Source organism: Streptomyces sp. PKA51 (genome assembly GCF_057552455.1).
Map to the genome: position 1 here is coordinate 1 of NZ_BAAJPZ010000008.1, position 110,915 is coordinate 110,915.

Below are 110,915 nucleotides of genomic sequence, written 5' to 3' on the forward strand. Positions count from 1 at the left end.
GATGGCTCCCTCCTTGAAACAAGGTGAGTTTAGGTACTGGCGACACTCTGTGCCGACCCGAGTTCCGGGGTGACCTTGCCCACACGGAGCGTGAAAAGGGAGCCGTGCCCGGGCCCAAGTCCCCAGATCATCCACGGTACGCCCGGTCCGTCGGAGCGTCGGTCGCACCTCGGTGTGGTCAAGCTCTCGGGAGCGGGCCGGGAGTGGCACCGCCGAATTTTTGTGGAGTCCCTACGAACGGGTGACGCAAAGTTTGCGGTCCGTCCCGCACGGTAGGGGCGCTTTCCTCAGGTCTACCCGTCAGTAGAGGGACTGATGTCCGCCGCATTCGGAAACCTCGCCACTTCCGCCGCCACCTGGCGCAGCGCCTCGGCGACCGCCGGCCCGCGCCGGCGGAAGTCGGCGAGCGGCAGCGCCGCCGAGACGGCGGTGAGCACCCCGCGGACCGGCACCCGTACGGCCACGCAGGCCACGCCCGCCGCGCTCTCCTCGATCTCCACCGCCACCCCCTCCCGCCGCACGCCCGCGAGCTGTGCGTCCAGGTGTTCGGGCGAGGTGATCGTCCGGGGAGTGAGCGCCCGCATGCCCGCCGCGTCCAGATAGCGGTGCCGGGCGGCCCGTGGCAGTGCCGCCAGCAGCACCTTGCCGTGTGCCGTGGCGTGCGCGGCGTCGTCCTGGCCGGTGCCGAAGCCGCCGGTGGGCGGGTCGGCGGCGGTCGCGCCCGCGAGGACGGCGATGTCGCCGTCACGGTAGGCGCTGTAGTACGTGTCCGCCCCGGCCGTGCGGCGCGCCCGCACCAGCAGCTCCTGCACCTCGTCGCCCAGGCGCATCTGGCGCCGGAACGAGCGGTGCAGCTCGGGCGTCCGGTAGCCCAGCACGTACCCGGCGGGCGTACGGACGAGGTGCCCCCGGGCCGTCAGGGCGCCCAGCAGCTCGTACACCGTGGACAGGCCGCAGCCCAGCCGCCGGGCGAGCGCCTTGGCCGGTACGGGACCGGGCGATGCGGCGACGGTGTCCAGGAGGTCCAGGGCGCGGTCCACGGACTGCGGCATGACGGGCGGGGCTCCTTGCGGTAAGGGGTCGGTTGTTCGGTGGCGGGGGTCAACTGGGGCCGCAGGGGCGGGAGTAGGCACCGGTGGTGCAGCGCATCGTGACCGATATTCCCCGACATCGTTGATGAAGTCATGATCAAGCGCATTGCTGCCGCTGCCGTTCTGGCCGGCGCCGCACTTTCCGTGTCCTCTCTCGCCACCGCCTCCGCCGAGCCCGCGGCGCCCACGCCGGTGGCGCCGCCGCCGTCCTCCAGCGCCGGGCCCATGACGGTGACCGCCCCGTCCGAGGGGACCCCGGCCAAGCCGGCGCCGAAGGCGTCCAAGGCGCCCAAGGAGTCGAAGGGCTCGAAGGGCTCGAAGGGTGCGCCCCACAAGGGCGCCCCGGCGAAGGCCGCTCCGGCCAAGGGCCCGGCGGGCAAGGCCGCCCCCGCCAAGGCCGCCCCCATGAAGGGCGCCCCCGCGAAGCCCGGCTCCGCGAAGCCCGGCTCCGCCGGGAAGGCGGCCCCCGCGAAGGCCGTCCGCGGCGAGTCCGCGCCCGCCGGCGCCCCGGACATGTCCAAGCCGCCGGCCGGCGTGCCCACCGAGGAGGAGATGCTGCCCTCGCAGGACCAGAGCGTGTACCCCGGCGTCGTCAACGGCCTCGGCAAGCTCAACAAGCTCAGCGAGCTCAAGCAGGTCGGCAAGGCCGCCAGCGCCCTGCCGCTCTAGGCCGTGCCCGGCGGGTCTTCGTCACGCGCCACCACGGCGCCCCGTCGACTGCGGGCCGTCGGTGGCCGATCGCGCCCACGCGGCGGCAGCCGCAGATCGATACCGCCCCGCGCCCCTATGGGGCACCGTGGGCTGGTGCCGTGCCCCGTAGGGGGCGCGGGGAACTGCGCGACAAGCCACGATGCGCCCGCAGACGGGGTGCCGTGCCGCGCCCACGCGGCGGCAGCCGCAGGGCACTGCATGATCCGCCGGACACGGCCCGGGGCTCACGCCCACAGGTCCGTGATGCCGACGCCGAGGTCCGCGAGCAGCCGCCGCAGCAGCGGGAGCGAGAGGCCGATGACGTTGCCGGGGTCGCCGTCGATGCCCTCGACGAACGGCGCCGAACGGCCGTCCAGGGTGAAGGCACCCGCCACGTGCAGCGGCTCGCCCGAGGCCACATAGGCGGCGACCTCGGCGTCGGACGGCTCGCCGAAGCGGACCGTCGTCGAGGCGGTCGCCGAGGCGCGGCGGCCGGAGGCCGCATCGATCACGCAGTGCCCGGTGCGCAGGACGCCGGCGCGGCCGCGCATCGCCTTCCAGCGGGCGGTGGCCTCCTCGGCGTCGGCGGGCTTGCCGAGGGCCTGCCCGTCGAGCTCCAGCACGGAGTCGCAGCCCACGATCAGCGCCCCGGCCGCCGCGGGCATCGCGGCCACGGCAGCGGCCTTGGCCTCGGCGAGCACGAGGGCCAGCTCGGCGGGGGTGGGGGCGTCGAGCGCGTCCTCGTCCACACCGCTGACGATCACCTCGGGGGCCAGTCCTGCTTGGCGCAGGAGGCCCAGCCGGGCGGGGGACTGCGAGGCGAGGACGAGGCGGCGGGTGCGGTTGCTCATGGGGGCAAGATTAGGCGGGGCCCTGCGGCTGCCGCCGCGTGGGCGCGGCACGGCACCCCGTCTGCGGGTGCGTCGTGGCTTGTTGCGCAGTTCCCCGCGCCCCTTACGAGCCCCGTAGGGGCGCGGGGAACTGCGCGATCGGCCACCGACGGCCCGCAGCCGACGCACCGCCCCAGAGGCCGCTTGTCGCGCCCCCGCGGCGCAGCCGCACAGCGACAACGCCCCGCGCCCCTACGGGGCGCCGTCGTGGGCGCCGTGACGAAGCCCTGCCGCCCGCCCGGAGGGCTACCGGTTCAGGACCGCCTGCATGACCTTCTTGGCTATCGGGCCCGCCAGCTTGCCGCCGGAGATCTCGTCGTCCGGGACGCTGTCGTCCGGGTCGACCATGACCGCCACCGCCACCGGCGAGCTCTTGTCCGTCTTGGCGTAGGAGATGAACCACGCCAGGTTCTTCTGGTCCTTGCCGCGCTCCGCGGTGCCCGTCTTGCCGCCGACCGTGACGCCGTCGATCAGGGCGGCCTTGCCGGTGCCCTTGGTGGCGGTGTCCTCCATCATCTGCTGCACCTTCTTGGCGACGTCCGGGGACGTGGCCTGCGAGAGCTGCTCGGGCTGGTGCTTCTCGATCGTCTTGAGGTCGGGGCCGCGCAGTTCCTCGACCATGTACGGCTTCATGAGCTTGCCGTCGTTGGCGATGGCGGCCGTCATCATGGCGACCTGCAGCGGGGTGGCCGTCAGGCTGCCCTGGCCGATGCCGGCCATGGCGGTCTGGGACTTGTTGATGTCCTTGGGGAAGACGGACTTGCTGGCCCGCACGGGGGTGAAGACCTGGTCGTTGAAGCCGAACTTCTCCGCGGTGGCGCGCATCTTGTCGCGGCCTAGGTCCGAGCTGACCTTGCCGTACACCGTGTTGCAGGAGTTCTGCATGGCGACGTTGAGGGAGGCGTTGCGGCAGGGGGCGTTGGGGTTCTGGTTGGGCAGCTTGGTGACCGTGCCGGGCATGATCCACGGGTCGGGGGAGTCGGTGGCCGCATTGACGTCGGTGTAGAGGCCGTTCTCCAGGGCCGCGGCCGCCGTCACGATCTTGAACGTGGAGCCCGGCGGGTACGTCTCGCGCAGGGCCCGGTTGTTCATGGGCTTGCTCTTGTCGCTCTCCAGGGCCTTCCAGGCGTCCTGGTCCGTCTTCGAGCTGCCGGCGAAGACCGAGGGGTCGTACGACGGGGTCGAGGCCAGCGCGAGGATCCTGCCGGTCCGCGGGTCGAGGGCGACGACGGCGCCCGTCCGGTCGCCCAGCCCCTCGTACGCGGCCTTCTGCGCCTTGGGGTCGATGGTCGTCACCACGTCGCCGCCCCGCCGCTGCTTGCCGGTGAGCATGTCCGCGGTGCGCTGCAGGAAGAGCCGGTCGTCGGTGCCGCTGAGCAGCTTGTTGTTGACGCCTTCGAGGAAGGTGCTGCCGTAGCTCTGCGACGAGTAGCCGGTGATGGGCGCGTACATCTTGCCGTCGATGAACGTGCGCTTGTACTTGAGGTCACCGCCGGTCCCGGCCGATCCGGTGATCGGCCGGCCCCCGACGATGATGTTGCCGCGCGGCTGGGAGAAGCTCGCGATGGCGACCCGCCGGTTCTTCTCGTGCGACGACAGCTCCTCGCCGCGCACGAACTGCACCCAGGTCGCCCGCACCAGCAGCGCGAGCACGAGCACTCCTGTGAAGACCGCTATGTGGCGTACAGGCTTGTTCATGTACGTCATGACGGAAATCGGATGAATGCGGTTGCGGCCGGGGTAAATCTATGAGGTCACTGTGACGCCCGTTGCGGCCGCACGACCTCACCACACGCCCAGCACCAGGAACAGCACCACCATCCCCACCGCCAGCACCACGCCCGCCCGCCGGAGCATGGCCTGCGCCTCGCGCAGTTCCTCGGGCGGTTCGTCGGACGGGTCGGACCAGAGCATGACCTCCATGCTCCGACCGGAAGGCGCGCGGCGCCTGAGTACGCGTACTCAGGCGCCGCGGTCGAGCGGATCCCGCCGGTCAGGCGGGCCAGTACGTGGTGCGCCAGGCACCCGGGCCCGGGCGCGGCGCGCGCCGCGCCGCGGCGAGCCGGGCCGGGCCCGACCACTGCGTCAGGGCGGGGGCGTCCGGCGGGGCGGTCGCGCCCGCCGCCGCCCGCGCCTGGACCACCGCCAGTGCGGCGGCCAGCTCCTCCGGCGTCGGATTGCCCCGTACGACCTTGATCACTGCACCCTCCCGAGGGCTTTCGATGCGGGTCTGGAGATGCGGGTCTAGAGCGGAATGTTCCCGTGCTTCTTCGGCGGCAGCGCCTCGCGCTTGTCGCGCAGGGCGCGCAGCCCCCGCACGATGTGGCGGCGGGTGTCCGACGGCATGATCACCGCGTCCACGTAGCCGCGCTCGGCCGCCACGTACGGGTTGAGCAGCGTGTCCTCGTACTCCGTGAGCAGCTCCGCGCGCAGCGCCTCCTGTTCCTCGGGCGACGCGGCCGCCGCCAGCGAGCGGCGGTGCAGGATGTTCACCGCGCCCTGCGCGCCCATGACCGCGATCTGCGCGGTCGGCCAGGCCAGGTTGAGGTCGGCGCCCAGGTGCTTGGAGCCCATGACGTCGTACGCGCCGCCGAACGCCTTGCGGGTGATCACCGTGATCAGCGGGACCGTGGCCTCCGCATACGCGTAGATCAGCTTCGCGCCGCGCCGGATGATGCCGTTGTACTCCTGGTCGGTGCCCGGCAGGAAGCCCGGGACGTCGACGAAGGTGAGCACCGGGACGTTGAACGCGTCGCACGTGCGCACGAAGCGCGCGGCCTTCTCGCTCGCGGCGATGTCCAGGCAGCCCGCGAACTGCATCGGCTGGTTGGCGACGACGCCCACCGGCCGGCCCTCGACCCGGCCGAAACCGGTGACGATGTTCGGGGCGAACAGGGCCTGCGTCTCCAGGAACTCGCCGTCGTCCAGCACGTGCTCGATGACGGTGTGCATGTCGTACGGCTGGTTCGCCGAGTCCGGGATCAGCGCGTCCAGCTCCCGGTCGGCCTCCGTGAGCTCCGTGTCCGCCTCCTCCGGGAAGGCCGGCGGCTCGGAGAGGTTGTTCGACGGCAGGTACGACAGCAGCGCCTTGACGTACTCGATGGCGTCCTTCTCGTCGCCCGCCATGTGGTGCGCCACGCCCGAGGTGGCGTTGTGCGTGCGCGCGCCGCCCAGCTCCTCGAAGCCCACGTCCTCGCCGGTGACCGTCTTGATGACGTCCGGGCCGGTGATGAACATGTGCGAGGTCTGGTCGACCATGACCGTGAAGTCCGTGATCGCCGGCGAGTACACCGCGCCGCCCGCGCACGGCCCGACGATCAGCGAGATCTGCGGGATGACACCGGAGGCGTGGGTGTTGCGGCGGAAGATCTCGCCGTACATGCCCAGCGAGGCCACGCCCTCCTGGATCCGGGCACCGCCCGAGTCGTTGATGCCGATGACCGGGCAGCCCGTCTTCAGGGCGAAGTCCATCACCTTGACGATCTTCTGACCGAACACCTCGCCCAGCGCGCCGCCGAAGACCGTGAAGTCCTGCGAGAACACCGCCACCGGACGGCCGTCCACCGTGCCGTACCCGGTGACGACGCCGTCGCCGTACGGGCGGTTGGCGTCCATGCCGAAGTTCGTCGACCGGTGCCGGGCGAACTCGTCGAGCTCCACGAACGAGCCCTCGTCCAGCAGCAGATCGACCCGCTCGCGCGCCGTCAGCTTGCCCTTGGCGTGCTGCTTCTCCACCGCCCGGGCCGAGCCGGCGTGCGTCGCCTCCTCGATCCGGCGCTGCAGATCCGCGAGCTTGCCCGCGGTGGTGTGGATGTCGAATCCATTGACGTCAGTCTCGGACACGGGATGCGGCTCCTGCTCGTCCGGAGGGAGGGTTACCGGGTCGTAGCGTAACGGCGGGACTCCACCGCGGCACTGCGTCCTTGGCCACACCGATTCCTCCCCGCTCGCCTCCTATGGTGGATCTCATGACCCCCTCCGACGCCCCCCGCGGCCGCTGGTCCGACCTCGACCGGCCCCCGCTCAACACCACCGCCCTGCGCCGGGCCCTGATCCGCCCCGGCGGCCTGTGGACCTCCCTCGACGTCGTCGAGCGCACCGGCTCCACCAACAGCGACCTCGTCGCCACCGACGGCCCCGAGGGCGCCGTCCTCGTCGCCGAGGAACAGTCCGCCGGCCGCGGCCGCCTCGACCGCACCTGGAGCGCCCCGCCCCGCTCCGGCCTCTTCTTCTCCGTACGCCTGACCCCCGGCCCCGGCGTCCCCGCCGACCGCTGGGGCTGGCTGCCCCTGCTCGCCGGCGTCGCCACCGCCACCGCCCTCGCCCGCGTCGCCGGCGTCGACACCGCCCTGAAGTGGCCCAACGACCTGCTGGTCACCGTCGGCGACGAGGAGCGCAAGACCGGCGGCATCCTCGCCGAGCGCACCGGCGACAGTGTCGTCGTCGGCATCGGCCTCAACGTCACCCTGCGCGCCGACGAGCTGCCCGTGCCCACCGCCGGCTCCCTCGCCCTCGCCGGCGCCGAGGTCCTCGACCGCGACACCATCCTGCGCGCCGTCCTGCGCTCCCTGGAGGAGTGGTACGGAACCTGGCGCGCCGCCGCCGGCGACCCCGCCGCCAGCCGCCTGCAGGAGGCCTACGCCGCCGGATGCGCCACCCTCGGCCGCACCGTGCGCGCCGAACTCCCCGGCGGCACCGACCTCGTCGGCGAGGCCGTCGCCGTCGACGGCGACGGCCGCCTCGTGCTCGCCACCGCCGACGGCGTCCAGGAACCGGTGGGGGCGGGTGACATCGTCCATTTGCGGTCCGCCGCCTCGTAAACGTCGTAAAGAGTGAGCACTGACCCGTCGGGAGAGTGAGCTACGGCACACCTGACGTATCGTTGTGCGCGGAACCTAAGCGAGCAGCGATCGGCAGGGCAGTGCGCACGGATCGGACAGGGGGCGGGCGGTGACCGCCGACGACGGGGGCACCTCCCGTGCCGTCAAGGCCACGGGGGAGGACGGCGCCGCGCACGGCGCGGCGACCGGCAGCGGGCACGGACGCCCGGGCGAGACGCACGGCAACCACGACAACGGCCACGTCGAGGAGGGCGACCCCCTCGCGCTCCGGCTCGAATCCCTCATCCTCGGCGCCGAGCGCCGCTACACCCCCTTCCAGGCCGCCCGCGCCGCCGGCGTCTCCATGGACCTCGCCGCCCGCTTCTGGCGCGCCATGGGCTTCGCCGACATCGGCCAGGCCAAGGCCCTCACCGAGGCCGACGTCCTCGCCCTGCGCCGGCTCGCCGGCCTCGTCGAGGCGGGGCTGCTCAGCGAGCCCATGGCCGTCCAGGTGGCCCGCTCCACCGGCCAGACCACGGCCCGGCTCGCCGACTGGCAGATCGACTCCTTCCTCGAAGGACTGACCGAACCTCAGGAAGGTCTCAGCCGAGCCGAGATCACCTACCCCCTCGTCGAACTCCTTCTGCCCGAACTCGAGGAATTCCTCATCTACGTCTGGCGCCGCCAGCTGGCCGCCGCCACCGGCCGCGTCGCCCAGGCGGCGGACGACGCCGAGATGGTCGACCGCCGCCTGGCCGTCGGCTTCGCCGACCTCGTCGGCTTCACCCGGCTCACCCGGCGCCTGGAGGAGGAGGAGCTCGGCGAGCTCGTCGAAGCCTTCGAGACCACCGCCGCCGACCTCGTCGCCGCCCACGGCGGCCGGCTCATCAAGACCCTCGGCGACGAGGTCCTCTTCGCCGCCGACGACGCCGGCACGGCCGCCGAGATCGGCGTCCGCCTCATCGAGACCCTCTCCCACGACGACACCATGCCGGAGCTGCGCGTCGGCATCGCCTTCGGCACGGTCACCACCCGCATGGGAGACGTCTTCGGCACCACGGTCAACCTCGCCAGCCGCCTGACCTCGATAGCACCGAAGGACGCGGTGCTCGTCGACGCGGCCTTCGCGGAGGAACTCTCCCGCAGCGGCGATGCGCCGACGTCCGAGGCGGAGGTGCCGGAGGAGGAACGCGCAAAGTACCGCTTTGCGCTGCAGCCGATGTGGCAGCGCCCGGTCCGTGGCCTCGGCATGGTCGAACCCTGGCTCCTCACACGCCGCGCCTGACCCCGCGCCTGCGGCGGGCCCTGCGGCCCGGTTGGTGCCCGCACGACGGCGCGGTGCGTCGGCTGCGGGCCGCCGGTGGCCGTTCGCGCAGTTCCCCGCGCCCCTGAGGGGGCGCTGCATCCGCCGGACACGGCCCTGCGCCGCACCACCCACCCGCCGCTGCACGCCCCTCCACGGGAGGGGGCGGGCCGGGATGGGCCCCGGCAGGGGGCGTAAGGATATTTGCGGCGCATTGCGGGGCTCGCTCAACGGTTGACGGTTGCCGCCGCAAATATCCAGCCCCCAGAGGGGCCCGTCCCGGCCCGCGCCCGGCGCCCCGTAGGGGCGCGGGGAACTGCGCGACAAGCCACTGACGGCCCGCAGCCGAGGCGCTACCCCGGCACTCCGTCTGCGGGTGCGTCGTGGCTGATCGCGCAGTTCCCCGCGCCCCTACGGGGCACCACGGGTATGGCCACCCGCGGAGCGGCCCGGCATGATCGGGGGCACCCATCGCGCCGACACCGAAAGGGTGACCCCCGTGAGTGAACGCCGCTTCGGCGAGTGGATTGCGATCCGCCGCCACGACGACGGCCACGTCGCCGAGCTCGTCCTCGACCGTCCCAAGGCCATGAACGCCGTCTCCACCGAGATGGGCCGCCTGATCGGCGAGGCCACCGCGGCCCTGGCCGCCGACCGGGACGTGCGCGTCGTGGTCCTGACCTCCACCCACGAGCGCGCCTTCTGCGTCGGCGCGGACCTCAAGGAGCGCAACTCCTTCACCGACGCCGACCTCGTCCGCCAGCGCCCCCACGCCCGCGCCTGCTACACCGGCGTGCTGGAGCTGCCCATGCCGACGATCGCGGCCGTGCACGGCTTCGCTCTGGGCGGCGGCTACGAGCTGGCGCTGTCGTGCGACGTCATCGTGGCCGACCGTACGGCGGTCGTCGGTCTGCCCGAGGTGTCGGTCGGTGTCATCCCCGGCGGCGGGGGTACGCAGCTGCTGCCGCGCCGCGTCGGGGCGGCCCGCGCCGCTGAGCTGATCTTCAGTGCCCGCCGCGTGGAGGCCGCCGAGGCAAAGGAATTGGGCCTGATCGACCAGCTCGTCGAGGAGGGCCGGGACCGCAGCGAGGCCCTCGCGCTCGCCTCCCGCATGGCCCGCAACTCGCCCGTGGGGCTGCGTGCCGCCAAGCGGGCGCTGCGCCTGGGCCATGGACTGGATCTGCGCGCGGGGCTGGAGGTGGAGGACTCCGCCTGGCGTTCGGTGGCCTTCTCCGGCGATCGTGCCGAGGGCGTGGCGGCGTTCAACGAGAAGCGCACGCCGAACTGGCCGGGCGAGTAGCGCCCGGCGTTCTTACCCTGGAGTGCGGGACGCACGTGCACGGAATGTGAGGCTCGGGTGGCTGGTGCCGGGGAGTTCGACGATCGCCTGCGTGCCGTGGTGGAGCTGGCGCAGGCGATGGCGGCGGCCCCCACCCCGCTCGAGAGCGTCGAGGCCGCGGCCGAGGGTGCCCGCCGTGCGCTGGGCGGCACGTTCGCGGCCGTGTCGGTGTGGGAGCGGGAGCGGGGGCGGCTGCGGGTCCTGGCCAACGCCGGTGAGCTCGCCGAGGAGGAGGAACGTTTTCCCCGCGACGAGTCGTACCCCGTCGACGTCTTCCCGGAGATCGCCGAGTTCCTGCACGAGAACTGGCTGGGCGGCCAGCCGCACGCCTGGGTGGAGACCGCCCGCGCCGAGGAGGAGGCCGGGCCGCCCTCCCAGCGGGTCGCCGCCCTGCGCCGGCGCGGCCGCGGCTCCTGCGTGGTGGCGCCGATCGTGCTGCACGGCCGCGCCTGGGGCGAGCTGTACGTGGCGCGGTCGGTGCGGGCGCCGGTCTTCGGCCCGGGCGACGCCGACTTCGCGACCGTCCTCGCGGCCGTCGCGGCCTCCGGCATAGCGCAGAACGAGCGGCTGGAGGAGGTGCGGCGGCTGGCCTTCACCGACCCCCTCACCGGCCTGGCCAACCGCCGGGCCGTGGACACGCGGCTGGACGAGGCCGTCGAGCGGCACCAGCGCGACGGCACGGTGGTCAGCCTCGTGGTGTGCGACCTCAACGGCCTCAAGCGCGTCAACGACACCCTCGGGCACGCGGTGGGCGACCGGCTCCTGGAGCGGTTCGGCTCCGTGCTCTCGCTGTGCGGCGCCAAGCTGCCGGGGGCGCTGGCGGCCCGGCTGGGCGGGGACGAGTTCTGTCTGCTGGCGGTGGGTCCGACGGCGGACGAGGTCGTCCGGGTGGCCGACGAACTCTGCCGCCGGGCCGGGGAGTTGGAGCTGGGGGAGGGGGTCGCCTGCGGCGTCGCCTCCACCGGCGACCCCATCGGGCCCGTCCGCTCGGCGCGCCGGCTGTTCCGCCTGGCGGACGCGGCGCAGTACCGGGCGAAGGCCGCCCGCGCGCTCAAGCCGGTCGTCGCCGGCCGCGAGGGCGGCGGCCCGGGCCGGGAGGACCCGGTGGTGCGGCTGGCGAACCGGCCGCCGGAACGCCCGCAGGCCGGCGAGCGCCGCCGCTTCCGCGGCCGCGGCGGCCGGGACTGAGCCGGTCGCGCCACGGCCCCGGAGCCGGTCGCCCTGCGTCCCCGGAGCCGGTCGCGCCACGGCCCCGGAGCCGGTCGCGCTGCGTACCGGAATGGTTGCCACCCGGACGACTAGTGACAGCTAGCGATTCAGTCTCTAGGGTGCCTGAATATGGATATGCACACTGTGGTGGTGGGGACGTCCGGCACGACCGCCGAGGACGTCCTCGCCGTGGCCCGCGGGGGTGCCCGCGTCGTCGTCTCGGAAGAGGCCCTCGCGGCCGTGGCGCGCTCGCGACAGGTCATCGACGACCTCGCGGCCAAGCCCGACCCCGTCTACGGCGTCTCCACCGGCTTCGGTGCCCTCGCCGTCCGGCACATCAGCCCCGACCTCCGTACCCAGCTCCAGCGCAACATCGTGCGCTCGCACGCCGCCGGCATGGGCCCGCGCGTCGAGCGCGAAGTGGTGCGGGCCCTGATGTTCCTGCGGCTGAAGACCCTCGCCTCGGGCCACACGGGCGTGCGGCCGGTCGTCGTCGAGACCATGGCCGCGATCCTGAACGCCGGCATCACCCCCGCCGTCCACGAGTACGGCTCCCTGGGCTGCTCCGGCGACCTCGCCCCGCTCTCCCACTGCGCGCTCACCCTGATGGGCGAGGGCGACGCCGAGGGCCCCGACGGCACCCTGCTCCCGGCCGCCCACCTGCTGGCCGAGCACGGCATCGAGCCGGTCGTGCTGCGCGAGAAGGAGGGCCTCGCCCTCCTCAACGGCACCGACGGCATGCTCGGCATGCTCGTCATGGCCTGCTCCGACCTCGCCCGCCTGTTCACCTCCGCCGACATCACCGCCGCCCTGTCGCTGGAGGCCCTGCTCGGCTCGGAGAAGGTCCTCGCCCCCGAGCTGCACGCCATCCGCCCGCACCCCGGCCAGTCGGCCAGCGCCGCCAACATGCTGCGGGTGCTCGACGGCTCCGGCCTCACCGGCCACCACCAGGACGAGGCGCCGCGCGTGCAGGACGCGTACTCGGTGCGCTGCGCACCCCAGGTCGCCGGCGCGGGCCGCGACACGCTCGCGCACGCCCGGCTCGTGGCCGACCGCGAGCTCGCCGCCGCCGTCGACAACCCCGTCGTCCTGCCCGACGGCCGGGTGGAGTCCAACGGCAACTTCCACGGCGCCCCCGTCGCGTACGTCCTGGACTTCCTCGCCATCGCCGCCGCCGACCTGGCCTCCATCGCCGAGCGCCGCACCGACCGGCTGCTGGACAAGAACCGCTCCCACGGCCTGCCCGCCTTCCTCGCGGGCGACGCCGGTGTCGACTCCGGGCTGATGATCGCCCAGTACACCCAGGCCGCCCTGGTCAGCGAGCTCAAGCGGCTCGCCGTGCCGGCCTCGGTCGACTCCATCCCCTCCTCCGCCATGCAGGAGGACCACGTCTCCATGGGCTGGTCGGCCGCGCGCAAGCTGCGCACGGCGATCGACGCGCTGACCAAGGTCGTCGCGGTGGAACTGGTCGCGGCCACGCGGGCCGTCGAACTGCGCGGGCTGTCCGCGGCCGCCCCCGCCGCGCGCGCCGTCGTGGAGGCCGCACGGGCCGCGGGCGTCGAGGGCCCGGGCGAGGACCGCTTCCTCGCCCCCGACCTCGCGGCGGCCGAAGCCTTCGTCCGCAGCGGCGCCCTGGTCGCCTCCGTCGAACCGGTGACCGGCCCCCTGGCCTGACGCGCCCTCCGGTGCGGCCCGTCGCCGGCTGATCGCGCAGTTCCCCGCGCCCCTGACGGGCGCCGCGCGGGCGGTTCGGCGCCCCGTCAGGGACGCGGGGCAGTGCCGATCTGCGGCTGCCGCCGCGTGGGCGCGACAAGCCACGACGCACCCGCAGGTAAGGGCTTACGGGGCGCTCCGCGCCCCCCGGCGGGACGCCCGTACCGCGGTCGTGACCAGGGCGCCACCCGCCGTCACGAACGCGATGCCGCCGATGACGTACGGCGTCGTGTCCACGCCACCGCTGGCGGCGAGGGTCACCCCCTGCTGCGCAGTCCGCGGAGCGGACGGCGGCGAGGGCGCCGCCGGGTGCTCCGGCGTGGCGTCCGCGGTCGGTACGAACCACAGGGCGCTCAGCACCGTACCGGCGACGACGGCGGTGATCAGCGGACGGCGTGCGGTCACGGGGAATCTCCCTGGGCGCGGCGGAGATTGACGGGGGATCGGCCGGGCCGATCGGTGGGCGCTGACAGGTTGTCGCCGACAGGATGTCGGTGAGACCGCATGGTAGTGAGACCGCGGCCGCCGGGAAAGCCGCGTGCGCCATCGGCCCGGTAACCCCCCATCCGTCCCTGCGGGGTTTGTCAAGACCCGGGTTGCACGGACCTCCCCCCGAGGGGCTTTACTGGCGTGGTCTTCCCCACACATGGCCGAGCGCTGGAACGGCTGGGGCTCCACAGGCGTTCCCTGAGTAGTAGCCGGGATACGTGTAGCCCCATGAGCCCCACGACCGGCTCGGGGGATTCCGGGGTCCAGGAGCAATGGAGAAGCGTGTGATGACGTACGGCAAGCGCCGCAAGGGCCTGGCGGCCGCGGCCGCTGTGCTCGGCGGTGTACTGACTCTGGCCGCGTGCAATGGCGACGGCGGTGACGACGCCAAGGGCGGGGGCGACGGCAAGGGGGCGTCGCAGGGCCAGATCGATGCCGCTGCCGCCAAGGAGGCGTCCAAGGCGCAGATCACGATCACGCCGAAGAGCGGTGTCACCGACGCCGGCATCACGCCCGAGGCCGTGAAGGTCACCGTCCGTGACGGCGAGCTCACGAGCGTCAAGATGACGACGGAGAAGGGCACCCCCGTCGAGGGGACGATCTCCTCGGACAAGAAGTCCTGGAAGCCGGGCGCCCAGCTCGAGCGCTCGACCAAGTACAAGGTCGTGGCCGAGGCCAAGGACTCCAAGGGCCGCAAGGCCACGGAGAACTCCTCCTTCTCCACGGTCTCGCCCCAGAACAGCTTCATCGGCTCCTTCACGCCGGAGGACGGCTCGACCGTCGGCGTGGGCATGCCCGTGTCGATCAACTTCAACAAGCCCATCAAGGACCGCAAGTCCGTCCAGTCCCACGTGCAGGTCACCAGCAGCAGCGGCCAGCAGGTGGTGGGTCACTGGTTCAACGACCAGCGCCTGGACTTCCGCCCCCAGGAGTACTGGAAGGCCGGTTCGGACGTCACCCTGAAGATGGATCTCGACGGCGTCGAGGGCGCCCCGGGCATCAAGGGTGTCCAGAAGAAGACCATCAACTTCAAGATCGGCCGCAGCCAGATCTCGACCGTCGACGCCAAGACCCACAAGATGACGGTCACGCGCGACGGCCAGGTGGTCAAGACCATCCCGATCTCGGCCGGCAGCGCGAAGAACCCGACCTACAACGGCAAGATGGTCATCTCCGAGAAGTTCGTCGAGACCCGCATGGACGGCTCCACGGTCGGCTTCTCCAAGTCCGACGGCAAGGGCGAGTACGACATCAAGGACGTCCCGCACGCCATGCGGCTGTCCACCTCCGGCACGTTCATCCACGGCAACTACTGGGGCGGCGGCGTCTTCGGCGTCACCAACACCAGCCACGGCTGCATCGGCCTGGAGGACAAGCAGGGCGCCGACGACCCCAACACGCCGGGCGCCTGGTTCTTCGCCCAGTCGATCGTCGGTGACGTCGTCGAGGTGAAGAACTCCGACGACAAGACCATCGCCCCGGACAACGGCCTCAACGGCTGGAACATGGACTGGCAGCAGTGGGTGGCCGGCAGCGCCACCGGCGCCTGACCACCCCCGCACCACCACACCAAGGGCCCTCCCGGCATCGCCGGGAGGGCCCGGTGCGTTGCGGCCCCGGACCCTACGTGACTTGGGCGTAACGGGCGCGCGTGCGTGCGGTGCGTGGGACGCTTGAGCGCACGCCGCAGGCGTGTCGGGGTTCGGGAGAGCGGGGAGAGCCGTATGAGCAGCGGCCAGGGGTTGCCGCCGGAGAAGGAGTGCGACGACTGCGGGGGCGAGGGCAGCGTCGTGTGGGAGGCGTACGACGGGGGCCGGGTGAGGACCTCGTGCAGCTCCTGCGGCGGTACGGGCACGGTGCTCGCATGAGCCTGTTCCCCGCGCAGACCTACGCCGCCGAGCTGCCGCCCGAGCGGGTGCCGCTGGGGCAGGCGGCCTGCCCCAAGTGCGAGGTGCGGCCCATCAAGCTCGCCGGGGTGCGCAGCTGGCTGTGCCTGCACTGCTATGCCGCCGAGTGCCGGGAGCTGGCCCGGCAGGCCGGCCGGGGCCAGAAGTACGCGGCGGCGATCGTCGCCGGGCCCGAGTGCCCGGTGTGCGGCGGCAGCGAGGTCGATGCCAACGGGCGGTTGTGGTGGTGCCGGCCCTGCGAGCTCGTGCAGCGGGTGCGCGACTGAGGCACACGGTTTCGGCCGCTCACCCACGCGTGCGAGAAAATGGAATCTCCTGCCCCACAAGGAGAAACCGGAGAACCCCGTGCACAGCACCGAGTCGCCCCTGGAGACCGTCGCGGCCGCCGTACGGGGACTGCGAACGGTCCGCGGGGACGCGCTCGACGACGCGGTGTACGCGGCCGCGTCCGTCCTCGCCGCCGCCCCCGCCGGCTACGAGGCCGTCAGCGCCGCCGTCGTCCGGCACGCCTCGGCCACCCTGCGCCGCTGCTGGGAGCACGGCTGGCAGCCCGCCGACGTCCTGCGCCTCGTACGGCGCGAACTGACGCCCACCGACGTGCGCTTCGCCGTCGACCTCGTCGCCGCCGAGGCCCGGCGCTACGCCCCCGACACCCTCGGCGCCCGCTGGTCCGCCCAGCTGGAGGAGCTCACCGAGCCGGTGTGGTGGGACACCGACGACACCTTCCTCGACGGCTTCGCGCGCCGCGAGCGGCTGAGCCGCTTCGAGACCGCCGCCTGCGCGCTCGGCACCCTGCGCCTGATCGACGGACTGCCCCGCCTCGGCGCCGTCGGCCCCCTGCCCGGCCACGCCGGCCGCCCGAGGCCCGGCGCCGCCGCCGTCGTCCCGCCGCGCATGCTCGGCCGGGTGCGGGCGCTGCTGGCCAAGGCCGAGTCGACGCAGTTCCCCGAGGAGGCGGAGGCGTTGTCCGCCAAGGCGCAGGAGCTCATGGCGCGCCACTCCATCGACGAGGCCCTGCTGGCCGCCGGCACCCCCGCCACGGCGGACGACGGCCCCGGCGCCTGCCGCATCGGCATCGACGGCCCGTACGAGTCGGCGAAGGCCCTGCTCCTCGACGCGGTGGCGGCCGCCAACCACTGCCAGGCGGTGTGGTCGAGCGAGTACGGCTTCTCCACCGTCGTCGGCTTCGACGCCGATCTCGAACTCGTCGAACTCCTCTACACCTCCCTGCTGGTGCAGGCCACCACCGCCATGAATCGCGAGGCCGACAGCCACCACGCCCGCGGCCGCGCCCGCCGCACCCGCGACTTCCGCGAGTCCTTCCTGATCGCCTACGCGGGCCGCATCGGCGACCGCCTCGCGGCGGCCGTCCGCGACGTCGCCGTCCAGGAGGCCCGCCCCGAGGTGCTCCCCGTCCTCGCCGCCCGGGACGTCGCGGTCGGCGAGACGGCGGGCCGTCTCTTCCCGGAGACGACGTCCTTCCGGCTGCGCGGCCGCGACCTGGACGGCTGGGAACGCGGCACCGCCGCGGCCGACGCCGCCCGCCTGGCGCGCGGGGGCCACGGCTGATGTGATCAGCCGCCGCAGGTGTCGAGCATGTTGGCGAGGGTCTCCTGCTCGGGCACGGTGACGCTCAGGCCGTACTCGTGCTTCACGTGCGTCCAGGCCCGGGCGTACGTGCACCAGTAGGACTTCAGCGGCGGCCTCCACTGGTCCGGGCTCTGGTCGCCCTTCTGGCGGTTCGAGGCGGCGGAGACCGCCACGAGCTGGGGGCTTTCCAGGTCGTTCGCGAACCGCTTGCGCCGCGGGGTGTCCCACTTGTCGGCCCCGCTGCGCCAGGCGTTGGCGAGCGGGACGACGTGGTCGATGTCGAGCTGCCCGGCGACGGTGAACTGCTTCCCGTCGTACGGGCTGACCCAGCTGCCGGCGACCGCCCGGCACTGTGCGTCGGTGCGCACCTCCCTGCCGTCGCGGGCCAGGACCGTCTCGCGGGTGTCGCACTGCCCCTGCTGGGTGGCCCAGTGCGGGAACTTGGCCCGGCTGTAGCCGGTCATGGAGTGCGGGGCCTCGACGTCGAGCCCGGCGAGTTCGTCGCGGGCGACGTCCACGGAGGGCGGCTCGGGCAGGTCGAACCGGGCGGCGGCGGGCGTGGCGGCGGGAGCGGCGCTCGCCGGTGCGACGAGGGCGGCGGCCAGGCACAGGGCCGCCGCGGCGACGACGGGGCCGCTGCCCCGGCGTCGGAGGAAACGTTTGGTCATACGGCAACGGCTACCGGGCCGGGCTCGCGCACCGACGGAATGTCACTCAAAAGAAGACGCGTCTTGAATGGTCTGTTGACCTCCTGGGCCGGGTGGGCGAATTGGGGTGCCGACGGAATAAGGGAGGGGGTGCCGGGGGAGTCACCCTCCGGTCGGCTCCAGAAGGGTGGTTGAGTGGCAATGCACGCGACGATCGGTGACCGGGTCCGCATCAAGGGCCGCATCGTGGGGATGAGGGAGCACGTCGGCGAGATCGTCGAGGTGCGCGGGGCGGACGGCGCGCCGCCGTACCTGGTGCGCTTCGCGGACGGCCGGGAGTCGCTGATCTTCCCCGGTCCGGACTGCGTCATCGAGCAGCCGCTCCTGGAGAACTGACAGGAGCCCTGCGGGGGCTGTCCCCACCCCACGACGGCGGCTCACCGGATGGGCGCCGGAGCCCCCGAACCCCGAGGATCCAGGGAAGAGATCGACTTCCGGGATCGGACGGAAGAGATCGACTTCCGGGATCAGGGGGAACGGCGATGAAGACGGTGAACCGTCGTACGGTGCTGGGCGGCGCGGTGGCGGCCGCGGCGGGAATCGTGTGGGGCGCCGCGGGACGGGCCGCCGCGGCACCCCGTCCCGTACCCGACCTGGTCGCGCTGCGGCGCGACCTGCACGCCCACCCCGAGGCGCCGGGCCGGGAGGCACGTACGGCCGCGGTGGTCGCCGGCCGCCTGCGGGCGGCCGGGCTGGCCGTCACCACCGACGTGGGCGGCCACGGCGTCGTCGCCGTCCTGCACGGCACCCGGCCGGGCCGCACGGTGGCGTACCGCGCGGACATGGACGCCGTGCCGCCCGAGGGCATCGTCGGCGGCGGCACCGCGCCCGCCCACGTGTGCGGCCACGACATCCACACCACGGTGGCCGTCGGCGTCGCCGAGGCCCTGGCACGACAGCGGCACCGCCACGGGCTGGACGGAAGCATCGTCTTCCTCTTCCAGCCCGCGGAGGAGGCCCTGGCCGGTGCCCGCGCCCTGCTGGACGCCGGCGTGCTGGAACGGCACGGCATCGAGGAGATCCACGCCCTGCACTGCGGCCCCTTCCCCGTCGGGCAGTTCGCGGTGACACCCGGCTACGGGCTGCCCGGCCAGGACCGCGGCGAGATACGGCTGACCGGCCCGGACGCCCCGGACGCCGCCCGCCGCCTGGCCGCCGACATCGCCGCACTCGCCACCGTGACCCCGCCGCAGACCCCGGCCGAACTGGAGAGGATGGTCGCCGACGTCCAGACCCCGGACGGCCCCCTCGCCCGCTTCGTGGCCGTCCGGGCCAAGGCGGAGGACGCCACCGTCCGGGTGTCCTTCCGCTGCTGGCCGCAGGAACGGTACGCCGGGATCCGCGAGCAGATCCGCCGCCTGGCCGGCGCATACGCGGGAGCCACCGTCACCTTCCCCGCCGCGCCCTTCCCGGCCATGGTCTGCCCGGAGCCCGAGGCCCGCGCCCTCGCCCGCCACCTGCGCGGCACCCTCGGCCGGCAGTCGGTCACCGAACTCCACGCCGCCTTCCCCTTCAACGGCGAGGACTTCGCCCTCTACCTCGACCGCGTCCCCGGCACGTACACCTTCCTCGGCGTCCGCACCCCCGGCGCCCCGGTCACCACCGCCTACCCGCACTACCCGGGCTTCACCCCGGACGAGCGCGCCATCGGCACGGGCGTGCGCGCGATGACGGGCTGGATCGCGGAACGGACGCGGCGGGGGTAGGGGGGGAGCGGGAGCGGGGTAGGGGGAGCAGGCAGATCGCGGCGGGTCAGAGGTGGCTTGTGTCGTTGAACATCACGACGGAGGACGGCCGCCCCGGCGCGTAACGGATGACGGTCAGCGCGGCGTTGCCGTGGTTCAGGCCGAGCCAGCGCCACGCGGGGGCGTCCAGGGCATCCCGGACGAGCCAGCCGATGAGGAAGTTGTGGGTGACGACCAGCTCGTGCCGCTCCTCGTCCCCGGCCACCGGCCCCGTGAACCGCTCCAACGCCCGCTGCGCCAGCCCGGGACCGTGCGCCCGGTCCTCGGCGGTGGCGTGGGAGAGGAACTCCAGCAGACGGTCGGCACAGTCGGCCGGCAACTCCTCCCGGGCCGGGAAGTACGGCACGTAGTCGCCGGCGACGTCGTCGGCCCTGACGACGGCGCCCGCCAGGTGCTCACCGATCACCCGCGCGGTCTGCGCGGCCCGGGGCAGCGGGCCGTGACGCACCACGGAGATCGGCAGCTCGGCCAACCGGCGCCCGATCAGCTCGGCCTGCCGGTACCCCTTCTCCGACAGCCCGCTCTCGTCCGGCAGCGCCTCGCCGTGCCGGACGAGGTAGAGGTGGCGGGTGGCGGTGCCGGTGCCTGTGCCGGTGCCAGTGCCGGGGGTCTTCGTCGTGGTCGTCATGGCCAGGTCGACGCCAGGTGATTGATCTTGGTTCCTGGCTGTGACGAGAACCGGACGGACGCGGGCCGGAGGATCACCCACCGCAGCGAGTAGCGGTGGGCAGCGCAGAGGGCGGCGGTCGTGCGACCGCCGCCCATGAGCGTGAGCGTGGGCGTGAGCCGCGTGCTCTACTCCGCGTCGATCGGGCGCACGAACTCCAGCGTGAACGTCTCCTGGAACTCGGGCTTGGGCGGCACGATCTCGATCTGCGCGCCCCGGTGCCCGGCGCGCAGGGCGAGGCCCTTGTCCGAGAGGATCTTGACGCCGCCGATGACCCGCTCGAACGTGAACTTCGCCCACTCGGGGCGCGGGACGTTGTTCACGAACAGCCTGTCCTCGGCGATCACCAGACCCGCCTGCTCGTGCTCGGCGAGACGGATCACGTACGGCGCCCCGGGCACCGGCTCGGCGGGCTCGATGAGCCACTCCTGCTCGATCGGGAGCGGGTTGAGGCGGTCGGTGATGACGGGGGCACCGTGCTTGACCGCGTACTCGGTGGCCGTCACCAGGCTGGTCGGACCGATGATGTGGGCGTGGATCTTGTAGATGCCAGGCTTCACCGGGATCGGAGGCATGCGCGAACGTTCCTCTCACTCGGTCCACTTCCCCGGCGGCGAACCACCACCGGGCGCCTCCACCATCGGGGAGCGCCCGGCCTCGACACAGGGCAGGAAATCGCCAAGTCGAGGACGGCGCGGACCGCTCGATCGCAGGAGCGAATACCGCGGCGTAGGTGGCGTCGGGGGCGTCCCGCGGCGCCGGCAGCGTCGGCTCAGGGAGCGATCGGCAGCTGCCGCTTGTGCTCGGTGAGCCGGTAGCGACGGACGATGGCCTCGAACGCGGCCTCGGCGACCGGCGCGCCCTCCAGGAAGTCGTCGATGTCGTCGTACGTGACACCGAGCGCCACCTCGTCCGGCTTCCCCGGATCCAGCGTTTCCAGGTCGGCGGTAGGGGTCTTCTCGGTCAGCGACGCCGGCGCGCCCAGGACGCGCGACACGGCCCGTACGCGCCGCTTCGTCAGCCCCGTGAGCGGAACCACGTCCGCCGCGCCGTCGCCGAACTTCGTGAAGAAGCCGGACACCGCCTCGGCCGCGTGATCGGTACCCACGACCAGCCCGTCGTGCGCACCCGCAACGGCGTACTGCGCGATCATGCGCTGCCGGGCCTTGATGTTGCCGTGCACGAAGTCCTGGTGGTGCGCGTCACGGAAGACCGTACCGGCCGCCACCGCCGCCTCCAGCGCGGCGTCGCTGGCAGGCTTCACGTCCACGGTCAGGACGCGGTCGGCCCGGATGAACTCGAGCGCCAGCTGCGCGTCCTTCTCGTCGGCCTGCACCCCGTACGGCAGCCGCATGGCGAAGAACGTCGCCTCCCGCCCGGTGGCCCGCACCCGCTCGACGGCGAGCTGGCACAGCCGCCCGGCGGTGGTGGAGTCCACCCCGCCACTGATGCCCAGCACCAGGGAACGCAGCCCGGAGGAGATCAGCTGGTCGGCGAGGAAGGCCACCCGCCGCTCAACCTCCTGCTGAGCGTCGAAGGACGCGCTCACCTGAAGATCCCGGGCGATCTCCTGCTGCAGGGCTATGGACGCCTGGGGCTTTTCCTGGTGCTGGTCGATCACGGTTGCTGCTCCTTGGCGGGCGGGCGGGCGGGCGCGGGGCGGGGCGGGGCGGGGCGGGTAAGGGGCCTCAAGCACTCTAAGCGAGCGGGGGCGGGTGCCTGTCCGCGGGCTTTGTCTGTGGGTGCCTGTCCGTGGGCGGGTGCGGGTCAGAACTTTGGCTGGCTACGAGGGGAGGGGTGGGGGGCCGGGGTGGGTTTGCGGTCTGCGGGTGGGTTTGGAGCTGGCCGCCGTTCTCGTGCCGTCGCGGATGCGGGTGCGTGAGGAGATCGCGCCCTTGTTTGTGGCTGAGGGGGAGCTGGCTGCTGCCGCGATGTGGCTTGCGCCGGTGGAGACGCTCCGCTCGTGTCAGGTGTGTACGTGGCTGGCCGTCCGGCTGCAGATCGTTCGTGGTGACCGCAGAAACCTTCACTGGTGGGAGGAAATGAGGGGTGGAGTTACCGGGTCGTGTGATCCGCGGTGTCTGAAAGCTTCCGTGTGGCTACTTTGAGTAGTAGCGATGGGAAGGGGTGGTCCGATGACTGTGGAGTCCCAGCCGCCGATCGGCTGGCGGTACTGCGGGGATCAGCTGAGGCGGTGGCGGCAGCGAGCGGGGATCTCGCGGGAGGAGCTGGCGAAGGAGGTGTGTGTCGGTGTCGAGTTGATCAAGTCGATCGAGCAGGGGCGGCGAAGGGCCAGCCTGAGGATCCTGCAGATCGCGGACCAGCTGTGCGGGGCGGGTGGGCTGCTTGAGGCGGCCTACCAGTACCTCCAGCCGGAGCGCTTCGTGTCGTACTCGCAGGACTTCATGCGCCATGAAGCCGAAGCGATCGTGGTCAGCTCGTACGAGCCGCTGCTGGTTCCCGGATTGCTGCAGACCGAGGAGACCATGCGGGCTCTGTTCACCGGGAGCTGGCCACCGAGGGGCGACGAAGAGATCGAAACGCTGGTCGCCGCCAGGCTCGAACGCCAGGCGATGCTGGACAAGCAGACGCAGGTGTACAGCTTTGTGATCGGTGAGATGGTGCTGAGTGAGCCGCTTGCCGACCGGGAATCCCACAGACGGCAGCTCCTGCACCTGGAGGAGCAGAGCAAGCGGCGAAACGTGACCGTGCAGGTCATGCCCGCGGGGAGTGGCGTGCACCCGGGGCTGGAAGGCTCGTTCGTGCTCCTGGAGATGCCCGACCACAAGCGCTTGGCCTACGAGGAGGGGCAGCAGTCGGGGGTGCTCTACGCCGACCCGGACAAGCTGCACATCGTGTCCCAGCGCTATGTCATGATCGCCCAACGGGCGCTCAGCCCAGGAGATTCCGTAGGACTCATCAGAAGGTTGGCGGAGGAGCGGTGAACACCGACTGGATACGGTCCAGTTATAGCGGCGGGTCCGGCGGCAATTGCCTGGAGATTGCTCCCACTTGGCGTAGGTCGAGCCGCAGCGGCGGCTCTGGCGGTGATTGCGTCGAGGTGTGCTCAGGCCCCCGGCGCATACGTGTCCGCGATTCGAAGCGAATACCCGGCCCGGAGGTGAGTGTTTCCGCTGCCTCGTGGGCGGCATTCGTTGGTGCGGTCGCCCGGCACGGTCTGCAGCCGGACGCTCAGCCCCATCACACGTGACACGAGCGGAGCGTCTCCACCGGCGCACGCCACATCGCGGCAGCAGCCAGCTCCCCCTCAGCCACAAACAAGGGCGCGATCTCCTCACGCACCCGCATCCGTGACGGCACGAGAACGGCGGCCAACCTCCCACGCACCCGCAGACCGCAAAGGGACCCCCGCCCCCCACCCCTCCCCTCGTAGCCAGCCAAAGTTCTGACCCGCACCAGCCCACGGGCAGCAACCCGCACCCCGAAGTTCCGGGCTGCGGGCTGCGTGCCCTGCGCTGGCTGGCCCCGCGCTAGCTGACCCCGCGGGGGCCGTGGGTTACCGGCCCCAGATCCGCCAGGTCACGTTCGCGTTGTTGCCCGAGCCGCCCTCGCGCACGAACAAGAACTCGTCACCACGCTCGCTGTACTGGTTGGAGCCGACGTACGGGTTGTCCCAGTGCAGCTCGATCTCCTTGTAGTTGAGCGCAGGGTTTCCACAGTTACCGGTCTGGAAGGTGGCGCGGCCTTCCGTGCCGGTCATGAACCCGTTGCTCTCCGAGGCCCACGAACGCTTCGCCCCATCGCGCACGATCTGCGGCACCTCGACGGTCCAGATCCCGTGGTCGAGCGACTGGTTGGTGCGGTAGAGGTCGCAGCCCGTCCGGTTTTCGAGGGTGATGCCGGTGCTTCTGGCGGCGTTGATGGTGACGGGGGCGGCACTGGCGGCACTGGCGGTGCCGGCGGTTGCGAGGACGGCCACGCCCATGGTCAGGGCGGCGACGGCCGCGGCCTTGGCGGTCTTCTGGCGACGCATGTGCATCTCCCTAGCCTTCGGGGACGAGGCGAACCCCGTCCTGTTCATTGCGGTGACGTCTCTGCCACCACGCCGAAGACTCCCGGCTGCGTATCTCCGCAGTGTGAACGTGCGCTCAACGACCGGACCGATCAACGACCGGACCGATCAACAACCCGGACCAATCAACAACCAGGACCACTCGCTGCACCTGATGTGCCGTCAGCGAACGACGGCGCGTTTGCCGGGGCGGCAGTGCAGGCTGGGCGTATGGACGTGATCGAGGTACTGCCGAGGCTGCTCATGCTCCGCTTCCCGGTGGGGGCGGCCTATCTGTGGCGGGACGACGACGAGCTGACCCTGATAGATGCCGGGGCGGCGGGCTGCGGCGAGAAGATAGCGGAAGTTCTGGACGGCACGTTGCGGCGGATCGTGCTGACGCACTGGCACGAGGACCATACGGGCTCGGCTGCCGAACTGGCCGCCCGGCACGGTGCGGAGGTGGTGGCCCATCGGCTGGAGGCGCCGGTGATCCGGGGCGAGGCGGCCGGGGCGCCACCGGTGCTCGAGGAGTTCGAGGTGCCGATCCGGGCGGCCGTTCCGCCTCTCCCCCCGGCCCCGCCGTGCCGGGTGGATCGTGAGGTGGAGGACGGCGACGTGCTGGAATTCGGCGGCGGGGCGGTGGTGGTCGCGGTGCCCGGGCACACGGACGGGTCGATCGCGCTCCACCTGCCCGGACCCAAGGTGCTGTTCACCGGGGATGCGGTCGCCAACGTCGGCCGGACCATGCTGGGTGTCTTCAACACCGACCGCGCCCGGGCCGTCGAGTCGCTCCACCGGCTCGCCAAGCTGGATGTCGACACGGTGGTCTTCGGGCACGGCGACCCCATCACGCAGGGCGCATCGGCCGCCCTTCAGGCGGCGGCCTCGGCAGTGTGACGGGAGGGCCTTGAAATCACCGCCGGAGGGGCCGGTTCATTGCGGTCGGCATGGACCCGGCCGGCCACGCCATGGAACTCATCACCGTGCCCTACGGCGGCTGGCCCGCATAGGGCCCCGGGGCATACGCCTCCGAGATGCGAAACGGTGGTCGGTCAGACCTTGATACGGGCGGCCGTCCTGGCAGCCTGCTCGATCTTCGCGCAGTAGGCTGCACGGGCTTCCTCGTCGATCTGCTGCTCGTATTCGGGGCGCACCCCGGTCCGGCCGTCGAGGCTCTCGCGCAGGATATCGGCGTGCCCGGCATGCCGGTTGGACTCGCCGAGGACATGGACCAGGACGGCGAACAGGTTCGTGTTGGGAGAAGGCTCCGGCCACCACGGCACGTGACCGGGGGCGTCGAGGGGAAGCTCGCTGATCGTGGCGTCCGCGTGTTCCCACGTGCGCCGGTAGAACCCGGTGATCTGCTCGCGGGTCTCGTCCTCGGCCGCCCACAGATCGCTGCCGTCGTAGTCCTGCCACGGGGGCAGCGGTTCCGGGGAAGGGCGGCCGAAGACCTCGCCGAAGTACCGGGCCTCGACGGTGGCCATGTGTTTGACCAGGCCGAGGAGGTTGGTCCCGGTCGGCGTCAGAGGCCGGCGGGCGTCGTACTCGGACAAGCCGTCGAGTTTCCAGAGCAGCGCCTTGCGGTCCCGCCGCAGTCTCCCGTGCAGGGTGTCCTTCGCGAATTCATCGATCATGCGGCATGAGCCTGCCATGGGCAGTTCACGGCCTCAAGATCTCGTACGAGGTCCGAGCCGCGACGGGCAATGAGCGCAACAGCCCAAGGTGCGGACGCGTCGGTAGGTGACGCTGTCAGCGCAGGGCGACCGCCGCGCCCGTTCGCTCGGTGGCGATCCTGACGGCGAAGCCCGCCAGCGCGGTGCCCATCACGTAGCGGTGCAGTCGCTGCCAGAGCGGGTGCCTGCCGAAGAACCCGGCCACGGAGCCGGCCGTCACGATGAAGAACGCGTTGCCCGCGACCCCCACCGCGATCTGGGTCAGCCCGAGCAGCAGGCCCTGCAGGGCGACATGGCCGCGCTCCGGGTCGACGAACTGCGGGAGCAGCGAGATGTAGAGGATGGCCACCTTGGGATTGAGCAGGCAGGTGAGCAGGCCCATCAGGAAGAGCTTGAGGGGCCTGTCGTGCGCGAGCTCCTGGTGTGCGAGAGGGGATCGGCCGCCCGGCCGGACGGCCTTCCAGGCGAGCCAGAGCAGGTAGCCCGCCCCGGCCAGTTTGACCGTCAGGTAGATCTCCGGCACCAGCGCGAAGACGGTGGCGATACCGGCGGAGACGGCGAGGAGGTAGACCAGGAAGCCGAGGGCGACTCCGGCCAGCGAGACCAGCCCCGCCCGACGGCCCTGGGCGATCGAACGGGAGACCAGGTAGATCATGTTCGGCCCCGGCGTCAGCACCATGCCGAGCTCCACCAGAGCGATCCCCGCTATTGCTTCCGGCCCGATCACAGCACTACCTCCGTACGCGCGTTCTGCTGGGCGCAACCTAGCAGCTCACGGCCATGTGCCTGCTTCGAGAAGGAGGTGCCCATGTCCGCTGACGGCGCCGTTCGTTGAGGATGCCGCGGCGGCGCCGAGCGCGGCGGCCTCAGACGGGCCGGGCCCGCGGCCGGTTCCTCCGGCCGGCGCCTCACCTTGCCGTGAGGTCACGGCTACGCTGTGTGTGCTGGAGTGGGCGGCAGGGGAGGTTCGCGCATGCGCAGGATCCGGCTCGGCGCTTCCGTGGTGGTGCTGGTGGCGTCGCTCATCGGCCTCGTCACCGCGGCCCCGGCGCAGGCGGATTACGGGAGGCCGGTCCGCAGTGGCCTCAATCCGTCCCATCTGTGTCTGGACGTACGCGGTGGAATCGCCGCCGCGGGGCAGGACGTGCAGATCTGGGACTGCAACAACGGTCCGGGCCAACGCTGGATTCTGAAGTCCGACGGGACGATCGTCAGTGACCTCGACTACCGTGAGATCTGGTGCCTGGACGTTCGCGGCGGCGTGCCGGCCGCAGGTCAGGACGTGCAGCTGTGGCGGTGCAACGGCGGTGCGGGCCAGCACTGGCACCGGAACGACAACGGCACCCTCACCAGTGACCTCAATCCTGACCGGCTGTGCCTCGACGTACGCGGCGGAATCGGCGCCGCGGGCCAGGACGTGCAGATCTGGGACTGCAACGGCGGCGCCAACCAGCGCTGGTACGTCTGAGTCCGCCGCGTCCGCTGAATCCTCGCGCGCGTGGGCGGGTGCCCGCGTACACTGTCCTGTGTTCGTGCGGGTGTTCGGATCGGGGAGGTGAGGTTGATGACCGCGCTCAAGGTCGCCGCTGTGCGCAGCGCCCGGGTCTCCCTCACGCCCCGGGTCGCGGCCTGACCCTGCCGTCCTCGCCGGGAGCGTGAGCTCGCGGGGCGTCCGCACGCACCCTCTCCCGAAACGGATCTTCGTCCATCATGCGCACCACCTGGACCACGCGCGCCGAGACCGGCGCCGACATCCCCGCCGTCCGTGAGATCAACCTCGCCGCCTTCCCCACCGCGCTGGAGGCCGACCTCGTCGATGCCCTGCGGGCCGATCCCGCGTGGATCGAGGGCCTGTCCGTCGTCGCCGCCGACGAGGCGGGCAGGCCCGTGGGTCATGCCCTGCTGACCCGCTGCCACATCGGCGACACCCCGGCCCTGTGCCTGGCCCCGTGCGCCGTGCGGCCCGAGCAGCAGGGGCGTGGTGCGGGGAGTGCCGCCGTCCGCGCCGCCCTCGCCGCGGCCAGGACGGCGGGGGAGCGCTACGTCGTCGTGCTGGGGCACCCCTCGTACTACCCCCGGTTCGGCTTCAGCCGCGCCTCCGCGCACGGCATCGGGCTGACCGTCGACGTCCCGGACGAGGCCCTGATGGCCCTCGCCCTGGACGTCGACCACCCCCTGCCGAGCGGAACGGTCCACTACGCCGCGCCGTTCGGCATGTGATCCCCCCCTCGGGCGCGCGGTTGCCGCTAGCGCAGCCGCGCGTCCGCGTACACCGTCATCGCCTCCTGCTGGTACGCGGCCAGCCCTTCGGCGATCTTGTCGAAGTTGGCGCGGAACTGCGGGTCGTCGACGTAGGTCCGGGCCAGGCCCTTGTACGCCTCCGCGTTCGGGGTCCAGAAGCGGCACACGCCCTGGTAGTGGGCGTCCACCTCGGCCTGCACCGCCGGGTCGGCGGCCGGGGTGCCGGCGACCATGAACTCCGCCATGCGGATCATCTGCGCCGTCACCTCGCGCTGCCAGTGCTCCGTGTCCTCGGGGGTCATCGCCTCGACGGCCTGCCGGGACTGCTCCCAGGCCTGCGGCCACCGCTCCCGTACCTCGGCCTCCATCTCGGCGTCGTGCCGGGAGGGCTCGAAGCCCTCGAAGAGGTTTTCCGGCCTGTTGATGCGCGCCATGTCGTTGTCCCTGCTTCCTTCCAGTTCGGCGATGGTGCGGTCGACGGTGCGGGCGAGTGTCGCGAGCCGTTCCTGTTCGGCCGCCAGGTGGGCGCGGTGCTCGCGGAGCACGGTCACCTGGTCGGCGCCGCTGTCGAGCACGGCGCGGATCTCCCGCAGTCCCAGGCCCAACTCCCGCATCAGGAGGATCTGCTGGAGGCGCAGCAGCTCGGTCTCCGTGTAGTAGCGGTGCCCATTGGTGCCGGTCCAGGCGGGTGGCAGCAGGCCGATCTCGTCGTAGTGCCGCAGTGTCCGTGAGGTCGCTTTGGACATCCGGACCACGTCCGCGGTCGACCAGGCCATCGTCGGTCCCGCCCCTTCCGTTTCCATCGCCGGCCGGTCCTTCCGGCCGCACGGAGGACGTTAGAAGTTGACGTAACGGCACTTGCAAGTGGTGACAAACGTGCGTTCGTGCTCTTCGATGTGCGTGTTCGATACAACTTCGGTCCGTACAGGAGTGATCACATGCTGCGTGCGTTACGCGCCCTCGGTCTCGCCGCCGTTCTGACGGCGGGCCTGACCCTCACCGCGGCCCCGGCCGCCACCGCCGCCCCCGCAGCGGCCCCGGCCGCCGCCACCGGAGCGCTGACGCCCATCGGCGGCGGCACCGGCATCATCTTCCGGATCGTGCCGTCCCCGGAGAACCCGCAGGGCTACTTCGTCTGCACCCTCACCGCCGTCGGCCGCGACAACGCCGGCAACCTGGTCGGGCTGACCAACGCCCACTGCTTCATCGACGAGAAGGGCAACAAGCTCGTCGGCGAGAAGGTCTACCGCGACACCTCGCCCGCCGGCACCGCCGCCGCCCCCGCCGACCTCAACGCCAGCCGCCCCGACCTGGAGACGGGCGCCATCGGCACCGTGACCTACGTCAGCACGCCCAACAACCTGCTGAACACCGGCCCCAAGGGCCTCGACTACGCCGTCATCAAGCTGGACGAGACGCGGGTCGCCCCCACCGCCACCGTCGGCGGCGTGACCATCTCCTCGATCGGCGCCCCGCCGCCCAACGGCGTCCGCATGTGCAAGCAGGGCCACCGCACGGGCCTGACCTGCGGCATCAAGCTGGGCACCCACGACATCTGGTTCACCCACCTCATCTGGACCCAGGGCGGGGACTCCGGCTCCCCCGTGGTCAGCGGCCAGACCCTGGTCGGCAACGCGTGGGGCGCCCAGCACAGTTCGGCGATCGTCGACATCATCGCCGAGATGGACGCCAACGGCGGCGTCGGCGCCGGTTTCCACCTGGCGACCTGAGCCCCGGCCCGACGAACGGCGAAGGCGGCCCTCGGCCCTCCGCCTTCGCCATCCCCAGCGCCTGGCCACTGCGTACCGGCCACCAGGCGGCGGTCAGCCCTGGGCGGTGGGACGGATGACGATCTCGTTCACGTCGACCGTGGCGGGCTGCTCGATGGCGAACGCGATGGCCCGTGCGACGGCCTCCGGAGGGATCGCGATGTCGTCCCGCATCTTCACGATCTCCGCTCTGACCCGGCTGTTGGTGGACGCCTCGGCGAAGTCGGTGGCCGTTGCACCGGGGGAGACGGTGGTCACCCGCACCGTGTCGCCGGCCTCCTGGCGCAGCCCTTCGCAGATGGCCCGGACCGCGAACTTCGTACCGGCGTAGACGGCCATGGCGGGGACGACGCGGGAGGCGGCGGTCGAGGCGACGGTGACGAAGTGCCCGGCGTTCTGGGCCCGGAAGACGGGGAGCGCGGCGCCGATGCCGTGCAGCACGCCCTTCACGTTGACGTCGACCATGCGGTCCCACTCCTCGACCCGCAGATCGTCGAGGGGTGAGATCGTGCCGACCCCGGCGTTGCCGACGAGGACGTCGAGCCGCCCGAAGCGCTCGGTCGCGAGTGCGACCAGGGCGCGCATGTCCTCGTGACGGGTCACGTCGGTGCGTATGTGCACCGCCGTTCCTCCCGCCTTCCCGATCCGCGTCGCCACCTCGGCGAGGCGCCCGGACCGGCGCCCGCCGAGGACCAGTCGCGCGCCGCGTTTCGCGAGCAGCAGGGCCGTCGCCTCGCCGATGCCGCTGCCGGCCCCCGTGATGGCCACCACTTTGCCTTCGATTCCGGACATGATGCCGCCCTCTTCGTCCATGGCCCCGTGCCGCGGCCCGTGTTCGCACCACCAGTTTCCGAAGGGCTTAGCCTGGTATCCAGACCGAACTCATTCTGGAACCAGGGGTACCAGCGCCATGTCCGAGCAGTCGGACCGACGCCGTCGGCTCGGTGATTTCCTGCGCAGCCGCAGAGAGCGCCTGATCCCCGAGGACGTGGGGCTGCCGCGGACGGGCCGCCGCCGGACGCCGGGGCTCCGCCGGGAGGAGCTGGCCCTGCTGGCCGGCATCAGCGCCACCTGGTACACCTACCTGGAACAGGGCCGGGAGGTCCGCGCCTCCGAGCAGGTGCTGGGCGCTCTGGCCGGCGTGCTGCGGCTCGACCGGCACGAGCGGGCCCACCTCCTCCAGCTCGCCGGTCACGGGCCCGTGGCCGAAGCCGAGGGACACGGGCCGCTCACGGCCGAGGCCGCGGCCGTCCCCGGGCTGCTCCAGCCGAATCCGGCGTACATCATCGCGGGCAATTACGACGTGCTCAGCCACAACCGGGCAGCCGTCGACCTGTTCCCCGGTCTGGTCACCGAGGCGGGCCCGCCGGCCAACTTCGCCCGCTGGGTCTTCCTCGAACCGGCGGCCCGGGACGTACTGGTCGACTGGGAGGTCGAGGCACGCGGCCTGCTGGCCCGGCTCCGGGCCTCGGCCGCGCGCCATCCCGGCGATCCGCGCTACGCCCGAGTGCTCGAAGAGCTGGAGGAAGGCAGCCCGCAGGCGCGGGCCTGGTGGCCCCGGTACGAGATCCAGGCCCGGCACAGCGGTCGCAAACGGCTACGGCACCCGGAAGGCGGGGTGAGCGAGTACGCGTACAGCGCGTTCCATCTCGCCGAACAACCGGAACAGACGCTGGTGATCTATCACCTCTCGGTCGGCTCCGGCGCCGACGCCACCCCCACCGGGCAGCTGACCCCCGTGCCGCCGATGCCGCAGTAGCCGTTGGGGTTCTTGCCGGGCGACAAGTACTGCTGGTGGTACGGCTCCGCGTAGTGGAAGGGCGGGGCCGGGGCGATGGTCGTGGTGATGGAGCCGTAGCCCGAGGCCGTGAGGACCTTCTGGTACGTCTCGCGCGACGCCTCCGCCGCCGCCTGCTGGGCGGCGGAGTGCGTGAAGATCACCGACCGGTACTGGGTGCCGATGTCGTTGCCCTGACGGTTGCCCTGGGTGGGGTCGTGGGACTCCCAGAAGAGCTTCAGCAGCGACTCGTACGAGACGACGGCGGGGTCGAAGACGACGCGGACGACCTCGGCGTGGCCGGTCAGGCCGCTGCACACCTCCTCGTACGTGGGGTACGACGTGCGGCCGCCCTGGTAGCCCACCAGGGTCGTCCACACACCCGGCGTCTGCCAGAACTTGCGCTCCGCACCCCAGAAGCAGCCGAGGCCGAAGTCGGCGGTCTCATGGCCGTCGGGGTAGGGGCCGGCCAGGGGTGTGTCCAGGACGGTGTGGCGCTCCTGGAGGGGGAATCCGGGGGCGGCGCGGTCGGTGAACATCATCGGGCTCCTCGCTTCGGCGGTCCGTCGGGGACAACGTACGAGCCGCCGCCGGGATTCCGGCCCGCGGCCCGTCAGCGGTGGCGGCCCCCCGCGCGGCCCGCCGCGCGGGCCCCGGTGAGGGCCTCGTTGCGGCAGTGGCAGTAGAACTCCGCCGTCTTCGTGTAGTCGCTCCAGGGCCTGGCCCCCACCCAGCCGTCCACCAGGCGGAACTGTTCGACGGCCTCCGCGTACCGCTCCTGCTTCGTCAGCAGGTACGCCAGCAGGTGACGGGCGCCCGCGAGCCGGGGGTGGTCCGGGCGGCAGGCCGCCACGTCGATCAGGGCCGCGTCGATCATGGCGGTCAGGTCCACCGAGCGGTAGGCGACGTCCGGGGCCTCGTCGTCCAGGTGGTCGTACCAGTAGCGCAGCGGCAGCAGCGTCATCAGGCTGCCGGGCGGGGCCGTGCGCGCGGCGGTCCAGGCGAACTCCAGCGCCAGCTGCTCGGAGCCGAGCCACCTCGGGTACCAGTACGACATGGCGCTCACGTGGGCGTCGTGGTGGTACGGGGCGCGGGCGGTGATCTCGGCCCACAGGGTCCGCATCTCCTCGTGCGACGCGCTCAGCCCCTTGCGCAGCGGGATCTGGGAGACGAACGGGGTCGGGTCGCCGGGGTCGGCCAGGGACACGGCGCGAGCGAAGTCCTCCCGCGCCTCCTGCAGCACCCTGAGGAAGCCCATGGCCTGCTCGGTCGTGGTGTCCTCGGCCCACGCCGTGCCGCGGATCTCCCAGGCCACGAGGATCTTCGCCTCCGCCTTGACGACGGCCGCGCCCGGGTCGTCCGGGTGGGCTGCCTCCCAGGCCCGCAGCCAGGCGTCGTCCTTGGCCGCCTCGTGGGCAATGATCCCGACCAGTGCGGAGCGCCGCTCCCAGTCGGTGCCCGCATCCCGGAGCGCCCGGGCGGCGGGCTGCCAGTCACCTGCGGAAAGGGCCGCGACGACGGCGTCGGCCGTGGGGTCCGCGCAGGGCCGTTCCGTGTTCTGCCGCTCGGGCGGCAGCCAGCCCTCGGCGGCGAGCCGGGCAGCGGTCACGTTCGCGCGCCGCTTCCTTCTGAACCACAGGAAGACGGACACGGCTATGACGATGGCGGACAGCAGCATGCAGGGTTCCGATCGGAGAAGAGTCAGAAAGCAGTCTGAACAGTCAGGAAACAGAGGGAGGGAGGAGCGCGCGCAGCGGCGCCGTGTCCGGTACGTCCGCCGTCGCGGCACGTACCGCCTCGGCCACGGGCTCGTCCACCGGGGTGCCGTCCGGCAGGAGCAGGGGTGCCGGGCCGGACCAGGACAGGTGCCAGCGGGCGCCGGACGTCTCGGTCAGGGCGAGTTCGGTGAGGGCGCACAGGCCCGTGTGCAGGGCCGGGCGGAGGAATTCGCGGGCGGCGCGGCCCGTCGCCCGGGCCGCCTCCGGCGACTTGGGCAGGCGGCCTGCGACCTCCCACAGGCGTCCGCCGTCGACGGCGTCGAGGAGGGCGGTCAGATCGGCGAGGGCGCTGCCGCCTGCCGTGCCGAGCGCGGTGCACAGGGCTTCGGCGGTGGCCTCGGTGCGGGTGTGCACGGTGCGGTGCACCAGCTCGGGCCAGTCCAGGCGGGTCATGGCCCGGGCCTCGGGGGTCAGGACGGCGTCCTCCAGGTCCGCCAAAACCCGCTCCGGTTCCCGCAGCAGCTCGAGTGCAGGTCGGGCGCCGGACGCCGCGGCGCGGCCGTCGTCGGGCAGCGCCTCGATCAGCTCGATGCGCAGGGCCACCGGTGGGTGGGTGTCGTACGGGGTGGGCTCCTGGTGCGGCGGTTCGGCGCGCAGGGCGGCCAGGTTCTCCTGGCGTCCGGGGTCGGCGAGCAGCCGGCGCAGACCGCCGAAGACCTCGCCGCGCGGCGGCAGGAGGCCGGCGCCGGTGCCGGCGGTGGCGTAGCGGCTCATGTAGAAGTCGTGGGCGGCGTCGAGGACGGCGGTCTCGCGCAGGGCCGCGGCGGTGGCGTCGCGGCCGGCGACGCGGGCGGCCAGGCGGTCGGCGGCGAGTTCCTGCCGGCGGCCGGTGCCGTGCGTGGCGCGCAGGTAGAACCGTGCGTACGCCAGGAAGGGCCGGCCCATCAGCCGGTAGGAGGCCCCGGCGTTGCCCGTGTCGATCTTCTTGGGCTTGCGGCCCTTGCCGAGGGCCTTGGCGGCGGCCTTCTCCTGGCGGGCACGTTCCTTGCCGACGCGCTTGTCCGCCTGTTCCCGGAAGGCGTCGACGGTGCGCAGCACGGTGTCGCGGCCGCGCAGGGTGAGGCCGGCCAGACGGGTGTCGGTGTTGCCGTAGTGGGCGAGCTCGTGGGCGACGACGGCGTGCAGCTGGGGCTCGGTCAGGCCGGTGAGCAGCGGGACGCCGAGGTAGAGGCGGCGGGGGCCGGGCAGCAGGCCGAGCAGCCGGGCGTCCTCGGTGACGCCGGCGTTGACGTCGCCGGTGAGGACGATCGTGTCGGGGGCGCGGGTGCCGGTGCGCTCGGCCAGGGAACGGACGGTGCGCCAGAGCTCCGGCTGCCCGGCGTCGGTGACGGGCAGTCCGGCGGGGTCCTCGACCCGGGGCGTACGCAGGACGAACACGCCGCGCAGGACGGGGACGGCGAGGACGACGGAGAGGAGGTACACCTTCACCGCGGCCGGGCCGGGGATCCACAGGGCCGCGGCGACGTCGGCGCCGGCGAGGACGCCGAGCAGGAGGAGGGCCAGCAGGTAGAAGCCGGCCAGGAGGACAAGTGCGCGCAGCGCACGCAGAGATGTGCCCACTGGGCGAAGACCCCCACAAGGGTGTGAAAAACGGATGTGGGGATCATATGTGCGACCGGGGCGGCGGTCCGGCGGTTTTCGCCCGCCGCCGAACCGCCGCCGAACCGCCGCCGACTGGCCGTCGAACCGTCGCCAACGGGCCGTCGAACCGCCGTCGAAAGGTGGTCGAAAGGCCGCCGAACCGCCGTCGAAAAGCCGCCCCGTCCGCGTGGGCGCCGGCGTCAGCCGCGCTGGGCGCCCGCCACCGCCATGGCGCGGAAGGCGGTGTACGCGGCGACCGGGTCCTGCTCGTACGTCCAGGGGATGGCGCCGATGTGGCCGTCGACCTTGCGCAGCTGCTCCAGTGCCTCGCCGTAGCGCTCGGCGCGGACCAGGAACCACGCCAGCAGGTGGCGGACGTGCGGCAGCACCGGGTGGTCCTGCGGGGCGTGCAGCACCGCGAAGTGCGCCGCCTCGATGGCGTCGGTGATCACCGCGCTCTGGAAGAGGCTGCGCACCAGCTGGACGTCGGGCAGGTGGTCGTGGACCGCGAACAGCGGCAGTGCCGGCAGCAGGCTGCCCTCGCCGGCGCCGGCGGCCGCGCGGCGGGCGAAGTCCTCGGCCCGGTCCTGGGAGCCGTGCCAGGAGGCGCTCCAGTAGCGCAGGGCCGCGAGGTGGGCGCCCATGTGGCCCGGGGCGCGCGAGACGACGGTCTCCCACAGGGACTGGAACTCCGCCTCGCTCGCCCCCAGGCCGCGGGCCACGTTCAGCGCGACGATGTGCGGCACGACGTCGTCGGGTGCCAGGCGGGTGGCCTCGGCGCACACCGTACGGGCCTCCTCCAGGATCATGCGGTAGTCCTGGGAGGAGGGGTTGCGCAGGGCCTGCTGCACCAGGAACTCCGCCTGCACCGCGGCGCCGCCGGCGTCCTCGGGGGCCACCACGCGCCAGTGCCGCAGCCACACGCCGCCCGTGCCCGGCGTCTCGGCCAGCTCCTGCGCCGCCGCGCCGGCCAGGGTCTGGACCCGCTGCCAGCGCAGCTCGTCGGCGCTGCCGGCGGGGGTGCGGGCGAGCAGGTCGGCCGCCGGCTTCCAGTCCTGGGTGCGCCGCGCCTCGCCCACGGCCGCCAGCAGCTCGTCGTCGGGGCCGGGCAGCCGCAGGTCCAGGCGCTCGGGCGGGACGAAGCCGTACGCGCCGTACGGGTCGACGGCCGCGCCGGCACCGGCCGCGGCGTCCTGCAGGGCCCGGCGGCGGCGCGCCGCCGGGACGACCAGGAACCCGCAGACGATCACGACGGCGAGCAGGATGAAAAGAAACTCCATGGGCCTTCCTGACGAAAGCGACGAGTGCGACGAGGCAGACACTGTTCATCCGCCTGCAACAAGTGAACAGGACCGTTCACGTGAACGGGGTACTACTCTCGGGACAATGAGCGACCAGCACAGCTTCGAGACCCTCGCCATCCACGCGGGGCAGGAGGCGGACCCCCTGACCGGGGCAGTCGTACCGCCCATCTACCAAGTGTCCACCTACAAGCAGGACGGCGTGGGCGGGCTGCGCGGCGGCTACGAGTACAGCCGCAGCGCGAACCCCACCCGTACCGCCCTGGAAGAGAACCTGGCGGCCCTGGAAGGCGGTGTGCGCGGCCTGGCCTTCGCCTCGGGCCTGGCCGCCGAGGACTGCCTGCTGCGCACCCTGCTGGCCCCCGGTGACCACGTGGTCATCCCGAACGACGCCTACGGCGGCACGTTCCGTCTCTTCGCCAAGGTCGTCGGCCGCTGGGGCGTGGAGTGGTCGGTCGCCGACACCTCCGACCCGGCGGCGGTGCGCGCGGCGATCCGCCCGCAGACCAAGGTGGTCTGGGTCGAGACGCCCTCCAACCCGCTGCTCGGCATCACCGACATCGCCGCGGTCGCGACCGTCGCCCACGAGGCCGGCGCCAAGCTGGTGGTCGACAACACCTTCGCCAGCCCCTACCTGCAGCAGCCGCTGTCGCTGGGCGCGGACGTGGTCGTGCACTCCACCACCAAGTACATGGGCGGCCACTCCGACGTCGTCGGCGGCGCCCTGGTGACGGCCGACGCCGGCCTCGGCGACGAGCTGGCCTTCCACCAGAACGCCATGGGCGCGGTGGCCGGGCCGTTCGACGCGTGGCTGACCCTGCGCGGCATCAAGACGCTCGCGGTGCGCATGGACCGGCACACGGCCAACGCCGAGCGCATCGTCCAGATGCTGGTCGCCCACCCCAAGGTGACCCAGGTCTACTACCCGGGCCTGCCCGAGCACCGGCTGCACGAGGTGGCCGCCAAGCAGATGCGCGCCTTCGGCGGCATGGTCTCCTTCCGCGTCGCCGGCGGCGAGGAGGCGGCGGTCGAGGTGTGCAACCGGGCGAAGCTCTTCACGCTCGGCGAGTCGCTGGGCGGCGTGGAGTCGCTCATCGAGCACCCGGGCCGCATGACGCACGCGTCGGTGGCGGGCTCCGCGCTGGAGGTCCCGGCGGACCTCGTGCGCGTCTCGGTCGGCATCGAGTCGGCCGACGACCTGGTGGCGGACCTCACCCAGGCGCTGGGGTAACGATTCCCCTCCCGGTCCTCCCCTTCGGGGGAGGACCGGCGCTTTTTACGGGTACGGCGTTCTCACGGGTACAGCCCGTCGGTCGCCTCCGGCGCCACCCATGGCTCGGCGACCGCCGCCCACAGTGCGAAGACCACCACGGCGGCCAGCAGCAGCGCCCAGCCCGCCGCGGCCAGGGCGCGCCTCCGGCGCAGCAGGCGCCGGCCCTCCTCGGCGGCCCGTGCCGCCAGCCCCGGCGGCACCGTCGGCCGCACCTGCCGCAGCAGCCGCAGGGCCTCGGCCTCCCGGCGGTCCGGGCCGTTCACCGGTCGACCAGCGTGCGCACCGCCCGCGCGCACAGTGTCCGTACCCGCTCGACGGGCAGCCCCAGCAGGGCCGCGACCTGCTCCTCGGCGACGTCCTCGGACAGCCGCAGCACCAGCACCAGCCGCTGCGGCGGGGGCAGCGGGCCGAGCAGGGCGCCGGGCACCCTGCCGTGGCGCCGGGCGGAGCGGGCGAAGGTCTCGACCAGCTCGGTGCGGGCGCGCTCGTAGGGGTCCTCGCCGCGCAACCGGTCCCAGGCGGCGTACGTACGGGCCAGGGCGGTCGTCAGCAGGCGTTCGGCCGTCGCGGGCTCCCCGGTGAGCAGCAGCGCGATGTGCAGCAGCCGGCCCCCCGCGCCCCCGACGAACGAGTCGAACTCCCGGGCGCGCAGGCGCTCGTGGTCGGCCCGCCGCTCTCGCACGCTCCCAGGACACGGCAGGCGCGCGGGACGGTCAAGGGCCCGGGCGCGATGCGGTCAGGAGGCGGGCGGCACCGGTGCGGGCTGCCCGAAGTGGATGTGGGACAGGGCGGTGTTGAAGCGCGTGAGCAGCGAGCAGAAGACGGCGCGCTCGTCCTCCGACCAGTCGGCGGTGACCAGGCCCATCAGCTCGCGCCGCGAGGTGCGCACCTCCTCCAGGCGGGCCTTGCCGCGCGGGGAGAGCTGCAGCACCACGGCCCGGCCGTCCTCGGGGTGCGACGTGCGCTTGACCAGGCCGGTGTCGACGAGCGGGGCCACCTGGCGGGTCACCGTGGAGGAGTCGATGCCCATGCCCCCGGCGAGCGCCTTGACGCCCATGGGGCCTTCCTGGTCGAGGCGGTTGAGCAGGAGGTAGGCGGCGCGGTCCATCGAGTTGTGGACCCGGCCGACGCCGCCGAGGCGCGTCTGTTCCGCGCGCCGGGCGAAGACGGCCACCTGGTGCTGGAGGGCATCGAGGACGCCGGGGGCGAGGTCGGTCGTCATGTCCTGAGAGGTGGGCATGGCCTGGGGCTCACTTCGTGCGGTGGGCAGGGGACGAGGTGCAAAGTGCAGGGGTATTGCTCGCAGAGAATGCCGACAGGGTACGCGGCCTGCGGGCTGCTTGTACCAGTGCTCCACAAACCGGTCGGTATGTATGTATGAGGCGCCCGGAAAGCCCGGGTTCGTCCACCCGGAACGCCGCATTCACCCAGGTACGGGGCCTGCCCGCGCGCAACGAACCGGCAACCGGTGCACAGGGAAATCGCGCACGGTATATGCGTCATATGCGGGGGGATGCATTCAGAGGGCGGAAAGGGGATGTCGAACGTAAAATCAACCATTACGTCACCCGAACGGGGAGAACACCCATGTCAGGTGCCATATATGCCGAAGGACTGGTCAAGTCCTTCGGCGACGTCAGGGCTCTGGACGGCGTCGACCTCGACGTTCCCGAAGGCACCGTGCTGGGTCTGCTCGGCCCCAACGGCGCCGGCAAGACCACCGCCGTCCGCGTCCTCACCACCCTCATCCGGCCCGACCGCGGACGGGCCGTGGTCGCCGGCATCGACGTCCTGAAGAAGCCCAACGAGGTCCGGCACGCCATCGGGCTGTCCGGCCAGTTCGCCGCCGTCGACGAGTACTTGACGGGGCGTGAGAACCTGCGGATGGTCGGGCAGCTCTACCAGCTGGGCGCCCGCGACGCCAAGGCGCGCGCCGTCGAGCTCCTGGAGCGCTTCCACCTCACCGACGCCGCCGACCGCCCCGCCCGCACCTACTCCGGCGGCATGCGCCGCCGCCTGGACCTGGCCGCCGCCCTCGTCGTCAGCCCGCCGGTGATGTTCATGGACGAGCCCACCACCGGCCTGGACCCGCGCAACCGCCAGCAGCTGTGGGAGGTCGTCCAGGAACTCGTCGCCGGCGGCACCACCCTGCTGCTGACCACGCAGTACCTGGAGGAGGCCGACCACCTCGCCCACGACATCTGCGTGATCGACCACGGCAGGGTCATCGCCCGCGGCACCTCCGACCAGCTCAAGGCCCGCACCGGCGGCGAACGCGTGGAGCTGGTGGTGCACGAGCCCGGCCACCTGGAGCCCGCGCTCGGCGTCGTCCGCGCCTTCGGCGAGGGCGAGCCCACCGTCGACCGGCACACCCGCAGGATCACCGTCCCGGTCTCCGGCGGCGCCCGGCTGCTCGCCGAGATCATCCGCGAACTGGACGCCCGCGCCATCGAGATCGACGACATCGGCCTGCGCCGCCCGACCCTGGACGACGTGTTCATCTCGCTCACCGGGCACGCGGCGGAGGAGATCGCGGAGGCCCCCGCACCGCGCCAGGAGGCGGCACGATGAGCACCACCGGCACCGCCCTCGCCCGCCGGCCGGCCCCCGTGGGCCGCGGCGGCCCCCTCGGATCCGTGCGCGACTCCCTGGTCGTCGCCCGCCGCAACCTCATCCGCATGCTGCGGATCCCCGAGGTCGTGGTCTTCGGCCTCGTCCAACCGATCATGTTCGTCGTGCTGTTCAGCTACGTCTTCGGCGGCTCGATCGCGGTCGGCGGCAGCACGGATCCGGGCACCTACCGCGAGTACCTGATGGCGGGCATCTTCGCCCAGACCGTCACCTTCGCCACCGCCGGCGCCGGCGCGGGCATCGCCGACGACATGCACAAGGGCCTCATCGACCGCTTCCGCTCCCTGCCCATGGCCCGCGGCGCCGTCCTGACCGGCCGCACCCTGGCCGACCTGGTGCAGACCGCGCTGACCCTCGTCGTCCTGGCGATCGTCGCGCTGATCGTCGGCTGGCGCATCCACGAAGGCATCCTGCGGGCGCTGGCCGGCTTCGGGCTGCTGCTCCTGCTCGGCTACGCCTTCTCCTGGATCGGCGCGCTGATCGGCCTGTCCGTGCGCACCCCGGAGGCGGCCACCTCCGGCGGCCTGATCTGGCTCTTCCCGCTGACCTTCATCTCCAACGCCTTCGTCCCGGCGGACAACATGCCCACCGTGCTGCGGACCATCGCCGAGTGGAACCCCTTCAGCGCCACCGTGCAGGCGGCGCGGGAGCTGTTCGGCAACCTGCCGCCGGGCTACCGCGCGCCCGATGCGTGGCCCATGCAGCACCCGGTGTGGGCGTCGCTGCTGTGGTCGGTGCTGATCGTCGTGGTCTTCCGGACGCTGGCGGTGCGCAAGTACCGCTCGGCGACGGGGTGAGGGACGGCCTCGGCGAAGACGGCATGAGACATGCCAAAGGCCCCGGCCGCTCCCGAGGGAGCGACCGGGGCCCGGCGCGCAGTGCTGCGCGGTGGCTCAGCCCTGGTACGGCTTGGCGTCGAGGATGCGCACGGCGGCCTTCTTGCCGTTCGGCAGCTCGTACACGGCGTCCTCGCCGATCTTCTTGCCGTTCACGCCCGTGCCCAGGGGGGACTGGGGCGAGTAGGTCTCGATGTCCGAGCTGGCGTACTCACGGGAGGCCAGCAGGAACTGCAGGGTGTCGTCCGGGTCGCCGTCGAAGGCGATCGTGACGACCATGCCGGGGGCGACCACACCGTCGGCCGCAGGGGCCTCGCCGACCTTGGCGGACTCGAGCAGCTGCGTCAGCTGGCGCACGCGGAGCTCCTGCTTGCCCTGCTCCTCCTTGGCCGCGTGGTAACCGCCGTTCTCTCGCAGGTCACCTTCCTCGCGGGCCGCCGCGATCTTTGCGGCGATCTCGGTGCGAGCGGGACCAGACAGGTACTCCAGCTCGGCCTTGAGCTGGTCGTACGCCTCCTGAGTCAGCCAGGTGACGTTGTCGCTGGTCTGGGTCACAGGTGCTCCTCGTCGGTACTGGGGGAATGCCGGGTGTACATGTCGATACAAATGAACGCCCTACTCAGAAGGGTGCACCTTCAAAGCGGGGCGAAACCACGAGCCTAACAATTACGTCCGGAAAGGGGGAAGGAGTAAGCGGGGCGAACGCCGCAAGAATCGCGTCAATGCAGGTCAGCGGCCGTGACCCGGAGTACGCGCCGGGCCGGTGTCACCGGGTGCGGCCGGAGGCGGTGCGGCAGCCCTCCAGCTGCGTGGCCGCCGCGTGCTCCGTGGTGCGGAACGTGACCCGCTCGGTGTAGTTCTCCGCACGGCGGTCGAAGGTCACGTCCTTGCGGCCGACCTCCCTGCCGTCCGCGCCCAGGGAGTACAGGGTGCACACGCCCACCGCGTCCGCGTCCTTGCGGACCTCCACCACGACCTGGACCGAGGTGTCCGAAATCGTCTGCGAACGCAGCAGCTGGCCCGTGACGTCCGACTTCGTGACGTAATGCACACCGGCCCAGCCGACGAAACCGACCAGCGCGGCGCCCAGCACCCAGGCGGCGATCCTCAGCTTGCGGTCGGCCCGCTCGTCCGCCGACCGGCCGTAGCGCCCGGCGGGCGGCGCGTCGTGCTCCGCTGCCATGATCGTTCCCTCCTGGGCGCCGGTTGATGAACGCGGAATGAAACGGTGCCCGCTTCGGTCACTATAGGAGGCGCCCCGCATGTCCATGGGAGGGGCCATGAACCAGTGACTGAGGATCGAGCCTTGACTGAGCAGCTGCGAATGATGGCCGTTCACGCCCACCCCGACGACGAGTCGAGCAAGGGCGCGGCCACGATGGCCAAGTACGTGTCCGAGGGGGTGGACGTGCTGGTCGTCACCTGCACGGGTGGGGAGCGCGGCTCCATCCTCAACCCCAAGCTCCAGGGCGACCCCTACATCGAGGCGAACATCCACGAGGTGCGGGCCAAGGAGATGGCCGAGGCCCGCGACATCCTGGGCGTGAAGCAGGAGTGGCTGGGCTTCGTCGACTCCGGCCTGCCCGAGGGCGACCCGCTGCCCCCGCTGCCGGAGGGCTGCTTCGCCCTCCAGGACGTCGAGGAGGCCGCCGGCCGCCTGGTGAAGATGATCCGCCGGTTCCGCCCGCACGTGATCACCACGTACGACGAGAACGGCGGCTACCCGCACCCCGACCACATCATGACCCACAAGATCTCGATGGTGGCGTTCGAGGCCGCGGGCGACCCCGAGCGCTACCCCGAGGCCGGCGAGCCCTGGCAGCCGCAGAAGCTCTACTACAACCAGGGCTTCAACCGGCAGCGCACCCAGGCCCTGCACGACGCGCTGATCGAGCGCGGCATGGAGTCGCCCTACGGCGAGTGGCTGGAGCGCTGGCACACCATGGGCCGCGACCGCACGCTGACCACCTTCGTGCCCTGCGGCGACTTCTTCGAGATCCGCGACAAGGCCCTGATCGCCCACGCCACCCAGATCGACCCCGACGGCGGCTGGTTCCGGGTGCCGCTGGACCTCCAGCGCGAGGTCTGGCCCACCGAGGAGTACGAGCTCGCGAAGTCCCTCGTGGACACTTCCCTCCCCGAGGACGACCTCTTCGCGGGCATCCGCAACAATTGACACCATGATGAGCGCGACCGCCTCCCTCGCCGCCACGCTGCCGCTCGCCGCCCAGGACCTCGACCAGGACAAGGTCACCCCGGGTGTGCTCGGCTTCATCGTCTTCGCCGTCATCGGCGGAGCCGTCTGGCTGCTGATGAAGAGCATGAACAAGCACATGAAGCGCGTGGACTTCGAGGAGGCGCCGGAGCCCACCGCCTCCGGCGAGACCGGCAAGACCGCGGCCTAGCGCCTGGTCCGGCGGATCTTCGTCGGGGTGCACCACGGTGCCCCGTAAGGGGCGCGGGGAACTGCGCGACAAGCCACGACGCGCCCGCAGACGGGGCGCCGTGTCGCGCCCACGCGGCGGCAGCCGCAGATCGGCACAGCCCCGCGCCCCTACGGGGCGCCGGGCGCCGCCCGCCGGGCCGCCGCCCGTACGGCCGACGCATCGGCCGTACGGCGAGGCGGCGGCCGACGGGCGGCGTCGGCGTGCGCAAGGATGGGCCCATGCCCAACCGCCTCGCGCACGAGACCTCCCCCTACCTCCTCCAGCACGCGGACAACCCCGTCGACTGGTGGCCCTGGTCGCCCGACGCGTTCGCCGAGGCGCGCCGGCGCGACGTGCCCGTCTTCCTCAGCGTCGGGTACAGCTCGTGCCACTGGTGCCACGTCCTCGCCCACGAGAGCTTCGAGGACGAGGCCACCGCCGCCTTCATGAACGAGCACTTCGTCTCGGTGAAGGTCGACCGGGAGGAGCGGCCCGACATCGACGCCGTGTACATGGAGGCGGTCCAGGCCGCCACCGGGCAGGGCGGCTGGCCGATGTCGGTCTTCATGACGCCCGACGGCGAGCCCTTCTACTTCGGCACCTACTTCCCGCCCGCCCCGCGCCACGGCATGCCCTCCTTCCGGCAGGTCCTCGAAGGCGTCCGGGCCGCCTGGCAGGACCGGCGCGAGGAAGTGGGCGAGGTCGCGCAGCGGATCGTGCGCGACCTCTCCGAGCGCTCCCTCGCCGTGGACACCACCCGTCCGCCCGGCCCCGACGACCTGCACGCCGCCCTCATGGGCCTCACCCGCGACTTCGACGCGTCCCACGGCGGCTTCGGCGGCGCCCCCAAGTTCCCGCCCTCCATGACGCTGGAGTTCCTGCTGCGCCACCACGCGCGCACCGGGTCCCCGGGCGCCCTGGAGATGGCCGCCGCCACCTGCGAGGCCATGGCCCGTGGTGGCATCTACGACCAGCTCGGCGGCGGCTTCTCCCGCTACTCCGTCGACGCCACCTGGACCGTCCCGCACTTCGAGAAGATGCTCTACGACAACGCCCTGCTGTGCCGGGCGTACGCCCACCTGTGGCGGGCCACCGGCTCGGAGCTCGCGCGGCGGGTCGCCCTGGAGACGGCCGACTTCCTGGTGCGCGAGCTGCGCACCGACGAGGGCGGCTTCGCCTCCGCACTCGACGCCGACAGCGACGACGGCTCGGGGCACCACCGCGAGGGCGCGTACTACGTGTGGACCCCGCAGCAGCTGAGCGAGGCCCTCGGCGAACAGGACGCGGCGCTCGCGGCCGAGCACTTCGGCGTCACCGAGGAGGGCACCTTCGAGGAGGGCGCCTCCGTGCTGCGCCTGCCCGACACCGAGCAGCTCCTCGACGCCGGACGGCTCGCCTCCGTACGGCAGCGGCTGCTGGCCGCCCGCGACCGGCGGCCCCGGCCCGGGCGCGACGACAAGATCGTGGCGGCCTGGAACGGCCTGACCATCGCGGCACTCGCCGAGACCGGCGCCTACTTCGACCGCCCGGACCTCGTCGAGGCCGCCACCGACGCCGCCGACCTGCTGGTGCGCGTCCACATGGACTGGAACGGGCGGCTCGCCCGCACCTCCCTCGCCGGCACCGCCGGCCGGAACGCGGGCGTCCTGGAGGACTACGCCGACGTCGCCGAAGGCTTCCTCGCCCTGGCGGCCGTGACCGGCGAGGGCGTGTGGACGGAGTTCGCCGGGCTGCTCCTCGACACCGTGCTCACCCACTTCACCGCCGCCGACGGCACCTTCCACGACACCGCCGACGACGCCGAGACCCTCATCCGCCGGCCCCAGGACCCCACCGACAACGCGGCACCCTCCGGCTGGACCGCGGCCGCCGGCGCCCTGCTGACGTACGCCGCCGTCACCGGCACCGCGGCACACCGCGAGGCGGCGGAGAAGGCCCTCGGCGTCGTGCGCACCCTCGCCGGCCGCGCCCCGCGCTTCATCAGCTGGGGCCTGGCGGTCGCCGAGGCGCTCCTCGACGGGCCGCGCGAGGTGGCCGTCGTCGGTCCCCCGGACGACCCGGCCACCCGTGAACTGCACCGCACGGCTCTGCTGTCGACCGCACCCGGCCTGGTCGTGGCCGCCGGTGCGCCGGACGCCGACGAGGTACCGCTGCTGGCCGGCCGCCCCCTGCTCGACGGTCGCCCGGCGGCGTACGTGTGCCGCAACTTCACCTGCGACGCGCCGACGGCGGACCCGAAGGTCCTGGAGGGCCTGCTGAGCCGCGCGTAGCCGTGTGCGCGGGTGCGGGTCCGCCGTGGCTTGTCGCGCAGTTCCCCGCGCCCCTGAGGGGGCGCCCCCTCAGGGGCGCGGGGCGTTGTCGATGTGCGGCTGCCGCCGCGTGGGCGCAACAAGCCACGACGGACCCGCCGCCCCGGCTCACAGCCGCAGGCCGGCCGCCAGGAGGCGCAACGCGCGGTCGGCCAGCGGGAGCAGGTCCGCGTCGGTGCCCTCACGGCCCCGCTCGATCCAGTGCATCATCGTCTCCTGCAGCGCCCCCAGCACGGCCGCGACCACCACGCGCAGCTCCAGGTCGTCGGCGGGGCGCCCGGTGCGCTCGGCGAGGACGGTGCACAGCGCGCGGCTCGACTCCGCCAGGCACTCGGCCGTCCGGCCGCGCAGCGCCGGCACCTCGTGCACGAGGGCGGTGCGCCGGCGCAGTTCGGCGGGGTCGTGTTCCACGATGTGGCCCAGGACGTCCAGCACGGCCCGGTGCACGGACTCCAGGGGCGGCTCGCCGGCCGGCCGTGCCCGTACGGCGGCGGCCAGCATCTCGTCGTACTCGTCGGTGAGCACGATGTCTTCCTTGGTGGGGAAGTAGCGGAAGACGGTGCTGGGGGAGACGTCCGCGGCCTCGGCGATCCGGTCCACGGGCGTGGCGTCGTACCCGTGCTCGGCGAAGAGCCGGTAGGCGGCCCGGCGGATCGCCTGCCGGGTCCGGATCTTCTTGCGCTCGCGCAGGCCGAGCCGGGGCACGGTGGTGCCGCGCGGCACAGCGGGGGAGGTCTGTGCAGAGGCCATGCAGGCATTCTCGCCGGGCCGCCGCATTGACGGGACCCTGATTGTCAGTGGTGCATGTGACCCTGAGTACGGGGCAGGTGAACGGTCGGTTCGACCGGAGGGGGTTCGTCGTGTTCTTGGGTGCTTTGGTGGTGGCCGTGCTGTGCGTCGCGGGCTTCGTGCTCGGCGGCGAGGCGGCCGTGCTCGTCGTGGTGGTGGCTGGTGTCGGCGGCCTGGCATGGCGCGTGGCCGCGGCCTCCAGGCCGCGGCCACTGCGCGGGAGGGCTTCCCGCCTGCCGTCACGCGTGCGAATAGGCCACCAGGGAGATGCCGACGTAGTGCGTGATGAACGCGGCCAGCGTCAGCGAGTGGAAGACCTCGTGGAAACCGAACCACCGCGGTGACGGGTTGGGGCGCTTGATCCCGTAGATGACGCCGCCCGCGGAGTAGAGCAGGCCGCCGACGATCACCAGGACGAGCACGGCGATGCCGCCCTTGCGCAGGAAGTCCGGGAGGAGGAAGACGGCGGCCCAGCCCATCGCGATGTAGCAGGGGGTGTACAGCCAGCGGGGCGCGCCGACCCAGAAGACACGGAAGGCTATGCCGGCGAGGGCGGCGGCCCACACGGCCCACAGCAGCAGCTGCCCCCGGCTGCCGGGGATCAGCAGCATGGTCAGCGGGGTGTAGGTGCCGGCGATGATCAGGAAGATGTTCGCGTGGTCGAGGCGGCGCAGCACGGCCGTCGCCCGCGGGCTCCAGTTGCCGCGGTGGTACAGCGCGCTGATGCCGAAGAGCAGACAGGCACTCAGCACGTAGACCGCGCAGGCGATCCGGCCGCGGGTGCTGTCGGCGAGCGCGGTGAGGAAGACGCCGGAGACCAGCACCGCGGGGAACATGCCCGCGTGCAGCCAGCCGCGCAGCCGGGGTTTGACCGGCGCGGAGGCGCTGTCGTCGGCGGCGGGGGCGGTGATCGGTGCGGTGATCGGTGCGGCGGTGGCCGCCCCGGCGGAAGCGGAGTGCGCGGGCAGCGCTGCGTCGGGCGCGGAAGTCATGGCGGTCATGCTACCTACGCCACCGTAGGTTACGGATCAGTACCGGGTGGCGATGGTCACCCGGGCGCCCCCTGGACAGATCGGATGAGAGGTCGGATGATCAAATGAGTGCGGGCGGCACCGGATGAGCGAACACGAGAGCGTCTGGGTCGCAGCCCCCAAGGGGCAACACAAGTGCAAAGGCGGACCCGGACGTCCCTGGCTGACGACGAGGGCCCGCGACCACCCTCAACATCTGACGCCGGGCAGCGGGTTCCGGCGGAACGGAGTGATCGTGGCGCGCAGCAGTGCGGCTCCCACCACACCCACCAACCACCAGGAGCTCATCGCCTGGGTCGACGAGATCGCCGCTCTCACCCAGCCCGACCGCATCGTGTGGTGCGACGGATCCGAGGCGGAGTACGAGCGGCTGTGCGAGGAGCTCGTCGCCAAGGGCACCTTCCGCAAGCTCGACCCGGTCAAGCGCCCCAACTCCTACTACGCCGCCTCCGACCCCACGGACGTGGCGCGCGTCGAGGACCGCACCTTCATCTGCTCCGAGAAGGAGGAGGACGCGGGCCCCACCAACCACTGGAAGGCCCCCGCCGAGATGCGGGAGATCTTCGCGGGTGAGCAGGGCATCTTCCGCGGCTCCATGCGCGGCCGCACCATGTACGTCGTCCCCTTCTGCATGGGCCCGCTCGGCTCGCCGCTCTCCGCCATCGGCGTCGAGATCACCGACTCCGCCTACGTCGCCGTCTCGATGCGCACCATGACCCGCATGGGGCAGCCCGTCCTCGACGAGCTCGGCGACGACGGCTTCTTCGTCAAGGCCGTCCACACCCTCGGCGCACCGCTCGCCGAGGGCGAGGCGGACGTGCCCTGGCCGTGCAACTCCACCAAGTACATCTCGCACTTCCCCGAGGACCGCGAGATCTGGTCCTACGGCTCCGGCTACGGCGGCAACGCCCTGCTCGGCAAGAAGTGCTACGCGCTGCGCATCGCCTCCGTCATGGCCCGCGACGAGGGCTGGCTCGCCGAGCACATGCTCATCCTCAAGCTCACGCCGCCCACCGGCGAGGCCAAGTACGTCGCCGCCGCCTTCCCGTCCGCGTGCGGCAAGACCAACCTCGCCATGCTGGAGCCCACCGTCTCCGGCTGGACGGTGGAGACCATCGGCGACGACATCGCCTGGATGCGCTTCGGCGAGGACGGCCGCCTCTACGCCATCAACCCCGAGGCCGGCTTCTTCGGCGTCGCCCCCGGCACCGGCGAGCACACCAACGCCAACGCCATGAAGACGCTGTGGGGCAACGCCGTCTTCACCAACGTCGCCCTCACCGACGACGGCGACGTGTGGTGGGAGGGGATGACCGAGGAGACCCCCGCCCACCTGACCGACTGGAAGGGCAACGACTGGACGCCGGCCTCCGGCACCCCGGCCGCCCACCCCAACGCCCGCTTCACCGTCCCCGCCTCGCAGTGCCCGATCATCGCCCCCGAGTGGGAGGACCCCAAGGGCGTCCCGATCTCCGCGATCCTCTTCGGCGGCCGCCGGGCCAGCGCCGTTCCGCTGGTGACCGAGTCCTTCGACTGGCAGCACGGCGTCTTCCTCGGCGCCAACGTCGCCTCCGAGAAGACCGCCGCCGCCGAGGGCAAGGTCGGCGAGCTGCGCCGCGACCCCTTCGCCATGCTGCCGTTCTGCGGCTACAACATGGGTGACTACATGGGCCACTGGGTCCGCACGGGCCAGGGCCGCGACGAGGCGAAGCTGCCCAAGATCTACTACGTCAACTGGTTCCGCAAGGACGCCGACGGCCGCTTCGTGTGGCCCGGCTTCGGCGAGAACAGCCGCGTGCTGAAGTGGATCGTCGAGCGCCTCGACGGCAAGGCGGACGGCGTCGAGACGCCCATCGGCATCCTGCCGACGAAGGAGGCCCTCGACACCGACGGTCTCGACATCGCCGACGCCGACCTCGACCTGCTGCTCACCGTCGACCGCGAGGTCTGGCGCGAGGAGGCGGCGCTGGTGCCCCAGCACCTGGAGACCTTCGGCGACCACACGCCGAAGGAGCTGTGGGACGAGTACCGCGCCCTCGTGCAGCGCCTGGGCTGATCCCGCCCGCCCCGCCCGCCCCGCCCGCCCCGCCCGCTCCGGCAGCGGCCGGGGCGGGCGCGCGTATGCCCCCTCGTTGCCCCTAGGAGTGGCGCATCTCCTGGACGCCCAGGGCGTCCGCGTGGGCGTGCAGGCGGTCGGCCGCCAGGGTCGTGGCGCGGGCGTCCGCGCGCTGGGTGGCGACGACCAGGGCCTGGCCCGCCAGCATGTGGGCGCGCTGGTGCAGTGCCGACCGCGTGGCCAGGCCCGCCGTCGGCTCGGCCCGCAGGGGGCGGTGGTCGCTCAGCCGCTCGATCTCCGCGGCCAGCCGGGCCGCCGCCTCGTCCAGCGCCGGTGACGGCTCCAGGGCGCGCAGCTCGTCGGTCACCGTGAGCAGGGCGGTGAAGTGGCCGGCCAGGCGATTGTCCAGTTCTTCCGCGCGGCTGCGGTGGGGCCCGTGCGCGCGGACCGCGTGCCTGGTGCGGGTCGGCTCGTACATGGATGGCCTCCTGAACTACTTCTGAAAGCCATCCTAACTTAGACAGCGTCTAAACTGGCGTCCGCGTCATTGTCCGTAGCCGTCGAGGAAGTTCCCGATCCGGGTCACCGCGTCCGCCAGATCCTTGGCGTTCGGCAGGGTGACCAGGCGGAAGTGGTCCGGCTCCGGCCAGTTGAAGCCCGTCCCGTGCACGACCATGATCTTCTCGGCCCGCAGCAGGTCCAGCACCATCTGCCGGTCGTCCTTGATCTTGTAGACCTTGGGGTCCAGCCGCGGGAAGGCGTACAGCGCACCCTTCGGCTTCACGCACGTCACACCCGGGATCTGCGTCAGCAGCTCGTGCGCGACGTCGCGCTGCTCCAGCAGCCGGCCGCCCGGCAGCACCAGGTCGTTGATCGTCTGCCGGCCGCCGAGGGCCGTGGCCACCGCGTACTGAGCGGGCATGTTGGCGCACAGCCGCATGTTCGCCAGGATCGTCAGACCCTCGATGTAGCTGTCGGCGTGGGCCTTCGGGCCGCAGACCGCCAACCAGCCGCTGCGGTAGCCGGCGACCCGGTACGCCTTGGACAGGCCGTTGAAGGTCAGCGTCAGCAGGTCGGGGGCGAGGGCGGCGGTCGGCGTGTGCGTGACGCCGTCGTAGAGGATCTTGTCGTAGATCTCGTCGGAGCAGACGATGAGGTTGTGGCGGCGGGCGATCTCCGTCAGCCCGCGCAGCATCTCGTCGTCGTAGACCGCGCCCGTGGGGTTGTTGGGGTTGATGATGACCAGCGCCTTGGTGCGGTCGGTCACCTTGCTCTCGATGTCGGCCAGGTCCGGCATCCAGTCCGCCTGCTCGTCGCAGCGGTAGTGCACGGCCTTGCCGCCGGCCAGCGACACCGATGCCGTCCACAGCGGGTAGTCCGGGGCCGGGACCAGCACCTCGTCGCCGTCGTCCAGCAGTGCCTGCATCGACATCTGGATCAGCTCGGAGACGCCGTTGCCGAGGTAGACGTCCTCGACGGTCAGCTCGATGCCCTTGGTCTCGTAGTGCTGCACGACCGCGCGCCGCGCGGCGAGCAGACCCTTGGCGTCGCCGTACCCGTGGGCGCTGCCGACGTTGCGCAGCATGTCCTCGAGGATCTCCGGCGGGCACTCGAAGCCGAAGATCGCCGGGTTGCCGGTGTTCAGCTTGAGGATGCGGTGACCTGCTGCTTCCAGCCGCATGGCCTCCTCGAGCACCGGGCCACGGATTTCGTAGCAGACGTTGGCGAGCTTGCTTGACTGGATCACCTGCATGACGGCCACCATACGGGCCCGCCGCCCGGGTCGCCCGCGCTTTCTCCTGCGACTTTCGCCCCACGCACCTCACCCGCGGAGGCGTCAGCTCCGGGTCCGGGGATGCCGCACCGCACGGCCCGCGAGGACGTTCGTCCGGCGGCCGTCTTCCATCACAAAGCGTCCCGCAATCAGGACATAAGGAATGCCGGTCGGAAGCGTCCGCGGGGCTTCGAAAGTGGCACCGGCGGCCACGGTCCCCGGATCGAAGAGAACGAGATCCGCGCGGTGTCCCTCCCGTACGACACCCCGGTCCGCCAGCCCCAGCCGGGCCGCCGGACGGGACGTGAGATGCGCCACGCACTCCTGCAGCGAGAGGACGCCCAGCTCACGGACGTAGTGGCCGAGGTAGTGCGGAAAGGTGCCATAGGCGCGCGGGTGCGGCTTCACGCCGTGCAGGATGCCGTCGCTGCCGCCGGTGTGCACGCGGTGCCGCATGATCGTACGGACGTTCCCCTCGTCGCCCACGTGATGCAGGATCGTCGGCCCCAGGCGGTCGTCGATCAGCAGCCGCCGGACGAAGGCCCACGGCTCCTGCCCGGTCGCCCGGGCCGCACCGGCGACCGTCCTGCCCGCGTACCGCGCGTGGCGGGCGTCCGTCACACCCGAGATCTCGACCGTCCCCCAGTCCACGGGCAGCCCGTGGCAGCCGTCCGACCCCGACACCTCCAGGGCGTAGCGGATCCGGGCCGCCGTCCCCTCGTCGCGCAACCGCGCCACCACCGCCTCCGGGCCGCCGGCACCCGCCCAGCCGGGGAGGAGGGAGGCGAGCGTCGTGCAGCCGGGCGTGTACGGATAGGTGTCGAGCGAGACGTCCACGCCGTCCGCGAGGGCCGAGTCGATCAGGGCGAGGAGCTCGGGGGCGCGGCCGGCGTTGACGGGGAAGTTCATCACCGCGTGCGCCAGGTGGAGCGGACACCCGGCCTCCCGGGCGACGGCCAGCGTCCGCGCGTACGCGGTGAGCGCGCCGGCACCGTACGACCGGTGGTGCGGGCAGTAGTAGCCGCCGTACGCCGCCACGACGCGGCACAACTCGACGAGCTCCGCGTCGTCGGCGTACATGCCCGGCACGTACGTCAGCCCGGCCGACAGGCCCATCGCGCCCTGCGCCATGCCGCGGGCGACCAGATGCTTCATCCGGGCCAGTTCGGCGGGCGAGGCGGGACGGTCCTCCCAGCCCACGACGAGAGCCCGCAGGGTGCCGTGCGGCAGGAGATAGGCGGCGTCGACGGCGATGCCGCGGTCCAGGCGGGCCAGGTAGGCGCCGACGCTGGGCCAGCCGGCGTGCGTGCCGTCGCCGTTCCAGCCGGCGATCCGGGTGCGGATGCCGTCCGCGACGGCCTCGTCGACCGGGGCGTACGACAGGCCGTCCTGGCCGAGGACCTCCAGGGTCACGCCCTGGGCGACCTTCGCCACGTGGCCGGGGTCGGCGAGGAGGGCCAGGTCGCTGTGGGCGTGCATGTCGATGAAGCCCGGGGCCAGGGCGAGGCCGGTGGCGTCGACGATGCGGCGGGCGGAGGGGCGGGGGCCGGTGCCGGGGCGACGGACCTCGGCGATCCGGCCCCGGCTGATGCCGACGTCGGCGGGGTAGGGGGCGGTGCGGCCGGTGCCGTCGACGACGAGGGCGTTGCGTATGACGGTGTCCACGGGAGGGGTTGTTCCCCTTTTCCGGGGGCTTCGCCCCCGGACCCCGAAGCGTGCAGGCCGGTGGGCCGTCAGAAGAACGTGCGCACCAGCGACGTCACCGTGCCGTCTTCCTCCACCACCGGAATCATCGGCCACTTCTCGAACACCGTGCACGGGTGCGAGATGCCCAGGGCCACCCAGTCGCCGACCTCCAGGGGCGTGGCGTCCGGCGCCACCTCCACGAACGCGTGCTGGTCCGCGAGGCGCAGGACCGTCAGGCCCTCCGCCGTCCGCAGGGACCCGTCGCGGGCCGAGCGGACGAGCTGGGGTTCCGGCAGGCCGAGGTCGTAGGAGACGTCGCGCTTGCCCGCGTTGAGGTAGGCGCGGCCCGGTTCGGGGCGGGAGACGACCTGGGTCCAGACGTGGAGGGCCGGGCGCAGGGCGCCGCCCGCCGGTTCGGGGAGGCGGTTGAAGGGGGTCTTCGTCCGGTACTGCCCGTCGTCGTGCGTGACGTACGCACCGGAGCGCAGCAGCTTGAGCACCGGTGCCGACAGCTGCGGCAGCTCCGCGAAGACCTCGGCGACCGCGTCGAACCACGAGCTGCCGCCCGCGCTGACGACGATCTCGTCGAGGCCGGCGAAGCGGCCCGCCTTGTCGAGGGCGACGGCGAGGCCCGTGAGGCGGTGCAGCCAGGCCCGTACGGTGGCGCCGTCCGCGTCGGGGATCTCCGCCTCGTAGCCGGCGACGCCGACCAGGCGCAGGGTGCCGGTGGCGGCGACCGCCGCGGCGACGGCCTCGCATTCGGCCTCGGTGCGCAGGCCGGTGCGGGCGCCGTCGGAGCCGAGTTCGAGGACGACGTCGAGGGGGCGCGTGGTGCCGGCCGCGGTCAGGGCGGCGTCCATGAGTTCGACGCCGCGCAGGGAGTCGACGTAGGTGACGAGCCGGAAGCCGGGGTCGGCGGCGAGCTCGCCGGCGAGCCAGCGCAGGGCGGCGGGGTCGACGACCTCGTTGGCGAGGAAGATGCGGCTCACGCCGAAGGCGCGGTAGACGCGTGCCTGGGCGGGGGTGGCCGCGGTGATGCCCCAGGCGCCGCGTTCGAGCTGGCGGGCGAAGAGCTGCGGGGCCATGGTCGTCTTGCCGTGCGGGGCGAAGGCGAGGTCGTGTTCGCCGGCGTAGCGCTCCATGACGGCGAGGTTGTGGTCGAGGGCCTCGGCGGAGAGGGTGAGGACGGGGGTGGTGAAGCCCCCGGTGAACAGCGAGCGCCGTTCGGCGGCGAGCTCGCCGGCCGTGGTGCCGTCGGCGTCGGGCGGCAGACCCTTGAAGCGGTGGTCCAGCCGTTCGTCGGCGAGGCGGGCTACGGCGTCGGCGGCTATGGCGGCCAAGGGGACCTCCCGTTGTCTCACGTGCAGTGCGTCAGCAATGCATCGGCAGTGCGTCAACGGTACGCAATGTTCCGGAAAGGTCCCCGTGGCGTCCGTCAGACGGACCAGCGCTCGCGCATCGACAGGACGGTGTCGCCCTTGTCGTTGAGCGTGATCTCGTAGATGTTGCCGTAGCAGGCGTAGGGCTGCTTGACAACGTTGTAGTCGTTGCGCAGGCAGCCGTCGATGTGCTTGGAGAGCTCCTCGCGGCTGACCGCCTTGTACTGGCCGGGGCCGGCGCTGAGGGCCAGTTCGCCCTTGACGTCGGCGGGGATCTTGTAGCCCTTGGAGTCGCCCTCGCCGTGGTAGATCCAGTCGTTGGGCGTGCACTTCGGCTTGGCGTCCATGGCCTCGATGACACCGGCGTCGCGGTGCAGGCCGACCTGGATCATCTTGGTGCCGGCCGGCAGCGTGGGCGGCTTGCCGCAGTCGCCCTCGCCGGTCTGTCCGCCGTGGCCCCCGCGGCCGTGGTCGTCCTTGGGGTTCTGCGCCTGCTGACCGGAGGAGGTGGCGCTCGACGACGTGCCCTCCGCCTTGTCCTCCTCCTCGGGCCCGCAGGCGGTCAGGCCGCCGCCGAGGGCGACGACGAGTGCAACGGTACCGATGGCGCGCCGGGCGGAACGCGTGCGGAGCATGAGGAACTTCCCTCGTATGAAGAGCTTTTCTTGATCATTTGCGATCGACGACGAGTTCTACATCAGGGAGGCTGTCAAGATCCAATCGTGATCGCGCATGATCCGACCGTGATCACGGTCCCCGGCGCCGGCCGTCGCGGGCCGGCGCCGGGCGGGCGTCAGCTGCAGTACTGCGCCGCCTTGCCGATCGAGCGGTACATGCAGTCCGCGTTCTCCAGCAGCCGCAGCACGGCCTCCCGGTTGCGCGCCGTCTCGCGGTCGATGACCTCGTCGGGCGGGTAGAAACCGCCACCGGTGCCGCTTTCGTCCGGGTACATCTCGAAGGTGTAGGCGAAGACCTTCTGGGCGCCCCACAGCCAGTCGTCGATCGACCCGTCGGTGATGTACAGGTCGCTGGACTGCTCGGGCTTGTAGCCGTTGCTCGCGGCCATGGACCTGCCGACCGTGGCGAAGGCGTCGCGGTCGTCCTGCGTCATGCCGGGCGCGGTGTCGTCGTACGTCCAGCCGAACGGCCACAGCACCAGCTCGCTGTAGGTGTGGAAGTCGATGGCGGCCTTGATCTGCTGCTTGCCGCCGACGACGCGGCTGCGCACGAAGTCCGCGACGACCTTGACCTCGGGGGCCGACTCGGCGGCGCGGCCGCGGTAGGTCTCCGAGCCGGGGCTGCCGGAGGAGCCGCCGCAGCAGCCCCACTTGTAGTCCCAGTTGCGGTTGAGGTCGGTGCCCCGGCTGTTGGAACCGGCGTTCGGTTGGCGGTTCTTGCGCCAGCTGCGGTACGAGCCGGTGGCGATGTCGTACTCGCCGCCGTCGGGGTTCAGGTCGGGCACGATCCACACGACGCGGCTGTCGAGCATCTTCGTCACCCGTGCGTCCTTGCCGTACTGGGTGCCGAACTCCTTGAGCAGGTACAGGGCCATCTCGACGGTCAGGTGCTCGCGGGCGTGCTGGTGGTGGGTGAAGAGGACCTCGGGCTTGGCCGCACCGGTGGGGGTCGTGCGGGTCGCGTTGTTGGTGACCTTGACGGCGACGATGTCCCGGCCCTCGTAGGACTTGCCGATGACCTGCTTGCTCATGAGGTTCGGGTGGGCGGCGACGTCCGCGTCGATCTCCGCCGTGGCCTCGGCGTAGTTGTGGTACTTCGCGTCCTCGGGCGGGAAGTCGAACGGGGTCGCGGTGCGCCCGCCGCTGCGGTCGGGCGGGCCGGGCAGTTCCCGTACGGAGTAGCCCAGCTGCCGTACGCGCTCGGCGTGGGCGGCGTCGGCGGTGATGACGACGGAGCGGTCGCGCACGGCGTCGATGGCGACGCCGGTGCGGGCGATCGCGGTGCGCTGGGCGGCGGTGCGCGGCCCGGTGACCTCGTAGGTGTGCGTCGTGGGGTCCTTGGGGGAGTGGGGCGACGCGGGTGCGGCCAGGGCGAGGGTGAGCAGGGCGGCGGTGGCGGCACCGGCCCATCTGCCGTAGCGCCTGCGGGTGGGGGAGTGGGGGGTGTGCGGTCGCATGCTGCCTCCTGCAGGGGCGTCCGTGCGACGAGTGAGGGGGGTTCGGTCCGGTACGGACCTTTTCCAGTGTTCGAGGAGTGACATGAGTAGGTCAACCATCCGGCCCGGGGGAAACAAGCCAACTTCTCCATCTCTTCAGACCGGTTGATTGCCGGGTGGTACCACCAGCCCCAACAATGCACATGTCAAAACTCGGTTCGGACCGCATTCGGAGAGGACCACCCCCCATGAGAAGACCTCTCGCCGGCGCGCTCGGCACGCTCCTGCTCGCCGGTGCCACCGTCGCCGGCACGGGCACCGCCACGGCGCAGACGCCCAAACCGCCCACCAAGGCCGTCGACTTCGCCGGCACCGTGGCGCTCAGCAACTGCTCGGGTTCGCTGGTGCGCATGCCGAGCTCGGCCGACAACGACCCCGCTCTCGTCATGACCAACGGCCACTGTCTGGAGACGGGGATGCCGGGCCCGGGCGAGGTCATCACCGACCAGCCCTCCAGCCGCACCTTCAGTCTGCTGAACTCCACCGCAGGCAAGGTTGCCACGCTGCGCGCCGTCAAGGTCTCGTACGCCACGATGACCGACACCGATGTCACCCTCTACCAGCTGAACACCACGTACGCGAGCATCAAGCAGCGGTACGGCATCAGCGCGCTGGCCCTCTCCGGAGACCACCCCACCACCGGAACCTCCATCAAGGTGGTCTCCGGCTACTGGAAGCGCATTTACTCCTGCAACGTCGACGGCTTCGTGCACGAGCTCCGCGAGGGCGACTGGACCTGGAAGGACTCGCTGCGCTACACCCCCTCCTGCAACACCATCGGCGGCACCTCCGGCTCGCCCGTCGTCGACACGGCGACCGGCAAGGTCGTGGCCATCAACAACACCGGCAACGAGAACGGTGAGCGCTGCACGGAGAACAACCCGTGCGAGGTCGACGAGAACGGCAACGTCACCGTCCGCCAGGGCATCAACTACGCCCAGGAGACGTACGGCATCACCAAGTGCATAGCCGCCGGCAACAAGGTCGACCTCGGCCTGCCCGGCTGCACGCTGCCCCGGCCGTGAGCCGGCGGTGCCGGTCCGGCGCGCCCGCCGGACCGGCACCCCGGGGCGGTGCGCCCCTACGGCAGCCCGTGCACGTGCGGGCCCACCGCGCCGGACCAGGCGTTGCCGGCGCTCGCATCCCAGTTCGTCGACCAGGTCATCGCACCGCGGATGTCCGGATACGTACGGGCGGGCTTGAAGGATCCGCAGCCCGTCCCCGTGGCCAGGCAGTCCAGGGCGCTGTTGACCACCGACGGCGCCACATAGCCGCTGCCCGCGCCGCGCGGCGAGGCGGGCACGCCGAGGCCGACCTGCGAGGGCGCCAGGCCGCCCTCCAGCTGGATGCAGGCCAGCGCCGTGAGGAAGTCGACCGAGCCCTGCGCGTAGACCTTGCCGTCGCAGCCGTTCATCGAGCCGGAGTTGTAGTACTGCGTGTTGACGACCGTCAGGATGTCCTTGATGTTCAGTGCGGTGCGGAAGTACGCGGAGGACGGCGACTGCATGTCGATCGTCTGCGGTGCCATGGTGATCACCGCCTTGCCGCCCGCCTTGGCGGACAGCGCGCGCAGCGCCTGCGTCATGTAGGTCGGGTTCAGCCCGTTCTCCAGGTCGATGTCGACACCGTTGAAGCCGTACTTCTGCATCAGCGCGTACACGCTGTCGGCGAAGTTCGCCGCCGACGCGGCATCGTTGACCGAGACGGTGCCGCGCTCGCCGCCCACCGAGATCACGACCGACCGGCCCGCCGCCTGTTTGGCCGCGATGTCGGCCTTGAACTGCGCCTCGGTGTAGTGCAGCGCCGGGTCGAGGGCGAAGGTGACCGCGCCGGGCGTGGTCGTGGCGTCTGCGAAGGCGACGGCGATGATGTCGTACGCGGCAGGTACGTCGGAGATGCGCTGCACGGTCGCGCCGTTGTCGAAGTTCTGCCAGTAGCCGGTGACCGCGTGCCTGGGCACGCCGGGCGTGCCGCCGCTGCCGCCGGAGGTCGTCGCGGTGACCGCGGCCGACCTCGCCGACTCGCCGCCGGGGCCGGTGGCCGTGACCTGGAAGCGGTACGCGGTGGCCGCGGCCAGGCCGGTGACGGTGGCGGAGGTGCCGGTCACCGACAGCGCCCTGGCGCCGTCCTGGTAGACGGTGTAGCCGGTCGCGCCGGGGACGGCGTTCCACGACAGGGCGACGGAGGAGGCGGTGACCGCCCCGGCCGTCAGCCCCGCGGGCGCGTCGGGGACGCCCGGCCCGGGATCGCCGCCGCCGGGGCCGGTGAGCACGACGTCGTCGGCCGTGTAGGCCGGCTGCCCGTACCAGCCGTGGGTGTACACGGTGACGGAGGTGGTCGTGGGCCCGGTGGTGAAGCTCGTGGTCAGCTGCTGCCAGTCGGTCGCGGCGGGCGTCCAGGCGGCGACGTCCGTGGTCCCGGTGCCGCTCGCGCCCAGGTACACGTAACTGCCCTGCACCCAGGCGCCGAGCGTGTACGAGGAGTTGGGGCGCACGCTCACCGTCTGCGCGCAGCGGGCGTTGCCCGAGGCCGACGGCGCGGCGTGCAGCGCGGCCGTACCGGAGTGGACGGGGGAGCCGGTGGTGGTGCCGCTGTCGTCCGTACAGGACCAGCCGGACAGGCCCGACTCGAAACCGGGGTTGCGGACGAGGTTGGCGTCGGCGTGCGCGGCCGGGGCGCCGGCGGCGCCGAGGCCGGCCAGGGCGAGGGACGCGGCGGCCAGGGCGCCGCGCAAGCGGCGCGAGGGACGTCCGGGACTGCCGATGCGATGCACTACTGCCTCCGGTGGGAAGGAAGTTGAGGCGAGGGTCGGACGGTCGTGCGGGGATGCGAGGGGGGTGCGGCGACGACCGTCCGTGGCGTGGAGGATGGTCCAGACCAATCCGCCCGTCAAGGGGCCGGACACCGGACCACCGACGGGTGGGGCAAACCTCGAAGAACGGTTCTCAGCCGCTCCGATCGTGGATAAAGTGCGGAGGCGCAAGCAGTGGGCAGTATCGATCTGCGACCGCCGGAGCCCCCGCGGCCGGAGTGAACGGGGAAGCCGACGTGCCGATTGCGATAGCGGTGACCAGTTCCGACCTGGTGCTCCCCCCGACCGAGGGGCCCGCACCGGCCGCCGCCGTGCTGCAGCCGCCCGAGGAGCAGCCACTGGAGATGGCCGTCACCCAGGCCGCCGCGTTGCTTCGGCAGTGCGGCCACCTCGTCGTCCTGTACCCCGACTCCCTGCCCGCCGGCCACGTGCGCCGCCTGCACACCGTGCGCGCACTGCTGGAGAGCACCCGCGTCGCCCTCCTGCCGCTCGCCCTGCCCCCGCTCGCCGTCGCCGTCCTGGCCCGCCAGTTACGGCAGCTGTCCCTGTCCGACCTCGGGCCCGGCGTGCTCGCCTCCGCCGCCCGGCTGCTGACCCACTACGTCCACGCCGGCGCCGAACTGCCCTCCGTCACCCGGCTCGACCGCATCGACGTCCCCCTCGGTGCCCACCTGGCCTCCCTCGTCCCCGGCACCCACTTCGCCGTCCTCGTCCACCCCGGACGGCACCTGCTGCGGGTGGACGCCGAGCAGCCGCCCGAGGGCCCCGCCTTCCCCACCCGGCTCACCGTCGCCCGCGGGCGGCCCCGCCGCGACGCGGACTGGGTCACCGGCACCCTCGCCCCCCACTGGCGGGTCCACGGCATCCAGGAGATCACCCCGCTGCCCGCCGCCTCGCGGCGCTGGTGGGGCACGCACCGGGCCGTCGAGTTCGCGGCCGCCATCCCCGACCCCTCCGTGCTCTACCAGCTCATCGCCTCCGTACGCCGGGAGCAGTGCCGCTGGTGCGGGCTCGAACTCATCGGCGACCGCTGCGGGTTCTGCTCCGCGCCCGTCGCACGCGCCACCGCGCTCCCCGCCGCCCCCGCCACGGCCACCCCCGCAACGGCCGCCCCCGCGGCCCTCGGCCCGCCGGCCGGGGCGCGCCGCGCGGCCCCGACGGGCTCCGCCCGCTGAGGCGGTCCGCCGTGCCGCAGCCCCCGCTCCCGCACACCGCCGTTCCGTACGAGGCCCGAACGAGGTCGGTCGTCCCATGAACTCACGCCAGCGACGCGGGGTCCTCCTGCTGCTCCTGTCGGCCCTGTGCGCCCTCGGCGCCGTCGCCGGGGTGTTCTCGGTGATCTCGGACGCCGAGGCCAAGGTCGGCCCCGAGACCACCGCCTACCGGCTGCGCACCGACGTCCCCGCCTACCGCGACCTGCCCGCCGACGCCTTCGAGAAGATCTCCATGCCCCGGCGCTGGCTGCCCGCCACCGCCGTCACCGACCTCGCCGCCGTCCAGGGGAAGATCGCGGTCACGCCGCTGCGCAAGGGCTCGCTGCTGCAGGAGGACATGCTCGTCGCCCGCCCGGCGCTCGCCCCCGGCCGGCAGGAGATCGCCATCATGATCGACGCGGCCACGGGCGTGGCCGGCAAGATCCGCCCCGGCGCCAAGGTCAACATCTACGCCACCTTCGACGCCAAGGACCAGGGCGCCAAACCCGTCTCCCGCGTCATCGTCAGCGGCGCCCAGGTCATCGACGTCGGCAAACTGACCCCCCTCGCACGCGACGGCGACAGCCGCCAGGGCGGGGCCACCACCCGGCAGCCCGGCGAGGCCGTGCCCATCACCTTCGCCCTCGACACCAAGGACGCCCAGCGCGTCGCCTACGCCGAATCCTTCGCCTCCCACGTACGACTCGCCCTCCTCGCCCCCGGCGGCGAGGAGACCGTGCCGCCCGGCGACCGCACCTACACCCTCGACGCGGACAAGTGAACGGAGGCAGGCCACCGGTGACCATCACCGTCCTCCCCGCCGTCGGCGACCCGGACACCGACCGCCTCCTCGGCGATCTCCTGCTCCGGCTCCCGGGCGTGCGCCCCCTGCAGAGCGTGGGCGACTCCGCCCGCCTGCTCGACACCCTCGCCGTCCTCGGCGCCGGCCCCCTCGACGACCTGCCGCACGTCGTCCTGGTGCACGAGCGCATCGGGCCCGTGCCCGCCCTCGAACTCGTCCGCGAGATCGCCCTGCGCTTCCCCGCCACCGGCGTCATCCTCGTCACCGCCGACGCCGGCCCCGCCCTGTACGCCGCCGCCATGGACTGCGGCGCCCGCGGCCTGGCCGTCCTGCCGCTCACCGCCGAGGACCTCGGTGCCCGCGTCCAGGCCGCCGCGCACTGGGCCGCCGGCGTCCGGCGCCACCTCGGGGGCGGCGACGGCGGCGGTTCCGCGGCCGCCGGCGGCCCCGCGCCCGGCGGCACGCTCGTCGCCGTCGCCGGCGCCAAGGGCGGCGTCGGCACCACCGTCACCGCCGTCCAGCTCGCCCTCGCCGCCGCCGCGGCCGGACGCACCGTCGCCCTCGCCGACATGGACCTGCAGTCCGGCGACGTCGCCTCCTACCTCGACGTGCAGTTCCGGCGCTCCGCCGCCGACCTCGCCGGCATCAGCGACATCTCGCCGCGCGTCCTGCAGGACGCCCTCTACCCCCACCCCGCCGGAGTGGCCCTCCTCCTCGCCCCCGCCGAGGGCGAACGCGGCGAGGACGTCGGCGACCTCGCCTCCCGCCAGATCACGGCCGCCCTGCGGGCACGCTACGACGTCGTGGTCGTCGACTGCGGCACGCAGATCACCGCGGCCGGCGCGGCGGTCATCGAGACCGCCGACGTCGCCGTCCTCGTCACCACGCCGGACGTGGTGGCGGTACGCGCCGCCAAACGCATGGTCAGGCTCTGGGAGCGGTTGCGCATCCGTACGCCCGAGGAGACGACCACCGTGGTCAACCGCCACACCCGCCACGCCGAGATCCAGCCCTCGCTCGTCGCCCGCACCACCGGCACGCGCACGGCCCGCACGACCGTCCCGGCCGGCTACAAGGAACTCCAGGGCGCCGTCGACGCGGGCCGCATGCAGGACCTGGACCCGCGCTCGGCGGTACGGCAGGGGCTGTGGGCACTGGCGGCCGAACTCGGCCTCACCGCACCGCCACGGCGGCGGCACGCCCTGGAGGCCGCACGCGGCGGCACCGGCGCCGACCAGCTCACGCCCGTCCCGGCCGGCGGCCGCTTCCGGCGGCGGTTCGGCGACCGCGGCCAGACGACGGTCGAGTTCATCGGCATCCTGCCGCTGATCCTCGTGGCCCTGGCCGTGATCTGGCAGTGCGTCCTGGTCGGCTACGCGTACTCCCTCGCCGGCCACGCGGCCGACAAGGCCGCGCGAGCGGGCGCGGTGGGCCGCGACTGCACGGCCGCCGCGCAGGCTGACCTGCCGGACGCGTGGCGCGCGGACCCGGACTGCGGGGCATCGGGCCCGGTGTACCGGGCGACGGTACGGGTGCGGGTGCCGGTGCTGTTCCCCGGGGCGGTGAACCTGCCGTGGAGTGTGACGGGCACGGCGGGCGTGGCGCGGGAGGACTGACGTGCGGACGCTGTTCGGGCTGCCGCGGGGTGGTGCACGCCGGTGGGCCGGTTGGTGCCCACCCGTGCCGCCCTGCGGCACGATTGCCCACCAACAGGTATGCCATACCGTGCGGGGCGCGGCCCGGGGGCCGGGGGGCGGAGCCCCCGCGGGGGTCCCGGGGCGGAGCCCCCGGAAGGGCGGGGCGCAGCCCCGGGGCTTGCCCCCGGCTCCCGGGGGCCGGGGGCAAGCCCCCGGTTTCGGGAAGGGGCGGGGTGGGGGAAAGCTCCCGGCAGGGCCCTCGCGCGCCCGCGACCGCGGCTCCGCCTCGCTGGAATTCCTCGGGTTCCTGCCGCTGCTGCTGCTCGTCGCCCTCGGCGCCGTCCACCTCGGCCTCGCCGCCTTCGCCGCGCAGCAGGCCGGCACGGCGGCCCGCGCCGCGGCGCGTACGGCCACGGTGGACGATCCGCGCCGCGGCAGCCCCGCCGCCGCGGCGCGGGACGCCGTGACCGGCTGGGTCGCGGACCGGTCGGCGGTCACGGCACGTCCCTGCGGCGCCGGTGCCGCCACCGCCACGGTGACCGTCGACGTGCCCGCCCTCCTGCCCGGCACCGGCTTCTCCGTGACCCGCACGGCCACGATGGCGTGCCCGGCGCAGGGGGAGCTCCCGTGAGCCTGCGCGCCCGTATGCCCGCGGCGCCCGCGGCCCCGGGGGCCCGGGAGGCCGTGGCGGCCCACCTGGTGCCGGTGTACCGCACGAAGCTGCTGGAGGAGATCGACCTCGCCGAGATGTCGGCGCTGACGGCCGACGAGCGGCGGTCGCGTCTGGAGCGCGTGCTGGGGCACATCATCAGCCGTGAGGGGCCGGTGCTGTCGACCGCCGAGCGGGACCGGTTGATCCGGCGGGTCGTGGACGAGGCCCTGGGCCTGGGTGTGCTGGAGCCGCTGCTGGAGGACCCCTCGGTCACGGAGATCATGGTCAACGGTGCGGAGCACGTCTTCGTCGAGCGGGCCGGCCGGGTCGAGCGCGTGCCCGTCCGGTTCGCCTCCACCGAGCAGTTGATGCAGACGATCGAGCGGATCGTCTCGACCGTCAACCGCCGTGTGGACGAGTCGAATCCGATGGTGGACGCCCGGTTGCCGACGGGGGAGCGGGTCAACGTCATCATTCCGCCGCTCGCCCTGGACGGGCCCACGCTCACCATCCGCCGTTTCCCGCGCGCCTATACGCTGCCGGAGCTCATCGCCGTGGGCACGCTGGACGAGCAGATGGTGGTGCTGCTGTCGGCCCTGGTGCGGGCGCGGTTCAGCCTGGTGGTGTCCGGTCCGACCGGTGCCGGCAAGACGACGCTGCTGAACGCGTTGTCGGGGCTGATCCCGGACGGGGAGCGGATCATCACCGTCGAGGACGCCGCCGAGCTGCAGTTGCAGCAGTCGCACGTCATCCGGCTGGAGTCGCGCCCGCCGAACGTCGAGGGCAAGGGCCGCATCACCATTCGCGACCTGGTGCGCAACTCCCTGCGCATGCGCCCCGATCGCATCATCGTCGGCGAGGTGCGCGGCGGGGAGACGCTCGACATGCTGCAGGCCATGTCGACCGGTCACGACGGTTCGCTGGCCACCGTGCACGCCAACAGCGCCGAGGACGCGCTGATGCGCCTGCGGACGCTTGCGTCCATGTCGGAAGTGAAGATCCCCTACGAGGCGTTGCGCGACCAGATCGACAGTGCCGTCGACTGCCTGGTCCAGCTCGCCCGGTACCCGGACGGCACGCGCCGCATCGCCGAGATCGCCCTGCTGGAGCCGGGCCACCGCCTGGTGACCGTGGCGCGCTTCGAGGCCGAGCCGATGGGCGCCGACCGGCTCGTGCGCGGGGGGTTCGCGCACTTCCCGCTGCCCGGACGGGCCGCCGAACGGCTCCGGCTCGCCGGCGAGGCCGTACCCCCGGCCTTCGCGGCCACCGGAACGGAGAGGTGAGGCACCCGCCCATGGACCACTCGGCACTCCTGACCACCGCCACCACCGGCGCCACCCTGCTGTGCGGCGCCCTCGCCGTCACGGGCGTACGGGCGTACCTCACCGGGCGGGACCGGCACCAGGCCCTGGTCGAGCGCCTGTCGGACACCGCGCCCCCGGCGGCCGCCGGGCGCGGGCGGCCCTTCCGCCGCGTCGACCGCCGGCTGCGCGCCACGCGCGCCGGGCGGTGGCTGGAGCGCCGCATCGCCTCGACGGGACTGGACGTGACGGTGGGCGAGTTCGCCGCGTCCACGGTGGTCGCGGCGGTCGGGCTGTGGCTGCTGGCGGCCACGGCCCTGGCCCCGTTCTTCGGACCGCCGGCGGCGGTGGTCGCCGTCTGGTCGGCGCACGGCTTCCTGGCCTGGCAGCGGCGCAAACGGATCGAGAAGTTCATCAACCAGCTGCCCGAACTCGCCCGCATCCTCGCCAACGCCACCCAGGCCGGTCTCGCCCTGCGCACGGCCCTGGGCATGGCCGCGGAGGAGATGGAGGCGCCGGCCGGCGAGGAGCTGGCCCGGGTCGCCGACCGGCTGGCCGTCGGCCACTCCGTCGACGAGGCCCTCGGCGAACTCGCCGACCGGCTCCCCTCCCGCGAACTGGTCGTCCTCGTCACCACCCTCGTCCTCTCCCACCGGGCCGGCGGCACCGTCGTCACCTCCCTGCGCAACCTCACCACCACCCTGGAGGAGCGCAAGGAGACGCGGCGCGAGGTGCGCACCCAGCTCTCGCAGGTGACCGTCACCGCCTACGTCGTCCCGCTCATGGGCATCGGCACGCTCCTGCTGATGGACCGCATCGCCCCCGGCTCGATCGACCGGATGACCGCCGACTGGTGGGGGCGCACGGCGGTGATCGCGGCGTTCGCCCTGTACGGGGCGGGGTTCTTCCTCATCCGCAGGCTCTCGAAGATCGACGTGTGAGGAGTCGCCGATGGAGCCGATGGCGCTGCTGCTGGCCCTTGTCGCGGGCGTGTCCGTCGCGGGCGCCTGCTACGGCATCGCGCTGCTGCGCAGCGACGCGCGGCTGCCCCCGGACCTCGCCGTCGCCCTGGAGGTCGGGGCGAGCCGTACGACGGCCGTGGGCTCGGCCGTCGACCGCCTCGGCATGCGCTGGGCGCCGCTGGTGCTGCGCCTGATGGGCGACAAGCGCGTGGCCCGGGTACGGAGCCGGATCGACCGCGCCGGCAACCCGGGCGGCCTGACCGTCGACCGCTACGCCGCCCGGCGTGCCGTCTACGGCGCGCTCGGCTTCGGCGGGGCCCTGGTGATGCTCGCCAAGGGGCAGCCGGTGGCCGCCGTGCTGCTGGTGGCCTTCGGCCTGTTCTGGATCGAGGTCGGCATCCGGGTCGCCGTGCGCGAGCGGCGCGACGCCATCGAGCGCACGCTGCCGGACTTCCTGGACGTCCTCGCCGTCGTCGTCAGCGCGGGCCTGGGCTTCCGGCAGGCGCTGGACCGGGTGGCCGAGCGCTACGAGGGCCCGTGGGCGGACGAACTGCGCATCACCCTGCGGCAGCTGGACATGGGCGTCGGCCGGCGGCAGGCGTTCGAGGAGCTGCGCCGGCGCAACGACTCCGAGCAGGTCGCCCAGTTCGTCACCGCCCTGCAGCAGGGCGAGGAGCTCGGCACCCCCATCGTCGACACGCTGATCGGCATCGCCACCGACATGCGCCGCACGGACGCCCAGCAGGCGCGGCGGCGGGCGGCCCGGGCCGTGCCGAAGGCGACGATGGTCATCACGACGTTCATGGTCCCGGGGACGATGATCCTGCTGATCGCGGGCTTCTTCCTGGGCTCGGGCACCGACTTCGGCTCCATCACGGGGGATTGAGCATGCCAGGACCGGTGAGAGGAGAGTCGCCCCGATGGCGAACGCGTCCCAGCACACCCACATATCCCCCCACCACGCCGCGCCCTGTTCGGAGCACGGACCGCAGGCGGGCGCGGCGCCCGCCGGGCAATTGCGCGAAGACCGTGAAGGGCCTTCGCGGCTGCAACGCGATGTGGGACAGTCGTCGTCCGAAGGCGTCGCCGCCGAGCGGGGGTGAGTCCCATGGTGTCCCAACTTCCCCACAGGGGAAGGCAATGGGCTCGTACGCACACAGTCGAAGCCTCCCGAGGAGGGAATCATGAGGGGCAACCGCCGGCGTCAGGACCGGGGCCAGACGTCGATCGAGTACCTCGGCATCATCGCGGTGGTCGTGGCGATCATCCTGGTGCTGACCACCACCGACTTCGGCACGATGATCGCGACTGCGATCACCAACCAGATCAGCAAGATCACCGGCTGAGTGCCGGGCCCCGTCCGCACCGCGACGCGGGCCAGGCGTTCCCCCTCTACATCACCGCCGTGGCGGCCCTGCTCCTCCTCGCCCTGGCCTTCTACGCCGTCGGCCGGGCCGGGGCGCTGCGCAACAGCGCCCAGACCGCGGCCGACGCCGCCGCCCTGGCGGCCGCCCAGGACTACCGGGACCAGCTGCGCACCGGATTCCTCGCCGCGCTGGGCGCCGGCACCGGCTGGGCCGACTGGCTGGCCGGCCGGGGCGCGCGGGACGGCCAGGCGTGCGCGGCGGCCGACACGTACGCGGGCGCCAACGGCGCGCGCCCCGGCATCAGCTGCGGGCCCGGCACCACACCCGGCTCGTTCACCGTCACCGTGACCTCGCAGCGCACCGTGGGGGACTCCGTCGTCCCCGGTACGCAGGCGCGGCACGCGACGGCGACGGCCGAGGCGGTGGTGGAGCCGCGTTGCACGGCGGCACCCGCCCCCACGCCCACCGCTTCCGCGCCGGCGTCCCCGTCCCCATCCCCTTCCCCTTCCCCGACGGCATCCCCCGCGCCGCCGGCACCCGGCGCGGGCGGCGGCGCGGTGCGGCTGCTGTGCGACGGCAGGGTGCTCGTCGTCGGCCCCCGGCAGCCCCCGGCGGCCGTGCGGGCCGCGGACCTGTTCACCGTGCGCCTCACCGAATGATCCGGGCCGGGTCGACGTGCGCGCCGAACGAGCCGAACGACCAGCGACCAGCAAAGGACCAGCGACCATGACCTCGCGGATCGCCGGAGCAGCAGCCCTCGTGACAGTGACGGCAACAGCCCTCGCCCTCGCCGGATGCGCAGGCGGGGACGACGCAGGGAAGAAGAACATCGACCTGCAGTCGGCCGGCAGACCCAGCACCGGCGCCGGAGCCGCGCCCACCCCCGCCCCCACCGCCGTGCTCGGCGAACTCAAGGGGCCCGAAGGGGTGGTGGTCACCCTCACCTCCGCCGTCCGCGACAAGGGCGGCTTCCTCACCGTGGGCGGCACGGTGACCAACCGGGGCACCAAGCCCTACACGCCCGTCGCCTGGCGCTCGAAGGAGACGGAGATCAAGTCGCAGTCCTCCGTCTCCGGGGCGTCCCTCGTCGACCCGGCCGGCCGCAAGCGCTACCTCGTCCTGCGCGACACCGACGGCGAGTGCCTGTGCACCACCGGCCTCGTCGGCATCCGGCCGGGCGAGAGCCGCGCGGTCTACGCCCAGTTCCCCGCCCCGCCGGCCGCCGTCACCGAAGTGGACTTCCAGCTGCCGACCATGCCGTCCGTCCGCATCAGGATCTCGGGGTGAGATGGCCGTGCCGACGCACACCCACGCCCGTACGGCGGTGCTCACCGCCGCGACCGTCCTCGCGCTGTCCGCACCCCCGGCCGCCGCACCCGCCGTCGCGGCCGGGCCGGGCACCGCGCCCGGGGCCGCCGCGCCCGTCCGCATCGACCCCACCGCCCCCGGCCTGAAGCTGCGCCGCGGCGCCCGCCTCGCCCCGGGCCGCGTCCTCGACGTCACCTCGGTCGTCGAGACGGACGACGGCGGCGAGCGCCGGGTGGACACCAACACCGACGTCACCTTCGCCCTGCAGGCCGAGGTGCTCTTCGAGAAGGACAGCTCCGGCCTCGGCCCGGCGGCCGTCTCCCGGATCCGTACGGTCGCCGACGAGGCCCGCCGCCAGCACGCCAGGACCGTGCGCGTCTTCGGCTTCACCGACGACCTGGGCTCGACGGACCACGGCATCGCCCTGTCCAAGGAACGCGCCAACGCGGTGCAGCGCGAACTGGCCAAGGACCTCGGCTCCTCCGCCGTCCACTACGAGATCCGCGGCTACGGCGAGCAGTACCCCATCGCCGACAACGCCACCGAGGAGGGACGCCGCAAGAACCGCCGGGTGGAGATCACCTTCCCCCGCGGCGGAGGCTGAGCCCGGACCGCGGTGACCTGCCCTTTTCATCCTGAGTTGTAGCCCTTTGCCGCAGCGCAAACACTGAAATCATGACCAGGAACGACATGATCGGCCTCCCCGACAGCACCCGCGCCCCGATCCCGGACGCGCGCCCCCTCGGGCCGGTCGACGATTCCGAGCAGATCGAGGTCACCCTCACGCTGCGGCGCCGCGCCGGGGTGCCCGCCGGTCTCGTCCAGGGGCCGCAGACCGTCTCGCGGGACGAACTGGCCGAACGCTACGGCGCCGACCCCGCCGACGTGGACCTCGTCCGGCGCACCGCCGAGCAGCACGGGCTGCAAATGGTGGACGCCCCGCACCCCCGCCAGGTCAAGCTCAAGGGCCCCCTCGCTCGGATCCGCCAGGTGGTGGACCCCGGGGCGATGGAACGCGTCGAGAGCCCCGACCCGGCGACCGGCGGCCGCGCCGAGCACCGCCAGCGCGAGGGCGAGCTGCGCATCCTGCCCGAGTGGGAGAACGTCGTGGTCGGCGTGCAGGGCCTGGACGACCGGCCGCAGGTCCGCCCCCACTTCCGGCGCCGGCGGGCGGCCGCGCCCGCCTCCGCGCCCACCTCCTACGCCCCGTCCGACCTGGCCCGCGTCTACGACTTCCCGCAGGGGACGGACGGCACCGGGCGCACCCTGGCGCTCCTGGAGTTCGGCGGCGGGGCGCGGCAGCACGACCTCGACGCGTACTTCGCCGGCCTGGGCATCAGTCCCGTCCCCACCGTCGTCCCCGCCGGCGTCGGCGGTGCCGAAAACGCCCCCGACGGTGACCCCGACGGGCCCGACGGAGAAGTGATGCTCGACATCGAGGTGGCCGGCGCCCTCGCCCCCGGGGCCCGACAGGTGGTCTACTTCGCCCCGAACAGCGCCCAGGGCTTCGTCGACGCCCTGGCCACCGCCGTCGCCGCGGACCCCACCCCCGCGGCGGTCAGCATCAGCTGGGGCGCCATGGACGGGAACTGGACCGCCCAGGCCAGGAACCTCTTCGACGAGGCACTGGTCGACGCCGCCGCCCTGGGCGTGTCCGTCTTCGCCGCCTCGGGCGACGACGCCAGCACCGACGGCGCGCCCGACGGCAGGCCGCACACCGACTTCCCCGCGTCCAGCCCGCATGTCGTCGCCTGCGGCGGCACCCGCCTGGACGCCGACCCCGTGCACGGCACCATACGGTCCGAGACGGTGTGGCACACCGACGGCCAGGGCACCGGGGGCGGGGTGAGCCATGCGTTCCGGCTGCCGACCTGGCAGTCCCAGGCCGGGGTGCCGACCGTGCCCGGCCACCCCGCCGGACGGGGCGTGCCGGACGTCTCCGCCGCCGCCGATCCCGACACCGGCTACCAGGTCCTCGTCGACGGTCAGCGGCAGGTCGTCGGTGGGACGAGCGCGGTGGCACCGCTGTGGGCGGCCCTCGCCTGCCGGCTCTCCGAGGCCCTGGGACGTCCGCTCGGCCTGTTGCAGCCCCTGCTGTACCCGGGCGCGATCCCCGGGCACACGGCTCCGGGCTTCCGCGACATCACCCAGGGCGACAACGGCCACTTCACCGCGACGAGCGGCTGGGACGCCTGCACCGGCCTCGGCACCCCGAACGGCACCGAACTCCTCGACCGGCTGCGGGCCGTCCCGGCCTGAGGGGCCCGCCATGTCCTCGTCCCCGCCCTCGCCCCCGCCGTCGCCCCGGTTGGACCCGGACGGCGCAGGCGACGTCGCCGCCAAGGGAAGCCCGCAGGCGTGGCGGCAGCGCGTCAGCGCCCACATCGCCCATCTCCAGGCGCAGATGGACCGGATCACCGCGCAACCGCTCGGTCCCGGGGACGATGCGCTCGCGAAGAAGGCCAACGCGCATCTGGCGGCGGCGCGAAACGCCGTCGACGACCGTCCCCGGTCCACGAAGAGTGCGACGGTCGACCGGATCTTTTCGAACATCCACAAGGCCGAGGTGAAGATCGTGCGCCTCGTCCCGAGGGACGAACTGCGCTGGTACGGCATGGTCGTGCTCGCCCAGGCGCGTCAGCACCTCGGCGCCGAGGACCCTCGGCTGAGAGCCCTCGAAAGCGAGCTGAAGACCTCCAACAACCAACTCGGCCCGCACCTGAGGGAGCTGGCCATCACCACGCTCCTGGCGGCGCACGACGCCGAGGAGACGGAGCGCGCCCGGGTGCGCAGCTTCCGCAACATCCTGCTGATTTCGGTGATGGCGACCGGCCTGATCGCGGCCCTGTTCGTCGTCTGGGGGTACGCCGCACCGCACGTCGTCCCCCGCAACCTGTGCTTCGAACAGCCGCCCACCCCGGACAACCTGCACCCCGCCGTCGCCTGCCCCGTCGGACCCCACGCCTCCGGGCGCGACGTCCTGCTCGTGGAGCTGTCGGGCCTCGGCGCCGCGGCCCTGGCCGGGGCCATCTCGCTGCGGGACATCCAGGGCACGACCACGCCCTATTCCGTTCCCGTGATGCTGATCCTGCTCAGACTTCCCGTCGGCGCCCTGGCCGCGCTCTTCGGCATCTTCCTGATCCACGGCGGCGTCGTCCCCGGCCTGACGGCCCTGGACAACGGCCCGCAGATCGTCGCGTGGGCGGTCATCTTCGGCGTCCTGCAGGAGTCGGTGACCCGGTTGATCGATCGGCAGGGGAAGAAGGTCCTCGACAGCGCGCGCGACTCCACGCGCGGGGTCGAGGGAAAGTGAAACCGCTCCGGCCTCCCGTACGAAGGCCGGAGCGGTGTGTCATCCGGAAGGTGCTTACCCGAAGGGGCCGCTGGTGTTGCGGTCGGCGGCCTCGCACTGGTGGATGCGCTTCTCGATCTGGGTGGCGCGGTCGAGGGTGCGGCGGGCGGCCTCGCGCTGGCCCTGGCTCTTCTGGCGGGCGGCCTCGCGCTTGAGCGTGTCGGCCTCCTTGTGCAGCTTGGCGACGTCGCAGGTCATGCCGGCGGCCTGGGCGGCCGGGGCGACGGTGGCGGCGACGCCACCGGCGAGGGCGACGGCGAGAACAATGGCGGTCATGCGGCGACGCATGGTCGCTCCTTTCGAATTGCCGATCAGTTCCAGCCATAGCCGTGGCTGGAACTGATCGGTAACCGTACAGGAACCGCAATGCCGTTGAGGACGCGGTACCCCCGCTTCCGGTTCCAATCGGCGGACCGAACAGGCGATTTCGGTTCCATCGGGCATCGGACGTCCCGCACGTCGCCCAACTCGCCCCGCCCGACCGGGGCGTACGCTCGCGCGCCCGTCCCCCGCGCGGCAGGATGGGGCCTGCGCGGCGACGGGGGACGGCAGGGGAGCGCGGTGAGGGAGGCGGGAGATGAGGGGCCGGCTCGTCGGGGCGGCGACGGCGTTCGGGGTGGCGGCAGTGCTCCACGCGGGAACGGCAGGCGCACAGGCCGCCGAGGGACCGGCCGCCTACCGGCCGGCCGCCGGGGCGAGCCCGGTGCGGGGGGCCACCGGCGCCGGCGGGGACGCCCCCGTGCTCGCGCCGGACCCGGCGGCGTACACCGACAGCATCGCCCCCGGTGAGACCCGTTCCTACGGCGTGGAACTGGACGACCGCGCCAGCGCGTACGTCTCCGCCGTCGCCGTGCCCCGGCCCGGCAGCCGGATGGGCCTGCGGGACGGCATCGACGTGTCCCTGCTGGCGCCCGACGGCACCGCCTGCGGCGGTGTGCGGCACCGCTCCTTCGCCTCGGCCGGCGGCGCGTACCCGCTGGCCGACTCCGCCGAGCGCGTGGTGAGGACGGCGGGCGGGGCGTGCGCCACGGCCGGTACGTACCGCTTCGTGATCCGGCGCGGCGACGCGACGGGCGGCGACGCCGCGCCCGTCCAGCTGGAGCTCAAGTACACCGCCGGGCCCCCGCGGCACACGACCGCCGCCGCGCTGCCGAGCGCGCCCGGCGGCTGGAGTTCGCAGCCGCCGTCGCCGCGGCCGACGGGCCGTGCCCGCACGGTGCGCGGCGGCACGGGCTTCGACGACGCCGCCGAGATCGGCCCCGGGGCGTGGCAGGACAGGATCCGGCCGGGCGAGACGCGTTTCTACCGGGTGCGGGTCGACGCCGGCGAACAGCTCTTCGCGGACGCCGCATTCGGGACGGGCGCGGCGGCCCCCGGCCCGTACGTCGTCGGCGGGCTGCGGGTCGGCCTGAACAACCCCGGGCGCGGCCACGTCATGAACCGCACCGGCAGTTACCAGGGCCGGCCGGCCACCGTCTCCCTGGCCACGCCCCCGGCCGCGAACGACGACGGTGACGGCGGGGAGGCGGCCCGCGGGATGAGCCTGCCCGGCTGGTACTACCTGCAGGTGAGCGTGAGCCCCAAGGTCCGCGAGGACGGGGGAGTGCCGGTCGCGCTCGCCGTGTCGGTGGCCGGCGCGCGGCCGGCCGTCGCCCTGGGCGGCGGCGCGGGCGGCGGGGGCCGGCAGGTCACCGGCGTGGAGCCGGTGGCGGCGGCAGGGGCGGCGCGGCGCGGCGAGCGGCTGCGGATCCTCGGCTACGCGGGCATCGGCACGGGCAGCGCCCTGCTCATCGGGCTCGGCGCATGGAGCCTGGCGGCGCGCCGCCGGGACGAGTGAGCGGTGGGCCCGGCCGGACCCACCGCAGGAAGGGGCACCGGTCAGGTGCGGTACGCGAAGTAGGCCGCGTCGGGGTTGGAGGCGATGATGCTCGCCACCGACTTCCGGAAGGTGTTGGTGGAGTGGTACGTCACGTACGGCACGCCCATGCGGCTGCGGTAGGTGACGATCATCGAGTGGTCCTTGGACCCGTCGCGGTCGAAGTCCATCTGCAGGATGTCACCGACGTCCATCTGGTAGACGTTCTGCAGGTTGGTCGCGCGCTTCTGCGACAGGGTGAACCACGACCACTCGTTGGCGCCGACCCAGGAGGTGCTCAGGCTCCGGTTCGAGGAGTTGTACCACCACTTGGTGTAGTCGGAGTCCGAGCCCGGCACGTCCTTCCAGCCGCCGGCCTTCAGGGCCTGGCTGATGAAGTTCGTGCAGTCGCCGCCGCCCTTGTTGAAGCTCGGGTAGGCGGGGTTGTACCGGCTCCAGTACTTCTCCGCATAGGCCGCCATGGCCTTGTAGTCGTAACCGCCGGCCTTCTGCGTCTTGGGCGCCGGGCGGGCCGGCCAGGTGATGGCGGCCGGGGTCGCCTTGGGGTAGCCGTCGCCGTCGGTCGCGGGCGCCGGAGTCGTCACCGGCTGGTTGACGGCGCGCGGGCCCTCGTCCTTGGCGCGGATGGTCGACAGCTCCCAGCTGCCCTTCGAACCGCGGGTGAACGTCAGCTCGTGGTGGGCCTGGAAGCCGGTGGTCGTCGGCTCGTCGCCGCGCACCTTCTTGTACGTCAGGACCGTGGTCTCGGTGACCTGGGCGGTGGCCGTGCGGCCCTTGACCCGGACGCCGTCCGTGCTGACCTTGGTCTCCGCGTTGCTGTAGACCTCGCCCAGCTGCGCCAGGACCTTCTTGCGGTCGCGCAGCGAGGTCAGGCCGGAGTTCTCGGTGCGGGCCAGGCCCGAGGCCACGCGCACCTTCTTGTCGTGCAGATCGCCCGGTCTGGTGACCCGGCGGCCGTCGAGGAGGGCCGCGGTGCGCTCGTTCAGCACCGCGTCGGCGAGGCGGCCGAAGGAATCGGTCGTCGCCCTGTCCACCGTGTTGTTGTCCTGTGCACCGATGGCCGTGGACGGCAGCAGAACACCCGCGGCGGCCACGGTGAGTCCTGCTCCGATAACGGATATGAGCGTCTTTCGCTTCACGAAGTTTCCTCTTGTCAAACCGGCCTGGGCTGACCGGTGAGTCGGAATCTTCGCACGAAGTTTCGTCATATTGAATGCGTGCCGGAATCCCGGACCGAAGGCGAAGCCAATCTGATATAGCGGTCGGTGGGCGGCGGATGACGTTTTGTCCGGGTGTTTCGTGGTGTTGACCCGCGACTGTCACGATCTTGTTCCGGTTGTGTTCCTGTCCTGTTCCTGTGCCCCCTCCCCGGGGGCGGACTCCAGCCGGTCGCCCGGCCGCAGACCCCAGGCGTTCATCGCCCCGGCCGCGGCCTCCAGCACCATGCGCGCCCGCAGGCGCGGCAGGCCGATGCGGCCCGGCGGCATGGTGCGCACGGCGAGAACGGTGAAGTCCCGGCGCAGGTAGGCCACGTCGATGGGGAAGCGCATGCCCAGGGTGTGCACCCCGCAGGCGGGGACGAGCAGCAGCCCGCCCTCCACCCCGTCCCGCCCGAGGAGCCCGCGGGTGCGCGACCGCGCCGAGGCGGCCACCTCGACCCGCACCGTCACACCCGAGGCGGGCAGACGCAGTTGGGCGAAGCCGTCCTGCGCCAAGCCGCCCTGTGCCAGGCCGTTCCGCGTCGAGCCGTTCTGCGTCGAGCCGTCCTGTGTCGAACCGTGCCGCCGGCGAGCCATGGCCAGAGGGTAGCCGGAGTTTTCCACAGGCCCGGACGGGATGCGCCGAACGTGCGTAATCTCGCGGCATGTACTCGCTGTTGATCGCCGTGTGCGGTGTGTACGGGGCGCTGGCCGGCGCCCTGGTGACACGGGCGCGGTACCGGCTGGCCGTGGCGCCGGAGGAGCCGTGGCGCACGGCCGCGCCCTGCGGCCATGCCCTGACGGGCTGGCTGGGCCCGGCCCGCTGCACCGTGTGCGGCGGGCGGTACGGGCCGGGCGCGCCGTGGTCCGCCGCCGCGACGGGAGCGGCGTGCGCGGCGCTGGCCGCCGCGGCCGGGGCGCGGCCGGAGCTCGGGGTGTGGCTGCTGGCCGCACCGGTGGGAGTGGTGCTGGCGGGCGTCGACTGGTCGGTGCGCCGGCTGCCGGACGTCCTCACGCTGCCGCTGGCGGCGGGCGTGGTGCTGCTGCTCGGCGTCGCCGCCCTGATACCGGGCGCGGCCGGTTCCTGGCCGCGGGCCCTGCTGGGCGGAGCCGTGCTGGGCGGGGGATATCTGGTGCTGTTCCTGCTGCATCCGGCGGGCATGGGCTTCGGCGACGTCAAGCTCGCCGTGGGCCTGGGCTGCGTGCTGGGCTGGTACGGCTGGGGTGCCCTGCTCGCGGGTGCCTTCGCGGGCCTGCTGCTCGGCGCCCTCTACGGCAATGCCCTGCGCCTGGCGGGCCGCGCGGCGCGCGGCGCCGTGATCCCGCTGGGGCCGTTCCTGATCGCCGGCGCGTGGGTGGGGGTGCTGCTGAAGGCCGGGGGGTGAGGTCATGGACGCGCCCGCGGCCCGCGCCGCGCCCGTACGTGCCGCCATCCGGGTGTGATGTCGGCTACGTTCTCGCCATGATCACGTCCAAAATGCGGAATGGCGTCAAGCGGATGATGACTTTGCAAGACATTTTCGGCTGACACGCCGGGCGTCTTTGAACAACGCGCCAGGATGGCCGGTTCTACGCCGTAGGCCCAGTACTGAAGGGTCCCCGGGCCTTCGGCAGGGTCCCGCGCGGAGGCGTATTCAAGATCGAATAGGGGGCTCCGGGTCAGCGCGCCACGGATTGTCACCCCCCTCGATGCACCGAACACGGCCCCGGACCGGTTATGGTGGAAACCCCCCCTCGGGCCGGTCCGTATCCCCCCCACGGACCGGCCCGTTTTTCTTTCCCCCTGGTCACTCTCCGTGACGGGTCGTGCGTAAGCCCGATCCGGGGCTCCGGGTCAGCCCCGCTGGGCCCAGATGTTGACGCCCTCGGCACTCACGGCCAGGGCATCGATTTCGGCCAGTTCTTCCTTGGACAGCGGCGCCCCGCCCAGCGCGGCCACGTTCGCCTCCAGCTGGGCCACGCTGGAGGCCCCCGTCAGGGCCGAGGTCATCCGCTCGTCCCGCAGCACCCAGCTCAGCGCCAGCTGCGCCAGCGTCTGGCCCCGGCGCTGCGCGATCGCGTTCAGCCCGCGCAGCCGCTCCACGACCTGGCCGGTCAGCAGCGCCGGGTCCAGCGAGGTGCCCCTGGAGGCACGCGAGCCCTCCGGGACGCCCTGGAGGTACTTGTCGGTGAGCAGGCCCTGCGCCAGCGGCGCGAAGGCGATGCAGCCCATCCCCTCGTCCTCCAGCGTGTCGAGGAGCGCGTCGTCCTCGGTCCACCGGTTGATCATCGAGTAGGAGGGCTGGTGGATCAGCGCGGGTACGCCCATGTCGCGCAGCAGCCGCGCCGCCTCGCGCGTCTGCTCGGCGTTGTAGGAGGACACCCCCACGTACAACGCCTTGCCCTGGTGCACCGCGGACGCCAGCGCGCCCATCGTCTCCTCGAGCGGCGTGTGCGGGTCGAAACGGTGCGAATAGAAGATGTCGACGTAGTCCAGACCCATCCGGCGCAACGAGGCGTCCAGCGACGACAACAAGTACTTGCGGGAGCCCCACTCGCCGTACGGGCCGGGGTGCATGAGGTAGCCGGCCTTCGTCGAGATGACGAGTTCATCCCGGTAGGGCCGGAAATCCTGCTCCAGCAGCTTGCCGAAGTTCTGCTCGGCCGAGCCCGGCGGCGGCCCGTAATTGTTGGCCAGATCGAAGTGAGTGACCCCCAGGTCGAAGGCGCGGCGCAGGATCGCCCGCTGCGAGTCGAGGGTGCGGTCGTCGCCGAAGTTGTGCCACAGTCCCAGGGAGATCGCGGGCAGCTTGAGCCCGCTGCGGCCGGTGCGCCGGTACTCCATGGAGTCGTAGCGCGCCGGGGCCGCCCGGTAGAGCGAGGGATCGGTCATGTGCACCTGACTATCACGGTCTTGTGACAGGGCTAGTTGGGTCCTCGCGACACGCTGGCAGTAGGGTGGCGCCCTCGGGGCGACCGCCGTGGCATGGAGGGGCAGGAAGAGTGAAGTTGCGCGACCTGGTGTACAGGCTTTACGCACGCCGGGTGGAGGGCCGCCTCGACCATGCCCAGGTGCCCAAGCACATCGGCGTCATCCTCGACGGCAACCGCCGCTGGGCGCGCGCGGACGGCCGGACGACCGTGCAGGGCCACCAGGCCGGCGCGGACAAGATCTCCGAGCTGCTCGGCTGGTGCGCGGAGACCGACGTCGAGGTCGTCACCCTCTGGATGCTCTCCACGGACAACCTCGACCGTCCGGCCGAGGAGCTCAGGCCGCTGCTCGCCATCATCGAGAACACCGTGCGCGGCCTCGCCGCCGACGGCCGCTGGCGCGTGCACCACGTGGGCAACCTCGACCTGCTGCCGGGGCGTACGCAGCAGGTGCTCAAGGAGGCCGAGCAGGACACGCTCGACCGCAAGGGGATACTCGTCAACGTCGCCGTCGGCTACGGCGGCCGGCAGGAGATCGCCGACGCGGTGCGCTCGCTGATCCTGGAGGCGGCGGAGAGCGGCACCTCCTTCGAGGAACTGGCCGACATGGTCGACATCGACCACATCACCAAGCACCTCTACACCAAGGGTCAGCCCGACCCCGACCTCATCATCCGTACCAGCGGTGAACAGCGGCTGTCCGGCTTCATGCTCTGGCAGAGCGCCCACTCCGAGTACTACTTCTGCGAAGTGTTCTGGCCCGCCTTCCGCAAGGTCGACTTCCTCCGGGCCCTGCGCGACTACGCGGCCCGCCACCGCCGGTACGGCTACTAGGAGCCGTCCGCACGGCGCCCCTTCGGGGCGCCCCGTCAGGGGCACGGGGCGACGCAGCGGCGGGGCGCCGTTGGGCGAACGGGAGTGCGGGCAACGGGGGGTCGATCGTTCACCTGCTCGTCGCATATGCCGTTGCATGGTCACGCGAAGGAGCGGGAATATCCCCTGCAGGCCGGCGGTCTTCAGCGGGACCGTCGCTCTGCCAGCGGGTGGCATGGGGCCGCCCGCCCGGGAGGCCCTTTGCACCAGGACGACGCCCGTGGGCACCGAGCGGCGCCAGGCGCCCGCACGGCCGACGCGGCGGGCCGGAGGTCCGGCAACCCTGGCAGGGCCGGCACCCGGTCCGTTCCCCGCGCCCCCGCGCCTCACGCCGGCGGCGCGTCTCACCTCTGCACGAGGGGGTACGTCCACCCGTGGTGACCAGCAAGAAGCGCCGTGATGGCGACCGGCGCACCTTCGTCCTCGACACCAGCGTCCTGCTGGCCGACCCAGGAGCCATGACCCGCTTCGAGGAGCACGAGGTCGTGCTGCCCGTGGTGGTGGTCACGGAGTTGGAGGCCAAGCGGCACCATCCGGAGCTCGGTTACTTCGCCCGCAAGGCGCTGCGCCTGCTGGACGACTACCGGGTGCAGCACGGGCGGCTGGACGCGCCCGTGCCGATCGGTGAGCTGGGCGGCTCGCTGCGCGTCGAGCTGAACCACTCGGATCCCGGCATACTGCCCGCCGGTTTCCGCCTCGGCGACAACGACACGCGCATCCTCGCGGTCGCCCGCAACCTGCAGGCCGAGGGCTACGACGTCACCGTCGTCTCCAAGGACCTGCCGCTGCGGATCAAGGCGTCGGCGGTGGGGCTGCTGGCGGAGGAGTACCGGGCGGAGCTGGCCGTCACCGACTCCGGCTGGACGGGCATGGCGGAGCTGACCGTCACCTCCGAGCAGGTCGACGAACTCTTCGCCGCCGAGCGGGTGTCCGTGCCCGAGGCGGCGGAACTGCCCGTGCACACCGGGCTCGTCCTGCAGTCCGACCGGGGCAGCGCGCTGGGCCGGGTGACGGCCGACGGCGCGGTGCGGCTGGTGCGCGGCGACCGCGAGGCGTTCGGCATCCACGGCCGCAGCGCCGAGCAGCGCGTGGCGCTGGATCTGTTGCTGGACCCGGAGGTCGGCATCGTCTCGATGGGCGGCCGGGCCGGTACGGGCAAGTCGGCGCTGGCCCTGTGCGCGGGGCTGGAGGCGGTCCTGGAGCGGCGGCAGCACCGCAAGGTGATGGTCTTCCGTCCGCTGTACGCGGTGGGCGGCCAGGAGTTGGGCTACCTGCCCGGCACCGAGGCCGAGAAGATGAGCCCGTGGGCGCAGGCGGTCTTCGACACCCTCTCGGCGGTGACGACGGCGGAGGTCATCGAGGAGGTGGTGGGCCGCGGGATGCTCGAAGTGCTGCCGCTGACCCACATCCGGGGCCGCTCGCTGCACGACGCGTTCGTCATCGTGGACGAGGCCCAGTCGCTGGAGCGGAACGTGCTGCTGACGGTGCTCTCGCGCATCGGGGCCAACTCCCGGGTCGTTCTCACCCATGACGTGGCACAGCGGGACAATCTGCGGGTCGGGCGGTACGACGGTGTGGTCGCCGTGGTCGAGAAGCTGAAGGGGCATCCCCTGTTCTCGCATGTGACGCTCACGCGTTCGGAGCGGTCGCCGATCGCGGCGATGGTGACCGAAATGCTGGAGGACGGCCGCATCTAGCGGGATCCGTTCCCGGGTCGGCGCGCGGCGGGCGGAGCAGCCTAGCCGCGCGTCGTCGTGTGCCGCGGCTCTTTCCGTGAATCGGTCGGGATAAACGAGGTGTGAGCTTTCCCACGTACCCAAGAATTGCTTCGCGGCGTGTCGTTCGGGCAGAGTCTGGTTCCTGTCAGGCCCCGCATACGGCACTTGGGCCCCTGAAGGGGGCTCGCGTATCACACACAACTGAAGAACGTCGCCGTATGCCGCCCGAGCACTGAGCGGACCTCCCTCGCGGAGGGCCCACCGGGTCAGTGCCTCCTGTGACCGGCCGGCCCTTCGGGGTCCGGTGCTTTCGGAGGCCAGCGCCAGGGGCACGATCGCGTCCGCGAGGTCACCTATGCGGGCGATGCTGGAAGGAAACCGTGTGAGCCGGATTTCGGTCCGGGGATTCGCCGTGGCATCCGCCACCGCGGTCACCACCGTTGGCGCCGTTGTCGGTGTCGCCGCGGGACACGACCAGGGTACGACCGACCGGGTCGAGGCCACCGCCGCGGACACCACTGTTCTCGCGGGCATTCCCGTCGCGCAGAACGTCCAGGCGCAGTCCGCTTCCCTCACGCAGCAGGCCGAGTCGCAGACCGAGGCCGCCGACGCCGCCGCCAAGAAGGAAGCCGAGGAGGCCGCGCGCAAGCAGGCCGCCGAGGACGCCACCGCCAAGAAGGAAGAGGCGGAGAAGAAGGCGAAGCAGGAGGCGGAGGAGAAGGCCGCCAAGCGCGACCAGGAGGACATCGCCAGCCGTTCCGCGGCGCGCGACGCGTCCTCGTTCGCGGTCAAGGGCTCCTACTCCGTCGCCGAGGTCCAGGCGATGGCCCGGCAGATGGTCCCGGGCGACCAGTTCCAGTGCTTCAGCAACATCGTGAACAACGAGAGCACCTGGGACTACACGGCCACCAACGCCTCCTCCGGCGCGTACGGCCTGGTGCAGGCGCTGCCCGGCACCAAGATGGCCTCGGCGGGCGCCGACTGGCGCACCAACCCGGCCACCCAGATCAAGTGGGGCCTGAGCTACATGAACGAGCGCTACGGCAGCCCGTGCGGCGCCTGGTCGTTCTGGCAGGCCAACCAGTGGTACTAGGTCCTTCCGGACCCCGCTGACCGTGACGAGACCCCGACCGGTACCGGTCGGGGTCTCGTCGTCGTACGGGCCAGGTAACGTCTCAGCAGGGATGGCCACGGGGGAGTGGGGTAGAGGAAGAAGAATGTCCAGATTGCCACGATGGGTGGGCGGGCTGGGAGCGGGTCTGACACGGCTCGCCGAACGGCTCGAAACCCGCAGGGCCGCCACCGAGTCCGGCGCGGAACCCGGGCCCGTACCCACGCCTGCCCGCGAAACGGCGCCCGAACCCACCGGACCGCAGCCTCTCGCCGCGGCCCCGGCCGAGCCCGCCGCGGCCCCGGCCGTACGGTCCGAGGCCGCCCGGCCCGACCCGGTCACGGCCGTCCCCTGGGGCATCCGTGTCGCGGCCGAGGTCGGCTGGCGGTTGCTGATTCTCGCGGGCACCCTGTATGTGCTGATGCGCGTGATCAGCGCGGTACGGCTGGTGGTGCTGGCCTTCGTGGCCGGTCTGCTCATCACCGCCCTGCTGCAGCCCACCGTGGGCGCGCTCAAGCGGCGCGGCGTCCCGCGCGGCCTGGCCACGGCCATGACCTTCGTCTCCGGCTTCGTGGTGATGGGGCTGGTCGGCTGGTTCGTGGCCTGGCAGGTGACGGAGAACCTCGACGACCTGTCGCAGCAGGTGCAGCACGGCATCACCGAGCTCAAGCGCTGGCTGCTCAACAGCCCGTTCCACGTCACGCAGGACCAGATCAACAACATCGCCGACAAGCTGAGCGAGGCCATCGGCACCAACACCAAGGACATCACCTCGGCGGGCATAGAGGGCGTCCAGGTGATCATCGAGGTGCTCACGGGCATCCTGCTCGCGATGTTCTCGACGCTCTTCCTGCTCTACGACGGCCCGCGCATCTGGCAGTGGCTGCTCAAGCTGGTGCCGGCCGCCGCCCGCGAGGGCGTGGCGGGTGCCGGCCCGCGGGCGTGGACGACGCTGACCGCCTATGTGCGGGGCACGGTGATAGTGGCCCTGATCGACGCGATCTTCATCGGCATCGGGCTATTCTTCCTGAACGTGCCCATGGCCGTGCCGCTGGCCGTGTTCATCTTCCTGTTCGCCTTCGTGCCGCTGGTCGGCGCGGTGGTCTCCGGCGCGCTGGCGGTCGTGGTGGCGCTCGTCACCCGCGACGTCTTCACGGCGATGATGGTGCTCGTGGTCGTCCTCGCGGTGCAGCAGATCGAGGGCCACGTCCTGCAGCCGTTCATCCTCGGCCGCGCGGTGCGCGTGCACCCGCTGGCGGTCGTCCTCACCGTCGCCGCCGGCTCGATGATCGCCGGCATCGGCGGCGCGGTCGTCTCCGTGCCCCTGGTGGCGGTGACCAACACGGTCGTCGGCTATCTGCGCGCGTACGCGCGGGAGAACGCGGTCGGCGCTCCGCCGGGACCCGGCGAGAAGTGAACGACGAAGCGGGCCCCCGACCGATGGTCGGGGGCCCGCTTCCTTGCGACCGCAATCAGCCGTTCAGCACGGCTTCCGCGTCCAGCGTGGCGCCGACGGCCTGGAGGACGGCGGCGATCTTGAACGCTTCCTGGATCGTCTCCCGGTCGACACCGGCCTTGCGGAGCACCTGCTCGTGCGAGTCGAGGCACATGCCGCAGCCGTTGATGGCGGAGACCGCCAGGGACCACAGCTCGAAGTCGACCTTCTCCACGCCCGGGTTGCCGATGACGTTCATCCGCAGGCCGGCCCGCAGGTTGCCGTACTCCGGGTCCGACAGCAGGTGCCGGGTCCGGTAGTAGACGTTGTTCATCGCCATGATGGCGGCGGCGGCCTTGGCGGCCTCGTAGGCCTCCGGGGAGAGGTGGGTCTTGGCCTCCGGCTCCAGCTCGCGCAGCACGATCGGCGAGCGGGTCGCGATCGCGCAGGAGAGCACGGTGCCCCACAGCTGCTGCTGGGGCAGGTTGGAGTTGCCGATGACCGAGCCGAGGTTCAGCTTCAGGTCCTTGGCGTAGCCCGGTATCGCGGACTTCAGTTCATCGAGGGCCATGGAGGATCAGCTCACTCGCCGGCGAGGAGCTTGACCGCGTCGAGGGTCTCCTCGCCCTTGGACCAGTTGCAGGGGCACAGCTCGTCGGTCTGCAGGGCGTCGAGGACCCGCAGGACCTCCTTGGGGTTACGGCCCACGGAACCGGCGGTCACCATGACGAACTGGATCTCGTTGTTCGGGTCGACGATGAAGACGGCGCGCTGGGCGTAGCCGTCCTCGCCCTCGACGCCGCAGCCGCGCATGAGCTCGTGCTTGGCGTCGGCGAGCATCGGGAAGGGCAGGTCGCGCAGGTCCTTGTGGTCCTTGCGCCAGGCGTGGTGGACGAACTCCGAGTCGCCGGAGACGCCGAGGATCTGGGCGTCACGGTCGGCGAACTCCTCGTTCAGCTGGCCGAACGCGGCGATCTCGGTCGGGCAGACGAAGGTGAAGTCCTTCGGCCAGAAGAAAACGACCTTCCACTTGCCCTCGTAGGTCTTGTGGTCGATCTGCGCGAAGGCCTTGTCGGCCTCGAGCGAGACACAGGCGGTCAGGTCGAACTCGGGGAACTTGTCACCGACAGTGAGCACGCGCTCTCCTTGCAACGAAGGAAACCCACTGATTCGGGGGTTTCCTGCGGGTTGGACAAGAACACAGTGCCACAGGAGGCATTGATAGGGGAAATAGGTAGACTGGGTGGTGTTGATTGGAGGTGGTTATCAGTGACGTCGCCGGCCTCGTCCATAGCCCCCGGACGCCCCCGCCAGCCCAGCCTCGCCCAGCTGCGCGCCTTCGCCGCCGTGGCCGAGCACCTGCACTTCAGGGACGCCGCCACGGCCATCGGCATGAGCCAGCCCGCGCTCTCCAGTGCCGTCTCCACCCTTGAGGAGACCCTCGGGATTCAGCTTCTCGAGCGTACGACGCGCAAGGTGCTGCTCAGCCCTGCGGGTGAGCGGCTCGCCGTCCGGGCCCGCGCCGTCCTGGAGGCGGTCGGCTCCTTCATGGAGGAGGCGGAAGCCGCCCGCGCCCCCTTCACCGGCGTCCTGCGCCTGGGCGTCATCCCCACCGTCGCGCCGTACCTGCTGCCCACCGTGCTGCGCCTGGTCCACGACCGCTACCCGCAGCTGGACCTGCAGGTCCACGAGGAGCAGACCGGCTCCCTGCTCGACGGGCTCGCCCAAGGCCGGCTCGACCTGCTGCTGCTCGCCGTGCCGCTCGGCATGTCCTGGATCACCGAACTCCCCCTCTTCGACGAGGACTTCGTCCTGGTCGCCCCGCACGACCACTGGCTGGCCGGGCGCGACGACATTCCCCGCGAGGCCCTGCGCGAGCTGGACCTGCTGCTGCTCGACGAGGGCCACTGCCTGCGCGACCAGGCCCTGGACGTGTGCCGGGAGGCCGGCCGCACCGAAGGGGTCGCCGCGACGACCAGCGCCGCCGGGCTCTCCACGCTCGTCCAGCTGGTCGGCGGCGGGCTCGGGGTGACCCTGCTGCCCGCCACGGCCCTGCAGGTGGAGACCGGCCGCAGCGAACGGCTCGCCACCGGCCACTTCGCCGACCCCGCGCCCTCGCGCCGGATCGCCCTGGCGATGCGCACGGGGGCCGCCCGCCAGGGCGAGTTCGAGGAGTTCGCCGCCGCCCTGCGCACGGAGCTGCGCCGACTGCCGGTACGGATCGTGAACTGAGGCGGCGCTGCTCGGCGCTGTCCGGCGCTATTCGGCTCGCAGGCCGTCCGGGCGCATCATCCGCCACAGTGCCGGCAGTGCGGCGAGCGTGACGAGGGCGACCACGCCCAGGCCCGCCCCCACGATCGGCACGAAGCCGAACCAGTCGGCCACCCGCAGCGGCGTCATCGTCATGACCAGCCGGCCCAGCCCCAGCCCGACGGCCACGGCCGGCACCATGCCGAGGACCACCGGCACCGCCGTCTGCCACACGACCGACCACGCCACGACCGACCGGCTGGTGCCGAAGGCCGCGAGGACCGACAGCGCCGACCTGCGCTCGCCGAGCTGCTCGACGGTGGCCAGCGTCAGGCTCGCCGCGATCAGGGCGAGCGTGAGGGCGGTTCCGGCGGGCAGCAGCCGCAGCAGCGAGATGTAGTCGGAGTCGCGCAGGCCGGACACGGTGCCGGTGTCGATGACGAGCGCGGCCGGATCGATTGCGGCGACGGTGTTGCGGACGCGCTCGACGGCGTCCGGCACCCCGGGGTCCAGCCGGACGGTGATCCTGGCCTGGGCATCGCGTACGTCGGTCCGTACGGCCGACGGCGTGGCGAGGATGCCGGTGACCGCGTACCCGAGTCCGTCCGGGGCCTGCGGGTCGACGACGCGGGCCGACGCGGGGACGGTCCAGGGCTCCCCGCCGCTCCCGCCGTGGCGCACGGTCACCTCCATGCCGGGGCGGACGGAGAAGGGCCGGGTGCCGGGGCGTTCGGTGACCAGGAAGACGTCGCCGTCGCGGCACGCGCCGACCTTGGCGAGGACGCGGGCGCTGTCGCAGTCGGCGATCGTCATGCGGCCGTACCCCTTGGTGCCCACGGTGTCGACGGTCGTGGTGACGTGGCCCGCCACCGCGCGGACGCCTTCGAGGCCCCGGAACCGGTCCGCGAACGACCGCGTCCGCTCGACCGTCCCCGGGCCCGTCGACACGTACACGCTCCTTGCCGCAGCACTGCCCCCGGACGTGGTCTCCACGGCGCGGGCGCCGTCGAGGACCATCTGCACGGACACCGCACCGGCCACGGCGACGAGGATCCCGGCGACGGCGCGCGAGGCCGGGCCGCTGTCCAGCTGCAGCCGGCGCACGGCGAGCTGCCACGCCGGCGACCCGCCCTGCAGATGGCCGACGACCGCCTGCACCAGCCAGGGCAGCAGGGCCGTGACCCCGAGCAGGACCAGCACGGCCGCGGCCGGCACCAGCAGCCACTTGTAGCCCGCGACGTACAGGTCGAGCACGTTCGTGGCGATACCCACCAGCAGGGCCAGGCCCGTCAGCGGCAGCAGCGGCCGCCACCACAGCCGGCGCCGGCGCGGCGCGCCCCGCACCACGCCCAGCGGCTCGATGGCCACGTCCCGCAGCGCGAACAGCGACACGGCGACCGTCACCAGCGGTACGGCGACGGCGATCGCGACGGCGGAGGAGAGGGAGGGCAGGAGGTCGGCGGGGAAGATCCCGACCCTGTCGAGGCGCACCGACGGGCCGCCCCGGCGCAGCAGGAGGAACAGACCCGCACCGACGACCAGCCCGAACAGCGCACCGGCCAGTGCCTCGCCCGCCGCCACCCGGCGCGTCGCGCGGCTGTCCGCCCCCAGCAGGCGCAGCGCGGCCAGCCGCCGGTCGCGGCGCTCGCCGCCGAAGCGGGCGGCGGTGGCGATCAGCACGCCGACCGGCAGCAGGACGACGGCACAGGCCAGGCCGCCGAGGAGCTTGAGGTCGTCGTTCGGCGGGGGGACGGCGCGGTCGTGACCGAAGGAGTCGATCCGGTGCGGGTCGGTGGGCAGGTAGGAGTGGACGGCCAGTTTGTCGCTGCCCGCGTAATAGAGGAGCTCGTCGGGGCCGACGAGACCCTCGGCGGCGATCGTCCCGGTGACGCGGTGCGGCAGCCGCTCGCGCAGCAGCGCGCCGGCGGGGGAGTCCAGGAGGTCCTTCAGGGCGGGGGAGACCACCATCTCGCCGGGCCGCGGCAACGCCGTCACCCCCGGCGGCACGGGGGCCTTCGGGCCCTCCGGGCGTACGAGGCCGCCCTCGATCCGCCGCCCGTGATACTCGGTGTCGGTCTCCTGGATCAGCATCGTCCGCGCGCCCGGCTCGGTGAGCGGTGCGCTCGCCCCGCCGTGGCGGGCCACCTGGCGCGCCTCGCGGGCGTCCACCGCCTCGGGCAGCGCGGCCAGCACGAGGAGTAACGCCACGCCGATGCCGACGCCGGCCGCTGTCAGCGCCGTGCGCAGCCACCCGGCGCGGCCGCCGGTGACGGCGAAGCGGGCGCCCATGGCCAGGTCGCGCGCGAAGGTGCGCAGGAAGGTCATCGCAGCGCCCCCGCCATGTCCCGGATGCGGCCGTCGCGCACGACGACCTCGCGGTCGGAGTAGGCGGCCACGCGGGCGTCGTGCGTGACCAGCACGACGGCCGCCCGGGAGGCCCGGGCCGCATCGGTCAGCAGCTGCATCACGCGCTCGCTGTTGAGCGAGTCCAGGGCGCCCGTCGGCTCGTCCGCGAAGATCACGGCCGGCTCGGTGACCAGGGCGCGGGCCACGGCCACGCGCTGCGCCTGACCGCCCGATATCTCCGCGGGGCGCTTGCGCTCCACGCCGGCCACTTCGAGGGCCTGGAGCCACTCGGTGGCCCTGCGCTCCGCCGCGCGGCGTCCCACGCCGTTCAGGCGCAGCGGCATCGCGACGTTCTCGGCGCAGGTCAGCTCGGGGACGAGCCGGCCGAACTGGAAGACGAACCCGAAGTCGGTGCGGCGCAGCGCACTGCGCTCGGCGTCCGGCATCGCCGTCAGCTCCCGGCCCGCGTAGTGGACGGTGCCGGCGTCCGGGCGCACGATGCCGGCCAGGCAGTGCAGCAGCGTCGACTTGCCGGAACCGGAGGGGCCCATGACGGCCACGACCTCGCCGGGGTGCACGGAGAACTCCGCGTCGTCCAGGGCGCGGGTCAGGCCGTACGCCTTGTGCAGGCCGGTGGCGGCCAGCAGCGAACCGGCGGGCGTCACGGGTGCACCACCGTGTCGGCGAGCCGGTCCAGGCGGGCGGCGGTGATCTCCAGCCAGCGCAGGTCGGCCTCCAGGTGGAACAGGGCGTGATCGCAGATCAGCTGGTCGGCGAGGTCCCCCTCGCGCTTGCGCTGCGTCAGCTCGCGCATCAGCCGCAGGTGCTCCGCGCGCTGCGCGTCGAGCACGCCGGTGGCGTCGCGGCCGGTCATCAGGGCGAGGACGACCTTGGTGTAGAGGGTCGACTGCAGATACGGCTCGGGCTTCTCGGGCCGCTCCAGCCACGAGGCGACGTCGGTGACGCCGGCGTCGGTGATGGCGTAGCGCTTGCGGTCGGGCCCGTCGCCCTGCTCGATGCCGTCGACCTCGACCAGGCCGTTCTTCAGCAGACGGGACATGGTGGCGTAGACCTGGCCGTAGTGGAGCGGGCGGTCGTGGCCGAAGCGCTCGTCGAAGGCGCGCTTGAGGTCGTAGCCGTGGCGGGGGCCGGCCTCCAGGAGGCCGAGCAGGGTGTGTCCGATTGACATGAGCCGGACTCTACATCGTGTGTATACATGATGTGTATAGCCGGGCCGCGAATCGCCGGACGGGCCGACCTGCCGGCCCGTCCGGCGATGGGGACAGGAATGGGGACAGGGATGGGAACAGAGGGGTCAGGAATCCTTCGGCGGACGCCCGCGGCGGCGGATGGCGGAGACGTCCGAGGGCAGGCGGCCCGCCTCGTGCAGGGCCTTGCGCAGCAGGAACTCGATCTGCGCGTTCGCGCTGCGCAGCTCGTCCGCCGCCCACCGGGTCAGCGCGTCGTGCACCTGCGGGTCCAGCCGCAGCAGCACCTGTTTGCGCTGCTGCGGCCTGCGCGGTGCGGCTCCCGCACCCTCCTCCGTCACTGGTAGAGGGTGCCGGTGTTCAGGACGGGCTGGGCGGCCCGGTCACCGCACAGCACCACCATCAGGTTGCTCACCATGGCCGCCTTCCTCTCCTCGTCCAGGGCGACGATGTCCTGCTCCATGATCCGCTCCAGGGCCATCTCGACCATGCCCACCGCGCCCTCGACGATCATTTTGCGGGCCGCGACGACCGCGCCGGCCTGCTGGCGCTGGAGCATCGCCGAGGCGATCTCGGGGGCGTACGCGAGGTGGGTGAAGCGCGACTCGATGATGCGCACGCCGGCGGCCTCGACGCGGGCGTGCAGTTCGATCGCCAGCTTCTCGGTGATCTCCTCCGCGTTGCCGCGCAGGGACAGCGCGTCCTCGTCGTGCGCGTCATAGGGGTACTCGATGGCGATGTGCCGCACGGCCGCCTCGGTCTGGGTGGCCACGAACTCCTGGAAGTCCTCCACCTCGAACATCGCCTGCGCGGTGTCCTCGACCCGCCACACCACGACCGCGGCGAGCTCGATGGGGTTGCCGTACGCGTCGTTGACCTTCAGTACGGCCGTCTCGTGGTTGCGCACCCGGGTGGACAGGGAGCGCCGGCTGGTGAAGGGGTTCACCCAGCGCAGGCCCTCGGTGCGGATGGTGCCGCGGTAGCGGCCGAAGAGCTGGACGACCTGGGCCTCGCCCGGCGCGATGGTGTTCAGGCCCGCCATGGCGATGAAGGCGCAGACGCCGACGGTGATGCCCACGGCGATGAGGGCGACGGTCACCCCGTCCGGGACGTGCGAGCTGGTGACCCCGCCGGCGACGACGAGGCCGATGCCGACCAGCAGGCCGATCAGGCCGAGCAGGAGTGCGAGCCCGCCGCCTATGTCATTGGCGGGCTTCTCCGTCACGCGCGGGCGGTCGGCGAAGGGCGGAACGCCGGGGCCGGCGTCGGGCGTCTCGGACATGGGAGGTCCCCCGGTTCGGTCGGTGCCGTGCACCCTCGTGCACTGCCTATCAAAGTGATAGCACATTAACACTGATGATCGCTCCTGTACGGTTTCCCGCGCGACTCCGTACCGGGTTCCCGCCGCCCGGGGTGCTGTATGTCACGTCCGTTATTGCCGTGATCGATGGGCGTTTGGTGGCAGTTGCGGTGTTAGCTTCATGAGCTGGGTTGGGGGCGGACGGACTGGAGCTACAGGAGAAATGGGCCGAGCTGAAGCGCGACGAGCGCAGAAGAAGGGCGGCCGCCCGGCACGGGGCGGCGGGAAACCCAGAAAGACCGGCATACGCCGGTTCTTCACCTGGAAGTTGCTGCTGGCCTACTTCGTGGGCCTGATCGGCCTCGCCGCCGGTGCGTTCTACGCGCTCTACCTGTACGTGGACGTGCCCGGCGAAGGAAACAAGGCCGCGCAGGCGCAGAGCAACGTCTACAAGAACCAGAAGGGCGAGATCATCGCCCGCCTCGGCGAGGTCAACCGCGAGGAGGTGCCCCTCTCCAAGGTCCCCAAGGACGTCCAGAACGCGGTCGTCGCGGCCGAGAACAAGAACTTCTGGACCGACCCCGGCGTCGACCTCAAGGGCACCGCGCGCGGCATCCTCAACACCGTCATGGGCCGCGGCAAGCAGGGTGGCTCCACCATCACCCAGCAGTACGTCAAGAACTACTACCTGGACCAGCGCCAGACCGTCACCCGCAAGGTGAAGGAACTGATCATCTCGCTGAAGGTCCAGGACCAGAAGCCCAAGACCGAGATCCTCGCGGGCTACCTGAACACCAGTTACTTCGGCCGCAACGCCTCCGGCATCCAGGCGGCCTCCCGCGCGTACTACGGCAAGGACGTCGACAAGCTCAGCCTGGAGGAGGGCGCCTACCTCGCCGCGCTGCTCCAGGCACCGAGCCAGTACGACTGGGGGACGGCCACCGACGCCGGCAAGCGCAACGTCGAGGCGCGCTGGAACTACGTGCTCGACAAGATGGTCGAGCAGAAGTGGCTCGACCCCGAGAAGCGCAAGGCGATGCAGTTCAAGCCGCCGGGCCAGCCCAAGCCCCCGGCCGGCCTCACCGGCCAGAACGGCTACCTCGTCCAGGCCGCGCGCCAGGAGATGATCCGCGAGCTCAAGCGCCAGGGCCGCCCGGAGAGCGACTTCGCCGCCGGCGGCTGGACGATCACGCTGAGCATCGACCCGAAGAAGCAGGCCGCGCTCGAGAAGGCGATGAAGAACCAGCTTCTCGACGACCTGGACCCGAAGGCCCGCGAGGTCGACGGCCACGTCCAGCCGGGCGCCGTCTCCGTCGACGCCAAGACCGGTCACATCGTGGCCCTCTACGGCGGCCAGGACTTCCTCAAGCACCAGCTCAGCAACGCCACGCGCAGCGACTACCAGCCCGCGTCGACGTTCAAGCCGCTGATCCTGGCCTCGGCCCTGCAGAACGAGTCGAAGACCCAGAGCGGGCAGCCGATCACGCCGTCGACCACCTACGACGGCACCAACAAGCGTCCGGTCGTGGGTCCGGGCGGCGACGGCTTCGCCCCGGAGAACGAGGACCAGTACTCCGAGCCGGCGATCAACGTCCAGATGGCGATGAACAAGTCGGTCAACACGGTCTTCGCGCAGATGGCCGTCGACGTCGGCCTGTCGAAGGTCAAGAAGACCGCCGTCGACCTCGGCATGAAGGGCGACTTCGAAGAGGTCCCCTCCATGTCGCTGGGTTCCATGGGCGCCAGCCCGCTGGAGATGGCGGGCGTCTACGCCACCCTCGACAACCACGGCAAGAAGGTCACGCCCAGCATCATCAAGTCCGTGTCCTGGAAGGGCGAGAACTACAAGCTCCCCAACCCGGCCGGCGACGAGCGCGTGGTCTCCCGCAACACCGCCGACGGCGTCACCTCCGTCATGACCGGCGTGGTCGAGGACGGTACCGCCAGCCGGGTCGCCAGCGGCCGCTACCAGGTCGCCGGCAAGACCGGTACCTCCGACGACGACAAGTCGGCCTGGTTCACCGCCTACACCCCCGGCCTGGTCACCTCCGTCGGTCTGTTCGGCGAGGGCCCGGGCGGCAAGCAGGTCACCCTGCAGGACACGGGCGGCAACGGCCGCGTCAACGGTGGTTCCTACCCCGCGAAGATCTGGGCCGCCTACACCTCCGCCGTCTTCGACGACGAGGACGACGACGCCAAGTTCGACCTGGAGACGCAGGACAAGTACGTGCCGCCGGCCGCCGTCCCGTCCGGCAAGCCCTCCGGCAGCGCCTCTCCCGGCGCTTCGAAGTCCCCCTCGGGCACGCCCTCCGGCTCCCGCTCCCCGTCCGGCTCGCCCTCGGGCACGCCGTCCGGCTCGCGGTCGCCGTCCACCGGGCCGTCGCACCACACCCCGCCCATCCCGCCGACGAGCCCGTCGACGGGCACCTCGACCAAGCCCACGAACAGCGGGGGCACGGGTGGAGGGCAGGACACCCGGCCCAACGGCGGGGTGAACCCGCCCCCGCCGTCGTTCTGATCCACGGCGGTGTGAACGCAGCAGCCGGCCGTCCTCCCCTCCCGGGGGAGGACGGCCGGCTGCTTTGTCATCCGCCGTCGACCCTGGTGGCGATCCGGTCGCCCGTCTCCTTGTCGATGTTGCGCCAGTACTGGAGGGCGCGGGAGAGGACGGGCCCGCTCAGGCCCGCCTTCAGGTGGCCCGCCACGTTGTCGACCAGGCGCGCGCGGGCGGCGTCGTCCAGGACCTGGCGGACCAGCGTGCCGGCCTGGCCGAAGTCGTCGTCCTCGCGGTGCAGCCGGTACGCCTCGCGCACCATCTCGCCGGCCGCCGCCCAGCCGGCGATGCCGCCGAAGCGGGTGGTGTCGGCGGCGGGGCCCCCGTAGGAGTTGGGCGCGTACGGGCGGGCGGTGCGGGACGGCTCGTAGCGCATGGCGCCGTCCTTGGCGTAGGAGTTCACCGGTGCCTGCGGACGGTTCGGCGGCAGCTGGGCGTAGTTGGGGCCGATGCGGTAGCGGTGGGTGTCCGGGTAGGAGAAGAGCCGGCCCAGCAGCATCTTGTCCGGGGAGGGGCCGATGCCGGGCACCAGGTTGGAGGGCTCGAAGGCGGCCTGCTCGATGTGGACGAAGTAGTCCTCGGGGTTGCGGTCGAGGGTGAGCCGGCCGACCTCGATCAGCGGGTAGTCGCCGTGCGGCCACACCTTGGTGAGGTCGAAGGGGTTGAAGCGGTAGTCCGCGGCGTCCTCGAACGGCATCACCTGCACGGACATCGTCCAGCTCGGGGCGTCGCCGCGGGCGATGGAGTCGAACAGGTCGCGGCGGTGGAAGTCGGCGTCCTCGCCGGCCAGGCGGTCGGCGTCGGCCTGGGTGAGGAACTCGATGCCCTGGTCGGTCCTGATGTGGTACTTGATCCAGAACCGCTCCCCGCCCCCATTGATCCACATATAGGTGTGGGAGCCGTAGCCGTTCATGTGGCGCCAGGTCCGCGGGATGCCGCGGTCGCCCATCAGCCAGGTGACCTGGTGCGCCGACTCGGGCGAGAGGGTCCAGAAGTCCCACTGCATGTCGTGGTCGCGCAGGCCGCTGTCGGGGCGGCGCTTCTGCGAGCGGATGAAGTCCTGGAACTTGATCGGGTCGCGCACGAAGAACACGGGGGTGTTGTTGCCCACCAGGTCGTAGTTGCCCTCGCGGGTGTAGAACTTCAGCGCGAAGCCGCGCGGGTCGCGCCAGGTGTCGGGCGAGCCCTGCTCGCCGGCCACGGTCGAGAAGCGGGCCAGCACCTGCGTGCGGCCGCCCGGCCGGAAGACGTCGGCCTTGGTGAAGGCGCTGACGTCGTTGGTCACCTCGAAGTGCCCGTACGCGCCGCCGCCCTTGGCGTGGACCACCCGCTCGGGGATCCGCTCGCGGTTGAACTGGGCCATCTTCTCGATGAGGTAGTGATCCTGGAGCAGGATGGGGCCGGTGTCGCCGATGGTGAGGGAGTGCTCGTCGCTCTCCACCGGGATACCGACGTTGTCCGTGGTGTACGGGGCCTGGGTGTGCGGGGTGCTCTGCGCCGAATCGGCCATGGGACGCCTCCCGAACGAGGAACGGGCGGGGGCGGAGGGAAGCCGCCCCTCGACCGGGCCAGTCAAGCGCGCCGACACCGCGTCGGCAACAGTGCCCCCACGGTCAGCGGGCGCGCGACGGCAGCGCCAGCTCGAACCACACCACCTTCCCCGTGCTGAGCCGCGTGGCACCCCAGCGCCGGGCCATCCTGTTGACCAGGTACAGCCCCCGGCCGCCCTCGTCCGACGGCCGCGCCTGCCGCAGCCGCGGCAGCTGCGGCACGTCGTCGCCGACCTCGCAGCGCAGCACGTCCGTGCGCAGCAGCCGCAGCGTTATCGGACGCTCGGCATACCGCACGGCGTTGGTGATCACCTCGCTGACCAGCAGCTCCACCCCGTCCGTGAGCTCCTCCAGATCCCACCGGGCCAGCGCCCTGCGGGCCAGGCGGCGCGCCTCGCGCGGCGTCTGCGGGCGCGGATCGAGGAACCAGTACGCCACGTCGCTCGGCGCGATGCCCTCGAAACGGGCCGCCAGCAGCGCGATGTCGTCGTCCCGGTCCCCCGGGCCCAGCATGCCCAGCACCTCGTCGCACAACGGCTCCAGCGGCGGCGGATTGGGGCCCGTCAGACGCGCGGTCTCGATGAGCCGCTCGCGCAGCTGCTCTATCCCCGTCCACACGTCCCGCATCCGGGACTCCACCAGACCGTCGGTGTACAGCAGCAGCGTCGCCCCGGCCGGCGCGTCCAGCTCCACCGCCTCGAAGTCCACCCCGCCCACGCCGATCGGCGCACCCGGCGGCACCCGCAGCACCTCCGCCCGGCCGCCGCGGTGCAGCAGCACCGGCGGCGGATGCCCGGCGTTCGCGATCACGATGCGGTGCGCGACCGGGTCGTACACCGCGTACAGGCACGTCGCCATCCGGTCGCTGCCCAGGCGCTGCGCCTGCTCGTCGAGATGGTGCAGCACCTCCTGCGGGGGCAGGTCCAGGCCCGCCAGGGTCTGCGCGGTCGTCCGCAGCTGACCCATGATCGCCGCGGACGTCATCGAGTGCCCCATGACATCGCCGACGACGAGCGCCACGCGGTTGCCGGGCAGCGGGATCGCGTCGTACCAGTCGCCGCCGACCCGGGCCGTCTCCGCCGCCGGCAGATAGCGGCTGGCCAGCCGCACGCCCGTCGGCTGCGGCAGCGAATCCGGCAGCATCGTGCGCTGCAGCTCGTCGGCGATGTACACCTCGCGGCCGTACAGGACGGCCTTGTCCACGCCCAGCGCCGTGTGCGTCGCCAGCTGCGCCGCCACCAGGAGGTCGTCGCCCTCGAACGGCGGCCGGTCCAGGCGGCGGACGAACACCGCCGCGCCGATCACCCGACGCCGGCCGCGCAACGGCGCCAGGATCGTACGGTGGCGATCCGGCACGTGCCGGCCCTCGCCGAGCAGTTCGGGCAGCGCCGCCCGCGCGGCCGAGGAGTCCCCGAACACCGGCCGGACACCCCGCAGCACCTCCGCGAGCGGCCCGCCTATGCGCACCTCGCAGCGCTCCGCGGCCGTCTCCGTCAACTCCGGGCCCGGATCCGGACTCTCCTGCGCACTGTCGGGCAACCGGTCCGTGCGGCGCAACCGCAGCACCACCGGACCCACGGGCCGCTCGTCGCCGACCGGCAGCGGATCACGGAGATAGACCAGGATCGCGTCCGCGAACGTGGGCACGGTCGCCCGGCACAGCCCCAGCACGATCTCGTCCAGATCGATGCCACGGGCGATACGGCGGGTCGCGGCGCCCACGAAACGCAGCCGCTCGCCGCCGCCGGAGGCGCCGGCCGCAGTCTGCGCCAGCCCCGCCGTGCCCGGCCCGCCCGTGCCGCCGCTGCCGTGACCGGCGGCGTCCCCGGTGCCCCCGGCACCGCCGCCACCGCCGGCGGACACCGTGCCGTCGCGGCTGCCGCGCGCGTCCCCGGCCCGCTGCCGGCCGCCCCGGGCCCGGGGCCGGGCGTGCCCGTCCCCGTCCCTGTCCCCGTCGTCCACGACGGGCACGTGCGCCGCGCCGCACTCGGCCGGCTCCTGACCGGACCCCTCCATGCGCATCCCGCCCCCGACCCGCACGGCCGGCGCCTTGCGCCGGCGGCTGCGCCGCGGGGTGTCCGCGGCGGGCCGGGCCCGCTCGCCGTCGCCGGTGGGTATCTCCCGTCGGACGGGAGTAATTGACGTGCTGTCAGCCCGCCGCCCGCGCCCCCGCCGCCCCCGCCGCCCCGCGGGGGCGGCGACGGCGTCCGTGGCGGGCGCCGCGGCCGTGCCGTCCGCCCCGCCCGGGGCGGCACCGCTCTCCGGACGCCCCGTCAACTGCCGCGCCCGGGTGGCACCGGCGCCACGCGTCTGGCGCGGCACCCGGCCGCTGGAGGCGTTGTCCGCCCGACGTGGCGCAGGGGTTGCAGGGTTGTCGTCGCGGACAGGGGTGGTGCCCGTGCGGCGCGCCTGGCGCGGCACGCGGCCGGTGGTCGCGTTGTCCGCCGGGCGTGGCGTACGGGCCGCGGGGGCGCCCGCGGCCGCGGCGCCGGGCGGCGTGCCGGTGCCGCCCGCCTGGCGCGGTACGCGGCCGGTGGGGGCGGTCTCCTCGTGGCCCGTCGGGCGCGGCGCGCGGGTCGCACCCGGCTCGCCGCCGTACGGGGCCGCCGTGGCGTCGGGGCGTGCGGGGGTGGCCGCCGGCCGGGGGGCGGGGCGGCGTCTGCCGTGGGAGTTGGGGTGCTCCGTCACGCGTGGGGTTCCATCCGTCGGGGCCGTGCACCCGGCTGGGGCACACGGGGTTCAGGCGCGGCGCAGGTCGAGGAAGATCTGGATCTCGGGTGGGACGTCCGTACTGGCCGGGGCGTACGCCAGCGCGTTCTCGCCGGCGATGTCGAATCCCGCGTCGCGCACGACCTGCCGCAAGTCGTCCCGCAGGTAACCGGATACCCGGATCGTGTTGCCCAGGAACGGCATGGCGTAGTCGTCGACGTCGGCCTCGACCATCGACAGGGCCAGCAGTCCCCCGGGTCTGAGGAGGTCGTGCAGCATCCGCAGCGCGTGCGGGATCTCCGCGCGCGGCAGCATCAGCAGGGAGAAGAAGGCGGCGATGCCGTCGAAGGTGCCCAGGTGCCCGTCGCGCAGCCCGGCGAGGTCACCGAGGTGGAAGGTGGCGTCCGGGACGTTGGCGCGGGCGAGGTCGAGCATGCCGGGGGACAGGTCGATGCCGACGACCTCGTGCCCGGCGTCCGCCAGCTGGCGTGCGGTCGGCAGACCGGTGCCGCAGCCGACGTCCAGGACGCGGGAGCCGGGCGGCAGGGTGGTGGCCAGCCAGGCGCCGGAGGCGAGCTGGCCGTCCTTGTGCGGGAATGCCTCGTCGTAGCGGTCGCCGATGGCGTCGAACGCCTCGGCCTGGCCGCTGCGGTCCAGCCCTAAGCGGGCGTAGCCGTCGTAGTCCCGCCGACCGTCAGCGCTCACGGTTGTGCCCCTCCCATAGCTGTGCCGGTACCGCGGAGGCTGATCCTACGATCGTCGCGCGGGGAGTCGGCAAGCGGTTCCGGCCCTGATTCACACCCGGGTTCGCGGTGGGCCGTGGGCGGGCGGTCCCAGTCGGCGGGCAGGGCGGGCACGGGCCAGGCGGGGTCGGGCCGCCAGTCGGGCCAGCCGGCGGCGAAGGGGGCGCCCCAGGATTCGATGAGGCCGACGGCGGCGCGCCCGGCGGCCCGTACGCGCTCGGCGCGTTCGGCGGTCATGAGGCCGACGAGCTGGGCCTGGGCGAATTCGTCCTCGTCCTTCCACTCCCAGCTGCGGTCGGGGTGGACGGAGATGTCGAGGAAGTGGTCCTCGGAGTCGACGCCGCCGGCCCAGCGGGCGAGGGGCTCCTCGAGGTTGACGTACCAGTTGCGAAAGTGCCAGCCCGGGTCCCAGAAGAGCCAGACGGACCAGGGCTCGCCGGGCCGGGCGAGCTTGAGCACGCCCGGCCCGAACCAGCGGGTGACGGTGGTGGTGCGGGGCTTGGTGTAGCGGGTGGCCAGCGGCTCCCGGTGGACGGGCGTGCCGTCGGCGAGGAGCGGTTTGACGCAGTCGGTGCCGGGGGCCATCCAGACGGCGAGCAGGTCGGGGGAGTCCTCCACGACGGTGACGGGCCGGCAGATGTGCACCTGGCCGCTGCGGTTGTCGCGGTAGCGCCACAGGATCTGGTCGCCGGGCGCCCAGGTGCCGTCGCCGGTGGTTCCCGTCGTGTCGTCCGTGGTCTGCGCTGCCATGCACAGATCTTAGGTGCCCGGGCCACCGATGTGCCGTGACCTGCGCCGCAAAGGTACGGTCCAGGCGCGTTGGCTCAGGGGCGGGTCATGCGCAGCACGTCGAGGGCCTCGTCGAGCTGCTCCAGGGTGAGCAGTCCGCGCTCGACGTAGCCGGATTCGAGGACGACCTGCCGGATCGTCCTGCGCTCCGCAAGGGCCTTCTTGGCCACCTTCGCCGCCTCCTCGTAGCCGATGTAGCGGTTGAGGGGGGTGACGACGGACGGGGAGGACTCGGCGTACTCGCGGGCCCGCTCGGCGTTGGCGGTGATGCCGTCGACCGTGCGGTCGGCCAGCAGGCGGGAGGCGTTGGCGAGGAGCCGGATCGACTCCAGGAGGTTCCTGGCCATCACCGGCAGCATCACGTTGAGCTCGAAGTTGCCGGCGGCGCCGGCCGTGGCGACGGTGAGGTCGTTGCCGGTGACCTGGGCGGCGACCATGAGCACGGCCTCGCAGACGACCGGGTTGACCTTGCCGGGCATGATCGAGGAGCCGGGTTGCAGGTCGGGCAGGGCGATCTCGGCGAGCCCGGTGCGCGGGCCGGAGCCCATCCAGCGCAGGTCGTTGGCGATCTTGGTGAGGCCGACGGCGACGGTGCGCAGCTGCCCGCTGGCCTCCACCAGGCCGTCGCGCGCTCCCTGCGCCTCGAAGTGGTTGCGCGCCTCGGTCAGCGGCAGCCCGGTGACCCGGGCGACCTCGGCGATGACGGCCGGCGAGAAGCCGGGCGGGGTGTTGATGCCGGTGCCCACGGCCGTGCCGCCGAGCGGCAGTTCGGCCAGGCGCGGCAGCGCGGTGCGCAGCCGCTCGACGCCGTGGCGCACCTGGGCCGCGTACCCGCCGAACTCCTGCCCCAGGGTCACCGGGGTGGCGTCCATCAGGTGGGTGCGCCCGGCCTTGACGACGTCCGCGAACTGCGTCGCCTTGCGCTCCAGCGCCGCCGCCAGGTGCTCCAGTGCCGGGATCAGGTCCCGTGTGACGGCGGCGGTGGCGGCGATGTGGATCGAGGAGGGGAAGACGTCGTTGGAGGACTGGCTCGCGTTGACGTGGTCGTTGGGGTGCACCGGGCGGCCGAGCCGCTCCGTGGCCAGGGTGGCGACGACCTCGTTGACGTTCATGTTGGACGACGTGCCCGAGCCGGTCTGGAAGACGTCGACGGGGAAGTGGTCGTCCCAGCGGCCCTCGGCGACCTCGCCGGCCGCCTCGGCGACGGCCGCGGCCACGTCGGCCTCCAGCACCCCCAGCTCGCCGTTGACCTTCGCGGCCGCCGCCTTGATGCGGCCGAGCGCCTCGATGTGGGCGCGTTCCAGCCGCTGTCCGCTGATGGGGAAGTTCTCCACGGCGCGCTGGGTCTGGGCCCGCCACTTGGCGTGGGCGGGAACGCGGACCTCCCCCATCGAGTCGTGCTCGATCCGGAACTGGCCACTGTCGGTCATGGTCGTTACCTCCTGACAAACCCAGCGTTTGTCTCGTTCCCCGTGTTCCCAAAAGGCCCTCGTGACTACTAAATACCGCGAGTAACAACAGAACTCGGGGAGGCTCCATGTCCCGGACACGCAGACCCACCCTGCGATGTTCCCTCGCCGCGCTCGCCGCCCTCGCGGCGGCGGTCGGCGGACTGTCCGTCGGCGGCCCGGCCGCGGCCGCCGCCGCGCCCCGCACCACCACCGCGTCCACCCCCCTCGCCCCCGACCTCGAAAGGCTCCGCGCGGCGGAGTCCGTCAAGCTCTACGGCGACGCCGCCGAACGGCCCATGGACCAGCGCAAGACCTCGCTGCTCTCCCTGGGTGACAGCGAGATCTCCGGCGAGGGCGTCGGGACGTACGAGAGCGGCACCGACGGCCCGGACAACTGGTGCCACCGCTCGCCCGACGCCGCCATCCACCGCACCGGCATACCCGCCGACCTCACGTACAACGTGGCCTGTTCCGGCGCCTCCACCGTCAACATCCGCATCGGCGGCAGCAAGCAGTACGCCGACGAGCTCGTCCAGAGCGACGCCCTGGCCGTCAAGGCCCGCACCACGCGCGTCAAGCTCGTGCTCCTGGTCGCCGGCGCCAACGACGACCTGCAGTTCGGCCCCGTGATGACCGACTGCGTCGAGCGCTACCTGCTGCTGCAGGGCCCCTGCGAGCCCAAGTACGCCCCCGGCTGGCAGGCCCGCGTCGACGGCCTGGTGCCCAAGGTCGAGGCGACCGTACGGGACCTGCGCAAGGTCATGACGGACGCCGGCTACGCCGACGGCGACTACAAACTCGTCGTCATGGGCTACCCCAGCCCCATCGGGCCCGACATCGAGGACAACCCCGACTTCCCCGGCAAGATCCCCGGCGGCTGCGTCGGCCACACCTCCGACGCCGCCTGGGGCCGCAACCACGCGGTGCCCGCCTTCGAACGCGGCATGCGCCAGGTCGCCCGGGACACCGGCGTGTACTTCCTCGACAACTCCCGCCTCTTCCACGGGCACGAGGTGTGCATGGAGGACCCCTGGGCGCGCGGGCTGTGGATCGAGCTGTCCAACCCCTTCCCGCCGGACGCCAACTCCGTACGGCAGTCCTTCCACCCCAACCGGCGCGGCCACGGCGCCTTCGCGTCCTGCCTCACCCAGCTGTACACGTCCGGCCACCGCGAGGCCGGCTGCGCCGACCCCGCCAGCACGGGCACGCCGCAGCTGTACGCGGGCGCGTGGGACGACGCGTACCGGCCGCTGCGCGGCGAAGCGGCGGGCACCTGCGTGGACGCGTACGGCGCCGCCAGCGCCGACGGCACCGCGGTGGGCGGCTGGCCCTGCACGACCGGAGCCCGCAACCAGCAGTGGTGGTACGACGCCGGGCGCGGCTCCCTGCACACGGCACTCACGCACGACCGGTGCGTGGACGTCCCCGGCGGCCGGTACACGGCCGGGGCGGCGGTGACCCTGTGGAACTGCCACGGTGGTGCGAACCAGCAGTTCGTGCGGGCGGGCTCGACGTTCCGCCCGACGGCGGCGCAGGACCTGTGCCTGACGCTGGCGGGCGCGAAGGAGCCGGTGCGCCTGCAGAAGTGCGACGGCTCGGGCGCGCAGCGCTTCGCGTAACCCCGCGTGATGCGGGGGTCCGGGGCCTGGCCCCCGGACCCCCGCCGGTGACTACTTGCGCACCGGGATCGTCATGAACGTCGGGGCCGGCGCCGGGTCCGTGAAGAAGTCGTTGCCCTTGTCGTCCACGACGATGAACGCCGGGAAGTCCTCGACCTCGATCTTCCAGACCGCCTCCATGCCGAGCTCCTCGTACTCGACGACCTCGACCTTCTTGATGCAGTCCTGCGCCAGGCGCGCCGCCGGGCCGCCGATCGAGCCGAGGTAGAAGCCGCCGTGGGCGGCGCACGCGTCGGTGACCTGCTTGCTGCGGTTGCCCTTGGCGAGCATGATCTTCGAGCCGCCCGCGGCCTGGAACTGCTCGACGTAGGAGTCCATGCGGCCGGCCGTCGTCGGGCCGAAGGAGCCCGAGGCGTAGCCCTCGGGGGTCTTGGCCGGGCCCGCGTAGTAGACCGGGTGGTCGCGAAGGTACTGCGGCATCTCCTCGCCCGCGTCCAGCCGCTCCTTGATCTTCGCGTGGGCGATGTCGCGCGCGACGACCAGCGGGCCGGTCAGCGAGAGCCGGGTCTTGACGGGGTACTTGGTGAGCTCGGCGAGGATCTCGTCCATCGGCCGGTTGAGGTCGATGCGCACGACGTCGCCCTCCTCGGCCAGCTGCTCCTCGGTGGTGTCGGGCAGGAAGCGCGCCGGGTCGGTCTCCAGCTGCTCCAGGAAGACGCCCTCGGCGGTGATCTTCGCGACGGCCTGGCGGTCGGCGGAGCAGGAGACCGCGATGGCCACCGGGCAGGACGCGCCGTGGCGCGGCAGGCGCACGACGCGGACGTCGTGGCAGAAGTACTTGCCGCCGAACTGGGCGCCGATGCCGATCTTCTGCGTGAGCTCGAAGACCTTCTCCTCCAGCTCCTTGTCGCGGAAGCCGTGGCCGAGCGGGGAGCCCTCCTCCGGCAGCTCGTCGAGGTAGTGCGCGGAGGCGTACTTCGCGGTCTTCAGCGCGTACTCGGCGCTGGTGCCGCCGACGACGATCGCCAGGTGGTACGGCGGGCAGGCGGCCGTGCCCAGCGAGCGGATCTTCTCCTCCAGGAACTTCATCATGCTCGCCTCGTTGAGCACGGCCTTCGTCTCCTGGTAGAGGAAGGACTTGTTGGCCGAGCCGCCGCCCTTGGCCATGAAGAGGAACTTGTAGGCGCCGCCGTCGGTGGCGTACAGCTCGATCTGCGCCGGCAGGTTGGAGCCGGTGTTCTTCTCGTCCCACATGGTCAGCGGGGCCATCTGCGAGTAGCGCAGGTTGAGCTCGGTGTAGGCGTCGAAGATGCCGCGGGAGAGGGCCTTCTCGTCCTCGCCCTCGGTCAGCACGTTCTGGCCGCGCTTGCCCATGACGATCGCGGTACCGGTGTCCTGGCACATGGGCAGGACGCCGGCGGCGGCGATGTTGGCGTTCTTGAGCAGGTCCAGCGCGACGAACTTGTCGTTGGCGGACGCCTCGGGGTCGTCGATGATCTTCCGCAGCTGCGCGAGGTGCGCGGGCCGCAGGAAGTGCTGGATGTCGTGGATGGCCTCGGCGGCGAGCTTGCGCAGCGCCTCCGGCTCGACCTTGAGGAAGGTGCGGCCGTCCGCCTCGAAGGTGGACACGCCCTCGGCGGTCACCAGGCGGTACGGCGTGGTGTCCTCGCCCAGGGGCAGCAGGTCGGTGTACGCAAACTCTGAGTTCGCTGACTTCGCGGGCATCGCGGCGGCCATTCCTCACTCGGCAGACGGCTGTGCGCCGACGTCTTCGGCAGCGCTGAAACAGCCTAAAACCCCCGGAGGTGCCGACGCAGGTGAGGTAGGACTCACTTGGTGGTCGCGGGGGCGGTCACGGGGGCGGTCACGGGGGTGGCCGATCCTCCTGCTATCGCGATCTATCGCGTATCGCTACTCTGAGGAACGTGGACGACTCATCCCCCGAGCGCGTGTCGCTCACCAAGCAGCCCGGACCGCCCGGACAGGGCGCACCGCCCGCGCTGCGCGCCTCCGACGCCGACCGCGACCGGGTCGCCGGCATCCTGCGCGAGGCGCTCGCCGAGGGCCGGCTGACGGCCGAGGAGCACTCCGAGCGCGTCGGCGCGGTCTACGGCGCGAAGACGCACGCGGAGCTGGAGCCGCTGGTGCACGACCTGCCCGGCGGCCGGGAGGCCGCCCGGGCCCCCGCGGCCGCGGGGCCCGTCGCCACGCGCCCGTACGACGCCTCCGTACGCCCCGTCGTGGCGCCGGCCGAGAATCTCGTCGCCGTCTTCGGCGGCGCCAGTCGCAAGGGCCGCTGGCGGGTGGGTGCGCGCACGAATGCCGTCGCGGTGTTCGGCGGTGTGGAGGTGGACCTCACGGAGGCGCTGTTCGAGCACCGGCAGGTCGTCATCAACGCCTGGTGCGCCTTCGGCGGCGTGGAAATCAAGGTGCCCGAGAATGTGACCCTGCGCGGCTCCGGAACCGGCATCTTCGGCGGCTTCGAGGTGCGGGCCAACGAGTCCCCCGACCCGGACGCGCCGATGGTGATCGTCACGGGATTCGCCCTCTTCGGCGGCGTGGAGGCGCGGCCCCGGCGGGGCAAGCGGATCAAGCGGCTGAGCCGGGAGGGGTGACGGGGCAGGCGAGGATATTCCGCTCATGGCAACGGTGTGAATAAGCTCGCGCACAGCGGGTAAAGCTTGGTGCATCGCCTCTCGGACGGCTGCGGGTGCGAAGGGCCGTGCGCGTCGAGGCGGGCAAAGGTGACTCAAATCGGCCAAGCAAAGCCGTCGTCAGGAGTAGACCGTGCTGCTACCGCATCAGCCCCTGCAGGAAGCCGCCGTTCCGTCCCAGCGGATTTCCGCTCGGGAACAGGCCGGCCCCTGGCATTCGGAGGCGGTGTGCCGCCGGGACGAGGCAGGGCTTTTCTTCGCACCATCAAAGGAACCCACCGCTGCCCGGCTTTCCCGCGAGGAGGCCGCCAAGCGCGTCTGTGCCCGGTGCCCGGTCATGGTCGAGTGCCGGGAGCACGCGCTGTTGCAGCCCGAGCCGTACGGGGTGTGGGGCGGGCTCACCGCGGCCGAGCGCCGGGTCGTGCTCGCCCGGCGCCGCCGCCGGGACGCCGACCTCCAGCGCGCCGCACGGGTGGCCGCCGCGGGCTGACGCCGCGCTCTTTGGCCGCCTGTCGTCTCCACCACGGGCCGGGCCCCGCCGTTCGACGGCGGGGCCCGGCCCGTTGGGTGCGCAGGGAGCGCCGCTGCGTCAGCTGGGGCGCTCGAAGTCGATGGTGCTGTAGGCGCGCAGCTTCGACAGCCGGTGCTCGGAGTCGATCAGGCGGATCGTGCCCGACTTCGAGCGCATGACCAGCGACTGGGTGGTCGCCGTCTCGGAGCGGTAGCGCACGCCGCGCAGCAGCTCGCCGTCGGTGATGCCGGTGGCGACGAAGAACACGTTCTCCCCGCTGACCAGGTCGTCCGTGTGCAGGACGCGGTCGAGGTCGTGACCGGCGTCCAGCGCCCGCTGCCGCTCCTCGGCGTCCTTCGGCCACAGCTTGGCCTGGATCGTGCCGCCCAGGCACTTCATCGCGCAGGCCGCGATGATGCCCTCCGGCGTGCCGCCGACACCGAGCAGCAGGTCGACGCCGGTGCCCTCGCGGGCCGCCATGATCGCGCCGGCCACGTCGCCGTCGGAGATGAACTTGATGCGGGCGCCGGCCTCGCGGATCTCCTTGACCAGGCCCTCGTGCCGGGGGCGGTCCAGGACGACGACCGTGACGTCCTCGACGGAGGAGCGCTTGGCCTTGGCGATGCGGCGGATGTTCACCGCGACGGGCGCGTCGATGTCGACGAAGTCGGCCGCCTCCGGGCCCGTCACCAGCTTGTCCATGTAGAAGACCGCGGACGGGTCGAACATCGTGCCCCGCTCGGCGACGGCCAGCACGGAGACCGCGTTGGCCATGCCCTTGGCGGTCAGCGTGGTGCCGTCGACCGGGTCCACGGCCACGTCGCACTCGGCGCCGGTGCCGTCGCCGACCCGCTCGCCGTTGTAGAGCATCGGGGCGTTGTCCTTCTCGCCCTCGCCGATGACCACGACGCCGTTCATGGAGACGGTGTGGATCAGCGCGCGCATGGCCCGGACGGCCGCGCCGTCGGCGCCGTTCTTGTCACCGCGGCCCACCCAGCGGCCCGAGGCCATGGCACCGGCCTCGGTGACACGGACGAGCTCCAGCGCGAGGTTGCGGTCGGGTGCCTCCGGACTGACCTCGAGCTGGGAGGGCAGGTGGTGATCGGACATCGGGGCGCACCTTTCTGTACGGCGGCTCTGTACGGCGGCGGCCGTGGGGCTCCTCCCGGGCCACGGGTGGGCCGGGAGGGTGAGGGTGTCATGACTTTATCGGTTGATTGCCTAAGTGAGCAGGGCGCCCCACGTTTGAGCAGTCAGGTCGGCGTCAAGATCCCTCGCGGCATGGGGGACGATGGGGGCGTGGCAGGTAGGAACGGCAAGACCCAGACCATCCGGAACATGGTGCTGTCGCTGGCAGTGGTGATCCCGGTGGCCGTACTCAGTTACCTCTTCATCCCGCACGACGAGAGCGGCGACCCGGTGCGCACCATCGGCTACCGCGTCGAGCTCGACACCGCGCGCCGCGCCGCGCCCTACCCGGTGGCCGCCCCCGAGGGCCTGGGCGAGGGCTGGCGGGCGACGTCCGTGTCGTACAAGGCGGGCGGCAAGCAGGGCTCCGCGTGGCACCTGGGCTTCCTCGACCCGCAGCGCAAGTACGTGGCGGTCGAGCAGAGCGACGGCCCGGCCCCGGCCTTCGTCGACGAGGTGACGCAGCGCGCCGAGAGGACCGGCCGCACCGAGAAGATCGGCGACGTGGTCTGGCAGCGCTACGAGGGGCCGAAGTACAACGCGCTGGTGCGCGAGGAGCCGGGCGTGACCACCGTGGTGACCGGCAGCGCCCCGCAGGAGCGGCTCATGGAAATGGCCGCCGCGCTGCGCACCGGGAAGGCCAAGGGCTGACCCGGGGCGCGCGCACGGCGGCCGGAAGGAGCTGCTGACTGCAGGAGCGTCAGACGGTGGTGACGGCCTGCTCGTAGGACAGGCGCGGGGAGCGCGGGTAGAAGGCGTCCGCGCCCGGCTTGCCGATGTTGACGATCATCAGCGGCGTGTGGTCGTCGTCCAGGAACTCCTTCTGCACGGCCGCGAAGTCGAAGCCGGTCATCGGGCCGGCGGCCAGGCCGGCGGCGCGGATGCCGAGGATGAAGTACGCGGCCTGCAGGGCGCCGTTCATCGCGGCGGACTGCTCGCGGACCGGGCGCTCGCTGAAGAACAGCTCCTTGGCCTGCGGGAAGTGCGGCAGCAGGGCCGGCAGCTCCTCGTGGAACTCGTTGTCCGCGGCGAGGATGGCCACCAGCGGCGCGGCCGCGGTCTTGGCCTGGTTGCCCTCGGCCATCAGCGGCACCAGGCGCTCGCGGGCCTCGGCCGAGCGGACCAGCACGATGCGCAGCGGCGACTGGTTGAAGGCGGTGGGGGCGAGCTTGATCAGGTCGTAGACGGCCTGCAGCTGCTCGTCGGTCACCGGCTCGTCGGTGAAGGTGTTGGCGGTGTGGGCCTCGCGGAACAGCAGGTCCTGGGCGGCGGCGTCGAGGGCGAGGGTCATGGCGGTGCAACCTTCCAAAAGCGGTACGGAGTGCGGCTTTGCCGACTCGCCCAACGTACGCCGAGATAGATGAATTTTCAACTAACTCGGGAGCTGGTGAGACCCGGGTCACATCGCCATGCGCGCATACGTCAGTCGGACTCCGCCGGCTCCTCCGCCGCCTCGGCCGCCTCCTCCTGCGCCAGCGCCGCGTCCAGCCGCGCCCGCGCCCCCTCCAGCCAGCGCCGGCACACCTTCGCCAGCGCCTCGCCCCGCTCCCACAGGGCCAGCGACTCCTCCAGCGTCGTGCCGCCCGCCTCCAGCCGGCGCACCACCTCGATCAGCTCGTCGCGCGCCTGCTCGTAGCCCAGCGCATCGAGATCGTCCACGGCCCCACCGGCACCAGTCGTCGTCGCCATGCCCACCAGCCTATGCGGGGGGTACGACAGCGCCCGGCCCCGCGGCCGCAGGCGCGTCGGCCCCCGCCACGGCCTCCACCGCGAACTCGCCCTCCGCCACCCGTGCCCGCAGCCGCTCCTGCGGCGCCACTTCCTCCGGCGAGCGCACCACGTGCCCGTCCGCACGCTGCAGCACCGCGTACCCCCGGCGCAGCGTCGCCGCCGGCGAGAGCGCCACCACCCGGGCCCGGGTGTGCCCCAGCTCCGACTCCGCCCGGTCCAGCAGGTGGCCCAGCGTGCGCCGGGCCCGCGCCGTCAGCGCGTCCACCTGCTCCGCACGCTCCTCCACCATCCGCTGCGGCCGCTCCATGCACGGCCGCGCCCGCGCCGCCGCCAGCCCCCGCTCCTCCCGGTCCAGGTGCGCCGTCACACAGCGCAGCGCCCTCTCCCGCAGCTGACGCACCCGCGCCAGCTCCTCGCCCACGTCGGGCACCACGCGCTTCGCCGCGTCCGTGGGCGTCGAGGCCCGCAGGTCGGCCACCAGGTCCAGCAGCGGCGTGTCCGGCTCGTGGCCGATGGCCGACACCACCGGCGTACGGCAGGCGGCCACCGCCCGCACGAGCTCCTCGTCCGAGAACGGCAGCAGATCCTCCACGCTGCCGCCACCGCGCGCCACGACGATCACGTCCACCTCGGCGTGCGCGTCCAGCTCCCGCACGGCCTCGACCACGGCGGGCACGGCGTGCACCCCCTGCACCGGCACGTTGCGCACCTCGAAGCGCACCGCCGGCCAGCGGTGCCGCGCGTTCTCCAGCACGTCCCGCTCGGCGGCGGACGCCCGGCCGCACACCAGGCCGATCAGCTGCGGCAGGAAAGGCAGCGGCCGCTTGCGCTCGGGCGCGAACAGACCCTCCGCGGCCAGGGACTTCTTCAGCTGCTCCAACCGCGCCAGCAGCTCGCCCACCCCCACCGGACGGATCTCCGCCGCCCGCAGCGACAGCTGCCCCCGCGGGGCGTACCACTCCGGCTTCGCGTGCACGACCACCCGGGCGCCCTCGGAGACGACGTCCGCGACCCGGTCGAAGACGGCCCGGTAACAGGTGACGGTCAGCGAGATGTCGTGCGAGGGGTCGCGCAGCGTCAGGAACACCACGCCGGCGCCCGGACGCCGGGAGAGCTGGGTGATCTGCCCCTCGACCCAGATGGCGCCCAGCCGGTCGATCCACCCGCCGATGAGGCGACTGACCTGGCCGACGGGGAGCGGGGCGTCGGGGGAGGTGTGCACAGCCATGGGGCGAGCGTAGTGGGGAGGGCTGACAGGGGTGCGGGTCGCGGGTGGTGCGCCTGCGGCGGGCCGGGCCCCGGTCCCGCCGGCCGGACGGTGCCCTCACCCCGGCGCCGAGCGCCACTGGAGGGCCAGCACCACGAGGCCCACCGCGAGCCAGGCCACGCCGACAAGTTGTGCCGTCGACGCCGCGTTCGCCAGCACCGCCAGCACCACCCCCAGCCCGCACACCGGCACCACCGCCCCCCGTCCCCGGAACCACGCCAGGACCGACAGGTGCAGCAGCGCGAACGCGCACAGCGCGCCCACGTTGACCACGGACACCAGCCGGTCGAGGCCGTCCGGGCGCCACGCCGCCCACACCGCCGCGATCAGCGTGACCGCGGCCGCGCCCAGCAGCGCCCGCCGGGGGACGCCCGAACCGCCGTCCACCTTCGCCAGCGCCCGGGGCAGGCGCCGGTCGCGCGCCATCGCGTACAGCAGGCGCCCGGCCGCCGCCTGCCCGGCCAGGGCGGCGAACGCCGCGCCGAGAGCCTTGCTCGCCGCCACCAGGTGGTGCAGCCACGTGCCCGTGGCCGCGTCGACCGTGTCGTAGAAGGCCGCTCCCTGCCGGGCCGGCCGTGCCGCCAGTTCGGCGGGCGGGACGGGGGCCAGCAGGGCGGCCAGGTAGGTCTGGACGACGAAGAGCACGCCCGCGACTGCCAGGCACGTGAGCACGGCCCGGGCGACCTTGTGCGAGCCGCCCGCGGCCTCTTCCGCGAAGGTGGCGATCGCGTCGAAGCCCAGGTACGAGAGCACCGCCACCGACACGGCCGTCAGCACGGCGCCCGCATCGAAGGCGCCCTCCCCCGTGAGCGGCGCGAGCCAGTCGCGGCGCGCCCCGCCCTGCGCCAGGGCGACCGCGGCGGCCGCCACGAAGACGGCGAGGACGGCGATCTCCATGGCCAGGACCAGCAGGCCCACGCGGGCCGCCGTGCGGACGCCCCACAGGTTGAGCCCGGTGGTCACCGCGACGGCGATCGCCGTCCACGCCCACTGCGCGACCGCGGGCAGAAGGGCGTGCAGGGCGATGCCGGAGAAGAGATAGGCGACGGCGGGGATGAGCAGGTAGTCGAGCATCGCCATCCAGCCGGCCACGAAGCCGGGCCCCTCGCCGAGCCCGAGCCGGGCGTACGCGTACACCGAGCCGGCCTGCGGGGCGACCCGCACCATGCGGGCGTACGAGTGCGCCGTGAAGGCCATGGCCAGGGTCGCGACGAGGTAGACCAGCGCCACCGCGCCGTGGGACTTGGCCGACAGCGTGCCGAAGACGCCGACCGGCGCCATGGGCGCGATGAACAGCAGCCCGTAGACGACCAGGTCGCGGAAGGACAGGGACCGGCGCAGCGACTCGTCCCCGTGCGGCGGCGGCACGGCGGCACGCGGGGCGGAGCGAGGGGCCATGGGGTCAGTATTCGGTGCGGCCGGCGGGCGGCCGGGCGGGGCACGCCGGTGGGTGGGGGCCCGTACGATGGACCGCATGACTGCCACCTCCGCCCGCAAGGTCCTGCTCGCAGCCCCCCGTGGCTACTGCGCGGGCGTGGACCGTGCCGTCATCGCCGTCGAGAAGGCCCTCGAGCAGTACGGCGCGCCCGTCTACGTGCGGCACGAGATCGTGCACAACAAGTACGTCGTCAAGACGCTGGAGAAGAAGGGTGCGATCTTCGTCGACGAGACGTTCGAGGTGCCCGAGGGCAACATCGTCATCTTCTCGGCGCACGGCGTGGCCCCGACCGTCCACGAGGAGGCCGCGCGCGGCAAGCTGGCCACCATCGACGCCACGTGCCCCCTGGTGACCAAGGTGCACAAGGAGGCCGTCCGCTTCGCCAAGGAGGACTACGACATCCTCCTGATCGGCCACGAGGGCCACGAGGAGGTCATC

At 72.5% G+C, this 110,915-nt stretch carries 109 protein-coding genes (1 of these 109 running past the window's edge); 53 read left to right on the forward strand and 56 right to left on the reverse strand.

What is annotated here, in order from left to right; genetic code table 11:
* Positions 1 to 293: 293 nt before the first annotated feature.
* Entirely contained in the window at positions 294 to 1,052 is a 759-nt protein-coding gene (locus AC27L3_RS14405) for an IclR family transcriptional regulator (RefSeq protein ID WP_487234410.1), read from the reverse strand.
* Between the two features lie 132 nt (positions 1,053 to 1,184).
* Here AC27L3_RS14405 and AC27L3_RS14410 point away from each other — a divergent pair, with 132 nt between their 5' ends.
* Complete coding sequence (locus AC27L3_RS14410) at positions 1,185 to 1,760, forward strand: hypothetical protein (RefSeq protein WP_487234411.1); 576 nt, start codon at positions 1,185 to 1,187, stop codon at positions 1,758 to 1,760.
* A gap of 266 nt (positions 1,761 to 2,026) precedes the next feature.
* Here AC27L3_RS14410 and AC27L3_RS14415 read toward each other — a convergent pair whose 3' ends face one another.
* The 5 genes from AC27L3_RS14415 to AC27L3_RS14435 all read right to left on the reverse strand — a co-directional run bounded on the left by AC27L3_RS14415 (position 2,027) and on the right by AC27L3_RS14435 (position 6,514).
* The gene (locus tag AC27L3_RS14415) at positions 2,027 to 2,632 is read right to left on the reverse strand and encodes a Maf family protein (RefSeq protein ID WP_487234412.1); all 606 of its coding nucleotides are present in this window, start codon (positions 2,630 to 2,632) and stop codon (positions 2,027 to 2,029) included.
* Between the two features lie 285 nt (positions 2,633 to 2,917).
* Entirely contained in the window at positions 2,918 to 4,369 is a 1,452-nt protein-coding gene (locus tag AC27L3_RS14420) for a peptidoglycan D,D-transpeptidase FtsI family protein (protein ID WP_487234413.1), read from the reverse strand.
* An 87-nt stretch (positions 4,370 to 4,456) separates the two neighbouring features.
* Entirely contained in the window at positions 4,457 to 4,585 is a 129-nt protein-coding gene (mmpB, locus tag AC27L3_RS14425; protein ID WP_487234414.1) for a morphogenic membrane protein MmpB, read from the reverse strand.
* 79 nt (positions 4,586 to 4,664) lie between these two features.
* The gene (locus tag AC27L3_RS14430; protein WP_487234415.1) at positions 4,665 to 4,871 is read right to left on the reverse strand and encodes an acyl-CoA carboxylase epsilon subunit; all 207 of its coding nucleotides are present in this window, start codon (positions 4,869 to 4,871) and stop codon (positions 4,665 to 4,667) included.
* Positions 4,872 to 4,915: 44 nt separating this feature from the next.
* The gene (locus tag AC27L3_RS14435) at positions 4,916 to 6,514 is read right to left on the reverse strand and encodes an acyl-CoA carboxylase subunit beta (protein ID WP_487234416.1); all 1,599 of its coding nucleotides are present in this window, start codon (positions 6,512 to 6,514) and stop codon (positions 4,916 to 4,918) included.
* 125 nt (positions 6,515 to 6,639) lie between these two features.
* Between AC27L3_RS14435 and AC27L3_RS14440 the strand changes: the two genes are divergently transcribed.
* The 5 genes from AC27L3_RS14440 (at position 6,640) to hutH (ending at position 13,016) form a co-directional block, all read left to right on the forward strand.
* Positions 6,640 to 7,491 carry a biotin--[acetyl-CoA-carboxylase] ligase gene (locus AC27L3_RS14440; protein WP_487234417.1) on the forward strand — a complete coding sequence of 284 codons (852 nt, stop codon included), beginning with the start codon at positions 6,640 to 6,642 and terminating at the stop codon, positions 7,489 to 7,491.
* 130 nt (positions 7,492 to 7,621) lie between these two features.
* Entirely contained in the window at positions 7,622 to 8,776 is a 1,155-nt protein-coding gene (locus AC27L3_RS14445; protein ID WP_487234418.1) for an adenylate/guanylate cyclase domain-containing protein, read from the forward strand.
* A 517-nt stretch (positions 8,777 to 9,293) separates the two neighbouring features.
* Positions 9,294 to 10,094 (forward strand): enoyl-CoA hydratase/isomerase family protein, encoded by an 801-nt coding sequence (locus AC27L3_RS14450; RefSeq protein WP_487234419.1) that lies wholly within the window; start codon positions 9,294 to 9,296, stop codon positions 10,092 to 10,094.
* 117 nt (positions 10,095 to 10,211) lie between these two features.
* Positions 10,212 to 11,321 (forward strand): diguanylate cyclase domain-containing protein, encoded by a 1,110-nt coding sequence (locus AC27L3_RS14455; RefSeq protein WP_487234614.1) that lies wholly within the window; start codon positions 10,212 to 10,214, stop codon positions 11,319 to 11,321.
* Positions 11,322 to 11,477: 156 nt separating this feature from the next.
* Positions 11,478 to 13,016, forward strand: a complete 1,539-nt coding sequence (hutH, locus tag AC27L3_RS14460; protein ID WP_487234615.1) for a histidine ammonia-lyase — start codon at positions 11,478 to 11,480, stop codon at positions 13,014 to 13,016.
* Between the two features lie 165 nt (positions 13,017 to 13,181).
* On the opposite strand, the gene AC27L3_RS14465 is transcribed toward hutH, so the two are convergent.
* Positions 13,182 to 13,460, reverse strand: a complete 279-nt coding sequence (locus AC27L3_RS14465; protein ID WP_487234420.1) for a hypothetical protein — start codon at positions 13,458 to 13,460, stop codon at positions 13,182 to 13,184.
* Between the two features lie 356 nt (positions 13,461 to 13,816).
* Here AC27L3_RS14465 and AC27L3_RS14470 point away from each other — a divergent pair, with 356 nt between their 5' ends.
* The 4 genes from AC27L3_RS14470 (at position 13,817) to AC27L3_RS14485 (ending at position 17,020) form a co-directional block, all read left to right on the forward strand.
* Positions 13,817 to 15,094 carry a L,D-transpeptidase gene (locus AC27L3_RS14470; RefSeq protein WP_487234421.1) on the forward strand — a complete coding sequence of 426 codons (1,278 nt, stop codon included), beginning with the start codon at positions 13,817 to 13,819 and terminating at the stop codon, positions 15,092 to 15,094.
* 174 nt (positions 15,095 to 15,268) lie between these two features.
* Complete coding sequence (locus tag AC27L3_RS14475) at positions 15,269 to 15,412, forward strand: hypothetical protein (protein WP_487234422.1); 144 nt, start codon at positions 15,269 to 15,271, stop codon at positions 15,410 to 15,412.
* Entirely contained in the window at positions 15,409 to 15,717 is a 309-nt protein-coding gene (locus AC27L3_RS14480) for a hypothetical protein (protein WP_365981814.1), read from the forward strand. The genes AC27L3_RS14475 and AC27L3_RS14480 overlap by 4 nt, the downstream gene beginning before the upstream one ends.
* 79 nt (positions 15,718 to 15,796) lie before the next feature.
* Positions 15,797 to 17,020, forward strand: coding sequence for a DUF2786 domain-containing protein (locus AC27L3_RS14485; protein WP_487234423.1), 1,224 nt, complete (start codon positions 15,797 to 15,799; stop codon positions 17,018 to 17,020).
* Positions 17,021 to 17,025: 5 nt separating this feature from the next.
* Here AC27L3_RS14485 and AC27L3_RS14490 read toward each other — a convergent pair whose 3' ends face one another.
* Positions 17,026 to 17,709 carry an HNH endonuclease family protein gene (locus AC27L3_RS14490; RefSeq protein WP_487234424.1) on the reverse strand — a complete coding sequence of 228 codons (684 nt, stop codon included), beginning with the start codon at positions 17,707 to 17,709 and terminating at the stop codon, positions 17,026 to 17,028.
* 180 nt (positions 17,710 to 17,889) lie between these two features.
* On the opposite strand from AC27L3_RS14490, the gene AC27L3_RS14495 reads away from it, so the two are divergent.
* Positions 17,890 to 18,084: a DUF1918 domain-containing protein gene (locus tag AC27L3_RS14495; protein ID WP_487234425.1), complete on the forward strand. Its 195-nt coding sequence runs from the start codon at positions 17,890 to 17,892 to the stop codon at positions 18,082 to 18,084.
* A gap of 146 nt (positions 18,085 to 18,230) precedes the next feature.
* Entirely contained in the window at positions 18,231 to 19,454 is a 1,224-nt protein-coding gene (locus tag AC27L3_RS14500; protein WP_487234426.1) for a M20 metallopeptidase family protein, read from the forward strand.
* 46 nt (positions 19,455 to 19,500) lie between these two features.
* Here the strand turns inward: AC27L3_RS14500 and AC27L3_RS14505 are convergent, their stop codons facing one another.
* The 3 genes from AC27L3_RS14505 to nadE form a co-directional block, all read right to left on the reverse strand.
* Positions 19,501 to 20,121: a histidine phosphatase family protein gene (locus AC27L3_RS14505; RefSeq protein WP_487234427.1), complete on the reverse strand. Its 621-nt coding sequence runs from the start codon at positions 20,119 to 20,121 to the stop codon at positions 19,501 to 19,503.
* 167 nt (positions 20,122 to 20,288) lie between these two features.
* Positions 20,289 to 20,735 (reverse strand): hypothetical protein, encoded by a 447-nt coding sequence (locus tag AC27L3_RS14510; RefSeq protein ID WP_487234428.1) that lies wholly within the window; start codon positions 20,733 to 20,735, stop codon positions 20,289 to 20,291.
* A 197-nt stretch (positions 20,736 to 20,932) separates the two neighbouring features.
* Entirely contained in the window at positions 20,933 to 21,778 is an 846-nt protein-coding gene (gene nadE / locus AC27L3_RS14515; RefSeq protein WP_487234616.1) for an ammonia-dependent NAD(+) synthetase, read from the reverse strand.
* 517 nt (positions 21,779 to 22,295) lie between these two features.
* Here nadE and AC27L3_RS14520 point away from each other — a divergent pair.
* Together AC27L3_RS14520 and AC27L3_RS14525 are read left to right on the forward strand one after the other, a co-directional pair.
* Positions 22,296 to 23,105: a helix-turn-helix domain-containing protein gene (locus AC27L3_RS14520; RefSeq protein WP_487234429.1), complete on the forward strand. Its 810-nt coding sequence runs from the start codon at positions 22,296 to 22,298 to the stop codon at positions 23,103 to 23,105.
* Positions 23,102 to 23,371, forward strand: coding sequence for a DUF397 domain-containing protein (locus AC27L3_RS14525; RefSeq protein ID WP_487234430.1), 270 nt, complete (start codon positions 23,102 to 23,104; stop codon positions 23,369 to 23,371). Before AC27L3_RS14520 ends, AC27L3_RS14525 begins: the two co-directional genes overlap by 4 nt.
* 306 nt (positions 23,372 to 23,677) lie before the next feature.
* On the opposite strand, the gene AC27L3_RS14530 is transcribed toward AC27L3_RS14525, so the two are convergent.
* Positions 23,678 to 24,154, reverse strand: a complete 477-nt coding sequence (locus AC27L3_RS14530; protein ID WP_487234431.1) for a hypothetical protein — start codon at positions 24,152 to 24,154, stop codon at positions 23,678 to 23,680.
* Between the two features lie 249 nt (positions 24,155 to 24,403).
* Between AC27L3_RS14530 and AC27L3_RS14535 the strand changes: the two genes are divergently transcribed.
* Positions 24,404 to 25,072, forward strand: a complete 669-nt coding sequence (locus AC27L3_RS14535) for an MBL fold metallo-hydrolase (protein WP_487234432.1) — start codon at positions 24,404 to 24,406, stop codon at positions 25,070 to 25,072.
* A gap of 155 nt (positions 25,073 to 25,227) precedes the next feature.
* Here AC27L3_RS14535 and AC27L3_RS14540 read toward each other — a convergent pair whose 3' ends face one another.
* Entirely contained in the window at positions 25,228 to 25,812 is a 585-nt protein-coding gene (locus AC27L3_RS14540; protein ID WP_487234433.1) for a DinB family protein, read from the reverse strand.
* Between the two features lie 115 nt (positions 25,813 to 25,927).
* The gene (locus AC27L3_RS14545; RefSeq protein ID WP_487234434.1) at positions 25,928 to 26,578 is read right to left on the reverse strand and encodes a LysE family translocator; all 651 of its coding nucleotides are present in this window, start codon (positions 26,576 to 26,578) and stop codon (positions 25,928 to 25,930) included.
* Between the two features lie 246 nt (positions 26,579 to 26,824).
* Between AC27L3_RS14545 and AC27L3_RS14550 the strand changes: the two genes are divergently transcribed.
* On the forward strand, positions 26,825 to 27,319 hold the full coding sequence (locus AC27L3_RS14550) for an RICIN domain-containing protein (RefSeq protein ID WP_487234435.1): 495 nt from the start codon (positions 26,825 to 26,827) through the stop codon (positions 27,317 to 27,319).
* Positions 27,320 to 27,561: 242 nt separating this feature from the next.
* Positions 27,562 to 28,071 (forward strand): GNAT family N-acetyltransferase, encoded by a 510-nt coding sequence (locus AC27L3_RS14555; protein WP_487234436.1) that lies wholly within the window; start codon positions 27,562 to 27,564, stop codon positions 28,069 to 28,071.
* Between the two features lie 26 nt (positions 28,072 to 28,097).
* On the opposite strand, the gene AC27L3_RS14560 is transcribed toward AC27L3_RS14555, so the two are convergent.
* Positions 28,098 to 28,868: a MerR family transcriptional regulator gene (locus AC27L3_RS14560; RefSeq protein WP_487234437.1), complete on the reverse strand. Its 771-nt coding sequence runs from the start codon at positions 28,866 to 28,868 to the stop codon at positions 28,098 to 28,100.
* A gap of 162 nt (positions 28,869 to 29,030) precedes the next feature.
* On the opposite strand from AC27L3_RS14560, the gene AC27L3_RS14565 reads away from it, so the two are divergent.
* The gene (locus AC27L3_RS14565) at positions 29,031 to 29,822 is read left to right on the forward strand and encodes a trypsin-like peptidase domain-containing protein (RefSeq protein ID WP_487234438.1); all 792 of its coding nucleotides are present in this window, start codon (positions 29,031 to 29,033) and stop codon (positions 29,820 to 29,822) included.
* A 93-nt stretch (positions 29,823 to 29,915) separates the two neighbouring features.
* Here the strand turns inward: AC27L3_RS14565 and AC27L3_RS14570 are convergent, their stop codons facing one another.
* Complete coding sequence (locus tag AC27L3_RS14570) at positions 29,916 to 30,653, reverse strand: SDR family oxidoreductase (protein WP_487234439.1); 738 nt, start codon at positions 30,651 to 30,653, stop codon at positions 29,916 to 29,918.
* A 118-nt stretch (positions 30,654 to 30,771) separates the two neighbouring features.
* Here AC27L3_RS14570 and AC27L3_RS14575 point away from each other — a divergent pair, with 118 nt between their 5' ends.
* Positions 30,772 to 31,620, forward strand: coding sequence for a helix-turn-helix transcriptional regulator (locus tag AC27L3_RS14575; protein ID WP_487234440.1), 849 nt, complete (start codon positions 30,772 to 30,774; stop codon positions 31,618 to 31,620).
* Here AC27L3_RS14575 and msrA read toward each other — a convergent pair.
* From msrA to AC27L3_RS14595, 4 genes are all read right to left on the reverse strand, one after another.
* Complete coding sequence (msrA, locus tag AC27L3_RS14580; RefSeq protein ID WP_487234441.1) at positions 31,545 to 32,180, reverse strand: peptide-methionine (S)-S-oxide reductase MsrA; 636 nt, start codon at positions 32,178 to 32,180, stop codon at positions 31,545 to 31,547. The two genes, AC27L3_RS14575 and msrA, sit on opposite strands and share 76 nt — an antisense overlap.
* 71 nt (positions 32,181 to 32,251) lie before the next feature.
* Complete coding sequence (locus AC27L3_RS14585) at positions 32,252 to 33,316, reverse strand: hypothetical protein (RefSeq protein WP_487234442.1); 1,065 nt, start codon at positions 33,314 to 33,316, stop codon at positions 32,252 to 32,254.
* Between the two features lie 43 nt (positions 33,317 to 33,359).
* Positions 33,360 to 34,976 carry a M48 family metalloprotease gene (locus AC27L3_RS14590; RefSeq protein ID WP_487234443.1) on the reverse strand — a complete coding sequence of 539 codons (1,617 nt, stop codon included), beginning with the start codon at positions 34,974 to 34,976 and terminating at the stop codon, positions 33,360 to 33,362.
* A gap of 221 nt (positions 34,977 to 35,197) precedes the next feature.
* On the reverse strand, positions 35,198 to 36,277 hold the full coding sequence (locus AC27L3_RS14595; protein ID WP_487234444.1) for a hypothetical protein: 1,080 nt from the start codon (positions 36,275 to 36,277) through the stop codon (positions 35,198 to 35,200).
* 106 nt (positions 36,278 to 36,383) lie between these two features.
* Here AC27L3_RS14595 and AC27L3_RS14600 point away from each other — a divergent pair, with 106 nt between their 5' ends.
* Entirely contained in the window at positions 36,384 to 37,529 is a 1,146-nt protein-coding gene (locus AC27L3_RS14600; protein WP_487234445.1) for a cystathionine gamma-synthase, read from the forward strand.
* A 62-nt stretch (positions 37,530 to 37,591) separates the two neighbouring features.
* On the opposite strand, the gene AC27L3_RS14605 is transcribed toward AC27L3_RS14600, so the two are convergent.
* Genes AC27L3_RS14605 through AC27L3_RS14615 form a run of 3 tightly spaced genes read right to left on the reverse strand, consistent with a single transcriptional unit; the run spans position 37,592 to position 38,811 of the window.
* Positions 37,592 to 37,834: a hypothetical protein gene (locus tag AC27L3_RS14605; RefSeq protein ID WP_487234446.1), complete on the reverse strand. Its 243-nt coding sequence runs from the start codon at positions 37,832 to 37,834 to the stop codon at positions 37,592 to 37,594.
* Positions 37,831 to 38,253 (reverse strand): sigma factor-like helix-turn-helix DNA-binding protein, encoded by a 423-nt coding sequence (locus AC27L3_RS14610; protein ID WP_487234447.1) that lies wholly within the window; start codon positions 38,251 to 38,253, stop codon positions 37,831 to 37,833. The genes AC27L3_RS14605 and AC27L3_RS14610 overlap by 4 nt, the downstream gene beginning before the upstream one ends.
* Before the next feature lie 54 nt (positions 38,254 to 38,307).
* Positions 38,308 to 38,811 (reverse strand): MarR family winged helix-turn-helix transcriptional regulator, encoded by a 504-nt coding sequence (locus AC27L3_RS14615; RefSeq protein WP_487234448.1) that lies wholly within the window; start codon positions 38,809 to 38,811, stop codon positions 38,308 to 38,310.
* Between the two features lie 347 nt (positions 38,812 to 39,158).
* Between AC27L3_RS14615 and AC27L3_RS14620 the strand changes: the two genes are divergently transcribed.
* Positions 39,159 to 40,142: an ATP-binding cassette domain-containing protein gene (locus AC27L3_RS14620; protein WP_487234449.1), complete on the forward strand. Its 984-nt coding sequence runs from the start codon at positions 39,159 to 39,161 to the stop codon at positions 40,140 to 40,142.
* Positions 40,139 to 40,999: an ABC transporter permease gene (locus tag AC27L3_RS14625; RefSeq protein ID WP_487234450.1), complete on the forward strand. Its 861-nt coding sequence runs from the start codon at positions 40,139 to 40,141 to the stop codon at positions 40,997 to 40,999. Before AC27L3_RS14620 ends, AC27L3_RS14625 begins: the two co-directional genes overlap by 4 nt.
* A gap of 96 nt (positions 41,000 to 41,095) precedes the next feature.
* Here AC27L3_RS14625 and greA read toward each other — a convergent pair whose 3' ends face one another.
* Both greA and AC27L3_RS14635 read right to left on the reverse strand, forming a co-directional pair.
* Entirely contained in the window at positions 41,096 to 41,593 is a 498-nt protein-coding gene (greA, locus tag AC27L3_RS14630) for a transcription elongation factor GreA (RefSeq protein WP_365966834.1), read from the reverse strand.
* 211 nt (positions 41,594 to 41,804) lie between these two features.
* A complete protein-coding gene (locus tag AC27L3_RS14635) occupies positions 41,805 to 42,221 on the reverse strand; it encodes a DUF4307 domain-containing protein (RefSeq protein ID WP_487234451.1) in 417 nt (138 codons plus the stop codon).
* A gap of 123 nt (positions 42,222 to 42,344) precedes the next feature.
* Between AC27L3_RS14635 and mca the strand changes: the two genes are divergently transcribed.
* The 3 genes from mca to AC27L3_RS14650 all read left to right on the forward strand — a co-directional run bounded on the left by mca (position 42,345) and on the right by AC27L3_RS14650 (position 45,734).
* Positions 42,345 to 43,214 carry a mycothiol conjugate amidase Mca gene (gene mca / locus AC27L3_RS14640; RefSeq protein WP_487234452.1) on the forward strand — a complete coding sequence of 290 codons (870 nt, stop codon included), beginning with the start codon at positions 42,345 to 42,347 and terminating at the stop codon, positions 43,212 to 43,214.
* A gap of 4 nt (positions 43,215 to 43,218) precedes the next feature.
* Complete coding sequence (locus AC27L3_RS14645; protein WP_487234453.1) at positions 43,219 to 43,443, forward strand: hypothetical protein; 225 nt, start codon at positions 43,219 to 43,221, stop codon at positions 43,441 to 43,443.
* 260 nt (positions 43,444 to 43,703) lie between these two features.
* The gene (locus AC27L3_RS14650; RefSeq protein WP_487234454.1) at positions 43,704 to 45,734 is read left to right on the forward strand and encodes a thioredoxin domain-containing protein; all 2,031 of its coding nucleotides are present in this window, start codon (positions 43,704 to 43,706) and stop codon (positions 45,732 to 45,734) included.
* A gap of 147 nt (positions 45,735 to 45,881) precedes the next feature.
* Here AC27L3_RS14650 and AC27L3_RS14655 read toward each other — a convergent pair whose 3' ends face one another.
* Positions 45,882 to 46,523: a TetR/AcrR family transcriptional regulator gene (locus AC27L3_RS14655; RefSeq protein WP_487234455.1), complete on the reverse strand. Its 642-nt coding sequence runs from the start codon at positions 46,521 to 46,523 to the stop codon at positions 45,882 to 45,884.
* Positions 46,524 to 46,801: 278 nt separating this feature from the next.
* Complete coding sequence (trhA, locus tag AC27L3_RS14660) at positions 46,802 to 47,554, reverse strand: PAQR family membrane homeostasis protein TrhA (protein WP_487234456.1); 753 nt, start codon at positions 47,552 to 47,554, stop codon at positions 46,802 to 46,804.
* A gap of 274 nt (positions 47,555 to 47,828) precedes the next feature.
* On the opposite strand from trhA, the gene AC27L3_RS14665 reads away from it, so the two are divergent.
* The gene (locus AC27L3_RS14665) at positions 47,829 to 49,649 is read left to right on the forward strand and encodes a phosphoenolpyruvate carboxykinase (GTP) (RefSeq protein ID WP_487234457.1); all 1,821 of its coding nucleotides are present in this window, start codon (positions 47,829 to 47,831) and stop codon (positions 49,647 to 49,649) included.
* A gap of 82 nt (positions 49,650 to 49,731) precedes the next feature.
* Here the strand turns inward: AC27L3_RS14665 and AC27L3_RS14670 are convergent, their stop codons facing one another.
* From AC27L3_RS14670 to AC27L3_RS14695, 6 genes are all read right to left on the reverse strand, one after another.
* Positions 49,732 to 50,127 carry an SCO4983 family protein gene (locus AC27L3_RS14670; protein WP_487234458.1) on the reverse strand — a complete coding sequence of 132 codons (396 nt, stop codon included), beginning with the start codon at positions 50,125 to 50,127 and terminating at the stop codon, positions 49,732 to 49,734.
* 66 nt (positions 50,128 to 50,193) lie between these two features.
* Positions 50,194 to 51,402, reverse strand: coding sequence for a pyridoxal phosphate-dependent aminotransferase (locus tag AC27L3_RS14675; protein WP_487234459.1), 1,209 nt, complete (start codon positions 51,400 to 51,402; stop codon positions 50,194 to 50,196).
* A gap of 84 nt (positions 51,403 to 51,486) precedes the next feature.
* Entirely contained in the window at positions 51,487 to 53,088 is a 1,602-nt protein-coding gene (locus AC27L3_RS14680) for an N-acyl-D-amino-acid deacylase family protein (RefSeq protein WP_487234460.1), read from the reverse strand.
* A 68-nt stretch (positions 53,089 to 53,156) separates the two neighbouring features.
* Positions 53,157 to 54,449 carry an amino acid deaminase gene (locus tag AC27L3_RS14685; RefSeq protein WP_487234461.1) on the reverse strand — a complete coding sequence of 431 codons (1,293 nt, stop codon included), beginning with the start codon at positions 54,447 to 54,449 and terminating at the stop codon, positions 53,157 to 53,159.
* 95 nt (positions 54,450 to 54,544) lie between these two features.
* Positions 54,545 to 55,123 carry a hypothetical protein gene (locus tag AC27L3_RS14690; RefSeq protein ID WP_487234462.1) on the reverse strand — a complete coding sequence of 193 codons (579 nt, stop codon included), beginning with the start codon at positions 55,121 to 55,123 and terminating at the stop codon, positions 54,545 to 54,547.
* A 158-nt stretch (positions 55,124 to 55,281) separates the two neighbouring features.
* Entirely contained in the window at positions 55,282 to 56,622 is a 1,341-nt protein-coding gene (locus tag AC27L3_RS14695) for a M14 family metallopeptidase (RefSeq protein WP_487234463.1), read from the reverse strand.
* Between the two features lie 227 nt (positions 56,623 to 56,849).
* Here AC27L3_RS14695 and AC27L3_RS14700 point away from each other — a divergent pair, with 227 nt between their 5' ends.
* Positions 56,850 to 57,686, forward strand: a complete 837-nt coding sequence (locus AC27L3_RS14700) for a S1 family peptidase (RefSeq protein WP_487234464.1) — start codon at positions 56,850 to 56,852, stop codon at positions 57,684 to 57,686.
* Between the two features lie 56 nt (positions 57,687 to 57,742).
* On the opposite strand, the gene AC27L3_RS14705 is transcribed toward AC27L3_RS14700, so the two are convergent.
* Positions 57,743 to 59,395, reverse strand: coding sequence for a chitinase (locus AC27L3_RS14705; protein ID WP_487234465.1), 1,653 nt, complete (start codon positions 59,393 to 59,395; stop codon positions 57,743 to 57,745).
* 314 nt (positions 59,396 to 59,709) lie between these two features.
* Between AC27L3_RS14705 and AC27L3_RS14710 the strand changes: the two genes are divergently transcribed.
* The 13 genes from AC27L3_RS14710 to AC27L3_RS14770 all read left to right on the forward strand — a co-directional run bounded on the left by AC27L3_RS14710 (position 59,710) and on the right by AC27L3_RS14770 (position 72,008).
* Positions 59,710 to 60,648 carry a hypothetical protein gene (locus AC27L3_RS14710; protein WP_487234466.1) on the forward strand — a complete coding sequence of 313 codons (939 nt, stop codon included), beginning with the start codon at positions 59,710 to 59,712 and terminating at the stop codon, positions 60,646 to 60,648.
* Positions 60,649 to 60,724: 76 nt separating this feature from the next.
* Positions 60,725 to 61,447 carry a Flp pilus assembly protein CpaB gene (cpaB, locus tag AC27L3_RS14715; RefSeq protein WP_487234467.1) on the forward strand — a complete coding sequence of 241 codons (723 nt, stop codon included), beginning with the start codon at positions 60,725 to 60,727 and terminating at the stop codon, positions 61,445 to 61,447.
* A gap of 17 nt (positions 61,448 to 61,464) precedes the next feature.
* A complete protein-coding gene (locus AC27L3_RS14720; RefSeq protein ID WP_487234468.1) occupies positions 61,465 to 63,084 on the forward strand; it encodes a CpaE/TadZ family protein in 1,620 nt (539 codons plus the stop codon).
* 199 nt (positions 63,085 to 63,283) lie between these two features.
* Entirely contained in the window at positions 63,284 to 63,736 is a 453-nt protein-coding gene (locus AC27L3_RS14725; RefSeq protein ID WP_487234469.1) for a TadE/TadG family type IV pilus assembly protein, read from the forward strand.
* Complete coding sequence (locus tag AC27L3_RS14730; RefSeq protein WP_487234470.1) at positions 63,733 to 65,040, forward strand: TadA family conjugal transfer-associated ATPase; 1,308 nt, start codon at positions 63,733 to 63,735, stop codon at positions 65,038 to 65,040. The genes AC27L3_RS14725 and AC27L3_RS14730 overlap by 4 nt, the downstream gene beginning before the upstream one ends.
* Before the next feature lie 11 nt (positions 65,041 to 65,051).
* Positions 65,052 to 65,999, forward strand: a complete 948-nt coding sequence (locus AC27L3_RS14735) for a type II secretion system F family protein (protein ID WP_487234471.1) — start codon at positions 65,052 to 65,054, stop codon at positions 65,997 to 65,999.
* Positions 66,000 to 66,018: 19 nt separating this feature from the next.
* Positions 66,019 to 66,906, forward strand: coding sequence for a DUF5936 domain-containing protein (locus AC27L3_RS14740; protein ID WP_487234617.1), 888 nt, complete (start codon positions 66,019 to 66,021; stop codon positions 66,904 to 66,906).
* Between the two features lie 298 nt (positions 66,907 to 67,204).
* Positions 67,205 to 67,366: a Flp family type IVb pilin gene (locus tag AC27L3_RS14745; protein WP_487234472.1), complete on the forward strand. Its 162-nt coding sequence runs from the start codon at positions 67,205 to 67,207 to the stop codon at positions 67,364 to 67,366.
* Positions 67,363 to 68,046 (forward strand): pilus assembly protein TadG-related protein, encoded by a 684-nt coding sequence (locus AC27L3_RS14750; protein WP_487234618.1) that lies wholly within the window; start codon positions 67,363 to 67,365, stop codon positions 68,044 to 68,046. Before AC27L3_RS14745 ends, AC27L3_RS14750 begins: the two co-directional genes overlap by 4 nt.
* Positions 68,047 to 68,113: 67 nt before the next feature.
* Complete coding sequence (locus AC27L3_RS14755; RefSeq protein WP_487234473.1) at positions 68,114 to 68,674, forward strand: hypothetical protein; 561 nt, start codon at positions 68,114 to 68,116, stop codon at positions 68,672 to 68,674.
* Position 68,675: 1 nt separating this feature from the next.
* Entirely contained in the window at positions 68,676 to 69,299 is a 624-nt protein-coding gene (locus AC27L3_RS14760; RefSeq protein ID WP_487234474.1) for an OmpA family protein, read from the forward strand.
* 71 nt (positions 69,300 to 69,370) lie between these two features.
* On the forward strand, positions 69,371 to 70,954 hold the full coding sequence (locus tag AC27L3_RS14765; RefSeq protein WP_487234475.1) for a S53 family peptidase: 1,584 nt from the start codon (positions 69,371 to 69,373) through the stop codon (positions 70,952 to 70,954).
* A 10-nt stretch (positions 70,955 to 70,964) separates the two neighbouring features.
* Positions 70,965 to 72,008, forward strand: a complete 1,044-nt coding sequence (locus AC27L3_RS14770; RefSeq protein ID WP_487234476.1) for a hypothetical protein — start codon at positions 70,965 to 70,967, stop codon at positions 72,006 to 72,008.
* A gap of 54 nt (positions 72,009 to 72,062) precedes the next feature.
* On the opposite strand, the gene AC27L3_RS14775 is transcribed toward AC27L3_RS14770, so the two are convergent.
* Positions 72,063 to 72,335: a hypothetical protein gene (locus tag AC27L3_RS14775; RefSeq protein WP_487234477.1), complete on the reverse strand. Its 273-nt coding sequence runs from the start codon at positions 72,333 to 72,335 to the stop codon at positions 72,063 to 72,065.
* Between the two features lie 289 nt (positions 72,336 to 72,624).
* Between AC27L3_RS14775 and AC27L3_RS14780 the strand changes: the two genes are divergently transcribed.
* The gene (locus AC27L3_RS14780; protein ID WP_487234478.1) at positions 72,625 to 73,884 is read left to right on the forward strand and encodes a hypothetical protein; all 1,260 of its coding nucleotides are present in this window, start codon (positions 72,625 to 72,627) and stop codon (positions 73,882 to 73,884) included.
* Between the two features lie 41 nt (positions 73,885 to 73,925).
* Here the strand turns inward: AC27L3_RS14780 and AC27L3_RS14785 are convergent, their stop codons facing one another.
* Positions 73,926 to 75,062 (reverse strand): amidase domain-containing protein, encoded by a 1,137-nt coding sequence (locus tag AC27L3_RS14785; protein ID WP_487234479.1) that lies wholly within the window; start codon positions 75,060 to 75,062, stop codon positions 73,926 to 73,928.
* 180 nt (positions 75,063 to 75,242) lie between these two features.
* Positions 75,243 to 75,719 (reverse strand): DUF192 domain-containing protein, encoded by a 477-nt coding sequence (locus AC27L3_RS14790; RefSeq protein ID WP_487234480.1) that lies wholly within the window; start codon positions 75,717 to 75,719, stop codon positions 75,243 to 75,245.
* Positions 75,720 to 75,787: 68 nt separating this feature from the next.
* On the opposite strand from AC27L3_RS14790, the gene AC27L3_RS14795 reads away from it, so the two are divergent.
* Positions 75,788 to 76,507 carry a prepilin peptidase gene (locus AC27L3_RS14795; protein ID WP_487234481.1) on the forward strand — a complete coding sequence of 240 codons (720 nt, stop codon included), beginning with the start codon at positions 75,788 to 75,790 and terminating at the stop codon, positions 76,505 to 76,507.
* 449 nt (positions 76,508 to 76,956) lie between these two features.
* On the opposite strand, the gene mgrA is transcribed toward AC27L3_RS14795, so the two are convergent.
* Entirely contained in the window at positions 76,957 to 77,994 is a 1,038-nt protein-coding gene (mgrA, locus tag AC27L3_RS14800; RefSeq protein ID WP_487234482.1) for an L-glyceraldehyde 3-phosphate reductase, read from the reverse strand.
* 110 nt (positions 77,995 to 78,104) lie between these two features.
* Between mgrA and AC27L3_RS14805 the strand changes: the two genes are divergently transcribed.
* The 4 genes from AC27L3_RS14805 to AC27L3_RS14820 all read left to right on the forward strand — a co-directional run bounded on the left by AC27L3_RS14805 (position 78,105) and on the right by AC27L3_RS14820 (position 83,151).
* Entirely contained in the window at positions 78,105 to 78,866 is a 762-nt protein-coding gene (locus AC27L3_RS14805; RefSeq protein ID WP_487234483.1) for an isoprenyl transferase, read from the forward strand.
* A 413-nt stretch (positions 78,867 to 79,279) separates the two neighbouring features.
* Positions 79,280 to 80,602, forward strand: coding sequence for an RNA 5'-3' helicase PhoH2 (gene phoH2 / locus AC27L3_RS14810; protein ID WP_487234484.1), 1,323 nt, complete (start codon positions 79,280 to 79,282; stop codon positions 80,600 to 80,602).
* Between the two features lie 403 nt (positions 80,603 to 81,005).
* Positions 81,006 to 81,716, forward strand: coding sequence for an aggregation-promoting factor C-terminal-like domain-containing protein (locus AC27L3_RS14815; RefSeq protein WP_487234485.1), 711 nt, complete (start codon positions 81,006 to 81,008; stop codon positions 81,714 to 81,716).
* A 124-nt stretch (positions 81,717 to 81,840) separates the two neighbouring features.
* A complete protein-coding gene (locus AC27L3_RS14820; protein ID WP_487234486.1) occupies positions 81,841 to 83,151 on the forward strand; it encodes an AI-2E family transporter in 1,311 nt (436 codons plus the stop codon).
* 55 nt (positions 83,152 to 83,206) lie between these two features.
* Here AC27L3_RS14820 and AC27L3_RS14825 read toward each other — a convergent pair whose 3' ends face one another.
* Both AC27L3_RS14825 and AC27L3_RS14830 read right to left on the reverse strand, forming a co-directional pair.
* Positions 83,207 to 83,740: an alkyl hydroperoxide reductase gene (locus AC27L3_RS14825; RefSeq protein ID WP_365966795.1), complete on the reverse strand. Its 534-nt coding sequence runs from the start codon at positions 83,738 to 83,740 to the stop codon at positions 83,207 to 83,209.
* Between the two features lie 11 nt (positions 83,741 to 83,751).
* Positions 83,752 to 84,306: a peroxiredoxin gene (locus AC27L3_RS14830; RefSeq protein WP_344436679.1), complete on the reverse strand. Its 555-nt coding sequence runs from the start codon at positions 84,304 to 84,306 to the stop codon at positions 83,752 to 83,754.
* Positions 84,307 to 84,438: 132 nt separating this feature from the next.
* On the opposite strand from AC27L3_RS14830, the gene AC27L3_RS14835 reads away from it, so the two are divergent.
* Positions 84,439 to 85,401: a hydrogen peroxide-inducible genes activator gene (locus AC27L3_RS14835; protein WP_487234487.1), complete on the forward strand. Its 963-nt coding sequence runs from the start codon at positions 84,439 to 84,441 to the stop codon at positions 85,399 to 85,401.
* Positions 85,402 to 85,428: 27 nt separating this feature from the next.
* On the opposite strand, the gene AC27L3_RS14840 is transcribed toward AC27L3_RS14835, so the two are convergent.
* The 5 genes from AC27L3_RS14840 to AC27L3_RS14860 form a co-directional block, all read right to left on the reverse strand.
* Positions 85,429 to 87,744 (reverse strand): FtsX-like permease family protein, encoded by a 2,316-nt coding sequence (locus AC27L3_RS14840; RefSeq protein WP_487234488.1) that lies wholly within the window; start codon positions 87,742 to 87,744, stop codon positions 85,429 to 85,431.
* Positions 87,741 to 88,430 (reverse strand): ABC transporter ATP-binding protein, encoded by a 690-nt coding sequence (locus AC27L3_RS14845; RefSeq protein ID WP_487234489.1) that lies wholly within the window; start codon positions 88,428 to 88,430, stop codon positions 87,741 to 87,743. The genes AC27L3_RS14840 and AC27L3_RS14845 overlap by 4 nt, the downstream gene beginning before the upstream one ends.
* The gene (locus AC27L3_RS14850; protein WP_487234490.1) at positions 88,427 to 88,954 is read right to left on the reverse strand and encodes a PadR family transcriptional regulator; all 528 of its coding nucleotides are present in this window, start codon (positions 88,952 to 88,954) and stop codon (positions 88,427 to 88,429) included. Before AC27L3_RS14850 ends, AC27L3_RS14845 begins: the two co-directional genes overlap by 4 nt.
* Positions 88,955 to 89,080: 126 nt before the next feature.
* The gene (locus AC27L3_RS14855; protein WP_344436684.1) at positions 89,081 to 89,314 is read right to left on the reverse strand and encodes a type II toxin-antitoxin system antitoxin; all 234 of its coding nucleotides are present in this window, start codon (positions 89,312 to 89,314) and stop codon (positions 89,081 to 89,083) included.
* Positions 89,311 to 90,255: an SPFH domain-containing protein gene (locus AC27L3_RS14860; protein WP_487234491.1), complete on the reverse strand. Its 945-nt coding sequence runs from the start codon at positions 90,253 to 90,255 to the stop codon at positions 89,311 to 89,313. The genes AC27L3_RS14855 and AC27L3_RS14860 overlap by 4 nt, the downstream gene beginning before the upstream one ends.
* Positions 90,256 to 90,496: 241 nt before the next feature.
* On the opposite strand from AC27L3_RS14860, the gene AC27L3_RS14865 reads away from it, so the two are divergent.
* On the forward strand, positions 90,497 to 92,791 hold the full coding sequence (locus tag AC27L3_RS14865; protein WP_487234492.1) for a transglycosylase domain-containing protein: 2,295 nt from the start codon (positions 90,497 to 90,499) through the stop codon (positions 92,789 to 92,791).
* A 67-nt stretch (positions 92,792 to 92,858) separates the two neighbouring features.
* Here AC27L3_RS14865 and AC27L3_RS14870 read toward each other — a convergent pair whose 3' ends face one another.
* The 5 genes from AC27L3_RS14870 to AC27L3_RS14890 form a co-directional block, all read right to left on the reverse strand.
* Complete coding sequence (locus AC27L3_RS14870; protein WP_487234493.1) at positions 92,859 to 94,337, reverse strand: catalase; 1,479 nt, start codon at positions 94,335 to 94,337, stop codon at positions 92,859 to 92,861.
* A 103-nt stretch (positions 94,338 to 94,440) separates the two neighbouring features.
* Complete coding sequence (locus AC27L3_RS14875; protein ID WP_487234619.1) at positions 94,441 to 96,348, reverse strand: SpoIIE family protein phosphatase; 1,908 nt, start codon at positions 96,346 to 96,348, stop codon at positions 94,441 to 94,443.
* Between the two features lie 768 nt (positions 96,349 to 97,116).
* Positions 97,117 to 97,791, reverse strand: coding sequence for a class I SAM-dependent DNA methyltransferase (locus AC27L3_RS14880; RefSeq protein ID WP_365966786.1), 675 nt, complete (start codon positions 97,789 to 97,791; stop codon positions 97,117 to 97,119).
* Positions 97,788 to 98,579, reverse strand: a complete 792-nt coding sequence (gene fomD / locus AC27L3_RS14885; protein ID WP_487234494.1) for a cytidylyl-2-hydroxypropylphosphonate hydrolase — start codon at positions 98,577 to 98,579, stop codon at positions 97,788 to 97,790. Before fomD ends, AC27L3_RS14880 begins: the two co-directional genes overlap by 4 nt.
* Before the next feature lie 74 nt (positions 98,580 to 98,653).
* Positions 98,654 to 100,048 (reverse strand): class II fumarate hydratase, encoded by a 1,395-nt coding sequence (locus tag AC27L3_RS14890; RefSeq protein WP_487234495.1) that lies wholly within the window; start codon positions 100,046 to 100,048, stop codon positions 98,654 to 98,656.
* Between the two features lie 107 nt (positions 100,049 to 100,155).
* Between AC27L3_RS14890 and AC27L3_RS14895 the strand changes: the two genes are divergently transcribed.
* A complete protein-coding gene (locus AC27L3_RS14895; RefSeq protein WP_487234496.1) occupies positions 100,156 to 101,688 on the forward strand; it encodes a ricin-type beta-trefoil lectin domain protein in 1,533 nt (510 codons plus the stop codon).
* A gap of 51 nt (positions 101,689 to 101,739) precedes the next feature.
* Here AC27L3_RS14895 and AC27L3_RS14900 read toward each other — a convergent pair whose 3' ends face one another.
* Complete coding sequence (locus AC27L3_RS14900; protein ID WP_487234497.1) at positions 101,740 to 103,413, reverse strand: fumarate hydratase; 1,674 nt, start codon at positions 103,411 to 103,413, stop codon at positions 101,740 to 101,742.
* A 200-nt stretch (positions 103,414 to 103,613) separates the two neighbouring features.
* On the opposite strand from AC27L3_RS14900, the gene AC27L3_RS14905 reads away from it, so the two are divergent.
* Entirely contained in the window at positions 103,614 to 104,303 is a 690-nt protein-coding gene (locus tag AC27L3_RS14905; protein ID WP_487234498.1) for a DUF1707 SHOCT-like domain-containing protein, read from the forward strand.
* Between the two features lie 172 nt (positions 104,304 to 104,475).
* Positions 104,476 to 104,832, forward strand: a complete 357-nt coding sequence (locus AC27L3_RS14910; RefSeq protein ID WP_344436695.1) for a WhiB family transcriptional regulator — start codon at positions 104,476 to 104,478, stop codon at positions 104,830 to 104,832.
* 99 nt (positions 104,833 to 104,931) lie between these two features.
* On the opposite strand, the gene glpX is transcribed toward AC27L3_RS14910, so the two are convergent.
* The gene (gene glpX, locus AC27L3_RS14915; protein WP_344436696.1) at positions 104,932 to 105,963 is read right to left on the reverse strand and encodes a class II fructose-bisphosphatase; all 1,032 of its coding nucleotides are present in this window, start codon (positions 105,961 to 105,963) and stop codon (positions 104,932 to 104,934) included.
* A gap of 189 nt (positions 105,964 to 106,152) precedes the next feature.
* On the opposite strand from glpX, the gene AC27L3_RS14920 reads away from it, so the two are divergent.
* On the forward strand, positions 106,153 to 106,692 hold the full coding sequence (locus AC27L3_RS14920; RefSeq protein WP_487234499.1) for a DUF4245 domain-containing protein: 540 nt from the start codon (positions 106,153 to 106,155) through the stop codon (positions 106,690 to 106,692).
* A 49-nt stretch (positions 106,693 to 106,741) separates the two neighbouring features.
* Here the strand turns inward: AC27L3_RS14920 and AC27L3_RS14925 are convergent, their stop codons facing one another.
* The 4 genes from AC27L3_RS14925 to AC27L3_RS14940 all read right to left on the reverse strand — a co-directional run bounded on the left by AC27L3_RS14925 (position 106,742) and on the right by AC27L3_RS14940 (position 110,437).
* Positions 106,742 to 107,332, reverse strand: coding sequence for a malonic semialdehyde reductase (locus tag AC27L3_RS14925; protein WP_487234500.1), 591 nt, complete (start codon positions 107,330 to 107,332; stop codon positions 106,742 to 106,744).
* Between the two features lie 131 nt (positions 107,333 to 107,463).
* On the reverse strand, positions 107,464 to 107,730 hold the full coding sequence (locus AC27L3_RS14930) for an exodeoxyribonuclease VII small subunit (RefSeq protein WP_487234501.1): 267 nt from the start codon (positions 107,728 to 107,730) through the stop codon (positions 107,464 to 107,466).
* Positions 107,731 to 107,740: 10 nt separating this feature from the next.
* Positions 107,741 to 109,000, reverse strand: a complete 1,260-nt coding sequence (gene xseA / locus AC27L3_RS14935) for an exodeoxyribonuclease VII large subunit (protein WP_487234502.1) — start codon at positions 108,998 to 109,000, stop codon at positions 107,741 to 107,743.
* A gap of 96 nt (positions 109,001 to 109,096) precedes the next feature.
* A complete protein-coding gene (locus AC27L3_RS14940; protein WP_487234503.1) occupies positions 109,097 to 110,437 on the reverse strand; it encodes an APC family permease in 1,341 nt (446 codons plus the stop codon).
* A gap of 76 nt (positions 110,438 to 110,513) precedes the next feature.
* Here AC27L3_RS14940 and AC27L3_RS14945 point away from each other — a divergent pair, with 76 nt between their 5' ends.
* Positions 110,514 to 110,915: the beginning of a 4-hydroxy-3-methylbut-2-enyl diphosphate reductase gene (locus AC27L3_RS14945; protein ID WP_487234504.1), read on the forward strand. It continues 603 nt past the right edge of the window; only the first 402 of its 1,005 coding nucleotides appear in the window; the start codon lies at positions 110,514 to 110,516; its stop codon lies beyond the right edge, outside the window.

Excerpts from the sequence above, each read along its gene's own strand:
- AC27L3_RS14405 (WP_487234410.1), bottom strand. The coding sequence starts at position 1,052 with ATGCCGCAGTCCGTGGACCGCGCCCTGGACCTCCTGGACACCGTCGCC.
- AC27L3_RS14410 (WP_487234411.1), top strand. The coding sequence starts at position 1,185 with ATGATCAAGCGCATTGCTGCCGCTGCCGTTCTGGCCGGCGCCGCACTT.
- AC27L3_RS14415 (WP_487234412.1), bottom strand. The coding sequence starts at position 2,632 with ATGAGCAACCGCACCCGCCGCCTCGTCCTCGCCTCGCAGTCCCCCGCC.
- AC27L3_RS14420 (WP_487234413.1), bottom strand. The coding sequence starts at position 4,369 with ATGAACAAGCCTGTACGCCACATAGCGGTCTTCACAGGAGTGCTCGTG.
- mmpB (WP_487234414.1), bottom strand. The coding sequence starts at position 4,585 with ATGCTCTGGTCCGACCCGTCCGACGAACCGCCCGAGGAACTGCGCGAG.
- AC27L3_RS14440 (WP_487234417.1), top strand. The coding sequence starts at position 6,640 with ATGACCCCCTCCGACGCCCCCCGCGGCCGCTGGTCCGACCTCGACCGG.
- AC27L3_RS14455 (WP_487234614.1), top strand. The coding sequence starts at position 10,212 with ATGGCGGCGGCCCCCACCCCGCTCGAGAGCGTCGAGGCCGCGGCCGAG.
- hutH (WP_487234615.1), top strand. The coding sequence starts at position 11,478 with ATGCACACTGTGGTGGTGGGGACGTCCGGCACGACCGCCGAGGACGTC.
- AC27L3_RS14470 (WP_487234421.1), top strand. The coding sequence starts at position 13,817 with ATGGAGAAGCGTGTGATGACGTACGGCAAGCGCCGCAAGGGCCTGGCG.
- AC27L3_RS14475 (WP_487234422.1), top strand. The coding sequence starts at position 15,269 with ATGAGCAGCGGCCAGGGGTTGCCGCCGGAGAAGGAGTGCGACGACTGC.
- AC27L3_RS14480 (WP_365981814.1), top strand. The coding sequence starts at position 15,409 with ATGAGCCTGTTCCCCGCGCAGACCTACGCCGCCGAGCTGCCGCCCGAG.
- AC27L3_RS14490 (WP_487234424.1), bottom strand. The coding sequence starts at position 17,709 with ATGACCAAACGTTTCCTCCGACGCCGGGGCAGCGGCCCCGTCGTCGCC.
- AC27L3_RS14495 (WP_487234425.1), top strand. The coding sequence starts at position 17,890 with ATGCACGCGACGATCGGTGACCGGGTCCGCATCAAGGGCCGCATCGTG.
- AC27L3_RS14500 (WP_487234426.1), top strand. The coding sequence starts at position 18,231 with ATGAAGACGGTGAACCGTCGTACGGTGCTGGGCGGCGCGGTGGCGGCC.
- AC27L3_RS14505 (WP_487234427.1), bottom strand. The coding sequence starts at position 20,121 with ATGACGACCACGACGAAGACCCCCGGCACTGGCACCGGCACAGGCACC.
- AC27L3_RS14510 (WP_487234428.1), bottom strand. The coding sequence starts at position 20,735 with ATGCCTCCGATCCCGGTGAAGCCTGGCATCTACAAGATCCACGCCCAC.
- AC27L3_RS14520 (WP_487234429.1), top strand. The coding sequence starts at position 22,296 with ATGACTGTGGAGTCCCAGCCGCCGATCGGCTGGCGGTACTGCGGGGAT.
- AC27L3_RS14530 (WP_487234431.1), bottom strand. The coding sequence starts at position 24,154 with ATGCGTCGCCAGAAGACCGCCAAGGCCGCGGCCGTCGCCGCCCTGACC.
- AC27L3_RS14535 (WP_487234432.1), top strand. The coding sequence starts at position 24,404 with ATGGACGTGATCGAGGTACTGCCGAGGCTGCTCATGCTCCGCTTCCCG.
- AC27L3_RS14540 (WP_487234433.1), bottom strand. The coding sequence starts at position 25,812 with ATGATCGATGAATTCGCGAAGGACACCCTGCACGGGAGACTGCGGCGG.
- AC27L3_RS14550 (WP_487234435.1), top strand. The coding sequence starts at position 26,825 with ATGCGCAGGATCCGGCTCGGCGCTTCCGTGGTGGTGCTGGTGGCGTCG.
- AC27L3_RS14555 (WP_487234436.1), top strand. The coding sequence starts at position 27,562 with ATGCGCACCACCTGGACCACGCGCGCCGAGACCGGCGCCGACATCCCC.
- AC27L3_RS14560 (WP_487234437.1), bottom strand. The coding sequence starts at position 28,868 with ATGGCCTGGTCGACCGCGGACGTGGTCCGGATGTCCAAAGCGACCTCA.
- AC27L3_RS14565 (WP_487234438.1), top strand. The coding sequence starts at position 29,031 with ATGCTGCGTGCGTTACGCGCCCTCGGTCTCGCCGCCGTTCTGACGGCG.
- AC27L3_RS14570 (WP_487234439.1), bottom strand. The coding sequence starts at position 30,653 with ATGTCCGGAATCGAAGGCAAAGTGGTGGCCATCACGGGGGCCGGCAGC.
- AC27L3_RS14575 (WP_487234440.1), top strand. The coding sequence starts at position 30,772 with ATGTCCGAGCAGTCGGACCGACGCCGTCGGCTCGGTGATTTCCTGCGC.
- msrA (WP_487234441.1), bottom strand. The coding sequence starts at position 32,180 with ATGATGTTCACCGACCGCGCCGCCCCCGGATTCCCCCTCCAGGAGCGC.
- AC27L3_RS14585 (WP_487234442.1), bottom strand. The coding sequence starts at position 33,316 with ATGCTGCTGTCCGCCATCGTCATAGCCGTGTCCGTCTTCCTGTGGTTC.
- AC27L3_RS14595 (WP_487234444.1), bottom strand. The coding sequence starts at position 36,277 with ATGGAGTTTCTTTTCATCCTGCTCGCCGTCGTGATCGTCTGCGGGTTC.
- AC27L3_RS14600 (WP_487234445.1), top strand. The coding sequence starts at position 36,384 with ATGAGCGACCAGCACAGCTTCGAGACCCTCGCCATCCACGCGGGGCAG.
- AC27L3_RS14615 (WP_487234448.1), bottom strand. The coding sequence starts at position 38,811 with ATGCCCACCTCTCAGGACATGACGACCGACCTCGCCCCCGGCGTCCTC.
- AC27L3_RS14620 (WP_487234449.1), top strand. The coding sequence starts at position 39,159 with ATGTCAGGTGCCATATATGCCGAAGGACTGGTCAAGTCCTTCGGCGAC.
- AC27L3_RS14625 (WP_487234450.1), top strand. The coding sequence starts at position 40,139 with ATGAGCACCACCGGCACCGCCCTCGCCCGCCGGCCGGCCCCCGTGGGC.
- AC27L3_RS14635 (WP_487234451.1), bottom strand. The coding sequence starts at position 42,221 with ATGGCAGCGGAGCACGACGCGCCGCCCGCCGGGCGCTACGGCCGGTCG.
- AC27L3_RS14645 (WP_487234453.1), top strand. The coding sequence starts at position 43,219 with ATGATGAGCGCGACCGCCTCCCTCGCCGCCACGCTGCCGCTCGCCGCC.
- AC27L3_RS14650 (WP_487234454.1), top strand. The coding sequence starts at position 43,704 with ATGCCCAACCGCCTCGCGCACGAGACCTCCCCCTACCTCCTCCAGCAC.
- AC27L3_RS14655 (WP_487234455.1), bottom strand. The coding sequence starts at position 46,523 with ATGGCCTCTGCACAGACCTCCCCCGCTGTGCCGCGCGGCACCACCGTG.
- trhA (WP_487234456.1), bottom strand. The coding sequence starts at position 47,554 with ATGACTTCCGCGCCCGACGCAGCGCTGCCCGCGCACTCCGCTTCCGCC.
- AC27L3_RS14670 (WP_487234458.1), bottom strand. The coding sequence starts at position 50,127 with ATGTACGAGCCGACCCGCACCAGGCACGCGGTCCGCGCGCACGGGCCC.
- AC27L3_RS14675 (WP_487234459.1), bottom strand. The coding sequence starts at position 51,402 with ATGCAGGTGATCCAGTCAAGCAAGCTCGCCAACGTCTGCTACGAAATC.
- AC27L3_RS14690 (WP_487234462.1), bottom strand. The coding sequence starts at position 55,123 with ATGCTCCGCACGCGTTCCGCCCGGCGCGCCATCGGTACCGTTGCACTC.
- AC27L3_RS14695 (WP_487234463.1), bottom strand. The coding sequence starts at position 56,622 with ATGCGACCGCACACCCCCCACTCCCCCACCCGCAGGCGCTACGGCAGA.
- AC27L3_RS14700 (WP_487234464.1), top strand. The coding sequence starts at position 56,850 with ATGAGAAGACCTCTCGCCGGCGCGCTCGGCACGCTCCTGCTCGCCGGT.
- cpaB (WP_487234467.1), top strand. The coding sequence starts at position 60,725 with ATGAACTCACGCCAGCGACGCGGGGTCCTCCTGCTGCTCCTGTCGGCC.
- AC27L3_RS14735 (WP_487234471.1), top strand. The coding sequence starts at position 65,052 with ATGGACCACTCGGCACTCCTGACCACCGCCACCACCGGCGCCACCCTG.
- AC27L3_RS14740 (WP_487234617.1), top strand. The coding sequence starts at position 66,019 with ATGGCGCTGCTGCTGGCCCTTGTCGCGGGCGTGTCCGTCGCGGGCGCC.
- AC27L3_RS14745 (WP_487234472.1), top strand. The coding sequence starts at position 67,205 with ATGAGGGGCAACCGCCGGCGTCAGGACCGGGGCCAGACGTCGATCGAG.
- AC27L3_RS14755 (WP_487234473.1), top strand. The coding sequence starts at position 68,114 with ATGACCTCGCGGATCGCCGGAGCAGCAGCCCTCGTGACAGTGACGGCA.
- AC27L3_RS14760 (WP_487234474.1), top strand. The coding sequence starts at position 68,676 with ATGGCCGTGCCGACGCACACCCACGCCCGTACGGCGGTGCTCACCGCC.
- AC27L3_RS14765 (WP_487234475.1), top strand. The coding sequence starts at position 69,371 with ATGACCAGGAACGACATGATCGGCCTCCCCGACAGCACCCGCGCCCCG.
- AC27L3_RS14770 (WP_487234476.1), top strand. The coding sequence starts at position 70,965 with ATGTCCTCGTCCCCGCCCTCGCCCCCGCCGTCGCCCCGGTTGGACCCG.
- AC27L3_RS14775 (WP_487234477.1), bottom strand. The coding sequence starts at position 72,335 with ATGCGTCGCCGCATGACCGCCATTGTTCTCGCCGTCGCCCTCGCCGGT.
- AC27L3_RS14780 (WP_487234478.1), top strand. The coding sequence starts at position 72,625 with ATGAGGGGCCGGCTCGTCGGGGCGGCGACGGCGTTCGGGGTGGCGGCA.
- AC27L3_RS14790 (WP_487234480.1), bottom strand. The coding sequence starts at position 75,719 with ATGGCTCGCCGGCGGCACGGTTCGACACAGGACGGCTCGACGCAGAAC.
- AC27L3_RS14795 (WP_487234481.1), top strand. The coding sequence starts at position 75,788 with ATGTACTCGCTGTTGATCGCCGTGTGCGGTGTGTACGGGGCGCTGGCC.
- mgrA (WP_487234482.1), bottom strand. The coding sequence starts at position 77,994 with ATGACCGATCCCTCGCTCTACCGGGCGGCCCCGGCGCGCTACGACTCC.
- AC27L3_RS14820 (WP_487234486.1), top strand. The coding sequence starts at position 81,841 with ATGTCCAGATTGCCACGATGGGTGGGCGGGCTGGGAGCGGGTCTGACA.
- AC27L3_RS14825 (WP_365966795.1), bottom strand. The coding sequence starts at position 83,740 with ATGGCCCTCGATGAACTGAAGTCCGCGATACCGGGCTACGCCAAGGAC.
- AC27L3_RS14840 (WP_487234488.1), bottom strand. The coding sequence starts at position 87,744 with ATGACCTTCCTGCGCACCTTCGCGCGCGACCTGGCCATGGGCGCCCGC.
- AC27L3_RS14850 (WP_487234490.1), bottom strand. The coding sequence starts at position 88,954 with ATGTCAATCGGACACACCCTGCTCGGCCTCCTGGAGGCCGGCCCCCGC.
- AC27L3_RS14860 (WP_487234491.1), bottom strand. The coding sequence starts at position 90,255 with ATGTCCGAGACGCCCGACGCCGGCCCCGGCGTTCCGCCCTTCGCCGAC.
- AC27L3_RS14865 (WP_487234492.1), top strand. The coding sequence starts at position 90,497 with ATGGGCCGAGCTGAAGCGCGACGAGCGCAGAAGAAGGGCGGCCGCCCG.
- AC27L3_RS14870 (WP_487234493.1), bottom strand. The coding sequence starts at position 94,337 with ATGGCCGATTCGGCGCAGAGCACCCCGCACACCCAGGCCCCGTACACC.
- fomD (WP_487234494.1), bottom strand. The coding sequence starts at position 98,579 with ATGGCAGCGCAGACCACGGACGACACGACGGGAACCACCGGCGACGGC.
- AC27L3_RS14890 (WP_487234495.1), bottom strand. The coding sequence starts at position 100,048 with ATGACCGACAGTGGCCAGTTCCGGATCGAGCACGACTCGATGGGGGAG.
- AC27L3_RS14895 (WP_487234496.1), top strand. The coding sequence starts at position 100,156 with ATGTCCCGGACACGCAGACCCACCCTGCGATGTTCCCTCGCCGCGCTC.
- AC27L3_RS14900 (WP_487234497.1), bottom strand. The coding sequence starts at position 103,413 with ATGCCCGCGAAGTCAGCGAACTCAGAGTTTGCGTACACCGACCTGCTG.
- glpX (WP_344436696.1), bottom strand. The coding sequence starts at position 105,963 with ATGTCCGATCACCACCTGCCCTCCCAGCTCGAGGTCAGTCCGGAGGCA.
- AC27L3_RS14925 (WP_487234500.1), bottom strand. The coding sequence starts at position 107,332 with ATGACCCTCGCCCTCGACGCCGCCGCCCAGGACCTGCTGTTCCGCGAG.
- AC27L3_RS14930 (WP_487234501.1), bottom strand. The coding sequence starts at position 107,730 with ATGGCGACGACGACTGGTGCCGGTGGGGCCGTGGACGATCTCGATGCG.
- xseA (WP_487234502.1), bottom strand. The coding sequence starts at position 109,000 with ATGGCTGTGCACACCTCCCCCGACGCCCCGCTCCCCGTCGGCCAGGTC.
- AC27L3_RS14940 (WP_487234503.1), bottom strand. The coding sequence starts at position 110,437 with ATGGCCCCTCGCTCCGCCCCGCGTGCCGCCGTGCCGCCGCCGCACGGG.